This window comes from Bacillus sp. XF8, from assembly GCF_017498755.1.
Taxonomy (GTDB): domain Bacteria; phylum Bacillota; class Bacilli; order Bacillales; family Bacillaceae_G; genus Bacillus_A; species Bacillus_A bingmayongensis.
On record NZ_JAGDQK010000018.1, the window covers coordinates 57,672 to 173,014 of the forward strand.

The 115,343-nt window shown below is 36.2% G+C and carries 118 protein-coding genes, 1 tRNA gene, 1 other RNA gene, 7 pseudogenes and 2 other annotated features (2 of these 129 cut by a window edge); of the genes and pseudogenes, 87 read left to right on the forward strand and 40 right to left on the reverse strand.

What is annotated here, in order from left to right; genetic code table 11:
• Window positions 1–1,180, forward strand: partial view of an ABC transporter ATP-binding protein gene (locus J4P91_RS11445; RefSeq protein WP_207994228.1) — the 3' portion only. 536 nt of this gene lie to the left of the window's left edge; 1,180 of the gene's 1,716 nt are visible here — the last part of the coding sequence; its start codon lies off the left edge, out of view; its stop codon occupies window positions 1,178–1,180.
• A gap of 129 nt (window positions 1,181–1,309) precedes the next feature.
• Window positions 1,310–1,621, forward strand: coding sequence for a heavy metal-binding domain-containing protein (locus J4P91_RS11450; RefSeq protein WP_017153410.1), 312 nt, complete (start codon window positions 1,310–1,312; stop codon window positions 1,619–1,621).
• A 188-nt stretch (window positions 1,622–1,809) separates the two neighbouring features.
• Here J4P91_RS11450 and J4P91_RS11455 read toward each other — a convergent pair.
• Both J4P91_RS11455 and J4P91_RS11460 read right to left on the reverse strand, forming a co-directional pair.
• Window positions 1,810–1,989: pseudogene (locus tag J4P91_RS11455) on the reverse strand (flavodoxin family protein); the annotation flags it as partial.
• A gap of 62 nt (window positions 1,990–2,051) precedes the next feature.
• Complete coding sequence (locus J4P91_RS11460) at window positions 2,052–2,945, reverse strand: LysR family transcriptional regulator (protein ID WP_207994229.1); 894 nt, start codon at window positions 2,943–2,945, stop codon at window positions 2,052–2,054.
• Between the two features lie 185 nt (window positions 2,946–3,130).
• On the opposite strand from J4P91_RS11460, the gene J4P91_RS11465 reads away from it, so the two are divergent.
• The 5 genes from J4P91_RS11465 to J4P91_RS11485 all read left to right on the forward strand — a co-directional run bounded on the left by J4P91_RS11465 (window position 3,131) and on the right by J4P91_RS11485 (window position 6,219).
• Window positions 3,131–4,153: a YeiH family protein gene (locus J4P91_RS11465; RefSeq protein WP_207994230.1), complete on the forward strand. Its 1,023-nt coding sequence runs from the start codon at window positions 3,131–3,133 to the stop codon at window positions 4,151–4,153.
• A 120-nt stretch (window positions 4,154–4,273) separates the two neighbouring features.
• Window positions 4,274–4,471, forward strand: coding sequence for a helix-turn-helix transcriptional regulator (locus J4P91_RS11470; protein ID WP_017153405.1), 198 nt, complete (start codon window positions 4,274–4,276; stop codon window positions 4,469–4,471).
• Between the two features lie 53 nt (window positions 4,472–4,524).
• A complete protein-coding gene (locus J4P91_RS11475; RefSeq protein WP_207994231.1) occupies window positions 4,525–4,752 on the forward strand; it encodes a hypothetical protein in 228 nt (75 codons plus the stop codon).
• Window positions 4,753–4,849: 97 nt separating this feature from the next.
• Complete coding sequence (locus J4P91_RS11480; RefSeq protein ID WP_207994232.1) at window positions 4,850–5,611, forward strand: MerR family transcriptional regulator; 762 nt, start codon at window positions 4,850–4,852, stop codon at window positions 5,609–5,611.
• Complete coding sequence (locus tag J4P91_RS11485) at window positions 5,608–6,219, forward strand: hypothetical protein (RefSeq protein ID WP_207994233.1); 612 nt, start codon at window positions 5,608–5,610, stop codon at window positions 6,217–6,219. Before J4P91_RS11480 ends, J4P91_RS11485 begins: the two co-directional genes overlap by 4 nt.
• Window positions 6,220–6,237: 18 nt before the next feature.
• Here the strand turns inward: J4P91_RS11485 and bcaP are convergent, their stop codons facing one another.
• Complete coding sequence (gene bcaP / locus J4P91_RS11490; protein WP_017153401.1) at window positions 6,238–7,647, reverse strand: branched-chain amino acid transporter BcaP; 1,410 nt, start codon at window positions 7,645–7,647, stop codon at window positions 6,238–6,240.
• 228 nt (window positions 7,648–7,875) lie between these two features.
• On the opposite strand from bcaP, the gene J4P91_RS11495 reads away from it, so the two are divergent.
• On the forward strand, window positions 7,876–8,304 hold the full coding sequence (locus tag J4P91_RS11495; protein WP_207994234.1) for a DUF4362 domain-containing protein: 429 nt from the start codon (window positions 7,876–7,878) through the stop codon (window positions 8,302–8,304).
• A gap of 328 nt (window positions 8,305–8,632) precedes the next feature.
• Here J4P91_RS11495 and J4P91_RS11500 read toward each other — a convergent pair whose 3' ends face one another.
• Window positions 8,633–9,505, reverse strand: coding sequence for a YitT family protein (locus J4P91_RS11500; RefSeq protein WP_207994235.1), 873 nt, complete (start codon window positions 9,503–9,505; stop codon window positions 8,633–8,635).
• A 384-nt stretch (window positions 9,506–9,889) separates the two neighbouring features.
• Here J4P91_RS11500 and J4P91_RS11505 point away from each other — a divergent pair, with 384 nt between their 5' ends.
• On the forward strand, window positions 9,890–10,099 hold the full coding sequence (locus J4P91_RS11505; RefSeq protein ID WP_207994236.1) for a DUF5011/hyalin repeat domain-containing protein: 210 nt from the start codon (window positions 9,890–9,892) through the stop codon (window positions 10,097–10,099).
• Between the two features lie 330 nt (window positions 10,100–10,429).
• Here J4P91_RS11505 and J4P91_RS11510 read toward each other — a convergent pair whose 3' ends face one another.
• A complete protein-coding gene (locus J4P91_RS11510; protein WP_207994237.1) occupies window positions 10,430–10,690 on the reverse strand; it encodes a hypothetical protein in 261 nt (86 codons plus the stop codon).
• A gap of 619 nt (window positions 10,691–11,309) precedes the next feature.
• A pseudogene (locus J4P91_RS11515) lies at window positions 11,310–11,489 on the reverse strand (transposase); the annotation flags it as partial.
• A 304-nt stretch (window positions 11,490–11,793) separates the two neighbouring features.
• Between J4P91_RS11515 and uvrB the strand changes: the two are divergent.
• Together uvrB and uvrA are read left to right on the forward strand one after the other, a co-directional pair.
• Window positions 11,794–13,770 carry an excinuclease ABC subunit UvrB gene (gene uvrB / locus J4P91_RS11520; protein ID WP_207994238.1) on the forward strand — a complete coding sequence of 659 codons (1,977 nt, stop codon included), beginning with the start codon at window positions 11,794–11,796 and terminating at the stop codon, window positions 13,768–13,770.
• Window positions 13,767–16,643 (forward strand): excinuclease ABC subunit UvrA, encoded by a 2,877-nt coding sequence (uvrA, locus tag J4P91_RS11525; RefSeq protein WP_243763814.1) that lies wholly within the window; start codon window positions 13,767–13,769, stop codon window positions 16,641–16,643. Before uvrB ends, uvrA begins: the two co-directional genes overlap by 4 nt.
• A 317-nt stretch (window positions 16,644–16,960) precedes the next feature.
• Here the strand turns inward: uvrA and J4P91_RS11530 are convergent, their stop codons facing one another.
• The gene (locus J4P91_RS11530; RefSeq protein ID WP_207994240.1) at window positions 16,961–17,338 is read right to left on the reverse strand and encodes an FAD-dependent oxidoreductase; all 378 of its coding nucleotides are present in this window, start codon (window positions 17,336–17,338) and stop codon (window positions 16,961–16,963) included.
• A 262-nt stretch (window positions 17,339–17,600) separates the two neighbouring features.
• Here J4P91_RS11530 and J4P91_RS11535 point away from each other — a divergent pair, with 262 nt between their 5' ends.
• From J4P91_RS11535 to J4P91_RS11595, 13 genes and pseudogenes are all read left to right on the forward strand, one after another.
• Window positions 17,601–17,975, forward strand: coding sequence for a phage holin family protein (locus tag J4P91_RS11535; RefSeq protein WP_017153395.1), 375 nt, complete (start codon window positions 17,601–17,603; stop codon window positions 17,973–17,975).
• A 162-nt stretch (window positions 17,976–18,137) separates the two neighbouring features.
• Window positions 18,138–19,067, forward strand: coding sequence for an HPr(Ser) kinase/phosphatase (hprK, locus tag J4P91_RS11540; protein WP_207994241.1), 930 nt, complete (start codon window positions 18,138–18,140; stop codon window positions 19,065–19,067).
• A 22-nt stretch (window positions 19,068–19,089) separates the two neighbouring features.
• Entirely contained in the window at window positions 19,090–19,902 is an 813-nt protein-coding gene (lgt, locus tag J4P91_RS11545; protein ID WP_207994242.1) for a prolipoprotein diacylglyceryl transferase, read from the forward strand.
• Window positions 19,903–19,966: 64 nt separating this feature from the next.
• A complete protein-coding gene (gene ppaX / locus J4P91_RS11550) occupies window positions 19,967–20,605 on the forward strand; it encodes a pyrophosphatase PpaX (RefSeq protein WP_207994243.1) in 639 nt (212 codons plus the stop codon).
• A 21-nt stretch (window positions 20,606–20,626) separates the two neighbouring features.
• Window positions 20,627–21,148 (forward strand): acyltransferase, encoded by a 522-nt coding sequence (locus J4P91_RS11555; RefSeq protein ID WP_207994244.1) that lies wholly within the window; start codon window positions 20,627–20,629, stop codon window positions 21,146–21,148.
• Window positions 21,149–21,279: 131 nt separating this feature from the next.
• Complete coding sequence (locus J4P91_RS11560) at window positions 21,280–22,791, forward strand: tetratricopeptide repeat protein (protein ID WP_207994245.1); 1,512 nt, start codon at window positions 21,280–21,282, stop codon at window positions 22,789–22,791.
• A 77-nt stretch (window positions 22,792–22,868) separates the two neighbouring features.
• A complete protein-coding gene (gene trxB, locus J4P91_RS11565) occupies window positions 22,869–23,825 on the forward strand; it encodes a thioredoxin-disulfide reductase (RefSeq protein WP_207994246.1) in 957 nt (318 codons plus the stop codon).
• Between the two features lie 205 nt (window positions 23,826–24,030).
• Window positions 24,031–24,127: pseudogene (locus J4P91_RS29710) on the forward strand (undecaprenyl phosphate translocase family protein); the annotation flags it as partial.
• A gap of 360 nt (window positions 24,128–24,487) precedes the next feature.
• A complete protein-coding gene (locus J4P91_RS11575; RefSeq protein WP_001190078.1) occupies window positions 24,488–24,946 on the forward strand; it encodes an NUDIX hydrolase in 459 nt (152 codons plus the stop codon).
• A 19-nt stretch (window positions 24,947–24,965) separates the two neighbouring features.
• Window positions 24,966–25,847: an RNase adapter RapZ gene (gene rapZ / locus J4P91_RS11580; protein ID WP_207994248.1), complete on the forward strand. Its 882-nt coding sequence runs from the start codon at window positions 24,966–24,968 to the stop codon at window positions 25,845–25,847.
• 3 nt (window positions 25,848–25,850) lie between these two features.
• The gene (locus J4P91_RS11585) at window positions 25,851–26,804 is read left to right on the forward strand and encodes a gluconeogenesis factor YvcK family protein (RefSeq protein WP_207994249.1); all 954 of its coding nucleotides are present in this window, start codon (window positions 25,851–25,853) and stop codon (window positions 26,802–26,804) included.
• An 87-nt stretch (window positions 26,805–26,891) separates the two neighbouring features.
• The gene (gene whiA, locus J4P91_RS11590) at window positions 26,892–27,842 is read left to right on the forward strand and encodes a DNA-binding protein WhiA (RefSeq protein WP_003201892.1); all 951 of its coding nucleotides are present in this window, start codon (window positions 26,892–26,894) and stop codon (window positions 27,840–27,842) included.
• A 21-nt stretch (window positions 27,843–27,863) separates the two neighbouring features.
• Window positions 27,864–28,121 (forward strand): HPr family phosphocarrier protein, encoded by a 258-nt coding sequence (locus tag J4P91_RS11595; RefSeq protein WP_006096515.1) that lies wholly within the window; start codon window positions 27,864–27,866, stop codon window positions 28,119–28,121.
• A 74-nt stretch (window positions 28,122–28,195) separates the two neighbouring features.
• On the opposite strand, the gene J4P91_RS11600 is transcribed toward J4P91_RS11595, so the two are convergent.
• Together J4P91_RS11600 and J4P91_RS11605 are read right to left on the reverse strand one after the other, a co-directional pair.
• The gene (locus tag J4P91_RS11600) at window positions 28,196–29,425 is read right to left on the reverse strand and encodes a DUF438 domain-containing protein (protein ID WP_207994250.1); all 1,230 of its coding nucleotides are present in this window, start codon (window positions 29,423–29,425) and stop codon (window positions 28,196–28,198) included.
• A 12-nt stretch (window positions 29,426–29,437) separates the two neighbouring features.
• A complete protein-coding gene (locus J4P91_RS11605; protein WP_207994251.1) occupies window positions 29,438–29,665 on the reverse strand; it encodes a DUF1858 domain-containing protein in 228 nt (75 codons plus the stop codon).
• Between the two features lie 69 nt (window positions 29,666–29,734).
• Here J4P91_RS11605 and J4P91_RS11610 point away from each other — a divergent pair, with 69 nt between their 5' ends.
• A complete protein-coding gene (locus J4P91_RS11610; RefSeq protein WP_207994252.1) occupies window positions 29,735–29,920 on the forward strand; it encodes a hypothetical protein in 186 nt (61 codons plus the stop codon).
• A gap of 69 nt (window positions 29,921–29,989) precedes the next feature.
• On the opposite strand, the gene J4P91_RS11615 is transcribed toward J4P91_RS11610, so the two are convergent.
• Entirely contained in the window at window positions 29,990–30,676 is a 687-nt protein-coding gene (locus J4P91_RS11615) for a Crp/Fnr family transcriptional regulator (protein WP_207994253.1), read from the reverse strand.
• 430 nt (window positions 30,677–31,106) lie between these two features.
• Complete coding sequence (gene ric, locus J4P91_RS11620) at window positions 31,107–31,814, reverse strand: iron-sulfur cluster repair di-iron protein (RefSeq protein ID WP_207994254.1); 708 nt, start codon at window positions 31,812–31,814, stop codon at window positions 31,107–31,109.
• Window positions 31,815–32,223: 409 nt separating this feature from the next.
• Between ric and J4P91_RS11625 the strand changes: the two are divergent.
• The 4 genes and pseudogenes from J4P91_RS11625 to J4P91_RS11640 all read left to right on the forward strand — a co-directional run.
• A pseudogene (locus tag J4P91_RS11625) lies at window positions 32,224–32,487 on the forward strand (FprA family A-type flavoprotein); the annotation flags it as partial.
• 20 nt (window positions 32,488–32,507) lie between these two features.
• A complete protein-coding gene (locus J4P91_RS11630; protein ID WP_207994255.1) occupies window positions 32,508–33,728 on the forward strand; it encodes an NAD(P)/FAD-dependent oxidoreductase in 1,221 nt (406 codons plus the stop codon).
• 26 nt (window positions 33,729–33,754) lie between these two features.
• Window positions 33,755–33,919: a rubredoxin gene (rd, locus tag J4P91_RS11635; RefSeq protein ID WP_000759862.1), complete on the forward strand. Its 165-nt coding sequence runs from the start codon at window positions 33,755–33,757 to the stop codon at window positions 33,917–33,919.
• Between the two features lie 167 nt (window positions 33,920–34,086).
• On the forward strand, window positions 34,087–34,797 hold the full coding sequence (locus J4P91_RS11640; protein ID WP_207994256.1) for a Crp/Fnr family transcriptional regulator: 711 nt from the start codon (window positions 34,087–34,089) through the stop codon (window positions 34,795–34,797).
• Window positions 34,798–35,258: 461 nt separating this feature from the next.
• Here J4P91_RS11640 and clpP read toward each other — a convergent pair whose 3' ends face one another.
• The 8 genes from clpP to J4P91_RS11680 all read right to left on the reverse strand — a co-directional run bounded on the left by clpP (window position 35,259) and on the right by J4P91_RS11680 (window position 39,886).
• Window positions 35,259–35,840, reverse strand: coding sequence for an ATP-dependent Clp endopeptidase proteolytic subunit ClpP (clpP, locus tag J4P91_RS11645; RefSeq protein ID WP_174101014.1), 582 nt, complete (start codon window positions 35,838–35,840; stop codon window positions 35,259–35,261).
• Between the two features lie 250 nt (window positions 35,841–36,090).
• Window positions 36,091–36,960, reverse strand: a complete 870-nt coding sequence (locus J4P91_RS11650) for a DUF421 domain-containing protein (protein ID WP_207994257.1) — start codon at window positions 36,958–36,960, stop codon at window positions 36,091–36,093.
• Between the two features lie 22 nt (window positions 36,961–36,982).
• Entirely contained in the window at window positions 36,983–37,189 is a 207-nt protein-coding gene (locus J4P91_RS11655; RefSeq protein WP_017153378.1) for a DUF1657 domain-containing protein, read from the reverse strand.
• Window positions 37,190–37,200: 11 nt separating this feature from the next.
• The gene (spoVAE, locus tag J4P91_RS11660; RefSeq protein ID WP_098336686.1) at window positions 37,201–37,551 is read right to left on the reverse strand and encodes a stage V sporulation protein AE; all 351 of its coding nucleotides are present in this window, start codon (window positions 37,549–37,551) and stop codon (window positions 37,201–37,203) included.
• Window positions 37,548–38,564 (reverse strand): stage V sporulation protein AD, encoded by a 1,017-nt coding sequence (gene spoVAD / locus J4P91_RS11665; RefSeq protein ID WP_207994258.1) that lies wholly within the window; start codon window positions 38,562–38,564, stop codon window positions 37,548–37,550. Before spoVAD ends, spoVAE begins: the two co-directional genes overlap by 4 nt.
• The gene (gene spoVAC / locus J4P91_RS11670) at window positions 38,565–39,041 is read right to left on the reverse strand and encodes a stage V sporulation protein AC (protein WP_207994259.1); all 477 of its coding nucleotides are present in this window, start codon (window positions 39,039–39,041) and stop codon (window positions 38,565–38,567) included.
• Between the two features lie 34 nt (window positions 39,042–39,075).
• On the reverse strand, window positions 39,076–39,564 hold the full coding sequence (locus tag J4P91_RS11675) for a YhcN/YlaJ family sporulation lipoprotein (protein ID WP_207994260.1): 489 nt from the start codon (window positions 39,562–39,564) through the stop codon (window positions 39,076–39,078).
• 115 nt (window positions 39,565–39,679) lie between these two features.
• A complete protein-coding gene (locus J4P91_RS11680) occupies window positions 39,680–39,886 on the reverse strand; it encodes a DUF1657 domain-containing protein (RefSeq protein ID WP_000216162.1) in 207 nt (68 codons plus the stop codon).
• Between the two features lie 377 nt (window positions 39,887–40,263).
• Between J4P91_RS11680 and J4P91_RS11685 the strand changes: the two genes are divergently transcribed.
• The 9 genes from J4P91_RS11685 to eno all read left to right on the forward strand — a co-directional run bounded on the left by J4P91_RS11685 (window position 40,264) and on the right by eno (window position 49,299).
• Window positions 40,264–40,339: transfer RNA gene (locus J4P91_RS11685), tRNA-Arg, on the forward strand.
• A 247-nt stretch (window positions 40,340–40,586) separates the two neighbouring features.
• Complete coding sequence (gene rpoN / locus J4P91_RS11690; protein WP_207994261.1) at window positions 40,587–41,888, forward strand: RNA polymerase factor sigma-54; 1,302 nt, start codon at window positions 40,587–40,589, stop codon at window positions 41,886–41,888.
• Between the two features lie 9 nt (window positions 41,889–41,897).
• Window positions 41,898–42,143 carry a glutaredoxin family protein gene (locus tag J4P91_RS11695; RefSeq protein ID WP_017153358.1) on the forward strand — a complete coding sequence of 82 codons (246 nt, stop codon included), beginning with the start codon at window positions 41,898–41,900 and terminating at the stop codon, window positions 42,141–42,143.
• Window positions 42,144–42,277: 134 nt separating this feature from the next.
• Window positions 42,278–43,306 carry a gapA transcriptional regulator CggR gene (cggR, locus tag J4P91_RS11700; protein WP_017153357.1) on the forward strand — a complete coding sequence of 343 codons (1,029 nt, stop codon included), beginning with the start codon at window positions 42,278–42,280 and terminating at the stop codon, window positions 43,304–43,306.
• Between the two features lie 26 nt (window positions 43,307–43,332).
• Window positions 43,333–44,337 (forward strand): type I glyceraldehyde-3-phosphate dehydrogenase, encoded by a 1,005-nt coding sequence (gap, locus tag J4P91_RS11705; protein WP_017153356.1) that lies wholly within the window; start codon window positions 43,333–43,335, stop codon window positions 44,335–44,337.
• Between the two features lie 137 nt (window positions 44,338–44,474).
• Entirely contained in the window at window positions 44,475–45,659 is a 1,185-nt protein-coding gene (locus tag J4P91_RS11710; RefSeq protein ID WP_207994262.1) for a phosphoglycerate kinase, read from the forward strand.
• Between the two features lie 32 nt (window positions 45,660–45,691).
• Window positions 45,692–46,447 carry a triose-phosphate isomerase gene (tpiA, locus tag J4P91_RS11715; protein WP_207994263.1) on the forward strand — a complete coding sequence of 252 codons (756 nt, stop codon included), beginning with the start codon at window positions 45,692–45,694 and terminating at the stop codon, window positions 46,445–46,447.
• A complete protein-coding gene (gene gpmI / locus J4P91_RS11720) occupies window positions 46,444–47,973 on the forward strand; it encodes a 2,3-bisphosphoglycerate-independent phosphoglycerate mutase (protein WP_207994264.1) in 1,530 nt (509 codons plus the stop codon). The genes tpiA and gpmI overlap by 4 nt, the downstream gene beginning before the upstream one ends.
• A 33-nt stretch (window positions 47,974–48,006) precedes the next feature.
• A complete protein-coding gene (gene eno, locus J4P91_RS11725) occupies window positions 48,007–49,299 on the forward strand; it encodes a phosphopyruvate hydratase (RefSeq protein ID WP_017153352.1) in 1,293 nt (430 codons plus the stop codon).
• A 49-nt stretch (window positions 49,300–49,348) separates the two neighbouring features.
• Here eno and J4P91_RS11730 read toward each other — a convergent pair whose 3' ends face one another.
• On the reverse strand, window positions 49,349–50,302 hold the full coding sequence (locus tag J4P91_RS11730) for a nucleoside hydrolase (RefSeq protein WP_207994265.1): 954 nt from the start codon (window positions 50,300–50,302) through the stop codon (window positions 49,349–49,351).
• Between the two features lie 357 nt (window positions 50,303–50,659).
• Between J4P91_RS11730 and J4P91_RS11735 the strand changes: the two genes are divergently transcribed.
• The 12 genes from J4P91_RS11735 to J4P91_RS11790 all read left to right on the forward strand — a co-directional run bounded on the left by J4P91_RS11735 (window position 50,660) and on the right by J4P91_RS11790 (window position 63,370).
• Window positions 50,660–51,028 (forward strand): CidA/LrgA family holin-like protein, encoded by a 369-nt coding sequence (locus tag J4P91_RS11735; protein ID WP_000673210.1) that lies wholly within the window; start codon window positions 50,660–50,662, stop codon window positions 51,026–51,028.
• Window positions 51,025–51,717 (forward strand): LrgB family protein, encoded by a 693-nt coding sequence (locus J4P91_RS11740; protein WP_017153349.1) that lies wholly within the window; start codon window positions 51,025–51,027, stop codon window positions 51,715–51,717. Before J4P91_RS11735 ends, J4P91_RS11740 begins: the two co-directional genes overlap by 4 nt.
• Before the next feature lie 95 nt (window positions 51,718–51,812).
• Window positions 51,813–52,046 (forward strand): preprotein translocase subunit SecG, encoded by a 234-nt coding sequence (gene secG, locus J4P91_RS11745; RefSeq protein ID WP_017153348.1) that lies wholly within the window; start codon window positions 51,813–51,815, stop codon window positions 52,044–52,046.
• A gap of 198 nt (window positions 52,047–52,244) precedes the next feature.
• Complete coding sequence (locus J4P91_RS11750) at window positions 52,245–52,985, forward strand: alpha/beta hydrolase (RefSeq protein ID WP_154652058.1); 741 nt, start codon at window positions 52,245–52,247, stop codon at window positions 52,983–52,985.
• 321 nt (window positions 52,986–53,306) lie between these two features.
• Window positions 53,307–55,748, forward strand: a complete 2,442-nt coding sequence (rnr, locus tag J4P91_RS11755; protein WP_374192036.1) for a ribonuclease R — start codon at window positions 53,307–53,309, stop codon at window positions 55,746–55,748.
• A 338-nt stretch (window positions 55,749–56,086) separates the two neighbouring features.
• Entirely contained in the window at window positions 56,087–56,554 is a 468-nt protein-coding gene (gene smpB / locus J4P91_RS11760; RefSeq protein WP_017153345.1) for an SsrA-binding protein, read from the forward strand.
• Between the two features lie 127 nt (window positions 56,555–56,681).
• Window positions 56,682–57,040: a transfer-messenger RNA gene (ssrA, locus tag J4P91_RS11765) on the forward strand.
• Between the two features lie 365 nt (window positions 57,041–57,405).
• On the forward strand, window positions 57,406–58,389 hold the full coding sequence (locus J4P91_RS11770) for an alpha/beta fold hydrolase (protein ID WP_017150456.1): 984 nt from the start codon (window positions 57,406–57,408) through the stop codon (window positions 58,387–58,389).
• Window positions 58,390–58,400: 11 nt separating this feature from the next.
• A complete protein-coding gene (locus J4P91_RS11775) occupies window positions 58,401–59,072 on the forward strand; it encodes a response regulator transcription factor (protein ID WP_017150457.1) in 672 nt (223 codons plus the stop codon).
• The gene (locus tag J4P91_RS11780; RefSeq protein WP_017150458.1) at window positions 59,069–60,073 is read left to right on the forward strand and encodes a sensor histidine kinase; all 1,005 of its coding nucleotides are present in this window, start codon (window positions 59,069–59,071) and stop codon (window positions 60,071–60,073) included. Before J4P91_RS11775 ends, J4P91_RS11780 begins: the two co-directional genes overlap by 4 nt.
• Window positions 60,074–60,665: 592 nt before the next feature.
• Window positions 60,666–61,412, forward strand: coding sequence for an ABC transporter ATP-binding protein (locus tag J4P91_RS11785; RefSeq protein ID WP_207994267.1), 747 nt, complete (start codon window positions 60,666–60,668; stop codon window positions 61,410–61,412).
• Window positions 61,409–63,370: an ABC transporter permease gene (locus J4P91_RS11790; RefSeq protein ID WP_207994268.1), complete on the forward strand. Its 1,962-nt coding sequence runs from the start codon at window positions 61,409–61,411 to the stop codon at window positions 63,368–63,370. Before J4P91_RS11785 ends, J4P91_RS11790 begins: the two co-directional genes overlap by 4 nt.
• Window positions 63,371–63,376: 6 nt before the next feature.
• Here J4P91_RS11790 and J4P91_RS11795 read toward each other — a convergent pair whose 3' ends face one another.
• From J4P91_RS11795 to J4P91_RS11805, 3 genes and pseudogenes are all read right to left on the reverse strand, one after another.
• Complete coding sequence (locus J4P91_RS11795) at window positions 63,377–64,375, reverse strand: sensor histidine kinase (protein WP_207994269.1); 999 nt, start codon at window positions 64,373–64,375, stop codon at window positions 63,377–63,379.
• Entirely contained in the window at window positions 64,372–65,046 is a 675-nt protein-coding gene (locus J4P91_RS11800; protein WP_207994270.1) for a response regulator transcription factor, read from the reverse strand. The genes J4P91_RS11795 and J4P91_RS11800 overlap by 4 nt, the downstream gene beginning before the upstream one ends.
• 738 nt (window positions 65,047–65,784) lie before the next feature.
• Window positions 65,785–67,278: pseudogene (locus tag J4P91_RS11805) on the reverse strand (peptide MFS transporter).
• 632 nt (window positions 67,279–67,910) lie between these two features.
• Here J4P91_RS11805 and psiE point away from each other — a divergent pair.
• The 11 genes and pseudogenes from psiE to tyrS all read left to right on the forward strand — a co-directional run bounded on the left by psiE (window position 67,911) and on the right by tyrS (window position 75,659).
• The gene (psiE, locus tag J4P91_RS11810; protein ID WP_026594104.1) at window positions 67,911–68,315 is read left to right on the forward strand and encodes a phosphate-starvation-inducible protein PsiE; all 405 of its coding nucleotides are present in this window, start codon (window positions 67,911–67,913) and stop codon (window positions 68,313–68,315) included.
• 103 nt (window positions 68,316–68,418) lie between these two features.
• Window positions 68,419–68,595, forward strand: a pseudogene (locus J4P91_RS29405) (AraC family ligand binding domain-containing protein); the annotation flags it as partial.
• Window positions 68,596–68,637: 42 nt separating this feature from the next.
• Window positions 68,638–69,123 carry a helix-turn-helix transcriptional regulator gene (locus J4P91_RS11815; protein ID WP_243763815.1) on the forward strand — a complete coding sequence of 162 codons (486 nt, stop codon included), beginning with the start codon at window positions 68,638–68,640 and terminating at the stop codon, window positions 69,121–69,123.
• Between the two features lie 95 nt (window positions 69,124–69,218).
• Window positions 69,219–69,548 (forward strand): chaperone CsaA, encoded by a 330-nt coding sequence (gene csaA, locus J4P91_RS11820; protein WP_207994271.1) that lies wholly within the window; start codon window positions 69,219–69,221, stop codon window positions 69,546–69,548.
• A gap of 121 nt (window positions 69,549–69,669) precedes the next feature.
• A pseudogene (locus tag J4P91_RS11825) lies at window positions 69,670–69,816 on the forward strand (ATP-binding cassette domain-containing protein); the annotation flags it as partial.
• 258 nt (window positions 69,817–70,074) lie between these two features.
• Window positions 70,075–70,470, forward strand: coding sequence for an SET domain-containing protein (locus tag J4P91_RS11830; RefSeq protein ID WP_207994273.1), 396 nt, complete (start codon window positions 70,075–70,077; stop codon window positions 70,468–70,470).
• Window positions 70,471–70,581: 111 nt separating this feature from the next.
• On the forward strand, window positions 70,582–71,142 hold the full coding sequence (locus J4P91_RS11835; RefSeq protein WP_207994274.1) for a sigma-70 family RNA polymerase sigma factor: 561 nt from the start codon (window positions 70,582–70,584) through the stop codon (window positions 71,140–71,142).
• A complete protein-coding gene (locus J4P91_RS11840) occupies window positions 71,112–72,506 on the forward strand; it encodes a DUF4179 domain-containing protein (protein ID WP_207994275.1) in 1,395 nt (464 codons plus the stop codon). Before J4P91_RS11835 ends, J4P91_RS11840 begins: the two co-directional genes overlap by 31 nt.
• A gap of 289 nt (window positions 72,507–72,795) precedes the next feature.
• The gene (locus J4P91_RS11845; RefSeq protein ID WP_207994276.1) at window positions 72,796–73,053 is read left to right on the forward strand and encodes a hypothetical protein; all 258 of its coding nucleotides are present in this window, start codon (window positions 72,796–72,798) and stop codon (window positions 73,051–73,053) included.
• A 28-nt stretch (window positions 73,054–73,081) separates the two neighbouring features.
• Complete coding sequence (gene murB, locus J4P91_RS11850) at window positions 73,082–73,999, forward strand: UDP-N-acetylmuramate dehydrogenase (protein WP_207994277.1); 918 nt, start codon at window positions 73,082–73,084, stop codon at window positions 73,997–73,999.
• 105 nt (window positions 74,000–74,104) lie between these two features.
• Window positions 74,105–74,326: a binding site (T-box leader), on the forward strand.
• A gap of 70 nt (window positions 74,327–74,396) precedes the next feature.
• A complete protein-coding gene (gene tyrS, locus J4P91_RS11855; RefSeq protein ID WP_207994278.1) occupies window positions 74,397–75,659 on the forward strand; it encodes a tyrosine--tRNA ligase in 1,263 nt (420 codons plus the stop codon).
• Between the two features lie 246 nt (window positions 75,660–75,905).
• Here the strand turns inward: tyrS and J4P91_RS11860 are convergent, their stop codons facing one another.
• The 3 genes from J4P91_RS11860 to J4P91_RS11870 all read right to left on the reverse strand — a co-directional run bounded on the left by J4P91_RS11860 (window position 75,906) and on the right by J4P91_RS11870 (window position 78,390).
• Window positions 75,906–77,084: an NAD(P)/FAD-dependent oxidoreductase gene (locus tag J4P91_RS11860; RefSeq protein WP_207994279.1), complete on the reverse strand. Its 1,179-nt coding sequence runs from the start codon at window positions 77,082–77,084 to the stop codon at window positions 75,906–75,908.
• A gap of 44 nt (window positions 77,085–77,128) precedes the next feature.
• The gene (locus J4P91_RS11865; protein WP_207994280.1) at window positions 77,129–77,569 is read right to left on the reverse strand and encodes a DUF1641 domain-containing protein; all 441 of its coding nucleotides are present in this window, start codon (window positions 77,567–77,569) and stop codon (window positions 77,129–77,131) included.
• 470 nt (window positions 77,570–78,039) lie between these two features.
• Window positions 78,040–78,390, reverse strand: coding sequence for a winged helix-turn-helix transcriptional regulator (locus tag J4P91_RS11870; RefSeq protein WP_207994281.1), 351 nt, complete (start codon window positions 78,388–78,390; stop codon window positions 78,040–78,042).
• Window positions 78,391–78,672: 282 nt separating this feature from the next.
• Here J4P91_RS11870 and J4P91_RS11875 point away from each other — a divergent pair, with 282 nt between their 5' ends.
• The 4 genes from J4P91_RS11875 to J4P91_RS11890 all read left to right on the forward strand — a co-directional run bounded on the left by J4P91_RS11875 (window position 78,673) and on the right by J4P91_RS11890 (window position 82,553).
• Window positions 78,673–79,929 (forward strand): MFS transporter, encoded by a 1,257-nt coding sequence (locus J4P91_RS11875; protein ID WP_207994282.1) that lies wholly within the window; start codon window positions 78,673–78,675, stop codon window positions 79,927–79,929.
• A 25-nt stretch (window positions 79,930–79,954) separates the two neighbouring features.
• On the forward strand, window positions 79,955–80,794 hold the full coding sequence (locus J4P91_RS11880) for an aldo/keto reductase (protein WP_207994283.1): 840 nt from the start codon (window positions 79,955–79,957) through the stop codon (window positions 80,792–80,794).
• 147 nt (window positions 80,795–80,941) lie between these two features.
• Window positions 80,942–81,502: a biotin transporter BioY gene (locus tag J4P91_RS11885; protein WP_207994284.1), complete on the forward strand. Its 561-nt coding sequence runs from the start codon at window positions 80,942–80,944 to the stop codon at window positions 81,500–81,502.
• A 139-nt stretch (window positions 81,503–81,641) separates the two neighbouring features.
• A complete protein-coding gene (locus J4P91_RS11890) occupies window positions 81,642–82,553 on the forward strand; it encodes a thioester domain-containing protein (RefSeq protein WP_207994285.1) in 912 nt (303 codons plus the stop codon).
• A gap of 180 nt (window positions 82,554–82,733) precedes the next feature.
• Here J4P91_RS11890 and J4P91_RS11895 read toward each other — a convergent pair whose 3' ends face one another.
• Window positions 82,734–83,372 carry an NAD(P)-dependent oxidoreductase gene (locus J4P91_RS11895; RefSeq protein ID WP_017153312.1) on the reverse strand — a complete coding sequence of 213 codons (639 nt, stop codon included), beginning with the start codon at window positions 83,370–83,372 and terminating at the stop codon, window positions 82,734–82,736.
• Window positions 83,373–83,687: 315 nt separating this feature from the next.
• On the opposite strand from J4P91_RS11895, the gene J4P91_RS11900 reads away from it, so the two are divergent.
• The 3 genes from J4P91_RS11900 to J4P91_RS11910 all read left to right on the forward strand — a co-directional run bounded on the left by J4P91_RS11900 (window position 83,688) and on the right by J4P91_RS11910 (window position 88,145).
• Window positions 83,688–85,115 (forward strand): alanine/glycine:cation symporter family protein, encoded by a 1,428-nt coding sequence (locus tag J4P91_RS11900; RefSeq protein WP_207994286.1) that lies wholly within the window; start codon window positions 83,688–83,690, stop codon window positions 85,113–85,115.
• A 324-nt stretch (window positions 85,116–85,439) separates the two neighbouring features.
• Window positions 85,440–86,621 carry a NupC/NupG family nucleoside CNT transporter gene (locus tag J4P91_RS11905; RefSeq protein ID WP_207994287.1) on the forward strand — a complete coding sequence of 394 codons (1,182 nt, stop codon included), beginning with the start codon at window positions 85,440–85,442 and terminating at the stop codon, window positions 86,619–86,621.
• Window positions 86,622–86,963: 342 nt separating this feature from the next.
• On the forward strand, window positions 86,964–88,145 hold the full coding sequence (locus tag J4P91_RS11910; protein WP_207994288.1) for a NupC/NupG family nucleoside CNT transporter: 1,182 nt from the start codon (window positions 86,964–86,966) through the stop codon (window positions 88,143–88,145).
• A 41-nt stretch (window positions 88,146–88,186) separates the two neighbouring features.
• Here J4P91_RS11910 and J4P91_RS11915 read toward each other — a convergent pair whose 3' ends face one another.
• From J4P91_RS11915 to J4P91_RS11925, 3 genes are all read right to left on the reverse strand, one after another.
• A complete protein-coding gene (locus J4P91_RS11915; RefSeq protein ID WP_207994289.1) occupies window positions 88,187–89,359 on the reverse strand; it encodes a DUF418 domain-containing protein in 1,173 nt (390 codons plus the stop codon).
• A 177-nt stretch (window positions 89,360–89,536) separates the two neighbouring features.
• The gene (locus J4P91_RS11920; protein ID WP_000953326.1) at window positions 89,537–90,043 is read right to left on the reverse strand and encodes a ferritin; all 507 of its coding nucleotides are present in this window, start codon (window positions 90,041–90,043) and stop codon (window positions 89,537–89,539) included.
• A gap of 177 nt (window positions 90,044–90,220) precedes the next feature.
• Window positions 90,221–90,535, reverse strand: a complete 315-nt coding sequence (locus J4P91_RS11925) for a MazG nucleotide pyrophosphohydrolase domain-containing protein (RefSeq protein WP_207994290.1) — start codon at window positions 90,533–90,535, stop codon at window positions 90,221–90,223.
• Window positions 90,536–90,608: 73 nt separating this feature from the next.
• Between J4P91_RS11925 and J4P91_RS11930 the strand changes: the two genes are divergently transcribed.
• On the forward strand, window positions 90,609–91,187 hold the full coding sequence (locus J4P91_RS11930) for an LOG family protein (RefSeq protein ID WP_207994291.1): 579 nt from the start codon (window positions 90,609–90,611) through the stop codon (window positions 91,185–91,187).
• A 156-nt stretch (window positions 91,188–91,343) separates the two neighbouring features.
• Here J4P91_RS11930 and J4P91_RS11935 read toward each other — a convergent pair whose 3' ends face one another.
• A complete protein-coding gene (locus J4P91_RS11935) occupies window positions 91,344–91,541 on the reverse strand; it encodes an LPXTG cell wall anchor domain-containing protein (protein WP_207994292.1) in 198 nt (65 codons plus the stop codon).
• 272 nt (window positions 91,542–91,813) lie between these two features.
• Complete coding sequence (locus J4P91_RS11940) at window positions 91,814–92,251, reverse strand: Dps family protein (protein ID WP_207994293.1); 438 nt, start codon at window positions 92,249–92,251, stop codon at window positions 91,814–91,816.
• A gap of 212 nt (window positions 92,252–92,463) precedes the next feature.
• On the opposite strand from J4P91_RS11940, the gene J4P91_RS11945 reads away from it, so the two are divergent.
• From J4P91_RS11945 to J4P91_RS11960, 4 genes are all read left to right on the forward strand, one after another.
• Window positions 92,464–92,898 (forward strand): DUF3920 family protein, encoded by a 435-nt coding sequence (locus J4P91_RS11945; RefSeq protein ID WP_017153301.1) that lies wholly within the window; start codon window positions 92,464–92,466, stop codon window positions 92,896–92,898.
• A gap of 114 nt (window positions 92,899–93,012) precedes the next feature.
• Complete coding sequence (locus J4P91_RS11950; protein WP_017153300.1) at window positions 93,013–93,423, forward strand: MarR family winged helix-turn-helix transcriptional regulator; 411 nt, start codon at window positions 93,013–93,015, stop codon at window positions 93,421–93,423.
• 48 nt (window positions 93,424–93,471) lie between these two features.
• Window positions 93,472–94,170 carry a pirin family protein gene (locus J4P91_RS11955; RefSeq protein ID WP_207994294.1) on the forward strand — a complete coding sequence of 233 codons (699 nt, stop codon included), beginning with the start codon at window positions 93,472–93,474 and terminating at the stop codon, window positions 94,168–94,170.
• Between the two features lie 153 nt (window positions 94,171–94,323).
• Window positions 94,324–95,976, forward strand: coding sequence for a M4 family metallopeptidase (locus tag J4P91_RS11960; protein WP_207994295.1), 1,653 nt, complete (start codon window positions 94,324–94,326; stop codon window positions 95,974–95,976).
• A gap of 46 nt (window positions 95,977–96,022) precedes the next feature.
• On the opposite strand, the gene J4P91_RS11965 is transcribed toward J4P91_RS11960, so the two are convergent.
• On the reverse strand, window positions 96,023–96,337 hold the full coding sequence (locus tag J4P91_RS11965; protein ID WP_000076465.1) for a metal-sulfur cluster assembly factor: 315 nt from the start codon (window positions 96,335–96,337) through the stop codon (window positions 96,023–96,025).
• A gap of 288 nt (window positions 96,338–96,625) precedes the next feature.
• Between J4P91_RS11965 and J4P91_RS11970 the strand changes: the two genes are divergently transcribed.
• Complete coding sequence (locus J4P91_RS11970) at window positions 96,626–97,498, forward strand: AraC family transcriptional regulator (protein WP_207994296.1); 873 nt, start codon at window positions 96,626–96,628, stop codon at window positions 97,496–97,498.
• Between the two features lie 367 nt (window positions 97,499–97,865).
• On the opposite strand, the gene J4P91_RS11975 is transcribed toward J4P91_RS11970, so the two are convergent.
• Complete coding sequence (locus J4P91_RS11975) at window positions 97,866–98,660, reverse strand: class I SAM-dependent methyltransferase (RefSeq protein WP_207994297.1); 795 nt, start codon at window positions 98,658–98,660, stop codon at window positions 97,866–97,868.
• Between the two features lie 116 nt (window positions 98,661–98,776).
• Window positions 98,777–99,050, forward strand: a binding site (T-box leader).
• A 51-nt stretch (window positions 99,051–99,101) separates the two neighbouring features.
• Between J4P91_RS11975 and metG the strand changes: the two genes are divergently transcribed.
• Window positions 99,102–100,736 (forward strand): methionine--tRNA ligase, encoded by a 1,635-nt coding sequence (gene metG / locus J4P91_RS11980; protein ID WP_207994298.1) that lies wholly within the window; start codon window positions 99,102–99,104, stop codon window positions 100,734–100,736.
• Window positions 100,737–100,761: 25 nt separating this feature from the next.
• Here metG and J4P91_RS11985 read toward each other — a convergent pair whose 3' ends face one another.
• The 3 genes from J4P91_RS11985 to J4P91_RS11995 form a co-directional block, all read right to left on the reverse strand.
• The gene (locus tag J4P91_RS11985; protein WP_207994299.1) at window positions 100,762–101,664 is read right to left on the reverse strand and encodes an EamA family transporter; all 903 of its coding nucleotides are present in this window, start codon (window positions 101,662–101,664) and stop codon (window positions 100,762–100,764) included.
• 229 nt (window positions 101,665–101,893) lie between these two features.
• Window positions 101,894–102,562 (reverse strand): response regulator transcription factor, encoded by a 669-nt coding sequence (locus J4P91_RS11990; protein ID WP_207994300.1) that lies wholly within the window; start codon window positions 102,560–102,562, stop codon window positions 101,894–101,896.
• Between the two features lie 412 nt (window positions 102,563–102,974).
• The gene (locus J4P91_RS11995) at window positions 102,975–103,445 is read right to left on the reverse strand and encodes a L,D-transpeptidase (protein ID WP_207994301.1); all 471 of its coding nucleotides are present in this window, start codon (window positions 103,443–103,445) and stop codon (window positions 102,975–102,977) included.
• A gap of 585 nt (window positions 103,446–104,030) precedes the next feature.
• Between J4P91_RS11995 and J4P91_RS12000 the strand changes: the two genes are divergently transcribed.
• Window positions 104,031–104,645: a DedA family protein gene (locus tag J4P91_RS12000; RefSeq protein WP_207994302.1), complete on the forward strand. Its 615-nt coding sequence runs from the start codon at window positions 104,031–104,033 to the stop codon at window positions 104,643–104,645.
• Window positions 104,646–104,705: 60 nt separating this feature from the next.
• On the opposite strand, the gene J4P91_RS12005 is transcribed toward J4P91_RS12000, so the two are convergent.
• A complete protein-coding gene (locus J4P91_RS12005; protein WP_207994303.1) occupies window positions 104,706–105,482 on the reverse strand; it encodes a hypothetical protein in 777 nt (258 codons plus the stop codon).
• A 164-nt stretch (window positions 105,483–105,646) separates the two neighbouring features.
• Here J4P91_RS12005 and J4P91_RS12010 point away from each other — a divergent pair, with 164 nt between their 5' ends.
• The 9 genes from J4P91_RS12010 (at window position 105,647) to J4P91_RS12050 (ending at window position 112,557) form a co-directional block, all read left to right on the forward strand.
• The gene (locus J4P91_RS12010) at window positions 105,647–105,868 is read left to right on the forward strand and encodes a helix-turn-helix transcriptional regulator (RefSeq protein ID WP_017153287.1); all 222 of its coding nucleotides are present in this window, start codon (window positions 105,647–105,649) and stop codon (window positions 105,866–105,868) included.
• Window positions 105,858–106,565 carry a DUF3169 family protein gene (locus J4P91_RS12015; RefSeq protein WP_207994304.1) on the forward strand — a complete coding sequence of 236 codons (708 nt, stop codon included), beginning with the start codon at window positions 105,858–105,860 and terminating at the stop codon, window positions 106,563–106,565. The genes J4P91_RS12010 and J4P91_RS12015 overlap by 11 nt, the downstream gene beginning before the upstream one ends.
• Window positions 106,566–106,594: 29 nt before the next feature.
• Entirely contained in the window at window positions 106,595–107,671 is a 1,077-nt protein-coding gene (locus tag J4P91_RS12020; protein ID WP_207994305.1) for a M50 family metallopeptidase, read from the forward strand.
• A 130-nt stretch (window positions 107,672–107,801) separates the two neighbouring features.
• The gene (locus J4P91_RS12025; protein ID WP_207994306.1) at window positions 107,802–107,942 is read left to right on the forward strand and encodes a DUF3985 family protein; all 141 of its coding nucleotides are present in this window, start codon (window positions 107,802–107,804) and stop codon (window positions 107,940–107,942) included.
• Between the two features lie 137 nt (window positions 107,943–108,079).
• A complete protein-coding gene (locus tag J4P91_RS12030) occupies window positions 108,080–108,808 on the forward strand; it encodes an ABC transporter ATP-binding protein (protein ID WP_207994307.1) in 729 nt (242 codons plus the stop codon).
• A complete protein-coding gene (locus tag J4P91_RS12035; protein ID WP_207994308.1) occupies window positions 108,805–109,623 on the forward strand; it encodes an ABC-2 transporter permease in 819 nt (272 codons plus the stop codon). Before J4P91_RS12030 ends, J4P91_RS12035 begins: the two co-directional genes overlap by 4 nt.
• Window positions 109,624–109,633: 10 nt before the next feature.
• Complete coding sequence (locus tag J4P91_RS12040) at window positions 109,634–110,404, forward strand: ABC transporter permease (protein ID WP_207994309.1); 771 nt, start codon at window positions 109,634–109,636, stop codon at window positions 110,402–110,404.
• A gap of 12 nt (window positions 110,405–110,416) precedes the next feature.
• Window positions 110,417–111,106, forward strand: a complete 690-nt coding sequence (locus tag J4P91_RS12045; protein ID WP_207994310.1) for a response regulator transcription factor — start codon at window positions 110,417–110,419, stop codon at window positions 111,104–111,106.
• Window positions 111,103–112,557 (forward strand): sensor histidine kinase, encoded by a 1,455-nt coding sequence (locus J4P91_RS12050; RefSeq protein ID WP_207994311.1) that lies wholly within the window; start codon window positions 111,103–111,105, stop codon window positions 112,555–112,557. Before J4P91_RS12045 ends, J4P91_RS12050 begins: the two co-directional genes overlap by 4 nt.
• 29 nt (window positions 112,558–112,586) lie before the next feature.
• Here the strand turns inward: J4P91_RS12050 and J4P91_RS12055 are convergent, their stop codons facing one another.
• Window positions 112,587–112,973, reverse strand: a complete 387-nt coding sequence (locus J4P91_RS12055) for a DUF3938 domain-containing protein (RefSeq protein WP_017153284.1) — start codon at window positions 112,971–112,973, stop codon at window positions 112,587–112,589.
• A 428-nt stretch (window positions 112,974–113,401) separates the two neighbouring features.
• Between J4P91_RS12055 and J4P91_RS12060 the strand changes: the two genes are divergently transcribed.
• Window positions 113,402–113,671 (forward strand): hypothetical protein, encoded by a 270-nt coding sequence (locus J4P91_RS12060; protein ID WP_017153283.1) that lies wholly within the window; start codon window positions 113,402–113,404, stop codon window positions 113,669–113,671.
• A 315-nt stretch (window positions 113,672–113,986) separates the two neighbouring features.
• Here the strand turns inward: J4P91_RS12060 and J4P91_RS12065 are convergent, their stop codons facing one another.
• Window positions 113,987–114,880: a YitT family protein gene (locus J4P91_RS12065; RefSeq protein WP_017153282.1), complete on the reverse strand. Its 894-nt coding sequence runs from the start codon at window positions 114,878–114,880 to the stop codon at window positions 113,987–113,989.
• A 277-nt stretch (window positions 114,881–115,157) separates the two neighbouring features.
• Between J4P91_RS12065 and J4P91_RS12070 the strand changes: the two genes are divergently transcribed.
• A protein-coding gene (locus J4P91_RS12070; protein WP_017153280.1) for a hypothetical protein crosses the window boundary here: on the forward strand, window positions 115,158–115,343 show its 5' portion. It continues 99 nt past the right edge of the window; 186 of the gene's 285 nt are visible here — the first part of the coding sequence; the start codon lies at window positions 115,158–115,160; its stop codon lies beyond the right edge, outside the window.

Sequence of the window (115,343 nt, forward strand, 5' to 3'; positions counted from 1 at the left end):
AGGGACGTTTAGACGTTTATTCTCAGATGTAGCTGATTTTAATGCGTGTATTGAAAATAATGTTGGCGGAATTCGTGTTGTCCAAGCATTCGGAAACGAAAAGTTTGAGAAAGAGCAATTTGCAGTAAATAATGCTCGTTTTCGTACGACAAAGCTGATGGCGTATAAAATCATGGCTTTAAATTCATCGATTAGTTATATGCTGATGCGTCTTGTGACATTGTTTGTCTTAATATGTGGGACTTGGTTTGTATTGCAAGAAGAATTAACATATGGCGGATTTATTGGTTTCGTATTATTAACGAATATTTTCTTCCGTCCAATTGAAAAGATTAATGCGGTGATTGAAAGCTATCCAAAAGGGATTGCAGGTTTTAAAAGATATGTAGAACTTCTTGAAACAGAACCTGATATTGTAGATTTTAAGGATGCAATCGAAGTACAACATGTACATGGTGATATTGAATATAAGAACATCACTTTCGGATATGACAAACAAGAGCCGATCTTAAAAAATATTGATTTGAAAATCCATGCGGGAGAAACGGTTGCTTTTGTTGGACCATCGGGTGCTGGGAAAACAACATTATGTAGCTTATTGCCACGTTTCTATGAGCTTGCAGATGGTTCTATCACAATCGATGGTATTGATACAAAGGACATGACACTATCATCACTTCGTAAGCAAATTGGAATTGTGCAGCAAGATGTATTCTTATTCTCTGGAACAATCCGAGAGAATATCGCTTACGGAGATTTACAAGCTTCAGAGGCTGAAATTTGGAAAGCGGTCAAACGTGCACAGTTAGAAGATTTGATTTACTCGCAACCAGACGGATTAGATACAGTCATCGGTGAGCGAGGCGTGAAACTTTCAGGAGGACAAAAACAACGTCTAGCAATTGCTCGTATGTTCCTGAAAAACCCACCAATATTAATCTTAGATGAAGCAACTTCTGCGCTTGATACAGAAACGGAACTGGCGATTCAGAAATCACTTGCTGAATTATCGGTTGGCCGCACAACATTAGTAATCGCTCATAGACTTGCAACAATTAAAAATGCAGATCGGATCGTCGTTGTAAATAAGGACGGTATTGCAGAACAAGGTTCACATGAAGAATTAATCGAACAAGGCGGAGGATATAGCAGGTTATACGAAGCACAGTTTAGTTCTTAAGAATGAAATAAGGCAAATAGTTACGGTTGCTGTCACAAATAAAAAGTCCTTGTATATGTAAATTTAAAAAGAATTAGCGTACCATATAGGTAGGTAACAAAAAGATACATATATAGGAGGCTGTAAAAGATGATCGTAACAACAACTTCTGTTATTCAAGGGAAAGAAATTATCGAGTATATTGATATCGTAAACGGAGAAGCAATTATGGGTGCAAATATCGTCCGCGATTTATTCGCTTCTGTTCGTGACGTTGTCGGTGGTCGTTCTGGTGCATATGAAAGTAAATTAAAAGAAGCACGCGACATTGCGATGGAAGAGATGAAATCTCTTGCGAAGCAAAAAGGTGCGAATGCAATTGTAGGCATTGACGTGGATTATGAAGTAGTTCGCGAAGGAATGTTAATGGTTGCGGTCAGCGGTACAGCTGTCCGTGTATAAAGCGTCAAAAAAGCCGTGCTTCGTGCACGGCTTTTTTTGATGTTTACGGAGGCCGAATGTTGTAGAAACGCCGATATCTTGTGTCAGATCATCGATATTTCTTGGGAAATTCCAGCGGCCTCGTCGATATATAGGGAAGACATTAGAGTACTTCCTTACAAGTATGAATTTGTTTCAATTCAAGGCTATTATTTTTGAAACCGTTCATTGTATAGTTTGACTTTCGCTAATGCTTCTTTATCGTTTGAAATTTCATCCGGTGCATTGGCGTCACCAATAATATAGCCTTCAAATGAAGAGCCGACAAAGTCAAAGATGTATTGAAATTGTGCGATGAGCGGTAATGCTTTTAGCTTTGATAATTCTCCAATGCGCATTGCATTTCACTCCTTTCGTATATATATTGTAAACCTTCACATTAGTGTGAAGGTCAATTCTGTTTTTTCGCAAATAATTGAACATGATCTAAAAAGACTTGAATGGCTTTTGAAGGGATAAAGTATTTACCACGAACGATGGAGAAGGGGCGGGTAAGCTTTTCATTTGGAACTTTAATGTGAAAGATTTCTCCTGCTTGTAGTTCTTTTCGTACGGTCCAATCTGAAAGGATAGCAATGCCAAGACCAGCAGCGACAGCTTCTTTGACACTTTGTATACTACTAAATGTAAAGAAGCGCTTCATCTTTAGGTGGTGATGGTGGATAAAGCGATCGCTGTAGGCGCGGGTTCCGGATCCAGTTTCTCTGAGTACCCATACTTGGTTTTGTAGCGAATCCTCGTTTATTGTACATACGCTAAGGAGGGGATGTTTTGGTGGAACGACAAGTTTCATTTCATCTTCCATAAAGGTTTCTACATCAATATCGGTGTATACGACTTGCCCTTCTACTAAACCAATGTCAATTTGATTCGAGCGAATGCTTTGAAGGACTTCTTCTGTATTGGAGATGAAGGTATGCACTTCTACGTGCGGATTTTCATTGGCGTAGCGTGCTAATATTTTGGGCAGTAAGTACTCGCCAATTGTAAAGCTAGCCCCGATGCGCAGTGTTCCTGTGACAACGTTGTGTAATTCATTAATCTCTTGTTTAGCTTCTTCATAAAGTGATAGCATTTGCTTTGCATGTATGTATAAAATGTTACCAGCTTCGGTTACTTGCACATGCTTTGGAGAACGCTGAATGAGCGTAGTGCCAAATTCATTTTCTAAATTACGAATATGCATGCTGACGCCTGGTTGTGAAAGGTTTAATAGTTCAGCCGCACGAGAGAAATGTTTTTGTTCTACGACAGTCACGAATATTTTTAAAATGTCGACGTTCATTGTATTCGCTCCTTTGTTTTTTGTTGCGACTGTGGGATAGCCGCTTGTGCTTTTCGTTTTATTCTATCATAAGTTTTGTTGATGATTGAGATTGTATATTGGTATTAAACTTATCATTAAAACTCTTCTATAATGTAAATATAAAGAACATGCATGTTCCAATACGATTATTGGAGTGGTCCAAAGTGGAACAAACACTTGTTATACAAAAGAAGAAGCGTCTCGGATTTTCGCAGGGGATTGGGATTACGTTGTTGATTGCGATTGCCGCGAAATATTTAGCAGCGCTTCCATTTTTAAATATTATGGGACAATTAGTTATTGCTATTCTAATTGGGATGATTTGGAGAGCGACAATTAGTGTGCCTCATGAAGCAATCGCGGGAACGAATTTTGCTAGTAAGAAGTTACTTCGGTTCGGAATCATTTTGCTGGGAATGCGTTTGAATCTTGTTGATATCGCAAAGGCTGGGCCAAAAGTGTTGGTTATTGCCGCGGTTGTTATTGCATTTACACTTGTTGTTGTATACGCATTAACACGCGTTTTTAAAGTAGAGAAGAAGCTCGGAATTTTAACAGCGTGCGGGACAGCGATTTGCGGCGCGGCCGCAGTGGTGGCAATTGCGCCACAAGTGAAAGCGAAGGACGATGAAACGGCGGTCGGTGCCGCAATTATTGCAATTCTAGGTACAATTTTCACACTGATCTATACTTTATTATATCCGGTTCTTGGCCTATCTCCTTACGGTTACGGTGTATTTTCTGGAGCGACACTGCATGAAATTGCACACGTCATCGCCGCGGCGGCGCCAGGCGGAAGCGCTTCTGTTGATATTGCGGTTATTGTAAAATTAACGCGCGTTGCCATGCTTGTACCAGTGGCGATTTTAATTGGTTTATGGTTTAAGCGTAGTGAGGGAAATGGGCAAAAGGGCTCTTGGCGTGATATTCCGATTCCGTGGTTTATTTTAGGATTCTTGGCAATGAGTGCATTTCATTCATTAGGTGTTATACCTGAGGTGGTCGCAGGGTATATCGTAATCATTGCTTATATGCTCATTGCGATGGCAATGGCGGGGCTTGGTTTAAATGTAGAGTTTACGACGTTCCGTAAATTAGGAAGTAAAGCATTTGTCGCAGGATTAGTAGGATCTGTTTGCCTTTCGGTTCTTGGTTATATTCTTGTATATGCGTTAGGTTTTATGTAAGGTAACAAAAGGAGACATAGTTAATATGTCTCCTTTTTGTTTTGTAAAGATATCTTTACTTTCAACTGGGAAATATTTACAATTCAAGTAAAGATATCTTTACTTTTGAAGGTGGAGCCTATGGGTGTGAAAAACAGGATTAAAGAACTAAGAAAACAAAGTAATATTACACAAATTGAAATGGCGAAAGCGATGCAAGTAACGAGGCAGACAATTGTGGCAATTGAAAATCATCATTACAATCCGAGTCTGGAATTGTCGCTAAAGATTGCAAAGTATTTTGGGATGAGTGTGGAGGAAATATTTACGTTGGAATAAGGGGGAGAAGAGAGCATAAAGATTGCAAATAGATAAATAAAGGGGAAAACAGAATGGGATTAGCGGTTTTATGTGTGATTGCAGCGTTATTTGCATTTATATGGGGTATGCAAAATTTTGTTCACAATCCAGTGCCGAGTGTACTTGTTGTTATTGGAGTTATTGGGTTATCGTATTATTTACTAGTATCAGCGCACTATCACAAAACGGCAACAAGCGTTTTAGTTGGTGTGATTGTTTTGACATGTGGACGTACAATTCAAAAAATATTATTTCCGTAAAAGCTGGTTAATTCATGTAATCAGCTTTTTTGCATTTTTTTACAAAAATGCTTGAAAGTTACGTTACGTCATCTTTTATAATAAAGGAGAAAGGGGGATGGAAATGATTTCGATTCAAGAACTTACAAAGGAAACGGGTGTTACAGTGAGAACACTTCGTTATTATGATCAAATCAACTTGCTGAAACCAAGCGGAAAAACAGAAGGTGGACACCGTTTATATAGCGAAGCAGATGTCATTCGTTTGCAGCAAATTTTATTTTTAAAAGAAATGGGTTTCTCATTAAAAGAGATTACGAATATGTTAGTAACAGATGAATTCAGCTTAAAGGAAACTTTGGAAAAACAGCTTAAGTTTGTACAAGAAGAACAGAAAAAGTTCAACCGGATGGAACGAATTTTACAGGCTGTTGTGTATTCAGCAGAAATTGAAGGAGAGCTAGATTGGAAAATCATGTTCGAGCTGATTCAGCTTTCACAACAATCTCCTCGCATACGTGAAATGTTTCAGCAAAAGATATTTTCAGATGAGGAACGAAAGCTTCTTCACAATTTGCCAAATATGAGTGAGGAAGATGCGAATGTTCGAGAATGGGTGGATTTGTTAAAACAGTTACGCAGCTTTATGAAAGAAGAAAAGGATGCATCTCATGATGACGTGCAAGAGGCTACAAAAAGGTTAATGGCGAAATGTATGGAGATGGCAAATGGTGATGAAGCGTTTCTAGATAAATTATGGGAAGTTCGAAAATCGAAAGAGGATTCACAGAAGATGAGTATGTATCCAATTGAAGAGGAGCTTCTAGCGTATATGGATGAGGCTTTTCGTATATATGATGAGAGGGAGCGCGGGAAATGAGTATACTTGCAGAGTATCGTTGGTATTTCTTAATCGGTGCAGAAATTGTGTTTTGGGTAACAGCCATTGGTTTCTTTTTACTTCGCTACGGATTTCGATTGCGAAAAGCGAGCTTCATTGCAGGGATTGTACTGCTTTTAAATGAAGTCTTTATTTTAGTATTAGGTGTTATTGATTATTATGAAACTGGTAAGTTTTCTAACTTTCAAATTATTACGATAGTGATATTGCTATATGCACTCTTTTATGGAAAAAAAGATTTAAAGAAATTGGATATACACGTGCAAAAACTTGTTGCCAAATGGCGAAATGAGCCCATTCCTAATATAGAAGCTCCATTAGAATTAACGGGATGGGCTTATACGAAGCAAGAAATCGGACAATGGAGCCTACATCTCATTTTATTTACTGTTGTTCATATTGTATTTTTCTTCATGTATGGGCTCGTGCCGATTGAACAGTGGGGAGATTGGCCTGAAAAGGGCATTGTTTTAAATGAGGCGGCAAGTCGTGTGAGCCAAGTATGGGGCATTGTGTTTTTAATTGATACGGTAATTACATTTTCATATGTCATTTTTCCTAAAAAAGAAAAAAAGCTGTCGTCCTAATTGGACAACAGCTTTTTTCTATGCAACGTCTTCTGTTTTTTCTTTTTGAAGAGTACTATTTTTGTAACCATAGCTGAAATAGACAACAAGTCCAATTACAAGCCATACAGCAAAGCCAATCCACGTTGTTACCGGTAATTGCAATGCCAGGTATCCACAGAATAGAACAGCTAAAGCGGGAATCCATGGTACCAATGGCACTTTAAAAGCACGAGGTAGTTGTGGGTGTTTTTTGCGTAAGATAATTACTCCAATTGATACTACTATGAATGCGAACAATGTACCGATATTTGTTAATTCTGCTAGTTTGTTTAAAGGAACAAAACCAGCAAAGAAAGCAACCATAGTTGCAGTGACCCAACTATTGATAACAGGTGTTTTTGTTTTTTTATTTACGCGAGAGAGTGCTTTTGGTAGTAAACCATCGCGGCTGATTGCGTAAAATAAACGTGTTTGTCCATATAGCATAACGAGTAATACAGTTGTAATTCCAGCAATTGCTCCTAAAGAAATGAAACCAGCGACCCAATCTTGTTGAATGTATTGTAGTGCAAAGGCAACAGGGTTTTTTACACCTAATTGGTCGTATGGAACGATTCCAGTTAATATTAATGAAACGACAATATATAAAATAGTACAGATTGTTAAAGAAGCAATAATGCCGATTGGCATGTTACGCTGTGGATTTTTTACTTCCTCAGCGGCTGTTGATACAGCATCAAATCCAATATAAGCAAAGAATACAGTTGCCGCTCCAGCTGTTACGCCAGAGAAGCCAAACGGCATAAATGGTGTCCAGTTTTCAGGCTTTACATAGAAAGCACCAACGCCGATAAATAGAAGGATGACAAAGAGTTTTATAGCTACCATAATGGCATTGAAACGAGCTGATTTTTTTGCTCCCCTTGTTAATAACAATGTCATTAGAAAAATGATACAGATTGCCGGTAAGTCTACGTATGTTCCTGCTTCAGGATTATATGCGCTTGTTAGAGCTGTAGGTAATGTAATCCCGAATCCACTCAATAGTCCTTGGAAATAACCCGACCAGCCTGATGCAACAGCCGATGAAGCTAATCCGTATTCTAAGATTAAATCCCATCCTAAAATCCAAGCAATTAACTCTCCAAATGTCGCGTAGCTATAAGTATACGCACTACCTGAAACCGGTACAGTTGAAGCGAATTCAGAATAGCATAGTGCCGCAAAGATACAGGCTAAACCGGATAAAATAAACGATATAATAAGTGCTGGTCCTGCATGCTCTGCCGCGACAACACCGGTAAGAACAAAAATCCCGGTTCCAATAATCGCGCCCACACCTAACATTGTTAGATCAAATGCACCGAGTTCTTTCTTTAAAGCGGCTCCTTTCTGCTCGGATTGTGCTAACAATGCCGAAATCGATTTTTTACGAAATAGATTCATAGAGATTCCTCACCTTCTAGTTATTATAATTTTCTGAACATTAGGACCGTTTTGTCGTATAATGTCGAATCCTTGTAGTTTGTATTCTAATGTGAAAAAATAACTTTGTAAATAATTATTTTTTAGAAAATTCTACCTTTTATATTTATAAGTTTATTTGAATTTTTTTCGGGCTGATTTCGTGTTGAATGATAGTATAAAGCTAAAACGAGCTGAAGAGGATTGAATATGAAAAAAGGAATTGCTTCATTGTGTTTTCTATTTTGTATTGGCAGTTTAGTAGCATGTTCACACCCCGACAGTAAAATTGATGAGAATAATGATGTGATTGCAAAAGGATATAAAGTTTCTAACTTACATAAATTCGAGGAATTCGTCACGAATGTTGAAAAAGGTGAAATAGATCAAATATGCATTGTGAATTATACACACGAAGGAGATCCGATCTTTCAAACACTAAAATACGATGGAAAAGAAATTAGCTATACGTTAGATAGTTCTCATAATATATTTATAAGTAAAGATAAAAGGATTTACTTTGATACTTGTAAAAGGATAATAAAAGATACTCGTGAAGATATAAGGTATACACTACATGATTGTGCGAAAGAAGTTGGTCATAATGGATATCACTTGTTAAGCGTGCCAGCAAAATAAATGGGATTAAAAAAGAAAGGGACTTATATAAAGAAAGATTCTTCCCTTTTCTATGTTTATCCCACTATTTGTGAGTAGTAAGAAACACGTCTCAAGATTCAAAGAGAAGCGAGGAAGATAGGTGGGAGATGATGAATCCTCACTGATGGAAGTTTCACTTTATAGAGGTAGCGCCAACAAAGCAAGAATTTCGTACGCTAAGCGATTTTTCACATAGAAAAAGCCGATTTCCTGTACGCTAAGGAAATTGGCTCTTTTATCGTCTCATATGTGTAAAACTAAAAAGGTGATTTTTGGTGAAACTATATTAAAATTTTCTGGGTTGTAATTAATGAATATCATGTTTTTTGAAATTACCGCCTTTTACTTCTGCTACGTCATATACCGTAACAAAGGCATTTCCATCAATTTCATGAATGATTTCTTTCATTTTACTTTCTTCTAAACGGTTAATGACACAAGTGATTTCTTTAAATTGTTCATTTGAATAACCGCCGTAAACTTCATTATACGTTGCACTTCGACCTAAGCGATCTCGAATTGTCTCTACCATTAATTCAGGTTCCTTTGTGATAATTTTAAATGTTTTAGAACCACTTAAACCTACCTCAACGATGTGAATTACTTTAGAAGCAATAAAGTAAGCAATTGCTGAAAGAATAGCCCCTTGAAGACCAAATACTGTTGAGACAACAATAAAGACAAACATGTTTAAAAATAAGATGAGGTCACTCGTCCCAAAAGGTAATTTTCGAGAAAGTAATACGGCTAACATATCAATTCCATCTAATGCTCCACCATTACGCAATGCTAACCCCATACCAAAACCGATGATAATCCCGCCAACAACGGTAACTAATAATGTATCACCTTCAATAATAGTTGGCACTTGGTGCATAAGGATAGTACCGATTGCTAGTGAAGCAATACCGATAACTGAATAAATAGCGAAATTTTTACCAATTTGCTTATACCCTAACCAAACGAAAGGGATGTTAATGACTGCAATTAGAAGCCCTAATGGTAAGCCAAATAGTTGTGAGCTAACGATACTTAAACCCGTCACACCACCATCTGATACGTTGTTTGGGATTAATACCGCTTCTAGTCCATATGCTGTTATAAATGCCCCAATAATAATCATTAATGCTCGTAAACCGATTTTTAGTTTATTGGGCTTGTGCTTTTTGGTTTTATTCATATAATTTCCTCGTTTCAAACTATTTTCTCTTTTCATTACTACACATTTTCTAATTAGTTAGACTCATTCCTAATAACTATTCTAACACATTACCATCAGAATACTTATTGAAATATTGCGCCTCTTTAAGTAGAAATCTTCGCAATCTTTTCTAAAATGTAAAAAAGATATTCAATTTTCTTTTAAGTTGTAATTTATTTTTATTGTTTTGGGGAACAACAAATTTCTTAACTTGATGGAAATGTGGCGGTACCCCTTTTAGATAATAATCAAGAGAGTAATATAGAACGTATTAAAGTGGCTTTGTATGCTTAAAATATGAAGGGTTTTTTATATGCTAAATAATTATTCTTTTTCAAACAACAAATAAGGAGGACAAGAATTATGAAAGATACAAAAAGAGACCCATCGAACTCAAATATAGAATCAAAGGAAATTAATAATGATGTATCAAGCAGAGTTACAGTGTTATCTTCTACTATAGATACATCTAGACCAGGTACACAAACTATAACATATGCCGTTGAAAATGGATTTGATGAAAAAAATCCGATAAAAATTACAATTAATAATGAGTTTGATGAAAATAATTGATTAACATTTTGTTACATGTACAAATACAGAATCAATTAATAAGTGAGCTGGAAAGAAGAATTCCAGCTCTTTTGTTATTTTCAGGAATATATTTCAAAAAATATTGTTCGTATCAAAAAATGACTTCTCAGATTTGTTTGTATTGCTATTTTTATTAGGTTAGTAACGCGATAGGTATTGGATGATGTGAAATTGAATTCGGAGAGTCATAAAAGATTTAAATTGGATTTGTGGGTTTTTAATTGAAATAAAAAGGCAAGCCGTTATTTGCGACTTAATCCTTTCTCTACGAGCTTTCGAATTGCTTTATTTCAATTTTTTAGATCAGCATCATATATCGTCTATTTGTTCTTCACTGAGATTGTGTGGGTATCTTCTTGATGCTTCAAATTCGATTCCAGGACTACTAGTTTCTGATATAACCCTTCCTAATTGATCATATCTGTATGCAACTTCTACATTACTGTCATCTCTCTTCAGAAGTTCCTCACCATTTAAAAGAGAGTGTTCTTCGGTAATAGCGGATCTCATATAATCAAAATCAACCTTAATGGATTTAGAATTTGTAGTATTTTTGTTTTTATTACTCATTACATATCCTCCTTTAAAATATTTAGCATTATTACTTATTCACTTTGTAGCTTTAAATAGCCTTTATAACAATAATATCTTGCCCATATTATCTTATTAGATGTGGAAACTCAATGAGTGAATTTATACTAAAAATTGTTATTTATATTAAAAGGGTCATGCAAATGGAAGAAAAATATATTTCCTTCAAGACGTTATACAAAAGTATTATTCTCATTTCCCTAATAAACAATATAGATAAATATAGTGAAATAGTAAGTGGATGGGAGTCCAACGTTCATATTATTAAAAGTAAAGTGGCTCAAGTCGAAGAAAGGTACTCATTAGAGTGCTTTTTCTTTTGAATGTAAACTTTTAAATATTAGGGTGACTCGTTTTCTTAGTTTGATGGCCATGGGGTGGGACCCCTATAAATATTTAATGATCAGTTTTATAAATTATAAAAAGCCATGAACTTAGTTTTATTTTTTATAAATGGGGTAGCGTCAGGAAAATGCGGATTTACAACGTTAAGCCCATCGCTCAATATAAACTTACTGTTTTAACAACGTTAAGGTATTTGAAATAAGTTATATGAGACATCATGAAGCCTTTGTTCTCAAGATTTAACTCTTGTATCAATAGGGTTTACTCTATTGGGACGACCGTTATTCTCGCAGTAATAAGGACGTAACTTCTCTTCAATAAAATCGAAATTAATAGTGACTTCAATTGCACGAAGAAAATGATCTTGTGGAACTAACTCTTCTACAGAAACTGATACAAGCTCATCGCGATGATTTTTCAATGCACCCATCATCATGAATCTCTCCTTTTCCTCTTTTTTATCAGTGTTGACAGATACAAAGAGGTTCAGATATAAAAACAGCCTGAAAAAAGAGTCCTAAATAAATAGGACTCTTTTGTGTTTCTTGGCGTATCGTCAACATTTTAACGAAAATATACGCTAAGCAAAATTCGTCTCTGATCTTTGAAACGTTGTAAAGGGTGAAGAGTTTTCATTGTCGAAAACTTTACCGAATATCTGTTCGTTTTCTTGGTTTTTTTATAGGCATTCGTGGTAAAATGGGAATACAGATTTTTTATGAGGAGGTCGGATTTGTTTGGAACATCAATTTGAGATTGTCTCAGAATATTCCCCGCAAGGTGATCAGCCGCGGGCGATAAAGCAGCTGGTAGCAGGGATTAATAATGGTAAGAAGCATCAAGTGTTGCTTGGAGCGACAGGAACGGGTAAGACATTTACGATTTCAAATGTTATTAAAGAAGTGAAGAAGCCAACACTTGTAATGGCTCATAATAAAACGTTAGCGGGACAGCTGTATAGTGAGTTGAAAGATTTCTTTCCGAACAATGCAGTTGAGTATTTTGTGAGTTATTACGATTATTATCAGCCGGAAGCGTATGTACCACAAACCGATACGTTTATTGAAAAAGATGCACAAATTAATGATGAGATTGATAAATTGCGTCATTCAGCGACATCAGCTTTATTTGAACGAGACGATGTTATCATCGTAGCGAGTGTATCTTGTATTTACGGCTTAGGTTCTCCAGAAGAATACCGTGAACTCGTTGTTTCTTTGCGCGTTGGTATGGAAAAGGACCGCAATCAATTGCTTCGTGAACTTGTTGATGTGCAGTACGGCCGCAATGATATCGATTTCCAGCGTGGAACATTTCGGGTGCGCGGGGATGTAGTTGAGATTTTCCCAGCATCGCTTGATGAACATTGCATTCGGATTGAGTTTTTTGGAGATGAGATTGATCGAATCCGTGAAGTGAATGCCTTAACAGGTGAAGTATTAGCAGAACGTGAGCATGTGGCAATCTTCCCAGCGTCTCACTTCGTTACACGTGAAGAAAAAATGAAAGTTGCCATTGAGAATATTGAAAAAGAATTAGAAGAACGTTTAAAAGAATTAAATGATAACGGTAAATTGTTAGAAGCGCAGCGGATTGAACAACGGACTCGTTATGATTTAGAAATGATGCGAGAGATGGGTTTCTGTTCAGGCATTGAGAACTACTCACGTCATTTGACGCTTCGTCCAGCTGGTTCAACGCCATATACATTGTTAGATTATTTTCCTAAAGATTTTCTAATCGTTATGGATGAGTCGCACGTAACAGTACCCCAAGTAAGGGCGATGTATAACGGGGACCAAGCACGTAAACAAGTGCTTGTGGACCATGGATTCCGTTTGCCATCAGCGATGGATAATAGACCGCTTATGTTTGAAGAATTTGAAGAGAAAACGAATCAAGTTGTGTACGTATCAGCAACACCGGGTCCATATGAACTAGAGCATACACCGGAAGTTGTGGAGCAAATTATTCGTCCAACGGGGCTTTTAGATCCGCAAATCGAGGTAAGGCCAATTGAAGGGCAAATTGATGATCTACTAGGAGAGATACAAGATCGGATTGCGAAAAATGAGCGCGTATTAATTACGACATTAACAAAGAAAATGTCAGAGGATTTAACAGATTACTTAAAAGATGTCGGTATTAAAGTAAACTATCTTCATTCTGAAATTAAAACGCTGGAGCGGATTGAAATTATTCGTGATCTTCGCCTTGGTAAATTCGATGTGCTTGTCGGTATTAACTTATTGCGAGAAGGACTTGATATTCCGGAAGTATCCCTCGTAGCTATTTTAGATGCTGATAAAGAAGGTTTCTTACGTTCAGAGCGATCATTGATTCAAACAATCGGCCGTGCCGCACGTAATGAAAACGGTCATGTAATCATGTACGCAGATCGCATAACGAGATCGATGGGAATTGCAATTGAGGAGACGAAACGCCGTCGTCAAAAGCAAGAAGCTTACAATGAAGAACACGGTATTACGCCGAAAACAATTCAAAAAGAAGTACGTGATGTGATTCGTGCAACAACAGCCGCAGAAGAGACGGAAGTATATGAAGCAGTACCAGCTAAGAAAATGACGAAGAAAGAACGTGAAAAAACAATTGCGAAGATGGAAGCAGAAATGAAGGAAGCGGCAAAAGCGCTAGACTTCGAACGTGCAGCTGAGCTAAGAGATTTACTACTAGAATTAAAAGCGGAAGGATGAAGATAGTGAGCAAAGATTTTATCGTTGTAAAAGGTGCGAGAGCGCATAACTTAAAAAATATTGATGTAACCATTCCGAGAAATCAGCTAGTTGTTGTGACAGGATTGTCTGGCTCAGGAAAATCATCATTAGCATTTGATACGATTTATGCAGAAGGACAGCGCAGATACGTAGAATCTTTATCCGCATACGCGCGCCAGTTCTTAGGACAAATGGATAAACCAGATGTGGATACAATTGAAGGTTTGTCTCCAGCGATTTCAATCGATCAAAAAACGACGAGTCGTAATCCGCGTTCAACAGTTGGAACAGTAACGGAGATTTATGATTATTTACGTCTATTATTTGCGCGAATTGGAACACCAATCTGTCCAAACCATGGAATTGAAATTACATCACAAACTGTAGAACAAATGGTAGACCGTGTGCTCGAATATCCAGAGCGTACGAAATTACAAGTGTTAGCACCAATTGTGTCAGGACGTAAAGGTGCACACGTGAAAGTTTTAGAAGATATCAAGAAACAAGGCTATGTTCGCGTTCGGGTTGATGGAGAAATGCTTGATGTGTCTGAAGAGATTACATTAGATAAAAACAAGAAGCATTCTATTGAAGTTGTAATTGACCGTATCGTTGTAAAAGAAGGAGTTGCAAGCCGGCTTGCAGATTCTCTTGAAAGTGCACTCAAACTTGGTGGTGGCCGTGTATTAATCGATGTAATTGGAGAAGAAGAGCTATTATTTAGTGAGCACCATGCTTGTCCGCATTGTGGATTTTCAATCGGTGAGTTAGAGCCACGGATGTTCTCTTTCAATAGTCCATTCGGAGCATGTCCGTCTTGTGATGGACTTGGTTCGAAACTAGAGGTGGATTTAGAGCTTGTTATTCCGAACTGGGATTTATCATTAAATGGGGGTGCAATTGCTCCTTGGGAACCGACAAGTTCACAGTATTATCCGCAATTATTACAATCGGTGTGCAATCATTATGGTATTGATATGGATATGTCTGTTAAAGATATTCCGAAAGATTTGTTTGATAAAGTACTGTACGGAAGCGGAGAAGAAAAGGTGTATTTCCGTTATGTGAATGACTTTGGGCAAGTGAAAGAAAGTGAGATTCTATTTGAAGGAGTTATTCCGAATATTGAACGTCGCTACCGTGAAACGAGCTCTGATTATATTCGTGAGCAAATGGAAAAGTATATGGCGGAGCAAGCGTGTCCGAAGTGTAAAGGCGGACGCTTAAAACCAGAAAGCTTAGCTGTTTTTGTTGGCGGGAAAACAATATCGGATGTAACGAAGTATTCTGTTCAAGAGGTTCATGATTTCTTCTCAACGATTGAACTGACTGAAAAACAACAAAAAATTGCTCATTTAATCTTACGAGAAATTCAAGAGCGTGTAGGCTTCTTAATTAACGTAGGGTTAGATTACTTAACACTAAGCCGTGCAGCAGGGACATTATCGGGCGGTGAAGCGCAGCGTATTCGTCTTGCAACGCAAATAGGTTCTCGCCTTACTGGTGTACTGTATATTCTAGATGAGCCTTCAATCGGTTTACATCAACGTGATAATGATCGCCTTATTCGCACATTGCAGGAGATGCGTGATTTAGGGAATACGTTAATTGTTGTGGAACACGATGAAGATACAATGATGGCTGCAGATTATTTACTTGATATTGGACCTGGCGCCGGGATTCATGGCGGGCAAGTTGTTTCGGCAGGTGCACCAGCTGAAGTGATGAATGACGACAATTCATTAACAGGTCAATATTTAAGCGGTAAGAAATTTATTCCGGTTCCTCTTGAGAGACGTAAAGGGGACGGGCGTAAAGTTGAAATAATCGGAGCAAAAGAAAATAACTTAAAAAATGCGAAGATGTCATTCCCGCTTGGTACGTTTGTAGCCGTAACCGGTGTATCTGGTTCTGGAAAAAGTACGATGGTGAATGAAGTTTTATATAAATCGTTAGCACAGAAATTATATAAGGCAAAAAGTAAGCCAGGGGCTCATAAACAAATTAAAGGTCTTGAGCATTTGGATAAAGTTATTGATATTGACCAATCGCCAATCGGACGTACACCTCGTTCAAATCCAGCGACATACACAGGTGTGTTCGATGATATCCGAGATGTGTTTGCTCAAACAAATGAAGCAAAGGTACGTGGCTATCAAAAAGGTCGCTTTAGCTTTAACGTAAAAGGTGGGCGCTGTGAAGCTTGCCGCGGTGATGGAATTATTAAAATTGAGATGCACTTCTTACCAGATGTATATGTTCCGTGTGAAGTGTGTCACGGAAAACGTTATAATCGTGAAACATTAGAAGTGAGATATAAAGATAAGAACATTTCTGAAGTGTTAGAGATGACAATTGATGATGGGGTAGAGTTCTTTGCTAATATCCCGAAAATTAAACGGAAGCTACAGACGCTTGTAGATGTGGGGCTTGGCTATATGAAATTAGGGCAGCCTGCTACTACATTATCTGGCGGTGAAGCGCAGCGTGTGAAATTAGCATCTGAATTACATCGCCGTTCTACGGGACGTACGTTATATATTTTAGATGAACCGACTACAGGTTTACATGCACATGATATTGCGCGTCTTTTAGAGGTATTACAACGCCTTGTTGAAAATGGTGAAACGGTGCTTGTGATTGAGCACAACTTAGATGTGATTAAGACAGCGGATTACATTGTTGATCTTGGACCAGAAGGTGGAGACAAAGGTGGTCAAATCGTTGCTTCAGGGACACCGGAGCAAGTGGTAAAAGAAGAGAGATCGTATACAGGGAAATATTTAAAAGGAATTTTAGAGCGTGATACAACTCGGATGAAAGCGAAGATAGAAGAAGTAGAAGTGTTGTAATAAGTGTATTGGCAGTTGGATTGATAGTGCGGAACAGAAACATAGTAAATCGAGTGTGAAACAGTATGAGTTTTACACTCGATTTTTTTATCCCGCTATTTGCGGGCTGATAATCAGTAGGGAATGGAGAAAACCCCACTGATTAAAGTTTCACTTTATCCCACATTAACGGTAATCTTTGAATATAGAAAATTCCCTGTTTTCGACTAAAAGACAGGGAATTTTGCATTTAAATGAACTTAGAGAAATGAATAAAATATACGGTTCTTTTTAAACTCAAGCACCCGTTAGTGGAACAAATAATGGCTTAATTTCGTCTATAGGGTCTTTTTAAATCGCTTGATTGAAAATGGAGAAATGTCTTGTTCGCTCTTACCCGAAATAATCAATTCACTTAAAATCTGTCCAACAACACTGCCAAATTTAAATCCATGTCCAGAGAAACCTGATGCAATGGCAACATTTGAATATTTAGGATGCAAATCTATAATGAAATTTTCATCAGGAGTAAGTATATACATACAAATTTTTCTATATTTTAATTGTTGATTATTAGGTATGTACTGATTCAAAAATTGTACTAAATTTGCTTCATCTTCCTTTAACTCACCAAATTCTAGTATAGATTCATCTGGATTTATTTTTTCCCCTCTTAGACAAAAAATAACCTGCTGCCATACCCATTGAACCTGCACCGATTACAATTACATCATAATGCATACTATTTTCTCCCCCATAAATACCTGTTACAAACAATGTCTTCAGTATTGGTTATTTTTATTTTGCTAATTTAATGTAGTTGATATTTCTTGCAAGATGGACTGATAGGATGACAGGTATACCAATAGAAAAGAAAGAATAAGCTGTTATAGGAGTCTTCTAGTTTTCATTGGGACTTGGCGTTTATTATTCATTAGCGTATGATTAAGTATATATGTCAAAAGGATGTGTAAGAAAATGAGATGGATTCTATCACTTCTTGTGAATAGCGTCGTGTTAATTGTTGTATCAGGTCTTCTAAAGGGAATTGCACCAGACGCATTTTACATAGAAAATATACAAACGGCAATTATTGCGAGCATTATTTTATCGATTTTAAATGTGTTTGTAAAACCGTTATTAATTTTAATTACGTTGCCAATTACTGTTTTAACATTCGGTTTCTTCTTAATTGTAATTAACGCAATTACGCTTGAAATAACAGATTCATTATTAGGTGATGCTTTCAACATATCAGGATTTGGTGTAGCAATTATTGCGGCAATCTGTATTTCTATTTTTAATATGCTGATTGATAAAGTAATTGTAGAGCCATTATCTGAAAAGAAATAGAAAAATGACAAAAGGAAAAACATTTCATGAGTTCCATGAAATGTTTTTTTCTATTTAATAAAAACCACATTTCTTGTTTGCAGAAAAAAATGGTACAATATCGGATAGAATGGAAATTTACATCAAATGAGACTGAACCCGCAGCGGAGTGGAGGTTTACATATGCCGAAAGTAAGGACAAAAGATTTAATTGAACAATTTCAATTGGAATTAGTAAGTGGTGAAGAAGGTATTCATCGTCCGATTGATACGAGTGATTTATCGCGACCTGGAATTGAAATGGCAGGTTTTTTTACATATTATCCAGCTGATCGCGTCCAGCTTCTTGGAAAAACGGAGCTTACATTTTGTGAGACATTAACAAGTGAGCAAAAACAAGAAAGAATGAAAGTTCTTTGTACAGAAGAGACACCTTGTATTATCGTAACGCGTAGTCAAGATGTGCCAGAGGAATTATTGCAAGCATCGCGTGAGTCTGGCGTACCGCTTTTACGTTCTTCCCAAACGACGACAAGATTATCAAGTCGTTTAACAAACTATTTAGAGAGTAAGTTAGCACCAACAACTGCCGTTCACGGTGTGTTAGTGGATATTTACGGAGTCGGTGTTTTAATTACAGGTCAAAGTGGTGTCGGGAAAAGTGAGACAGCACTTGAACTTGTAAAACGTGGTCATCGTTTAGTTGCGGATGATAGCGTTGAAATCCGTCAAGAAGATGAAGATACATTAGTAGGAAGTTCTCCAGATTTGATTGAGCATTTATTAGAAATTCGTGGTTTAGGGATCATTAACGTAATGACGTTATTTGGTGCAGGTGCCGTCCGAAACTATAAGCGTATTACACTTGTAATTAGTCTTGAGATTTGGGATCAAAAGAAAAACTATGATCGTCTAGGTCTTGATGAAGAGAAAATGAAGATTATAGATACAGAACTTACGAAGATTACACTTCCAGTTCGTCCTGGTCGAAACTTGGCTGTTATTATTGAAGTAGCAGCGATGAACTTCAGATTAAAACGAATGGGAGTCAATGCAGCACAACAATTTTCTGAGCGCTTAATGAGTGCAATTGAGCTAGGGAATCAGGAGTAATTGTAAGAAGGAGGTCATACATATGTTGTTAGGGTCTGTCCCACAACTTGATCGCGTGGCAATTCAACTTGGACCATTCCCAGTCTATTGGTATGGGATTATTATTGGTACAGGTGTTTTGCTTGGACTTTGGCTTGCTACTCGCGAAGGTGAACGATTAGGCATTCAAAAAGATACATTTGTCGATCTTGTTTTAATCGCGGTACCAATTGCTATTATTTGTGCGAGAGCATACTATGTTATTTTTGAATTTGATTATTATATGCAAAACCCGAGTCACATTATTAATATTCGTCAAGGTGGCTTGGCGATTCATGGTGGTTTAATCGGGGCAGTTATTACTGGAATTATCTTTGCGAAAAGACGCGGTGTTTCCTTCTGGAAGTTAGCTGATATCGCAGCACCAAGTATTCTACTTGGACAAGCAATTGGCCGCTGGGGAAACTTTATGAACCAAGAGGCTCATGGCGGTGAAGTAACGAGACAATTTTTAGAAGGCTTACATTTACCACAGTTCATTGTGAATCAAATGTATATTGATGGTGTTTATTATCATCCAACGTTCTTATATGAATCATTATGGAATTTTGCCGGTGTCATTCTTTTATTGTTGCTACGCAAAGTGAATTTACGCCGTGGTGAATTATTCTTTACGTATATAATTTGGTATTCAGTTGGACGTTTATTTGTAGAAGGATTACGTACAGATAGCTTAATGTTAGGACCGCTTCGTATTGCACAAGTGATGTCTATCGGGCTTGTTATTATTTCAATCATTTTCATTATTGTGAGACGTAAAATGGGGCAAGCTGATAAAAGATATTTAGAAAACTAGAAAAAAGTAGCATCTTGTATGAGATGCTGCTTCTTTCATATTCAGGCAGGAAAGGATCAAGCACATGAAAATAAATACAGTGTTATTTGATTTAGATGGAACACTAATTAATACAAATGAACTTATTATTTCTTCTTTTTTACACACGTTAAACAAGTACTATCCAAATCAGTATAAGCGTGAAGATGTATTGCCATTTATCGGTCCGTCTTTGCATGAGACGTTTAGTTCAATCGATGCAAGTAAGGTAGAAGAGATGATTACATGCTACCGTCAATTTAATCATGATCATCATGATGAACTAGCGGAAGAATACGAAACTGTTTATGAAACGGTTCAAGAACTAAAGAAGCAAGGTTACAAAATTGGAATTGTCACAACGAAGGCAAGACAAACGGTAGAAATGGGCTTACAGCTTTCTAAATTAAACGAGTTCTTTGATGTTGTTGTCACAATTGATGATGTGGAACATGTGAAACCACATCCAGAACCAATTCAAAAGGCGCTCGAGCTACTAAATGCAAAACCAGAAGAAACGTTAATGGTTGGCGATAACCACCATGATATTGTAGGTGGACAAAACGCAGGTACGAAAACAGCAGCCGTGGCATGGACAATTAAAGGTAGAGCGTATTTAGAATCATATAAGCCAGATTATGTATTAGATAAAATGAGCGACTTGTTATCTATTTTGTCTGAATAGCGGATAAGGGGAGAAAGCGAAGTGCGACGTACAACGCGCTACCCTGTTTCAGGGGCAAACTCATTATGGAATGTATATAAAACAGTATCCTTTTGGAAGGTAATGAAAAATTTTATAGTCATTCAAATTGCACGCTATACACCATTTTTATCAATGAAAAATTGGCTGTATCGTACATTTTTACGAATGAAAGTAGGAGACCAAACATCATTTGCACTTATGGCTATGCCGGATATTATGTTTCCAGAAAAGATTACAGTTGGGACAAATTCAGTAATTGGCTATAACACAACGATTTTAGCTCACGAATATTTAATTAAGGAATATCGCCTCGGAGAAGTAATCATAGGGAATGAAGTGATGATCGGAGCGAATTCAACTGTATTGCCAGGTGTGGAGATTGGGGACGGTGCCATTGTTTCTGCAGGTACGCTTGTTCACCGTGATGTACCAAGCGGTGCTTTTGTAGGTGGAAATCCAATGCGTATCATTTATACGAAGGAAGAAATGGCAGAGGGGAGAAGGTCAATGTTAAAAATGTAACATTTCCCTTCTCTTTTTATGAATAAAAAGGAAATAATTGATTATAATATACTGTTTTGTTTTTTACGGAATCGTTTATACTTATAGATAGAAAAATGTATGAGCGAAGAAAACAAAAAACTGGAGGATATATGGGGAAAAATCAACGGATGTATAAGGAGAACGGACAGGTTATCTCTTTTAATCAATTAGCTGATTTCTTTTATAAAAAAGGAATGAAAGCTTATCGTAATCATAAATTACAAGATGCAATTAAATATTTTCGAAGAGCGGCACAAAGTGAGAAAGAGCCGTTTATTTTGTGTCAATTAGCGACAGTATTATCTGAGGTGGGAGAGTATCAAGAGTCGAATCAAATTTTCTTGAAACTCATTCGTTCTAACGCTGATATTGAACAGTGCTATTATTTTGTAGCAAATAATTACGCATATCTTGGTTTATTTCAGCAAGCAAAGAAGTATGCGGAGCAATATTTAGAGATAGCAACAGAAAAAGAATTTGTAGAAGATACGTTAGAATTACTTGAGATTATGGAAGAAGAATCGCTTGATACGGAAGGTATTGAAGATGAAGATGAATTAATTGTTATGCAGGAGCAAGCAAATCGCTATATTCGTAACGGACAATTGGAGGAAGCGATTGCTACGCTTGAAGCTGTAACGAAAGATTATCCAGAATTTTGGTCGGGTTATAATAACTTAGCAATTGCGCATTTTCAATCAGGAAATGTAGATCAGGCACTCAAGTTAACTGAGATGATTTTGGAGAAAAATCCAGGTAATATGCATGCGCTTTGTAATACACTTATTTTTCTATATTCAATTGGAGAGCATAAACAAGTAGAAGCGTTAGCGGGGCAACTAGAATCAGTATATCCGATGTCATTTGAGCATCGATTAAAGTTAGGGACAACATTTGCAACAATCGGTCACTTTGCATCAGCATATAAATGGTTAAGGTTATTAAAGCGACAAGGTTATGAAGGTGATGTCAGCTTTTACTATTGGTTTGCATACTCTGCTTATATGATAGAGGATAAACATACAGCGGAAAAAATGTGGCAATCTGTTGTAGAATTACACCCTGATAAAAAAGGGAAAGAGCCGTGGAATGCATTAAATTTAGCTGATGAAGAACAGAATGTTTTGTTTGAAGAATTGCGGAAATCTTTCCAGCAAAGTGAAACGTTAGAAGAGCAAATGTTAGCACTGTATTTAATGAATGAATTAACAACACCTGAGAAGATTGGTTTTTTCTTTGATGTGACGCAGGCGAAAAATCGTGTCCCAATTGTTTCACAACTGGCAAAGTATTTCTTTTTAATGAGTAGTCATAAGAGCATTCCGGGTGAGTTACAACCGTTTGAACAATGTGTTCGAATTGCGGATGCCTTATATAACTATACAAATAAAGATGATGAATTGATTGAAGAATGCTTGCACTTTTGGTTTTGTACTTTTATACGTTTATATACATCTGGGACGGTATTTACGAATGTGTTTGGTTGGTCTGCGGCAATCGAATATATTGTGCGTGACCAGCAGAGAAATAAAATGACACAGGCCGAACTTGGAAATATATATAATGTATCTGTGGCAACTGTGAGAAAATATGTGCAAGCAGTAAAGCGTACTCACGCATAGGCAAATCATTGGGAAAAAACAGATGCTAACAGTATAATGAGGGTAAGTTATGGTAGGAATGAATAGGAGTGAATAGTGTGTCAGAAGAAAAAATTTATGATGTCATTATTATTGGTGCTGGGCCAGCTGGGATGACAGCTGCAGTGTATACGTCTCGTGCAAATTTAAGCACGCTTATGCTTGAACGTGGTATTCCAGGTGGACAAATGGCAAATACAGAAGATGTAGAAAACTATCCAGGTTATGAATCCATTTTAGGACCTGATTTATCAAATAAAATGTTCGAGCATGCGAAGAAATTTGGTGCTGAATATGCATATGGTGATGTGAAAGAAGTCATCGATGGCAAAGAATATAAAACAGTTGTAGCTGGTAAAAAAGAATATAAAACACGCGCGATTATCGTTGCAAGTGGTGCGGAGTATAAAAAAATCGGTGTACCAGGTGAAAAAGAACTTGGCGGCCGTGGTGTGTCATACTGTGCAGTATGTGACGGCGCATTCTTTAAAGGGAAAGAGCTTGTTGTTGTTGGCGGAGGAGACTCTGCTGTTGAGGAAGGTGTGTATTTAACACGTTTCGCATCAAAAGTAACAATCGTTCACCGTCGTGACGCTCTTCGCGCACAGAAAATTTTACAAGATCGTGCATTCCAAAATGAAAAAGTAGATTTCATTTGGAACCATACTGTGAAAGAAATTAACGAAGAAAACGGTAAAGTTGGTAGTGTAACACTTGTAGATGTTAACACTGGTGAAGAGCAAGAGTTCAAAACAGATGGCGCATTCATTTACATCGGTATGTTACCATTATCAAAACCATTTACTGAGCTTGGTATTACAAATGAGAATGGTTATATTGAAACAAATGAACGTATGGAAACAAAAGTTCCTGGCATTTTCGCAGCTGGTGATGTTCGCGAAAAAATGCTTCGTCAAATTGTAACAGCAACTGGCGATGGTAGTATCGCAGCGCAAAGTGCACAACACTATGTAGAAGAGTTGTTAGAAGAATTAAAAACTGTAACAGAAAAATAAGGATATGAATCCTTTTAGAGAAGAAAGCTACCTTCATAGATGGTAGCTTTCTTCTTTTATTTTCTCCCTAAAATGTCAAATGTTTATCAAAATTTCTTTAGATTACAAGATTCCTTATTGTTATATTAGAGTTTACGGGGAAAATGACAATGAGAAATAAGGAGTTTATACAATATGGAACGGCTTAATATATCGTGGTTTTTGTATGGGAGTTAGTGATTTAATGCCTGGTGTGAGCGGTGGAACAATTGCTGTTGTACTAGGAATTTATGAAAGGTTACTTGCGGCTATTATCAGGCTTGTTATCGGATCGATTGCGGTGGTGTTCCCAGGAATTCTAGCCGGTCGCATGTCGATTGTAAGTTCTATTATTACGTTTATTTTAGGCTTTGCGATTGTATCGTATTTTAGTGAAAAATAGATGATTCTACGTAATAGAATCATCTTAATGATTGAGTTCGTTAAGTGGATTTTTTTATATTCCTAGGAAGAGAGCAAAGACAATTTTTTTATAATTATTTGGAAGAATAAATTTGTTTATCTAGTAGTGATTAGCTTATTCATGGGGCTAGTCTCCTTCATTGTGACAAACTGTTTTTGATAGTATAATGAAATAAGTATGTGATGAAGAAATTTGTCATAAGTAGCTGAGGTGAAGAAGCATGCAAAGGGTAACAAACTGTGTGTTAATTAAAGATAATGAAGTTCTCCTATTACAAAAGCCTCGTCGGAACTGGTGGGTTGCACCGGGCGGGAAAATGGAACGCGGTGAAACAGTAAGAGATTCCGTTGTTCGCGAATATCGTGAAGAAACAGGTATTTATTTAAAGAACCCAGCACTAAAGGGGGTCTTCACTTTTGTCATCCAAGAAGGAGATAAAGTTGTTTCTGAATGGATGATGTTCTCCTTTTTAGCGACAGATTTTGCAGGAGAAAACAAATTGGAAAGCGAAGAAGGCATCATTGGCTGGCATACATTTGATAAAATTGATGAGTTAGCAATGGCGCCGGGAGATTATCACATTATTGATTATTTAATTAAAGGAAATGGAATAATCTACGGTACGTTTGTATATACGCCAGACTTTGAATTACTTTCATATCGATTGGATCCAAGCTAAACCGTCAAGGAGGGATACAATGACAGCGAATAATGATATTAAAATGGTAATCATTACAGGAATGTCCGGTGCAGGAAAAACAGTAGCTCTGCAAAGTTTTGAAGATTTAGGATATTTTTGTGTAGATAACTTACCGCCGATGTTATTGCCAAAGTTTGTTGAACTGATGGCAGACTCGAAGGGGAAAATGAACAAGGTAGCGCTTGGTATTGATTTACGTGGCCGCGAATTTTTCGAACATTTATGGGGAGCACTTGATGATTTATCAGAACGCACTTGGATTATTCCTCATATTTTATTTTTAGATGCGAAAGATAGTACGCTTGTAACTCGTTACAAAGAAACGAGACGTTCGCATCCACTTGCGCCGACAGGACTTCCGTTAAAAGGAATTGAGGCCGAGCGTAATTTATTAACAGACATGAAAGCAAGAGCGAATATTGTACTTGATACGTCTGAGCTAAAACCGAAAGAATTGCGCGAAAAAATTGTTCATCTGTTTTCAACAGAAAACGAGCAAGCATTTCGTGTAAATGTGATGTCATTTGGATTTAAGTATGGCATTCCAATTGATGCAGATTTAGTATTTGATGTTCGTTTTTTACCAAATCCATATTATATTCCACAGATGAAGCCGTTAACAGGACTTGATGAAGAAGTTTCGTCATATGTGCTCAAGTTTAATGAGACACATAAATTTTTAGAAAAGCTGACGGATCTTATTACTTTCATGCTTCCTCATTATAAAAGAGAAGGCAAGAGTCAGCTCGTAATTGCGATTGGATGTACAGGTGGACAACATCGTTCTGTTACGCTTACAGAATACCTAGGAAAACATTTGAAACCAGAATATATCGTTCATATATCTCATCGTGATGTGGAGAAGAGAAAGGGCCATTAAGGGATGAAAAAAGAGAGAAAACCTAAAATTGTCATCATGGGAGGAGGAACTGGACTATCTGTTTTATTACGAGGATTGAAGAAATATCCTGTTGATATTACAGCGGTTGTTACAGTAGCTGATGATGGTGGCAGTTCAGGTAGATTACGTGATGAGTTAGAAATTCCACCACCAGGCGACATTCGTAACGTACTTGTTGCGTTATCAGATGTGGAGCCGCTTGTGGAAGCTTTATTTCAACATCGTTTTACATCCGGAGAAGGTTTAAGGGGTCATGCATTAGGTAATTTATTATTAGCTGGTATGACTTCGATTACAGGAGACTTTTTCCATGCCATTACAGAAACGAGTAAAGTGTTAAATGTGAGAGGACGTGTTTTACCAGCGGCCAATCAAAGTGTTGTACTTCATGCCGAACTGGAAGATGGGCAAATTGTAACAGGCGAATCGAAAATTCCGTACTTTGGGAAAAAAATCAATCGTGTGTTTTTAACACCGGGTGATGTAGAACCGCTGTATGAGACATTGACGGAAATTCAGCGGGCAGATTTACTTGTCTTCGGTCCAGGCAGTTTGTACACAAGTATTTTGCCGAACTTAATCGTGGAAAAAATCGGTAAAGCTGTTCTTAATGCAAAGGCGAAAAAAGTATATGTATGTAATGTTATGACGCAAGCTGGAGAAACGATGGGGTATACAGCATTTGATCATGTGCAGGCTTTGCATGATCATCTTGGAACATCGTTTATCGATACTGTGATTGTAAATAATCATGATATTCCTGTTGAATTACGTAAATTGTATGCAGAAGAGATGTCTGAACCTGTTGTGGTTGATGAAGATCGTTTTGCTGAAAGTGACATTCACTTAATTCAAGATGAATTAGCAAAGTATGATGATCAAGTTGTAAGGCACGATACATTAAAATTAGCTTCTATTTTATATTCGTTATTATAAGCATGCGTTATCTCTGTATGAGATAACGCTACTCATTCATATAGGACAAGATTTTTGTTCCAAAATATCGTATAAGGAGGTGGGGCTGTGTCATTTGCATCAGAAACAAAGAAAGAGCTCACAAAGCTTGAAATGAAGGAGTGCTGTGAGAAGGCTGAATTATCAGCATTACTTCGAATGAACGGATCACTTTCTTTTTCAAACCGTCGTCTTTCGATTGATATTCAAACAGAAAATGCAGCAATCGCAAGAAGAATTTATACATTGCTGAAAAAAGGATATGACGTGACGGTAGAATTGCTTGTTCGTAAAAAAATGCGACTGAAGAAAAATAATGTATATATCGTTCGGCTTGTTGAGAAATCACGTGAAATATTAGCGGATTTGCATATTGTTAGAGAAGACTTTTCATTTATTCGTAACATCTCACAAGAATTGATTGAAAAGAAATGCTGTAAACGATCGTATTTAAGAGGTGCATTTTTAGCAGGTGGTTCAGTAAATAACCCAGAAACATCATCTTATCATTTAGAGGTCTTTTCGTTATACAAGGAACATAATGATTCTATATGTGAACTGATGAACGGATTTGATTTAAATAGTAAGACGCTGGAAAGGCGTAAAGGGTACATTACGTATTTAAAAGAAGCGGAAAAAATTACGGAGTTTTTAAACATTATCGGTGCACATAATGCATTGTTAAGATTTGAGGATATTCGTATTGTTCGCGATATGCGTAATTCAGTTAATCGTTTAGTGAACTGCGAAACAGCCAATTTAAATAAAACGATTGGTGCCGCTTTAAGGCAGATTGAAAATATTCGTTACATTGATGAAACGGTTGGACTCGATGTCTTGCCAGATAAATTGCGAGAGATTGCACAATTACGTATTAATTATCAAGATGTAACATTGAAAGAATTAGGCGAGATGGTATCTGGGGGGAAAATTAGTAAATCAGGTATCAATCATCGCTTGCGTAAAATCGATGAAATTGCGGAGAAATTACGCGCGGGGGAACCGGTAGCAAAAAAATAACGGTAAAGGGGAAATGGAGCTATGGTTCAAAAACAGGTTGAGGTTGCATTAAAAAACGGCTTACAAGCACGTCCGGCTGCGTTGTTTGTACAAGAGGCAAATCGTTTTCATGCTGATATTTTCATTGAGAAAGATGGCAAAACAGTCAATGCGAAGAGCATAATGGGGATTATGAGCTTAGCGATTGGGTCTGGCAGCAACGTAACGATTATAACAGAAGGTTCAGATGCAGAAGCTGCTTTAGAAGCGCTGGCTGCCTATGTACAAAATAAACAGTAAAAAGCTATCGCATGTAGCGATAGCTTTTTCAATTGGGGCAATTTTTTTGTATAGTATCGAGTCGCTGATATAAATTATGAAAGAATCCGTTTTTCTCCTTGAAGTTCACGAATCGGTTGAATGTTTTGGGTAAATTCGAGAGTACCCATATATTTTCCATCTGCATTTCGTACTGCGAAGTAGCGAATATATACATATTTATCTTGAAATTGAATCCAAAAATCTTCACAATCTTTTTTTCCAGATTTGAAATCTTCTAAGAGTTTTTCAACGACATGAACGCTTTTTGGAGGATGACAGTTTTGCACTGTTCGACCAATGACAGCTTTCGTGCGGGCAAATATTCGTTCTTTTCCATGAGAGAAGTAGCGCACAACATCATTTTCATCAATGAATGTAATATCAACAGGTAAGTGATTTAACATCAGTTCTAACTGTTTTAAAGATAATATACCTGTTTCGAAACGAATCAGCCATTCAGATATGGCTTCTTCTTTGATCATATTTCTTTCGGGTTTCCATGTACTTGTAGGACTCGTTAAGCAGTAGCCGATTTCATCACTTTCATGAGCGATTTTTAGCCATTCATCTTCTGTAAGAGTTTGAAGGGCCATTGGAAATAAAATATTTTCTTCTTTAAAAATCATTTCACTTACGTCGTGAATGACGAAAGAAATGCTATCTAAGGCTGATTTTTTATCTTGATTATAATTTACTAATTTTTGTTTTGCCTCTTTAATTGCATCACGAATTCTGTCATCAACGCCCCACATAACTTGAGTTGGTCCGTAAATACCGTATTTCTCTAAATAGGGGAAAAGTAGATTTTCTTTACGGCTATAATGTTTATCAACATCGAGTAATAAATTTAAGTCTTCTATTAGTTTATAAATATTCTCTTCGCTATCTTCTTTCTCAAAACGTTCATAGTGTAATTGAAGTTTGAAATTAACTAGTAGATCAATTTCTTTGTTTTCCATTTTAAATGTATGAATCGGATGACCCGGTTGTTCTTCCTGCTTATTAGATTGATGGATTTCTTCGATGGATCCTTTGAAAACAGCTGTATGCACGGAGCATAAGCGTTGTACTTCTTCCACAGGAATTCCTTCTTCCTCCATGAGTGCCTGTTCGAGTTTTGAAATTTCTGCTACGGTAATATTTCCGATTGCTTCTTGAAACTGTGCTGTTACATCTTCAATGTTTTTTCCGTTATGAAGATCTTTAATAATAGTCTTTAAGATTGTTTGGTGTTCAGAGTTATTTATATTTTCTTGTTCCCTGTTATTAATGATTTCGCTCATAAGAATTCTCCTCTACTCGTTAATGTGAAATCCATTATTTTTAAAAGTTTCCTTTACTGTATGAAGTGAAATTCCTTTCATTCGGCATCCGTTTGGAATTGTCATTATACGGCCGGCTGTTTGGAGCATATTAGGTTTCGTTATATTTTCAAAGCCGAGATCTTTTAAAAGAGGGATAATCTCGGGATATTGGGTAGTTAAATCATAGACAGTTTGATGAAAATCAATTAACTTTTTCATTATTCTCACCTCGAAAACAAATGATAGTAATTATCAATTACACTGTAACATAAAGGGAGGAAAAAAATTGTGAGCCAAATCACACATTCATTCTTTTTAACAAGTTTGTCACTTTTGCTTTCATTTCGTTATTCACAGTTGGTGAGATTACGATCTCAAAATTTAGAGAGAAAAAGGGAGATAGCGCAGAGTAAACAGCCTGTAAAAGGCTGTAATGAAGGTTCGCCATCAGTGGAGGATGAAAGCCCCCGCTGATGGGAGTATCACTAATGAAAGGAGGATGGCTTCGAATAGAATATTGATTTAGGACAGTTTGGTATCTGATTATATAATTTCATTTTCCAACCTATTTAGATCGATAAGGAAATAACCATCCTCATCCGTAGCAATTAGTTCATTTTTTCTTAAGTAAGTAATAGTTCGGCTCATAGTTTCTCTTGATGTTCCAATCATGTTTGCGAGTTCACGGTTTGTAAAATGAGTCGTTATTTTATATTTGTCATCTATCCGTACACCATTTGACTTACATAAGCGCAGTAATAGCATAATAATTCGCGCATATGTGTCATGAAGAATTTGTTCTTCCAATCTGTTTTGAAGGTCCACGATTTTTTCTCCAAGAACTCTAAATAATTTAATACATAATTCAGGGTATTTGATTAAAATCATCTCAAAATCAACGATAGGAATGACAATTAATTGGGCATTTTCAAGAATTTCAGCATGCGCAGGGAATGTACCTTTTCGGAAGAAACCAGAGTGAGGGAACATTTCTCCGGCTTGAAGTATAGAAACAATTTGTTCTTTTCCAGATGCATCTGTTTTTTGAATTTTCACTTTTCCGGAGTGAATAAAAAATACGCGGTCAAGTGTATCACCCTGCATAAATACAAATGATCTTGCTTTATACATTCGCATTCGTGAAATTTCTACAATTGGTTGAATTTCTTCTTCTGAAAGTTCTTTAAAGAGGGAAACCCCCTGTAAGTGTCTTTTTATTATTTCTGACATATATTCCTCACTCCTAACATCATCCCAATGATAGTGCTTTTCTTATTAATGTATCCTAAATAGAAAAATGAAGCAGTGATAAAAATCATACTTTTGGTTGAAAATGAGACGAATTTCAAAACAAAATTGGAACTTGTAAGGTTTGTGAAACATAAGAGAGAAGAGAGGGAAGTATACGATTTTCGTGAATGGAGATGTCTGTTTGGTAATGGATAAAGTGAAACTTTAATCAGTGGGGGTTTTCTTCATCCCCCACTGATTATTAGCCCTCACCAATCGGGCTTTTACGGGCAGTTAATCCCACACTTAACTTCTTTGCTTTTGCCGAATTTTGAGGTGGGGGTCTTACTGCCTGTTAATGCGGGATAAAACGGGATTCATTGAAAAGAGGTCGTTATTCCTCTTTTCAATTATCCTGTTTAATTCTTATTTAAGCTTGTGCAATTGCGCGCGGGAATAAAACGTTATTTTCCAAATGAATATGCTCGAACAAATCAGATTCAAGAGCTTCAAGGCGTTGATAGACAAGACGATAAGTGCCACAAGCACCTACTGGAGGAGTAAAGTCATTCGTAACTTTACGAAGTTCTTTAATGATATCGCCAGCGTGGTCGTGTTCATTTTCTAATTCATCTACTACTTTGCGTAATTTCATATAATTTTCATCAGTTGGATTTTGTTCAAATGCTAAAATCAAAGGAAAATCTTCTGTTTCTTCTTTAATTAAATGTTGCTCTAATTCTGTTTTTAATTCATGGAATAGCTTATGAATTTGAGCTAAATGTGGTTGTCCTGCTCCATGAACGCGTAACACTTTTGTTACGTATGGGCTTAACAGCGGTAACTCTTCATTTAAATAGCGATGATGTTTATTCACAATATAATCAATTAATTCACTATAAGAAGCTGTTTTCCAATTAATTTCAGATTCGTTTAATTGTTTTGTTTCGTGATAGAGCGTATTTAACTTTGTTAAAATTTCTTCTGCAGATAAATTTCTTTCATTAATAGCGTCGATAATCGGTCTATTACCACCACAGCAAAAATCTATTCTATATGATTTGAAAAGGTCACTTGCCTTTGGAAATTGTGTAACAATATCACCAATAACGGAATTTTCGGTAAAAATATGTTTCATATGAATACCTCCATAAAGTTTAAATGTTTTATCTGGGTTAAGAGTATCAATTATTTAGCGTTCATGTGGTGATATATATCACTTATAACGAGTTAATTTCATCATTCGCTATTTTTGTAATTTACAGGATGTGCTACAGGGTTGATAGATAAGATGATACGAATGTAGCTAGAACTAGGTTAAAGATGTGGAGTTAATTATGTAGGAGAAATGTCGTTAATATAAATGAATTTGTGAGGGGAGTGTCCCTATTATTAAAGTTTCGCTTTATGGTATCTAGGTTTTAGTAATCTATATTATTTTAGGAGACCCATATTAAATTAACCATTCATATAAATTTAAAATTGCAAAGAAAAAATAATGCAGTGATTTTACTCACGGTATCCTCTTTGAACATAGCTTATCTTTAATGAAGGGAATGAACTTACAAGGGAAAATTGCAGCTGCATTCGGATCATATGGTTGGAGTGGTGAAGCAATTGAAGTCGTACAAGATTACCTAAATGAAACAAACATGAATGTACAAAGTACATCAAACGTTATTAAATCTACAGGTATGACTCACGTTGAATTCCCTATTCGTATAAGATTCTCTCCAAAGGATAAAGAAAAAACACGACAAATCAAACATGCAACAACGTTTGTCACAGATTTATTACTAAGCTCTATTTAATAGAAAACGTAGGTGAAAACATGGAAAAGAATTTTGTTATTATCGGAAGCGGAGTAGCTGCTGTAAATGCTGCAAAGATAGTTAGAGACCATGACAAGGATGCAAATATATTCATTTTTGGTGAAGAATCATCTTTACCGTATAACAGAATTAAACTATCAAAAGAGTTATACTCAGATTTACACAATGAAAGGATTTTAATCAAAAAAGAAAAGTGGTACCAAAAGAATAATATATCTGTTTTCACAAATACAAAGGTAGTAAAAATTGATACAGAGCAGCAACAGATTGTTACATCAAATGATGAGAAAATTTCTTATTATAAACTATTAATTTGTACAGGTGCAAATAATAAAAGGCTACCAGTAGATGGAATAAATAAAAAAAATATCTTTACGATTAGAGACATGCAGGAAGCAGATGACTTTAAAGCATGTTTAGAAGATAAAAAGCATGTTGTAAACATTGGCGGAGGCGTACAAGGATTAGAAACAGCTTGGTCTATTATGAAAGCTGGTAAAAAAGTATCCATTGTAGAAGTGGCTGATAAATTAATGGGGAGACAATTGGATGAGAAAACGTCTCTTTTATTAAAACAAAAAATTGAAAGTGCCGGAGTAAAAGTATATGTAAATACGACTATTGATTCTATTCTTGGAGAAGAAGTAGTAACTGGAATGAAAGTGAACGGTGAACAACTAATAGATTGTGATAGTGTTGTGTATTCAATTGGAGTCACTCCTAACATTTCTTTAGTAAACAATACTCCTATTCATGTAAATAGAGGTATTGTTGTCAATGAGAAGATGGAAACGAATGTGGAATCTGTATATGCTGCTGGGGATGTCGCAGAGGTAAACGGTGAAATTGGCGGACTATGGGGACGAGCAATGGATCAAGGGAAAATTGCAGGAAGTAATATGGTTTCTAATCCTGCAATTTACAAAAAGGAAATTCCAACTACTATCTTTAATGCATTCAATGTATCTTTATTCTCAATTGGATTCGTTGATGAAAAACAATGTGATACAACTATCGTTGAAGAAGATGAAAAAGAGAAGTATACAAGGCTATTTATTAAAGATAATCAAATAGTGGGTGTTATCTCATTAGAAGGAATAGCAGCATCCATCCCTTACAAATCTGCTATTGAAAAACAAATATCATTAGAAGAGATTGATATGAAAAATACGAATATAAGTGAAATAATGAGCAAAGTAAAAGAAAAACTAAAATCTTAATATAATAATAGAAAGAGGACATGATAATGAAAAAATATATTTGTTTACCATGTGGTTATATTTATGATCCAGAAATTGGAGATCCAGATGAAGATATAGAACCAGGAACAAGTTTTGAAGATTTACCAGAAGATTGGGTGTGTCCAGTATGTGGAGAAGATACGGAACACTTTGCACCAGTAGAAGAATAATAAAAAAAGTAACGAGAAGATTATATCATTTCTCGTTACTTTTTTTATAGGGAAAGCGTTTTTTATGTGATTGGGGTCACTGGTGGGCGTTCTAGGAAAAGATATAATAATTTAGATACGATTAAAATTTTACTTTATATAATATATGTAAAGTTAGGTGAGGTAATGTGAAAGAAAAGTATTATCATAAAAATACAGTGAAGCCTTGTCCAAGAAAAGTTCTCATTTTCAAATCCCTATCTGATGAAGAAATTTTAAAAATAGCTTCAATGACAAAACATAAGCAATTTAAAAAGGGGCAACCATTAATTCATGAAGGAGAGAAGTCAGATACATTATTTATTATTAATCAGGGGCAAGTAAAGCTATCCAAATTAACTCTTCAAGGGAAAGAGCAAATCTTGCATATTTTAACAAGTGGTGAATGTTTTTGTGAACTAAATATATTTAATGACGATGAGAAGAGTAATTTTAGTGCATATGCTATAGAAGATACAAAAATTTGTATGTTAACAAAAACTAATATGGACAGTATTATGGAGCGGAATCCAGGTATTGCATTAAAATTGTTAAAAACCGTTACAAAACGGTTAGCCCATACGGAGAATTTAGCACACAATTTGGCAACAAATGATCCAGAAGTTAGGGTTGCCTATATACTTCTAGAGTTTTGTGAAATGTATGGTAAAGATACTGATGAGGGAATACTTATAAATTTACCATTGACACGAGAAGAAATGGCAAACTATATAGGAATGACAAGAGAAACAATTAGTCGTAAATTAAGTAAATTTGAAGAGTTAGGACTTATGACATCAATTGGAAATAAGCAGATTATAGTTGAAAATAAGTTGGCTTTTAGAGAATATATCGAGTAATTGGATAGGGGGATATTAAATTAGATAAAAGCAATGTTAAAGAGACTACACATAATTTTGAATTTCCCCCTAATTACTCTTGATTTGTTGTTTCTTAGAATGAACCACTATTTTATTTCAAAATGCTTCCGCTACTTCATAAGAAAAAAGCTATCGCATATGCGATAGCTTTTTTGTGAAGCGATTCTGAACGAGCCGCTTCCGCTTTTAGTTATATCCAGCTCCGGTGGCAAGCTCTTCGTGTCTAAGAACCTTCCGCATAAGAAGGTAAAAAGCACCTTCTATGCGAAAGAACCTTAGCCAGTCAGAGCTAAACGAGCCACCTCCGCTTTTAAGTATATCCAGCTCCAGCGGCTAGAACAGTCGGTCGTTTCACCCCTTCATTCGAGGCAAAAAGCGCCTCGGATGAAGGGGTTCCAACGCCCCCCTGTTCTAAACGAGCCGCTTCCGCTTTTAATATATTAACGATTTGTAAAGATTTTATCGATTAAGCCGTATTCTAGTGCTTTTTCTGCTGTCATGAAGTTGTCACGGTCTGTGTCGCGTTGTAGTACTTCTAAAGGTTGACCTGTGCGATCAGCAAGAATTTGATTTAATTTTTCACGTAAGAATAGGATACGTTTTGCAGCAATTTCGATTTCAGTTGCTTGACCTTGTGCTCCGCCAAGTGGTTGGTGAATCATTACTTCACTGTTTGGAAGAGCGAAACGTTTTCCTTTTTCACCTGCTGCAAGTAGGAAAGCACCCATAGATGCAGCCATACCGATACAAATTGTTGATACGTTTGGTTTAATAAACTGCATTGTATCGTAAATTGCCATACCGGCTGTGATAGAACCACCAGGGCTGTTAATGTATAAGTGAATATCTTTTTCTGGATCTTGAGATTCCAAGAATAAAAGCTGGGAAACGATTGAGTTTGCTACATTGTCATCAATTGCACTACCAAGCATAATGATGCGGTCTTTTAATAGGCGAGAGTAAATATCGTAAGCGCGTTCTCCACGATTTGTTTGTTCAATTACTGTAGGAATTAAATTCATCTGTTATTTCCTCCTTTGAAAGCTTTCTTAGTCTTATAATACAATTATGGTCAATAAAGGTCAAACGAAACCACTTTAAATCAAAAAAATATGTAGTTGTATCATGATTTATTCGCTATGTTTTTGGAATTCCCTGCTTATGTATCTTCAACATCATAACCGAATTATATAAATTTAAACGTAATAGGAGAAGTATGTTATTTGCAAAAAGCAAAAGAACGCCTTTGTCATAGAAGCGTTCTTTTGTGTGTTATTCTTTTAGAAGATAGGTTACTGTATTTAAAATATGTTCGAGTTGTTTTGCATTTTTACTATACATTTGACTTGCTGATTTTGATTGTGTTTCTAAAGAAAATAATTCAAGATCTGCTTGGCATTTTTTTAAGGAAGCCAACAGTAATGGCTTATCTTGAGGAGACGGCATTTGAATTTTATCATCATAAATATCGACAGTGAGTTGTCCGTAAGAGTCAACTTGTCCAATAAAAACATTTTCTATTAAGACACCGATTTTTTCTAATTCAGCGTGAAGCCAGGCGCGATTATGACCACTGGCTGAAAGTGGTTCATCTAGTACGTTTCCATCCATAATTACCGTCTGTGTTTCTTTGGCAGGTGCTATTTGTAAACCGATATCTTTTGGAGTAAGCGGCTGTTTGTCTCTTTTTAACAAGACATTTAGTTCACCGCCTGACTCCAGTACAGCATATTCAACATCTGCTATGTTAAATGCATTCTTCTTTCTAAGCAGCTCTAGTAATTCATCAATTGTATAATTTTCTTTTTTTAAATTATCCTCAAGAACTTTTCCATCTTTTATAAAAATAGTCGCTTTTCCTTCAATGAAATTTCTGAGCCGCTTGTTTTTTAAGGCAACCATACCTGCGAAAAATGGGACAAGAGAAAAAACAAGCATACTAGAAACACCGTGCCAAAAGTTTCGCTCTAGTCCTGTTGTAACTTCAGCGGCGATGTTTCCGATTGTCAATCCTGCGACATATTCGAAAAATGAAAGCTGTGAAATTTGCCTTTTTCCAAGCAATTTTGTCATTGAAAATAAAATAACTAAGAGAGCGAAGGAGCGTATAATGACAAGCAGCCAATCTGATACATGAGGCATAGTTTATTCCCTCCTGTTTTACCTAAAATCCTTTATATTGAGGTTCTTCTCGTTCTAATACTGAAATTCTATTGTTAAGGTCAGCAATTACACTATCCATTTCCAGCATACATTCATGGAAGACTCGTTTTGCTTCTTCCTCAGCGGCATTTTGTGAAAATGTACTTAAACTTGCTTGCGCACCTTTTAAACTCGCAAGGCATGTTTTTACACTAGCAATAACAGTCATACAAACACCTCTTATCCTTTTGGTTTAAATAGTAATGCTCCTATAAATCCGAATATAATGGCTGCAGATATACCAGCACTTGTGACTTTAAACATACCTGTTATTACACCGACAATACCATGTTTGGCCGCTTCCGCCATAGCTCCATGAACAAGGGCGTTTCCAAAACTTGTAATCGGAACTGTTGCACCAGCCCCTGCAAAATCAATTAAAGGCTCATACAGACCGAACCCGTCTAGTATCGCACCAGCAACAACGAGCGTTGCCATTGTGTGAGCGGGCGTGAGCTTACCGACGTCAAACATAAGTTGCCCGATTACGCAGATGAGTCCACCAACGACAAAAGCCCAGAAAAAAATCATTGTTGTACACCTCCAAATTCAATCGATACTGCATGAGCAATGCACGGAATTGATTCTTGTTGTTGGAATGTAAGAGGGGAAAGCAGTGCCCCAGTAGCTACGACCAGTATTCTTTTGAACTCCCCTTTTTTCATTCGGTTTAATAAATGTCCATATACAACGGTTGCTGAACATCCTGGACCGCTTGCTCCTGCTAATACAGGTTGACCTTCCCTATAAATAAGTAACCCACAATCTTGGAACTGCTCACTTGTTACTTTCGTTCCATGTTTATGCAGTAAATCATAAGCGATTTCACGTCCAACATGGCCAAGATCGCCGGTTACAATTAGGTCATAGTGGGATGCATCAATTTGTCTTTCTCGTAAATGAGCCTCTATTGTATCGACAGCAGCGGGAGCCATTGCACCTCCCATGTTAAATGGGTCTGTTAAGCCCATATCAATAACTCGTCCAATAGTTGCAGATGTAACACGTGGACCTTCTCCTTGATCGCTCAAAAGGGCAGCGCCGGCTCCTGTGACAGTCCATTGAGCAGTAGGTGGTTTTTGTCCGCCATATTCAGTAGGGTAGCGAAATTGTTTTTCAACTGCAGTATTGTGACTGGATGCACCTGTTAATAAATATTTTGCTCCTTTTGCATTTACAATACTTGCACCGAGGGCAAGCCCTTCCATAGAAGTAGAACAAGCACCAAATAATCCAATATAGGGAGCGCCGAGTGTACGGCAAGCAAAGCTAGAGGGAGTGATTTGGTTAATAAGATCGCCTGCTAAAATGAATTGAATGTCTTCTTTGCGGAGCTTTGCTTTTTCGGTTGCGCGACTGCAGGCTTCTTCAAATAAAACCTTATGTGCTTTTTCATAAGAATCTTGTCCGAGCCATAAATCTTCATGAAGGGCGTCAAAGTCTTCAGGGATTTTGCCTTTTGCTTCAAATGGTCCACCGATAACCCCTGTTGAGATGATAACTGGTTTATTTTCAAATACCCACGTTCGGTGTCCTTGTAACATTTACATTCCTCCCCATTGGATGAGAATGGTTTTAATAAGACCGATAACAAAAGCGGCAAATACACCAAATAAAATAACAGATCCCGCTAATTTAAACATGTTGCCACCTACTCCAAGGACAAAGCCTTCTGTCTTATGTTCAATACAAGCGGATATAACGGAATTTCCAAATCCGGTAACAGGTACGGCTGTACCAGCACCTCCAAATTGTGCGAGGCGATCATATACGCCAAATCCCGTAAGCAGCATAGAAATAAAAATCAGCGTTGCTACTGTAGGGTTTCCTGCTGAACGCTCTGAAAAGTCAAAGTATGTGATGTAGAAGGTGGAAATAAGTTGACCGATTAAACAAATAAAACCACCTACAAAAAAAGCTTTTATGCAATTTTTTAAAACGGGCCTTTTCGTTTCACGTTGTTGCTCAAATTTTTTATATTCTTGTTGTATTGGTGTTAAATCTTTATCTTTACTTGGCATGTGAATCATTCCTTTTCCTTTAGAGAACGTACAATTAAGTATCAGAGTTCATTTCTGAGTGAATTGTTTTGAATTGTTTTTTAATGTATTCTTTGTCTGCTTCTTTTTTCTTAATTTTGTTTTCCAGTTTATCTAATAGCATAAAAATTTTTCGATCAGTACTTATATGAATATCGAAAGTTGGATTTTCGTCTTTCAAGCGTTTTTTGATTTTTGTTTTTAATGGTTTTAACTGAAACCTTTCATGATGTTCAGGTTTGGCAGCTAAGTAAAGATCTGTGTTCGAGTTAACAGCTCTGACTTCTAGTATTTCTTCCATAGCAAGTATCTTTTTTTTCGCGTCGTGTGCTATAGATTGATTAAAAGACTCTTCCATACTTACGTTCGTTAACTTGGGTTCCTTGTTTTTCTCTGTTTTTTTATGTGTTTCTTGTTGCACTTCTTTATCTAAATGACTATTACATCCTGTTATGAAACCTAGTAGAAGCACGAATAACACGGTAATTGTGCCAAATTTTCGCATCGCAATCATTCCATTTCTATTGCTTTATGTAATTCGAGTGAAAAAGGATGATATGGAATCATCCTTTTTCTGTTTCTCAAACAGTGAGTACCACAAGATAAAACAGTACTTTCACTTATTGTTGTCCGTATTGAGGCTCTTCTTGCTGAACTTCTTCCACACGTGGGTTTAAAGAATCAATAATGGATTGTGTTTGCTGTGCAGCTGTTTGGAAAAGTTGCTTTGCTTGTTGGTTATCCGTATCAAGAGCGAAGCCCTCTAAGCTTGCTTGTGCACTTTTTAATCCAGAAACAGTTTGTTTTAATTTTGTAATTACAGTCATTAAATGAAGCCTCCTTTAGAATATGAATTCAAAGGTTATGATTTGTGAATAGGGGTGAAAATATAATTACCAAATTTAGGTTTATATATAAATACAAATAGAAAAAACCGACATAAAACCGTTCCTTTTAGGAGGAAGAGAGGATCCGGCCATGCATAGAAACGGTCAGGACCTTTTTTATCCTCATGCCGATTGAAAACAAAGGGAGAAAACGAGTGAAGATCACCTTTTGTTTTCATAGCCGCGGCTTATATGTTGGGAAATCAAAATAAATATAGATATAGCTTTATTTTTGAAGAAATGGTGAGGAGCTTTTTTGTATGATAGTAGTTGCGTACATTGGCATAAGAAGATATAATTACGAGTATATCGTTCATGCGCCCATAGCTCAGTTGGATAGAGCGGTGGTTTCCGGTACCACGTCTGTCGGGGGTTCGAATCCCTCTGGGCGCGTCAAAAAGTCCTAACTTACATTTGTAGGTTAGGACTTTTTATTTTCCCTCTTGTTATATCTGATTATAAGATTTACTATTAGTACATGGTAATAATTTGTTGTTTTCTTTCAATATTATTCATTTTGCAGTTGTAAGATGTAAACGTCATTAATACATATAAATTAATAATATTTTGGAATGGGTATCCATGTAGGATTCTCCTTTTAACAAACTTATTGTACAATAGAAACAAGGGGGAGATTAGTTTGAAGGCAAGTCTTTTACAAGAACAAAGCTTACGTTTGGCCATGACACAAGAGTTAAGACAAGCGATTACAATGCTCCAATATAACGTGCAGGAACTATCGGATTTTTTGTATGAGCAATCGATGGAGAATCCCCTTATTGAGTTAAATGGCTTTGAGAGGGAGAAGAAAAAGAGCTCAAGTAAAAGTACAAGCAAACAAGTCGATAATCAAATGGAAATTTACAGCGTGGATTCGACGACGATTCAGCAACATTTATTGGATCAAATACAGTATTACAAAATAGATGAAGTGGAGCGGAAAACAGCTTCTTTCATCATTATGAACATGGATGAGAATGGCTATTTACAAGAAACGAATGAAGAATTAGCAGAGCTACTTGCTGCGCCTATTGATGTAGTAGAATGCTCTATAAAGCTTGTTCAGTCATTAGAGCCAGCAGGGGTGGGAGCGCGTAATATTCAGGAATGTCTAGCACTTCAATTGAAGCGCTTACAAAAAAGGAATATACTTTCAGAAATGATTGTGGATGAATATTTCGCTTATTTTGTTAAGAAAGATTGGCGGAAACTTATCCAGGTCATGAAATGTAGTAATGAGGAATTACAATCAGCTGTTGATTGTATTACATCGCTTCAGCCAAAACCAGGGCTTGCGTTTAGCTCTGAAAAACCACTTTATATTGTTCCTGATATGGCTGTAAAAAAAGATGGAGATCGCCTTGTTTTACAAATGAATGAACGCAATATGCCAAGAATCGAAATTCATTCAGAGTATAGTGCACTTCTTCATAATAGTGAGAGTGAAGTTGCTTCCTATGTATCTGAGAAGTATCAGCATGTACAGTGGATTATGCGCAGTTTAAAGCAACGGAAACAAACGCTTTTGCAAGTAATGGAGATTATTATGCAAAAACAACGAGATTTCTTTTGGAAAGGTCCAGAGTATTTAAAACCACTTTTTTTAAAAGAAGTAGCAGAAGAATTAAGTGTACATGAGTCTACCATTAGCCGTGCTACACGTAATAAATATGTGCAAACGCCGCACGGATTATTTGAAATGAAGTCATTTTTTAGTAACGCAGTGGTTACAACAGAAGATGAAGCAGTTTCTACAAAGCGCGTAAAGCAATTGATTCAAACGCTTGTAGAACAAGAAAATAAGAAAAAACCACTTTCAGATCAAAAAATTTCAAAATTGTTAGAAGAAGAGCATGAGATCGTTATTTCTCGTAGAACAGTTGCGAAATATCGAGAACAAATGAATATTCCCGCTTCTTCTCTGAGAAAAACAATTGGATAGGTGAAGAAGATGAAAGTTGTTTTATATACAAAAACAGAATGTGGTCTTTGCGTAAAAGCAAAGCAGGTTTTGAAAGAGATACAACATGTATATTCTTTTGAAATCGAGGAAATAGATATATATGACAATGAAGAGCTTTTAGAGAGGTATCAAATCATGATTCCCGTCGTGGAGATTGACGGAAAACAGGCGGAATGCGGTGTCATTCACAAAGATGCCATAATAAACTATATAAAGAATGCAGTTAAGAGTTGAATAAGTTTCTATCTCCTGTTACAATAATACACGTAGCAGGGATTATTTTTTTAACCTATGTGGGACACAAAATGTCACTACGGGACATAAAATGACCACGAAGGTGATGAACCAATGTAGTGAGGAGAAATGATATGCGCTCATGGATTCAGAATACGAAAAAATTATTACCCGATCTGCTACCTGTTATGCAAACGAGAATGCAAATTCTTCAGTACATTCGTCTCATGCAGCCGATTGGAAGAAGAAACTTATCTGCAAGTCTTGGTATGACAGAACGAGTACTGCGAAGTGAAGTGCAAGTTTTGAAAGAACAAAACTTAGTTCACGTCGCTTCTTCTGGGATGACTTTAACAGAAGAAGGAACAGCTTTGGTTCTTGCTTTGGAAGACTTTATGAAAGAAATTTCCGGGTTAAAGGTTTTAGAAAAACAACTTAAGGAAACATTAGACTTGGATGAAGTTTTCGTTGTCCCTGGTGATAGTGATGATTCACCTTGGGTCAAACTGGAGATGGGCCGTGCTTGTGTAACTTGTATAAAAGACCGTCTGACAGCGAATAATATCGTTGCTGTGGCTGGAGGAACAACGCTAGCTGCTGTTGCGGACATGATGCAACTGGATTGCAAGGATTTACATATGCTATTTGTCCCAGCACGTGGTGGAATTGGAGAAGGTGTCGAATTAGAGGCCAATACTATTTGTGCAAAAATGGCACAGAATACGATGAGTAATTACCGCTTATTGTATGTTCCAGACCATGTTAGCAGCGAAGCATATGCGTCTATTGTTACAGAGCCTTCCGTGAAAGAAGTTCTTGAGTTGATTCGATCTTCCAATATCGTCATTCATGGAATTGGTGATGCATTAACGATGGCACGTCGCAGAAGTACTTCAGAAGCAGATTGGATGAAAATTAAAGCAAGCGAAGCAGTAGGCGAAGCTTTCGGTTATTACTTCAATGAACAAGGTAATGTCGTTCATAAAGTACAAACAGTAGGCATGCAACTAAAAGATTTACATCATGTATCTCACGTTGTTGCAGTTGCTGGAGGTTCTTCAAAAGCAAAAGCAATACAGGCTGTAATTAAACAAGGGCACACTTCCATTCTAATTACAGATGAAGGTGCAGCAAAACAGTTAACAAAGGGTATTACCCTTTAATATAATCCCCCAAGGAGGAAATTCAAATGACTAAAATTGGTATTAATGGATTTGGACGTATCGGACGTAACGTATTCCGCGCAGCTCTTAACAACCCAGAGGTAGAAGTAGTAGCAATCAACGACTTAACAGATGCTAAAACTTTAGCTCACCTTTTAAAATATGACACAGTTCACGGAACTTTAAATGCAGAAGTATCTGCTAACGAAAACAGCATCGTTGTTAACGGTAAAGAAATTAAAGTTATCGCTGAGCGTGACCCAGCTCAATTACCATGGAGCGACTACGGAGTAGAAATCGTAGTAGAATCTACTGGACGTTTCACTAAAAAAGCAGACGCTGAAAAACACTTAGGTGGATCAGTTAAAAAAGTTATCATCTCTGCTCCAGCTTCTGACGAAGATATCACTGTAGTTATGGGTGTTAACCACGAACAATACGATGCAGCTAGCCACAACGTAGTATCTAACGCTTCTTGTACTACAAACTGCTTAGCTCCATTCGCTAAAGTATTAAACGAAAAATTCGGCGTAAAACGCGGAATGATGACAACAATTCACTCTTACACTAACGACCAACAAATCTTAGACTTACCACACAAAGATTTACGTCGTGCTCGTGCAGCAGCTGAAAACATGATTCCAACATCTACTGGTGCAGCTAAAGCTGTAGCATTAGTATTACCAGAACTTAAAGGTAAATTAAACGGTGGCGCAGTACGTGTTCCAACTGCTAACGTTTCTCTTGTTGACTTAGTTGTTGAACTTGACAAAGAAGTAACAGTTGAAGAAGTAAACGCAGCGTTCAAAGCAGCTGCTGAAGGCGAATTAAAAGGTATCCTTGGATACAGCGAAGAGCCATTAGTATCTATCGACTATAACGGATGCACAAACTCTTCTACAATCGATGCATTATCTACAATGGTAATGGAAGGTAACATGGTTAAAGTACTTTCTTGGTACGATAACGAAACTGGTTACTCTAACCGTGTAGTAGACTTAGCAGCATACATGACTTCTAAAGGTCTTTAATTCATAACTTCTTTATAAGTTATCAATGACAAAACGAGGGAGAGGGTTTGTTCCCTCTCCCTTCTTTCGTTTTATAAGCAAATGTGATAAGCTTTTGAATGGGTTTTGTCAATCCTAACTAGTCGGAGGGAAATCCAATGAACAAAAAATCAATTCGTGACGTAGATTTAAAGGGTAAACGTGTATTTTGCCGCGTTGACTTCAACGTACCTATGAAAGAAGGCAAAATTACAGACGAGACTCGTATTCGTGCAGCTCTTCCTACAATTCAATATTTAGTAGAGCAAGGTGCGAAAGTTATTTTAGCGAGCCACTTAGGCCGTCCAAAAGGTCAAGTAGTAGAAGAAATGCGTCTTACTCCAGTAGCAGCACGTTTAGGCGAGCTTCTTGGTAAAGACGTGAAAAAAGCAGACGATGCATTCGGACCTGCTGTACAAGAAATGGTTGCAGCAATGAACGAAGGCGACGTATTAGTTCTTGAAAACGTGCGTTTCTATGCGGGCGAAGAAAAGAACGATGCAGAACTTGCGAAAGAATTTGCAGCTCTTGCTGATATCTTCGTAAACGATGCATTCGGTGCAGCTCACCGTGCTCACGCTTCTACTGCAGGTATTGCAGACTTCTTGCCAGCAGTATCAGGCTTATTAATGGAAAAAGAATTAGAAGTACTAGGAAAAGCACTTTCTAATCCAGATCGTCCATTCACAGCAATCATCGGTGGTGCGAAAGTAAAAGATAAAATCGGTGTAATTCGTCATCTATTAGACAAAGTAGATAACTTAATCATCGGTGGAGGTCTTGCTTACACATTCGTTAAAGCTTTAGGTCATGAAATTGGTCTATCTCTATGTGAAGATGACAAGATTGAACTAGCAAAAGAATTTATGCAACTTGCAAAAGAAAAAGGCGTAAACTTCTACATGCCAGTTGATGTTGTAATCACAGAGGAATTCTCTGAAACTGCGACAACTAAAATCGTTGGTATCGACTCTATTCCTTCAAACTGGGAAGGCGTGGATATCGGACCAAAAACACGTGAAATTTATGCAGATGTAATTAAAAACTCTAAGCTTGTTGTATGGAATGGACCAATGGGTGTATTCGAAATGACTCCATTCTCTCAAGGTACAAAAGCAGTAGGACAAGCATTAGCAGATGCAGAAGGTACATACTCTGTTATCGGCGGTGGTGACTCTGCAGCAGCTGTTGAAAAATTCGGTATGGCTGATAAAATGAGCCACATTTCTACTGGCGGCGGTGCGTCATTAGAATTCATGGAAGGTAAAGAGCTTCCAGGTGTAGTTTGTCTTAACGACAAATAAGTAGCAGCCAAAGAAAAAGGACGGTGCAAAGCATGCGTAAACCAATTATCGCAGGTAACTGGAAAATGAATAAAACTCTATCTGAAGCAGTTAGCTTCGTAGAGGAAGTTAAAGGTCAAATCCCAGCAGCTACAGCTGTTGATGCAGTAGTTTGCTCTCCAGCTCTTTTCCTAGAGCGTCTTGTAGCAGCAACTGAAGGAACTGACTTACAAGTAGGTGCACAAAACATGCACTTCGAAAAAAATGGTGCATTCACTGGCGAAATTAGCCCAGTAGCACTTAGCGACTTAAAAGTAGGTTATGTAGTACTTGGCCACTCTGAGCGTCGTGAAATGTTTGCTGAAACAGACGAATCAGTAAACAAAAAGACTCTTGCAGCATTTGAACATGGTTTAACACCAATCGTTTGCTGTGGTGAAACTTTAGAAGAGCGCGAAAGCGGAAAAACATTTGATCTAGTAGCAGGTCAAGTGACAAAAGCACTTGCAGGTTTAACAGAAGAGCAAGTTAAAGCTACTGTTATCGCATATGAGCCAATTTGGGCTATCGGTACAGGTAAATCTTCTTCTTCTGCAGATGCAAACGAAGTATGTGCGCACATCCGTAAAGTTGTTGCAGAAGCTGTTTCTCCAGCAGCTGCAGAAGCTGTTCGTATTCAATACGGCGGTAGCGTAAAACCAGAAAACATTAAAGAATACATGGCACAATCTGACATCGACGGTGCTTTAGTTGGCGGTGCTAGCTTAGAGCCTGCTTCCTTCTTAGGTCTTCTGGAGGCGGTAAAATGAGAAAGCCAACAGCTTTAATCATTCTTGACGGTTTCGGACTACGTGAAGAAACTTACGGGAATGCTGTAGCACAAGCTAAGAAACCTAATTTTGACGGTTACTGGAACAAGTTCCCTCACACAACGCTTACAGCGTGTGGTGAAGCGGTAGGTCTTCCAGAAGGTCAAATGGGTAACTCTGAGGTTGGTCACTTAAACATTGGTGCTGGCCGCGTAGTATATCAAAGCTTAACACGTGTGAACGTTGCAATTCGTGAAGGTGAGTTCGATAAGAACGAAACATTCCAAAATGCAATTAAAAGCGTAAAAGAAAAAGGTACAGCTCTTCATTTATTCGGTTTACTTTCTGATGGTGGTGTGCACAGTCACATGAACCATATGTTTGCACTACTTCGCTTAGCTGCAAAAGAAGGCGTGGAGAAAGTATACATTCATGCATTCTTAGATGGCCGCGATGTTGGACCGCAAACAGCAAAAGGTTATATCGATGCAACAAATGAAGTAATCAAAGAAACAGGAGTAGGACAATTCGCGACTATCTCCGGTCGTTATTACTCCATGGACCGTGACAAGCGTTGGGATCGCGTTGAAAAATGTTACCGTGCTATGGTGAATGGCGAAGGACCTACTTATAAATCAGCGCATGAGTGTGTAGAAGACTCATATGCGAATGGTATCTATGATGAATTCGTATTGCCGTCTGTAATTGTTAATGAAGATGAAACGCCAGTTGCAACAATCAATGATGATGATGCAGTTATCTTCTATAACTTCCGTCCAGACCGCGCAATTCAAATTGCACGTGTATTTACAAACGAAGACTTCCGTGAGTTCGATCGTGGTGAAAAAGTACCTCACATTCCAGAATTTGTTTGTATGACACACTTTAGTGAAACTGTAGATGGTTACGTGGCATTCAAGCCAATGAACCTTGATAACACATTAGGTGAAGTTGTTGCGCAAGCGGGATTAAAACAACTTCGCATCGCGGAAACTGAAAAGTATCCACACGTTACATTCTTCTTTAGCGGTGGTCGTGAGGCTGAATTCCCAGGAGAAGAGCGTATCTTAATTAACTCACCAAAGGTTGCAACATATGACTTGAAACCTGAAATGAGCATTTACGAAGTAACCGACGCTTTAGTAAATGAAATCGAAAATGATAAACATGATGTTATCATTCTTAACTTTGCAAACTGTGATATGGTTGGCCATTCTGGGATGATGGAACCAACAATTAAAGCAGTAGAAGCAACTGACGAATGTTTAGGAAAAGTTGTAGAAGCGATTCTTGCAAAAGATGGTGTAGCACTTATTACTGCTGACCATGGTAATGCTGATCAGGAATTAACTTCTGACGGACAACCAATGACAGCTCATACAACGAACCCGGTTCCTTTCATCGTTACAAAAAATGATGTTGAGCTTCGTGAAGGCGGTATTTTAGGAGATATCGCTCCAACAATGCTTACACTTTTAAATGTAGAACAACCGAAAGAAATGACAGGTAAAACAATTATTAAATAATTAAATTGCACATATAAAAGGAGAGAAAATATTATGTCAACAATTATTGATGTTTATGCTCGCGAAGTCCTAGACTCTCGTGGTAACCCAACTGTAGAAGTAGAAGTTTATACAGAAAGCGGCGCATTCGGACGCGCATTAGTACCAAGTGGTGCATCTACTGGTGAATACGAAGCAGTAGAATTACGTGACGGTGACAAATCTCGTTACCTTGGTAAAGGTGTTCTTAAAGCAGTAGATAACGTAAACGAAATTATCGCTCCAGAAATCGTTGGTTTCGACGTAACTGACCAAGCTGGTATCGACCGTGCTATGATCGAATTAGATGGCACTCCAAACAAAGGTAAATTAGGCGCTAACGCTATCCTTGGTGTATCTATGGCAGTAGCTCACGCAGCAGCTGATTTCGTAGGTCTTCCATTATACCGTTACCTTGGTGGATTCAATGCAAAACAATTACCAACTCCAATGATGAACATCATCAACGGTGGTTCTCACGCTGATAACAACGTTGATTTCCAAGAGTTCATGATTTTACCAGTTGGTGCTCCAACATTCAAAGAATCAATCCGTATGGGTGCTGAAGTATTCCATGCATTAAAAGCTGTATTACATGACAAAGGTCTTAACACTGCAGTAGGTGACGAAGGTGGATTCGCTCCAAACCTTGGTTCTAACCGTGAAGCATTAGAAGTAATCATCGAAGCTATCGAAAAAGCTGGTTACAAAGCTGGCGAGAACGTATTCTTAGGAATGGACGTTGCGTCTTCTGAGTTCTACAACAAAGAAACTGGTAAATATGAGCTTGCAGGTGAAGGCCGTAGCTTAACTTCTGCAGAAATGGTTGATTTCTACGAAGGTCTTTGCAATGACTTCCCAATCATCTCTATCGAAGATGGTTTAGACGAAAACGACTGGGATGGCCACAAATTATTAACTGACCGTCTTGGCAAAAAAGTTCAATTAGTTGGTGACGACTTATTCGTAACTAACACTCAAAAACTTGCTGAAGGTATCGAAAAAGGTATCTCTAACTCAATCTTAATTAAAGTTAACCAAATTGGTACTTTAACTGAGACTTTCGAAGCAATCGAAATGGCTAAACGTGCTGGTTACACAGCAGTTGTATCTCACCGTTCTGGTGAAACTGAAGATGCTACAATCGCTGACATCGCAGTTGCAACTAACGCTGGCCAAATCAAAACTGGTTCTATGAGCCGTACTGACCGTATTGCTAAGTACAACCAATTATTACGCATCGAAGACGAACTAGGCGAAATCGCTGTTTACGATGGTTTAAAATCTTTCTACAACCTAAAAAAATAATTGTAGAAAATAAAAGCAGACCGTGAGAAATCACGGTCTGTTTTTTTGATTAAAATTCCTCATCTGTCATAATCGTCATAAAGTGTTTAAAGAATTGGTTATAATTAAAGTCAATTGCAATTCGCTGCGAAGGCCAGTCGATGAAAGGTTTGGAACCAGCCAATGAGCGGAAATCCGCAATGCTTTGTCCGCGAGCGACCCATTCACTCATGACACAAATGGGGGATTTATCATAGTAGGTAAACATGGAATCGTCAAGAAGTGCCATAATAGGCATAGTGTCATGAAAAGGACAACCTTTTAATTGTGGCAATGTTTTTTGATAGTACCCATAATAGTAGTGATTGAATAGAGGTTTGAAGAGAGGTGCTTTTCCTTTTGCATCAATGTATTCGGCCATTTCAGGAGTAACGATAGAGTATTGTGTAACGTTCAGTGGATATATAGACATGTTAGGAATAGATCGCAATACAATATTGGCAGCGACAGGATCACCATAAAAGTTTGCTTCAGATACAGGGGTTACATTACCCGGGTGCAAAAAAGCACCGCCCATTACATAGTAAGATTTGATTTGTTTCATTAAATTTTTATATGAAATACATAAGATTGCAAGTGATGTTAGGCGACCTAAACTTACAATAATTAATTCCTCTTTATGCTTCTTAATAACATCTATAACTTCAAAAAAATTCTCTAATTGTCCATCTGGAAGAGATTCATTCGGTACAAGAGGACCTAATCCATGTGTACCATGAACATCAGTAAAGAAATCAGCACTACCGTTAGTAAGAGGTCTTTCAGCACCACTAAATATTTTAATATTTGTATCTCCTACCTTGTTTTGGAGGAACAAGGTATTTTCCACCGCCATTTTTTTAGGAACATTTCCATAATCCGCAACAATGCCAACGATTTCGATTTCCTTTGCAAAGTATGCGAGTATGAGAGCGATTGTATCATCAATGCCAGGATCAGCAAAAATCAAAACCTTTTTGGTCATATGTTCACCACCCGTAGCTTTAATAAAATGAAAATGATATTCGTGCTGCGTAGTTGAAAATATATGTCATTCTAGTAAGGATAGAATCGTTTTAATCAAGGACAATAAGCTTTACATCTTTTTGATAGAAGGTTTATTTTATCAAAATAACAACATTAAAATTCAGAAAATAAAAACTTTTAGGATTAGGTCAATGTTTTTGACGTAAATTCCGCTCGAAAATGCAGTCATATCAAGGGTGTAAGCGTATAACATATGTCATTTTTGTTGTCAAGTTGATAAATTGCAGGTTTTTACAATTTATACTATGATAAGAATAGAAAACAGAAGATCGTATAAACATGAGGGATGATGAACATGAAGTTTACAAAGATTATTGTCCAAGTTGCAGCTCTTTACGTGTTTTACATGATTGGAACATGGGTGCAAGAAATGTTAGACATTCCAATTCCAGGAAGTTTGATTGGGATGTTTCTATTACTTGTTTTACTAGGCCTTAAGGTTCTTCCTGTGAAATGGTTTGATTTAGGAGCAGAAACACTCGTTGCTATTATGCCGTTTTTATTAATTCCGCCAACGATTGGCTTAATGAATTACGGTGCTTTTTTTATGAGTAAAGGAATTTCTCTTTTCATTACGATTGTAGCGAGTACATTTTTAATTATTATCGTCGCAGGGCATACAGGACAATATCTTGCGAATAGAAAGGAAAAAGAAACGCGATGAGCCAAATATTAATCGGAATTGGTTGGGTTATTCTTACAGTGTTATTATATCAATTATCTAAAAAGATTTATAAAGTATTGCCAACGCCATTTACCATTCCAATGCTTGTAGCAACAGCATTAATGATTGTCTTATTACTTGTGCTGGATATACCATATCAACAATACATGGAAAGTGGTGGTGGCTGGATTTCAAAACTGCTTGGGCCAGGTGTTGTAGCATTTGCAATTCCGCTTTATAAACAGCGTCACGTACTGCAAAAATATGTTGTACCGATTGCTGGTGGTGTATTAGTTGGAACAACAGTTGCGATTGCAAGTGACCTAGTGATTGCAACACTTATGGGAACAGATAAAAGCTTAATTTTATCTTCTTTACCAAAATCAGTAACAATGCCAGTTGCAATGAGTGTATCAGAGCAAGTTGGCGGTGTTCCATCATTAACAGCGGCATTCGTTGTTGTAGCTGGGATTACAGGGACTATTACAGGACCAATTTTATTAAAATGGAGCCGCGTTACAAACTCTGTTGGTAAAGGAATCGGTTTTGGATGTGCATCTCATATTATGGGTGTAATGAGAGCGATGAAAAACAATGAACATGAAGGTGTTATTGGGTCGGTAACAATGACATTAACAGCGATATTAACTTGTCTGCTGGGACCGTTATTTGCAATGATGTTTATGTAATAGATGAAAGCGAGAGCGATAGGAACAGCTCTCGCTTTTCTATAGAATTTATGCTAACATTTAAACTAACCGAATCTATGTAGGAGGTACGCCAGGTGCATACGTTATTATCAGTTTTACTTATTATTGTATCGATTTTAATGATTGTTTTAGTACTTATGCAGTCTAGCAATAGCTCAGGCCTGTCAGGTGCCATTTCAGGCGGTGCAGAACAATTATTTGGTAAGCAAAAAGCACGCGGAATTGAAGCGGTATTAAGCCGTATTACTGTGGTTCTAGCTGTACTATTTTTCGCACTAACAATTGGTGTTACGTACTTGAACTTATAGTAAAGGCTTTGCTTTTAAAAGATATGGAAAAAGAAGAAGCGTTAGCGGATTCGTGCTAATGGTTCTTCTTTTTTTGTGCTCATTTGTATTTCATTATTCGAAAAAAGTTTCTAATTAGATTATGGAAATGGAACTATGGTAAACTAAGGATAGAAACAATACGACTAGATTACAGAAGAGAAAGAGGAGAAGAAGATGATGAAATTAGCATCTCCGAAACCATTTACATTTGAAGGTGGAGACCGCGCTGTTTTATTATTACACGGATTCACAGGGAACTCAGCTGATGTACGTATGCTTGGGCGTTTTTTAGAGAAAAAAGGCTATACTTGCCACGCCCCAATTTATAAAGGTCATGGTGTACCACCAGAGCAACTTGTTCATACAGGTCCTGAAGATTGGTGGAAAGATGTTATGGCTGCTTATCAACACTTGAAAGATCAAGGATATGAGAAAATTGCGGCTGTTGGATTATCACTTGGCGGTGTATTCTCATTAAAACTTGCCTACACACTGCCAATTTTAGGTGTTGTCCCAATGTGTGCCCCAATGTACATTAAAAGTGAAGAAATAATGTACCAAGGCATATTAGCATATGCACGTGAATATAAAAAACGTGAGCAGAAATCACCAGAGCAAATTGCAGAAGAAATGATGGAATTTAAAAAGACACCAATGAATACGTTAAAAGCATTACAAGACTTAATTCGTGATGTACGAAACAATATCGACATGATTTATGCACCAACATTTGTTGTACAAGCACGTCATGATGAAATGATTAATACAGACAGTGCAAACATTATCTATAACGGTGTAGAATCCACTTTAAAGGATATTAAGTGGTATGAAGATTCTACGCATGTCATTACGCTTGATAAACAACGTGATGAGCTACACGAAGATGTATATAACTTCTTGGAGCAACTAGATTGGTAAGATCTAGTTGCCTCTTTTTTTCATGGGGGCATTAAAATCATTCTTTTTAGGTGGGAAGAGAGGATCCGCCCATGGATAGAAGCGGTCAGTGCCTTTTTTAGCCCCATGCCATGTTAGAACAGAAGGAGAAAACGAGTGGAGATCTTCTTTTATTTTCAAAGCCGTGACTTAGATGATGGGGAATCAAAATGAATTTATATAGAAATAAACTTTTAAGATGAGAATTTTACTGCACATAAGTAGCAGAATAAATGGTGAAAAACGAGTGTTTATAGAAGTTTCACTTTATACATCGCTCATCTTTCGGATACACTAGATAATATGAGGGTTCAAAGGAGGTATTTTTGCTTGGAAGAAATCATTCAAGAACATATTGATAAGTTATTATTGTTTATGAAAGAAGAAGCGTATAAGCCGCTAACGATACAAGAATTAGAAGAGGCCTTTGGTATTGTGGATTCCGCTGGCTTTAAAGATTTTGTAAAGGCACTAGTTATGATGGAAGAGAAAGGACTTGTTGTTCGAACACGTAGCAATCGCTATGGCCTTCCAGAAAAGATGAATTTAGTGCGCGGTAAATTAATTGGGCATGCACGTGGTTTTGCTTTTGTGGTCCCAGAAGAGAAGAAAACAGGGGACGACGATATTTTTATTCCACCTACAGAATTAAATGGTGCACTTCATGGCGATACAGTATTAGCGCGTATTAGCTCGCAATCTAGTGGGTCACGCCAAGAAGGTACAATCATTCGTATTGTAGAACGTGGTACGAAGGAATTAGTTGGTACATATACAGAGTCAAAGAATTTCGGGTTTGTACTTCCAGATAATAAGCGCTGGACAAGTGACATTTTTATCCCGAAAAGTGCATCTATGGGTGCGGTAGAAGGGCATAAAGTTGTTGTGAAAATTACAAGCTATCCGCAGGATCGTTTAAGTGCGGAAGGTGAAGTTATTCAAATTCTTGGTCATAAAAATGACCCAGGTGTAGATATCCTATCTGTTATTCACAAACACCATTTACCATTAGCATTCCCAGAAGATGTGATGGAACATGCTAACAGTGTACCAGAAACGATTTCAGAAGAAGATTTAAAAGACCGTCGTGATTTGCGCGATCAAATGATCGTTACAATTGACGGTGCAGATGCGAAAGATTTAGATGATGCGGTTACAGTAACAAAACTTGAGAACGGTAACTATAAACTTGGCGTTCATATCGCGGATGTCAGTCATTATGTCCATGAAGGATCTCCAATTGATGTTGAAGCTGCGGAGAGAGCAACGAGTGTGTATCTTGTTGACCGTGTAATTCCGATGATTCCACATCGTCTATCTAACGGAATTTGTTCATTAAATCCGAAAGTGGATCGTTTAACGCTATCTTGTGAAATGGAAATTAACCCTCTTGGTGATGTTGTTAGCCATGAAATTTTCCAAAGTGTTATTAAAACAACAGAGCGTATGACGTACGCTGATGTAAGAAGCATTTTAGAAGATGAAGACGAGGAGTTAATTGAACGTTACGAGCCACTTGTACCAATGTTCAAGGAGATGGCTCAACTAGCGCAAATCTTACGTGAAAAACGTATGAGACGCGGTGCAATTGACTTTGATTTTAAAGAAGCGAAAGTGTTAGTAGATGAAGAAGGCAAACCAACAGATGTTGTCATGCGTGATCGTTCTGTCTCAGAAAAGCTAATTGAAGAGTTCATGCTTGTTGCCAACGAAACAGTAGCGGAGCATTTCCACTGGATGAACGTACCGTTTATGTACCGTGTCCATGAAGATCCGAAAGAAGACAAATTAGAGCGTTTCTTCGAATTTGTTACAAACTTCGGTTATGCGGTAAAAGGACGTGCAAATGAAGTGCATCCTCGTGCACTGCAACAAATTCTTGAAATGGTTCAAGGACAACCTGAAGAAATCGTGATTTCAACTGTTATGCTTCGTTCGATGAAACAGGCTCGTTACGATGCAGATAGCTTAGGTCACTTCGGTCTATCAACAGAATTCTATACGCATTTCACATCACCAATTCGTCGTTATCCAGATACGATTGTTCACCGATTAATTCGTGAATATATCATTAACGGTAAAATCGATAACGAAACACAAGCAAAATGGCGTGAGAAGTTACCGGAGATCGCAGAGCATTCTTCTAACATGGAACGCCGCGCTGTTGAAGCAGAACGCGAAACAGATGAACTGAAAAAAGCAGAATATATGCTTGATAAGATTGGTGAAGAGTACGATGGTATGATTAGCTCTGTCACAAACTTTGGTTTATTCGTAGAGCTTCCAAATACAATTGAAGGCCTTGTTCACGTTAGTTATTTAACGGATGATTACTACCGTTATGACGAACAGCACTTTGCGATGATTGGAGAACGTACAGGCAACGTCTTCCGCATCGGTGATGAAATTACAATTCGCGTTATTAATGTAAACAAAGATGAGCGCGCGATTGATTTTGAAATCGTCGGTATGAAAGGTACTCCAAGACGTAAATTCAAAGATCGTCCAGTTGTTATTGAACAGCCAAAAGGCGGTAGAAAGAGACGCAGTGGTCGCGGCGAACGTAATAATGAGCGTGGTAGCGCACGTGGCAATGAACGCGGTAGTGGACGCAAACATGAACGTGGTGGGCAAGGAAAAGGATCATCTGGTCGTCCGGGACAAAAAGATGGCAATGGTAAAAAGAAAAAGCCATTCTTTGAAAATGTTCCAGGATTTAAGAAGAAAAAGAAGAAGCGTAAGTAAGAGAGGGGTGGCTTTGCTTATATACTGAGCGAGCCACTTCCGCTTTTTTTATAGGATCCAGCTTCAGTGGCTAGAATCTTCGGTCGTTTCGCTCCCTCGGACGAAGCAAAAAGCGCTTCTCTGTCGGGAGCTCCAACGCCCTAAGATTCTGAGCGAGCCACTTCCGCTTTTCTTAAGGATCCAGCTCCAGTGGCTAGAATGTTCGGCGGCTTCGCTTCTTCCCTAGAGGCAAAGAGCGCCTCTAAGTCAGAAGCTCCATCCTCCTCACATTCTGAGCGAGCCACTTCCGCTTTTCAGTAACATTTGTTACAATAGTAAAAATAGAGGAGGGACATACAATGCCAAAAGGTAGCGGTAAGGTTATTGCACAAAATAAAAAAGCATTTCATGATTATTTCATCGACGAAACATACGAAGCAGGGCTTGTCCTTCAAGGAACGGAAATTAAGTCTATTCGCGCTGGACGCGTTAACTTAAAAGATGCTTTCGCACGTGTACATAATGGTGAAGTTTGGGTACATAATATGCATATTAGTCCGTACGAGCAAGGAAATCGTTTCAATCATGATCCACTTCGTACAAGAAAATTACTTCTTCATAAGAAGGAAATCCAAAAGCTAATCGGTTATTCAAAAGAGACAGGGTATACACTTGTACCTGTGAAAATCTATTTGAAAAATGGATTTGCGAAAATGGCACTTGGTTTAGCAAGAGGTAAGAAACAATATGATAAGCGTCATGATTTAAAAGAGAAAGAAGCAAAACGTGAAATTGCACGCGCGTTCCGTGATCGTCAAAAGATGTAATACAGAAATTTACATTTGTAAAATGTCGAACGTATGATATAATAATTCATGTAAGGCCAGTGAACATTGAAAAACAGCTCATTAAGTAGCTATCACGAATATACTTCGTATGCTCCATTTCTTATATGGGGACGTTACGGATTCGACAGGGGTAGTTTGAGCTTAAGTTGCGAGTCGAGGGGATCGGCCTCGTTAAAACGTCAAAGCCAATAACTGGCAAACAACAAAACAACTTCGCTTTAGCTGCTTAATACAGCTTAGCGGTTCCTCCCTCCATCGTCCATGTGGTAGGGTAAGGGACTCAAATTAAGTGGACTACGCCGGAGTTCGCCGTCTGAGGACGAAGGAAGAGAACAATCAGACTAGCAACTTGGAAGCCTGTCGATAGGCTGAAGAGTTTGCGAAATGCCAATATATCGACTATGCTCGTAGAAGCTTAAGTGCCAATATCTTTGGACGTGGGTTCGACTCCCACCGTCTCCACCAATACATATTTGGTGGTTTTTTTATTTTTGTGTAAAAAGAAGCATAAGATGGCCGTTTTGGCCAACTTATGCTTCTTTTAGTTTGCGGTCAACTTATGCTTCTTTGAAATAAAGTCATGACGTTTGTAAAAAAGTTGTGATGTTTCACCTCATTTGGTTATGATTATCATAGAGGGGTGTCCAAAAAAGAACATCTGAAATTGAAAAGTGATTAAATCTCTAGTTAAAAAGAATATTATCTCGACCATTCGAGCTGAACAATTGAATTCTATTTAGAAACAAAGAGAAAAAATTATTTACTATAAAATTTATTAGAAATTTATTTTTATATCGTATCCTTTCAATATAACTTGAAAGGAGAACCCTATGAGAAAATTATTTAAAGTATTAAAGATTATATTTATTATGTTTATTGCGGCTATCTTACTTATATTAGTATCTGTTTTTATATACCATAACTATCAATTAAGTAAGGAATCAGATCTTATTAAAAGTAAGGGAACAATCGTTAAGATTAATAATAAAAAAATGAATGTTTATAGTGAGGGAAACGGTAAGGATACATATGTATTTATGGCTGGCTCTGGGATTGCTGCTCCTGTTTATGAAATGAAAGGAGTATATAGTAAGTTTTCAAAAGAAAATAAGATTGCTGTAGTAGAAAGAGCTGGTTATGGGAACAGTGATGTTTTTAACGATGGAAGGGATATTGATAAAATATTAGAACAAACGAGAGAAGCACTCATTAAAAGTGGCAATAAACCTCCTTATATTTTAGTTCCGCATTCAATATCGGGAATAGAGGCTATTTATTGGGCACAAAAATATCCGGAGGAAATCAGGGGAATTATTGCGTTAGATATTGGTTTACCTCAGCAGTATGTGAAATATAAAAGCGAAGTGGATAAGTCAACATTAAAAATAAGAGGAATGAATATTTTAACGAAAATGGGCATTCATCGACTTCTACCTTCTACTACTTATAATCCTGAAGTGATTCGACAATCTTTTTTAACTAAACATGAAAAAGAAATTTATAAAGCAATATCGTATAAACAGTTTTTTAATGTTGATATGAAACAAGAGCTCTTACATTCTTACGAAAACAGTAAAAAATCCGTTAACCTTCCGATACCAAAAGAAACACCTATATTATTTTTAGATGCAGTTGCTGATCAAAATAAAAACTCGAAATATACAAAACAACATTACAAAGATTATAAAGAATTTGCAGAACAACTTGAAATAGCAGATGTTATAAAATTGAGGGGGACACACAGCATTTATTTATACCAGGCTGATGAAATATATAAGCTTTCTAAGGAATTTATCAATAAAAAAGTGAAATGAAGGTTTGCATGATGAAGGGATATCATATTTTAATAGTTGAAGACGATGTGATGATTGGTGATCTGTTGCAAAAAATTTTGCAGCGCGAAGGATACAATGTAATTTGGAAAACAGACGGAAAAGAAGTGTTTGGAATCATCCATAAAATGGATTTAGTTATCATGGATGTGATGTTACCAGGTAAAGATGGCTATCAAATAACAAAGAAAATAAAAAATCTAGGATTAAATATTCCAATTATTTTTCTATCCGCCCGAAGTGATATGGACAGCAAACTCCAAGGTTTGACAATCGGGGAGGATTATATGATAAAGCCTTTTGATCCTAGAGAGTTGTTACTAAGGATGCAGAAAATGTTAGATAATCAATATGGTACTTTTACGCAAATCAAACACTTATATATTGATGCTGAGCATAAAAAAGTTTTTAATAATAACTTGCATAATGAAGTTGTCTTTACTGCGATTGAGCGTAAAATATTCTTCTATTTATATGAAAATAGGAATCGTATTTTAACGAAAGGACATTTCTTTGATTATTTATGGCAATTCGAAGATAGAGATCAAAATATCTTGAATGTGCACATAAAAAAAATAAGAACAAAAATTAATGATAAAACGGGTGAAATTATCCAAAATATATATGGAGAAGGGTATAGATTAAATACCTATATAAAGAAATGAAATTAAAGAAAAAATATCAGTTAGTGTTATTTTCTGCTGCTATAAGCGTACCATTTTTATTACTGTTGATTAGTATCTTTATGTCAATAATTTATAATAGTGCCTTTAAGGCGGAAAATAATGACATTCCTTTTCATGAGTCTTTTGCGTATCCTACGATGCTAGTTGTATTTTTTTTATCAATATTGTTATTAGCCTTTTTATTTTCAAAATCGATTAACTCACTATTAAATAAAATAGATATATTAAATAAAACCATTCGAAATTTAGCTAGTGATAAAAAGATTCCGAATAAATTAGACGTTAAAAGTGATGATGAAATAGGAGGACTAATCAGGTCAGTAAATTTATTAATTGAAAGAACTACATATCGAGAATTAGAACTTAAACAGCAAGAGGAAATGAAGAAGGAACTTTTAAATAAATTAAGACATGATATTAATACGCCTTTAACAGCTGTCAGGTTACAATTATTTTACTTAGAAGGTCAATATAATAATGACCAAGCACCAATATTAGAATCGTTATATCAACAAATACAGTATATTGCTGAATTAACCAGTGAGTTAAATTTACAATCCACTAATACATTAGAGAATTCTTATATTTTAAATCACGAGGTGAATATACATGATTTATTAGAAGCTATGGTTAAAAAGTGGGATTATTTGTATAGTATTCATGATATTGAATTAATATATAATCCACTAAATAAAGACTTGATATGGATTAGTAACGATTTATGGATTCAAAGGTTATTTGATAACATTTTTCAGAATACGTTAAAACATTCAAAGGCTAAAAAGCTTGAGATAACCATTGAAAATAGTGTTGTTTCCATTAGGGATAATGGAATTGGTTTTGATACTAATAGTAAAAGTGCGGGGCTTGGATTAAAAATAATTGAAGATATATCTAGAATGCTCAATGTAAAATATATTCTACAATCGAATAACAAAGGGACTTTATTTTATTTTACCAAAAACGAAAATGATATATAAAGCTCATTTTATACTGTTTTGTGAAATTCACGGTCAGCTTATGGGTTAATAATTAACTCACGGCCAATTTATACTTCCCATTCTGTTGAAGAATTAGATAATTATCTGCAAAAATAAGTGTTTTATGGCCAACTTATGCTTCTAACTGCGGCCAACTTATAGGTAAAGTGACATTGATGTGATTTGAACCATAAGTTTGCCACTTTGGCAAGGTTATGGTTCTTTTTGTTTGTGGCAAAGTTATGGTTCTTAAGGTTCATATGATGATTAAAACGTTGTTTTAATCATCATATTATTGACCTGTTCCTGATGCAATCCCAGCTTCTTTTGCAATTTGGTTAGTAGTGGTTTTTTTAAATAATTTTTCTGCTGCATTTATCAATTACCGATACAATCCCCACTATTCCTCTTTCAATCAAACGTTTTTAAATCCTTCGGTAAGCCTTCTCATTAATGAGTTTTAGCGCAAAACTAATATAAAAATGGTCGATTCTTCACTCAACGTGACAAAAATGTCACTTTAGATGTTGTTACATCTATGGTTGGTGGGCAAATTAGTCGGTATAGTATGGTGGTGAAGGAGGACAAAACAATGGCTAAAATTATACAAACAAAGAACTTATCGAAATCTTATGGAAAGACACAAGTCTTAAAAAATATTGATATGACAATTGAACAAGGGGAATCCACCGCGATTATGGGGCCTTCTGGCTCTGGGAAAACGACATTAATGAACACCCTCTCAACGATCGACACCTTTAATGGCGGGGATGTTTGGATTGAGGGAAAATCGCTGTTAGATATGAAAAAGAAAGCCTTACGAGAATTCCGTCAAAAACGAATGGGATTTATTTTTCAAGATTACAACTTACTGGATACTTTAACTGTGAAAGAAAATATCTTGCTGCCGCTCTCGTTACAAAAAACACCTGTCGCGGAAATGGAGCAGCGATTAGCAAAATTAATTGAAGCGTTAAATATTGAATCGATCTTACATCATTATCCGTTTGAAATTTCCGGTGGCCAAAAGCAACGCACGGCTGCAGCGCGGGCGATCATTACCAATCCAGCGATTGTGTTTGCCGATGAGCCGACGGGTGCACTTGATTCAAGGTCTGCTACTCAGCTGCTGGAACAAATTCAATTGCTCAATAAAACATTTAAGACAACGGTTCTGATGATTACCCACGATCCATATGCAGCGAGCTATTGTCAGCGTGTGATTTTTCTCCGTGACGGAAAAATCGTCAATGAATTGTTTAAAGGAGAACAATCAGAAAAAGAATTCTTTGACCGAATCCTGACGATTCAAAGTGCAATAGGGGGCGACCGACGATGAGTTTGCTCGATTTATCATGGCGCAATATGAAACGAAATTTTCGACTGTATTCGATCTATTTTATTTCCATGCTTGTCGGGGTTGTCATTTACTTTACCTTTGCCGGTTTAATGTTTAACGAGGACGTAGTTGCAGCAATTCAAAATAAAGAAAACTACGAAACGAGTATTTCCATTGCCTCAATTATCGTCTTTTTGTTTATTGTATTCTTTATTTTGTACGCTAACTCATTTTTTATGAAGCAGCGAAAAAAAGAATTTGGCATGTATTTACTTTACGGGATGAAAGAAAGACAAGTTGCCACAATGGTCTTTTTTGAAACGTTATTTCTAAGCGCCATCTCTGTATTCAGCGGTATATTAATCGGTGGATTACTATCTAAATTTTTCGGTATGGTATTAATGAATTTAATGCACTACAATGACGACATTTCTTTTGCTTTTCCACTTGAAGCAATTGTCTCAACTGTTCTGTTATTCGCTTTATTAATCGGCATTATTACGATTCAAAGTTATTTTAACGTCCGTCGTGTGCAGTTAGTTGAATTGTTTCATGCAAAAGAAAAAATGGACAAACCGCTTAAATTTTCCATGCCTTTGGCGATATTGTCCATCATATTGATTGTAACGTCCTACTACACGATTACCATGGCAGGAGATACAGACATATGGAAAGATTATTTTAAAGAAACATTAATTGCTACAACAGTGGCATTGATTGTCGGAACGTATTTATTTTTCCGCCAGTTTTCCGGTTGGATTTTACAAAAAATGAGTCAAAGTAAAAATTACTTTAATGATGACAAAATGTTATGGATTTCCTCCCTTCGTTTTTCTATTCGAGGAAATACAGTAAACTTTACGTTTAATTCACTGCTTAGTGCTATTATCATCTTTACAGTTGGATTTATTGCTGTAGATTACGCCGTGAAAGGTGACGTTGTAAAAAAAGAATATCCAAACCATATTGCCTTTTCGACGCAAGATGATGAAACACAAAAACAAATTGAACAAATTATAAATGACTCACATCCAATTATTGGTCATGAAACAATTACGGGAATTCAAACAGAAAAAATCCAAAATAGAAAAACGTTTTTTAGCTATCCCGAATATTACACAGAGGAGTTTTACCTTTTCCCTGAGTCACAATTAAATGCGATTGTTGATTTACGTGGAGTTGGTGAAAAAGTAGATTTAGAAGGGGAAGAAGCAATTGTTTTAACAAGAGGAGTGGATGAACCGACAAAATATAAAAGTCCTCAGTCTGAAATTACCGTTTTAGAAGACAATACATTTCGTGTAGTCGAAAAAATACGCTACCCGTTGTTAAGTGTCCCAACGAGTCCTGGTGGAGATGATTCCGGTCTTCAACCTTCTGTACTCGTTATTTCAGACGAAGCTTTTGAGCACTTAAAAGAAAATTATACCCTTTCTTCCTATGAAATATATCAAATCGAAGATCCGAAAATATCTAATGACGTATCACGAAAAATATACGATATCGTTATGAAAACAGAAGGAGCCTATTATTCAGCCTATGTAGATCAGTATTCCACTAATACTGAGTCGTCATCTTTAATATTGTTCTCCGTTGCGTTTTTTGCAGTCATTGCATTGTTTGCTTTAGGAAGTGTTATTTACTTTAAACAGCTACGTGAAGCTACAGAAGAGCGAGAACACTACGCAATTTTACGAAAAATTGGTGTTGGCGACAAAGAAATAAAAAAGATTATTCGGAAACAATTGCTGTTCGTATTTTTACCGCCACTAATACTTGGATTGGTACACAGTTGGTATCTTTTATACTACACAGTCATCCTAATAGTAAAAGATTTACCTTCCTTAACGACGGTTATTTTTTCTGTCATGGGATTGTATGTGTTAACGTATCTAATCTTTTACGTATCATCAACATCTATTTACTACAAAATTATCAGCGAAAAAAATACACGGTGAGTTATTTTACTCATCGTGTATTTTTTGTAGTATTAAATACGGATCGCTATCTAGCGGGAAGTGAATAATAAATTGGGTGAACTCCCCCACTTCCGACGTACAACTAATGTAATGTCCTAATTTGTTACTTAACTGTTGGGCTAAATATAACCCCATTCCCGTTGACTTCGTATACGTCCGTCCAGTTTCTCCAGTAAAACCTCGATTGTAAATTCGCGGCAAATCTTTTTGACTAATGCCAATTCCATTGTCTCGAATAATAAGTTGTTTTTCTTGCGGGGTTTCGAATACTGAAATGGTAATCTCCCCGCCACGTTCTGTATATTTTAAACTATTCGTCAATAACTGATTAACGATAAACTGCAACCATTTAGGATCACTTTGAACCTCCAGTGAATCTGCCTGCATGTCAATGCGGATTTTTTTTGAAAAAAAGGTTTTCGAATGAGCCTTAACGATCTCTTTCGAAATCTGGATAATGTCACAATTTTGAATATCATAATCCTGGTTAAAGCTATCGAGCTTGGCGTAATAGAGAGCTTGATCGACGTAATTTTCAATCTTCGTGATCTCTTCCCTTAAACTACCCGCGTCCATATCGGTTTGCTGCAGTAAGCGAAGAACCGCAATCGGTGTTTTTATTTCGTGAAACCAGGAGACGATAAAATCATAATGCTCATTCTGTCTGTCTTGAATCTGATTCATTTCACGGATATGCTGTTTTTTCAGCTCATCGACGTGCTGCTGGGCAAATTCTCCTTCCAGTGACAAACTGTCATAATCCTCACCTTTTTTCATTTGTCGGATGACACGTACATTTTGCTGGTAGCGAAATAATAAAAATCCGAGTAACACAATCGAAGATAGGGCGAAGGCGTAGAAGAATGTCCCCCATGCCCAGCCGCCATTGCTATCGGTAAAAAATACCGCGGCTGAGATCAGGAAACTAGCTAAATACAGGTAAATATAAGGCTTTTCATGGGTTAGATAGCGCAGGAAGGTCATTCGATCAAATACCCCATTCCTTTTCGGGTGACAATGAACTCCTCCAGTCCAAGCGCAGCGATTCTCCTACGCATCCGGTTCACGTTCACGGTCAGTGTGTTATCATCGACGAACTGTTCTTCATTCCATAGTGCCTGCATTAAGTCCTCGCGCGAAACAATTTTCCCGATATTCCGCATCATCAATTGTAAAAGGATGAATTCATTCCGGCTTAACTCAGTGCTTTGTCCTTTATATTCAATTGTTGAATTGGTTACATTTAATTTCAAGCTCCGATGGATGAATCTGATGTTTTCATCTTCCTGATAGGTATATTTCCGGCGGATGAGCGCACTGATTTTCGCGACAAGGATATCCAAATCAAATGGCTTCTGGATAAAATCATCTCCACCCATATTAATCGCCATAATGATATCCATATTCTGATTTCTGGATGAAAGGAATATAATCGGTACCTTGGAAAGCGAGCGTATTTGCTGGCACCAGTAGTATCCATCAAAAACAGGAAGATTGATATCTAATAGAACGAGGTGTGGGTCTGTCTGCTCAAATTCCGTTAGCACCTGGTCAAATTGGGTCGCTTCCACCACATCATATTGCCACTTTTTTAACGTATCAGCGACAATCCGTCTAATTTTTTCATCGTCTTCAATCATCATTATTCTATACATAAAATCCCTCATCATAGTAAAAATGGTCACTATATTTATTTTAGCACAATCTTTGGGAGGTTTTTAAGCTAGGACTGCCTGCCATGAGGTTTTATATTGGGAACCTCCCCAAGATTAACCAAGGAGTAGCAAGCACAATTAAAACAGAATTACGCTCTTTCTTTGTGTATAAAAGCGCAACCAACATGCAGTAAAAAAATTTACCGCAATAGGTCGCTTTAATAGAGTAACGAAAAGAACCCAATTTCTCTATTTTAAAACAGAGAAATTGGGCTTTCAGTATTGAAATTTCCTTAATGTTGTAAATCCGCATTTTCCTGAAACTCCCCCTTAAAGCATTATTAGTATAAATTTGATCGGTATTAGTCGACACTTTATGATATAAAAATTAAGTTTAGGTCAAAATATGGTTTATTTCTTTTGGAATAATACCTAATTCTCAACTGATATTAGGACATTTTATGATTTAATACATGGTTAAAATATGATTTAACTTACATTGTGATTTGAACCATAAGTTTACCTAACTGGTAAGTTTATGGTTCTTTTTGTTTGTGGAAAAGTAATCGTTCTTAAAAATGAAGAGGATAGAGGATACGATTGCTGAGTGCTGTAATGTCTTTGTGTGAAAAAAATCAAAAAGTGACAATGAGACAAAAAAATAAAACTCCATCTATAAAAATAAAGAAGTTGGTATAGTACCAGCTTCTTTATTTTTATCAAATAGATATTTAATATTTACTGAAGTCCTTTCATGAAGCTTTGAATTTTTGTTGATAGCATAAATAAGGTGATGCTTACTACAATGGATACAGCTCCAATCACTCCAAAGTAAATGATTTCTGTTGCAGGATTATACAGTTTTACAACTTGTGCATTTATGGCTTGTGCGGATGCAGTAGATAGAAACCATAAACTTATTGTTTGTGCCGAAAAAGCAGCTGGTGCTAATTTGGTTGTTATTGATAATCCAGCAGGCGATAAACAAACTTCCCCAATTACGATTAATAAAAAGCTAAGAACTAACCATATAGGGCTTGCTAGAGATTCTGTACCGTTAATAAAAGCAGGTATAATCATAATTAAAAATGATAATCCAGCAAAAAGTAACCCAATCGCGAATTTTTTAGTAGTGGAGAGTTGTTTTGTATTAAGTTTTATCCAAATCCAAGCGAATATTGGAGCTAGTATTACGATAAATATAGGACTTAATGATTGAAACCATGCAGGTTGTATTTCAAATCCAGCAAATTGTCACTGAGTTCGCTGATCTGCATATGTTGCTAAAATAATTGCACCTTGTTCTTGTATAGCCCAAAATATTGCAGCTGAAATAAATAAAGGTATATAAGCAAGAAGGCGAGAACGTTCAACTTTAGTAGTTTTTGGACTGCGATACATATAAATAAAGTAACAAGTAGGAATAATAATTCCTAGGATACTAATTAAAAAAGTAAAACGATTAATAGTTAATATTCCCGTTGGTATTGTGATAGCACATAAAAGTATGATTACACTAATACTAATGCTAAAGTGTTTAACGGTTTTTTTTCTTTCAATATCCGTTAAAGGGTTTGGTACTTGAGTACCAGTTTCTCCAAGAGTCTTTTTTTTCGTAAAAACAAATAGTACTAAACCGATTACCATACCAATTGCTGCGACTCCGAAACCGAGATGGAAGTTATATTGCTGACCTAATGTACCAACAACTAAAGGAGCTATAAGAGCACCTAAATTAATGCCCATATAGAAAATACTAAAACCAGAGTCTCGACGTGTGTCTGATTCACTATATAAATTTCCAACAATGCTAGAGATATTCGGTTTTAATAACCCTGTTCCGAGTATTAAAAATACCATAGAAATAAATAAAGTAATGATACTACCCGGCAATGCCAGAATAAGGTGGCCGATCATAATTAAAACCCCACCCCAAAAGACTGTTTTACTGGCACCAAGTAAACGATCAGAAATCCAACCACCAATAACGCTGGACATGTATAATAATGAACCATAAATTGCCATGATTGAAGTGGCGGTAGCTTGATCAATTCCCAGTCCGCCTTTTGAAATAGAATAATACATATAGTAAAGTAAGATGGCTCTCATTCCATAATAAGAAAACCTCTCCCAAAACTCGGTGAAAAATAAAGTGAATAACCCTTTAGGATGACCAAAAAAACCTGTTTGAGGGATACTCTCGATCATTGTTTGTTTTTCTTTCATATCCATACTGCTTTCTCCTTCGTATATTTATATATTATTTTAGTATAACGTAAATAGTTTTGATTTAAAGTGAAATATTTTAAATGTACCTTTTTTCTAAATTCATCTCCCGCTTGAATTTGGTGGTTTACCCTTTCATATTTGGGGGGAGTATTCGTGTTAGGAAAAGATAGAAATCCTGCTTATGGTGAGACTGGATAGATACTTCTATCAAATGATTAATCAAGATATTTTTCATTTTTCAATTGAAAGGGAATAAATAGAAACGTTTTTGGAACAAGAAATTTATGGGGATTGAACATATTTGTATCATTCACTTGGTATTCTCACTTCCTAAAGAGACAAGTTGAACAATGGCAGTGGAATTCTCTCTAACAGGGGCAGAGTTTATTTGTGGTACCACAGTATGCCATTCCTTTTCATAGGCCGGTCCTATAGTTACTATGGGAATGACTCTGTTACAAATAAAGAATTGAAAGAATTTCTAAATAGCAAATAAGATTAATTTATAAGATGAACAACCTTATACAGGGGAAGACAAGGAGAGAAAATATGATTTAACACTTCTAAAATTTATATAAGAGAATAGTTTTGCTATAATATATGAGTATGATTCACCTATAGAGGAGTGCTAGAAAATGCGATCATTTAATGTCGATGAATTTATTGCCAGTGTTTTACAATGGATATTAAATATAGCTCTTATCATATTATCCATTGTTCTATCTATCTTTTTAATTAATGAAACGATTACATTTATACAATACATATTTTCCACAAAAAAATACACGTCTTATAAATTAGTTGAAAGTATTATTGTTTACTTTTTATACTTTGAATTTATCGCATTAATTATTAAGTACTTCAAATCGAATTATCACTTTCCGTTACGTTATTTTATTTATATAGGAATTACAGCGCTAATTCGATTAATTATCGTTTCTCATGAGGAACCACTTGAAACATTATTATATGCAGGAGCTATTCTTATTTTAGTTATTGCTTTATATATATCTAATATGAGAGATTTGAAGAAACATTAAATAAAGAAGTAGTGCAGACCAAGAGATTGGTTTGCACTACTTTTTTTGGTATTATGAATCCAAATATTAAAAGGGAGAAAATGCAATAGAAATATGTAAAGAGATTGTAGCGGAACGCCGAACTTATAAAGCTGATAAAGATACACATTCACATAGTTATGCTCAGCTCATTTTACCCCTTCAAGGAGAGCTTGTTATAAAGACTGGGGTACAAAACCTTCTCATAGACCAACAAACATTATTTTTTGTTCCTCCTGAATGTGATCATACCTTTCATTCTTCTGTGCGTAACGAATTTTTAGTTCTGGATATTCCTTATTTCATGATTCCTGCGGGTGAGTTACAAAATAGGGGGATTTCTTGTCCATTCACGAATCAATGGAAAGGAATTCGTTATCTTATCCTGAATGAAATGGAACAAAGAGGATCTGCGCTTAAAGAGCTCTATCCGTATATCTCACATTGTTTACTCCAAGAGCAACAACCTAATTCGATTCAATATATTCACGAACATTATCATGAGAATATAACGGTACAAAAGCTTGCACAACTTGAGCATTATAATCGTTCCTATTATTCAGATTGGTTTCTAAAAGAAACAGGAAAATCTCCGTCAGCATATATACAAGAAGTGCGATTGAATAAAGCGAAAGAATTATTACGAAATACCAATTTACCCATTTTACATATTGCAATTCAAGTAGGATTAGAGCACCAATCTTCCTTAACACGTTTATTCCAAAAATATGAGGGGATCACACCGAGTCAATATCGAAAAGGTAACTTTTCATATGTCACGAATACATGACATATGGTTAAAAACTACTGATTTCTAGTAAAAGCCTATAATTGTATGTGTTTAAAATGTAAATATAGATATTGTGAAAACTGGAGGTAATACATGTGGCAAACATTGAGGATTTCATGAAATTAGATATTCGTGTTGGGACTGTAATAGAAGCAGAGCCATTTCCAGAAGCGCGGAAACCAGCTATAAAATTAAAAATTGATTTCGGTGAGATGGGTCTTAAACAATCTTCAGCTCAAATTACGCGAAGATATGAGCCAAAACAACTTATCGGCCGGCAAGTAATCGCAGTTGTGAATTTTCCTCCTAGACGTATCGCAGGCTTTAAGTCTGAGGTATTAGTAGTAGGCGGTGTACCAGAAGAAGGGGATGTTGTGCTGTTAAAACCGGATGAGCCTGTTGCAAATGGTACGCCAATTGCATAGAAATGTAAAAAAGTCAAATATGAGTATCCATCTTGAGATGCAATAAAACCAAAAAGCAGAGGGCTAGTGTCAAAAGACACTAGCCCTCTGCTTTTTTATTTTTAGGAAAAGAGGAATCATAATGAGTTTACTTAAAGTTGAAAATGTATCACATTGTTTTATAGATAAAACTTTATATAAAAATGCTACTTTTGATTTATACAAAGGAGAACATATGGGAGTAGTAGGACAAAATGGATCAGGGAAAAGTATGTTAATAAAAATATTGAGATAAAACAAGATGTGTAACTTCTCTTTTAATTCTTTTGCTTTAGACTGCATATGAATCATTTTATTGCCTCCTTATTTGTAAGGGTTTTGTTCTGGGGATTCTGTCGATTGTATGTTGTCATATATGAATCTTTAGAGGAATGGGATATAAGCATTATATAAAAAGGAAAAATAAAACCAATTGCTTTTCTTCTCATTATCTGCCAAGCTTAAGGAGACAAAATACTTCAGAGAAAGAAATGTATAGGTGACGAATATGATCGAAATCAAGACTTCCACACTTAGCGATGGAGAATTTAATAGAGGAGTATTTGCAACACGTGATATAAAAAAAGGGGAGCTTCTACATGAAGCGCCAGTTATCTCTTATCCAAATGAGGAACATCAATTTATAGAGAAAACGCTACTTGCTGACTACGCATTTGAGTATGGAATAAATCATTCGGCAATCCTTTTAGGATACGGTATGCTGTTTAACCATGCGTATAAGCCAAATGCAACGTATGAAATTAACTTTGATAATCATACATTTGACTTCTATGCTTATAAGGATATAAAAGCAGGAGAAGAAATCCTGATCAACTATAATGGTGACGTTGATGATGATGAACTATTATGGTTTGATAAGGAAAAAGAAGAAAACGGTAAGTAAAGTGTAAAAAAAGCACATTCCATTGGATGTGCTTTTTTATATGGAATAAAAATAAATTTTTTGAAACCAAACTCTACTTTCGTCTATCTAATAAGTGAAAGGAGGGATACGATGGATGAAATAAAATTAGTCAAAAAAGCAAGAAAAGGTGACGATGCAGCTTTCGAACAGCTCATTAGTTTATATCAAGATCAGTTGTACCGCACTGCGTATCTGTATGTACAGAATAAAGAAGATGCACTGGACGTTGTGCAAGAGACGGTGTATAAAGCGTACTTATCCATAGAGCAATTAAAGAAACCAAACTATTTTTTGACATGGTTGACACGTATTCTTATACATAATGCCTATCAGTTATTAGGTGAAAAGAAAAAAGTGAAGAAGATAGAGGACGGAAGAGAAGCAGATACATATGGTGAGGTACAAAACAAATTACATCAAATTGAGCAAAATATTGATTTGCAGGGAGCAATTCAAAGGTTGGATGAAAATTATCAAACAGTAATCATTTTATATTATTATTATGATCTTCCAATTAATCAAATTGCTTGGCAAATGAGTGTACCAGAGGGAACTGTAAAGACATATTTGCATCGAGCGAGAAAATCTCTAAAAAAATTATTAGGGGGGAGTGATGAGAATTGGATAAGCAGTGGTTTAATGATGAAATAAATAAAGTTGATGTTCCGAAACAAGAATTGAATCTGGCTATACAAAAAGCTATTGCTAGGGCAAAGAAAGAAAAGCCAGTTAAAAAGATATATAAGAGAAGAAAAATTGCTTTGTTAACTGCAGCTTCAATATGTATAGGTGTACTAGGCTCTGGATTTGTGTTTCCGCAAATGAGCCGTGTATTGGCGGAAGTTCCAATTATCGGGAAAATTTATTCGCATTTTCATGATACAATTGGTCACAATTTATCGGCAAGTAAGCTTGTAACAGAATTAAATCAGCAAGCAGTGAGCAATGGAATTAGTGTAACAATGAATAGTGTGTATTATGATGGTGGTAGAATTGGCGTTACATTTAAAGTAGATAATCCAGATCAAGTAGTGATCAGAAATAATTCTGGTAGGGATTTTTATTATGACTTTAAGCTTGTTGATGGAAGTCCGAAATGGATGCGTGCAGCTTCATGGGATGGAAGAGTAACTAAAGATGGGTGGTTTGGGAATATTCATATTGATTATCCAGAAAAAGAGCTTCCCCAAAATACAACATTACCAATTACCATTACATCTATCGGGGAAACAAAAGGGGTTTGGAAATTTGATATTCCAGTAAAGCAATTAGAAAATAAAATCATTCATCCTCAAGCATCCGTAAGTAGTGAAGATAAAGAACATACATTTAACTTTGAAAAGATTACAGTTGGAAAAGAATCACTTGCAATCGACTATAAAGCGATTTATCCGCTTATAGGGGAGAATGATTTAGCGAGAATTGAAAAAGTAACTGATGATAAAGGAAATGAAATTGATTTTAAAACATCAGGTATTGAATTTGGAAGAGAAAAGGTTAGAAATCAGATAGAATCTGATGAAAGATCTATTTTTGGAAAGATTCCGGAGGGTTCGGAATTTATTATGCTACATCCAAATGTGAGATTGTCTGAAAAACCATCTATTCAGGACTTAAATAAAAAGACACCATTTGAAATACAAAGTACTCGTAGTGATTTGAAGGTGATTGTTAATAAAATTCAGCATAAAAAACAGCGATTAATTGTGCAATATACACTTCAAAATGTCGATACAAAACATAAATCTATGGACGAATTGATAAATTACGGAGAAGTTATGAATTTAAAGGATTCTTCATATTTGGATAAAGAATTTGCACCAATTGGTCATGTTGTAAAGGGGAGCGATGTAAAGGTATTGAATAAGGAGAAATTACAATTCCAGGCAACGTTTCAGTTAGATGGGGAATATGGTGTGAAGAATTTTAGTTTAAAGAAATATGTATTAGAAGTAGAGATGTCACCATATCATCCTGAAAAACCATTACCGCCAGTCAAAATTCAATTAAAATAATCAACAAAAGGATGTCCTTAATATATAAGGAGGCATCCTTTTGTTTTTACTTTACATCTAATTTCTCTTTCACTTTTGCAGGTAACTCATCTTTTTGCACTTCTTCATATGATTTTACTTGTTCATAGGTTACTTCTACTTTATGTTACAAGGAGCTTACAGTTTTGTAATGTCTATTTTGGATATGACAAAACATAGACATTCTTATCAGTTTGAAAAGTTCCTTCTTTAAACATATTTTTTCACATTGACATGCGATATAATAGAGTTTTGTAAAGGCAGAAATTAGGTGCAATTTCTTTTCTATCTTAAACTTGGTTATATCGGAAAATTTTTGAAGGTAAAGTTTTCTTCTCGATTTTTTGATAAGATAGAGACAGAAGCTATCTTACTAAACTATTCAGGTAATCTATGTGGTGGCCGATTACCTACTTATTTTCAGCATGGCATTACATGTAGTGTAGTAAATGAACTTGTAAGCGGAATGGAAGAGAATAAGAGAAATGGTTTTAAGAATGCTGGAACTATCGAGAGGATAGGCCATTAATTATTAATAGAAATAGAGGAATCATAGAATGAATATGCAGGAAGTATATAAATATTTACGTACAGTATTACCAGAAGATCATGTAAAACAAGATGAAATGTTAAAGAATCATACGCATATTAAAGTGGGAGGAAAAGCAGATGTATTTGTTGCTCCTACTACTTATGATGAAATTCAAAAAGTTGTAAAGTATGCAAACCAATATAATGTTCCGATTACGTTTTTAGGAAATGGTTCTAATGTTATTATAAAAGACGGTGGTATTCGCGGGATTACAGTAAGTTTAATTCATATTACAGATGTGACTGTGACAGGAACATCGATTGTAGCACAATGTGGTGCGGCGATTATTGATGTATCACGAATTGCGTTAGATCACTGTTTAACAGGACTTGAATTTGCTTGTGGTATACCTGGTTCAGTTGGCGGAGCGTTATACATGAATGCCGGTGCATACGGCGGTGAGATTGCATATGTGTTAACGGAAGCTATCGTAATGACAGGTGATGGAGAGTTACGTACTTTAACGAAAGATGACTTTGAGTTTGGTTATCGTAAAAGTACGTTTGCTAACAATCATTACATTATACTTGAAGCGAAATTTGAACTTGCAGAAGGTGTACGTGAAGAGATTAAAGAAAAGATGGATGATTTAACGTTTAAACGTGAATCAAAACAGCCTTTAGAGTACCCTTCATGTGGTAGTGTATTTAAGCGACCGCCAAATAACTTTGCTGGTAAGCTTATTCAAGAATCAGGACTGCAAGGAAAGCGAATTGGCGGCGTAGAAGTTTCAATAAAACATGCTGGATTTATGGTAAACGTTGATAACGGAACTGCGCAAGATTACATCGATTTAATTCATTTTGTACAAAAAACAGTTGAAGAAAAATTCGGTGTGAAGTTAGAGAGAGAAGTAAGGATTATTGGAGAAGATATACAATAATCTTTGAAATAAAGTTGTATAAAAATGTGAATTATTTCAAAATAACTTTTGGTTATTATTGACAATGATTTGTAAATTCAATATAATGGCTAATAATTTAACATATGAAATACGTTGAAAGAGCCCAGTAGCAGTTTGTCACTGTTATCGAGAAAGCTAGGGGTTGCTGGAACCTAGCACAAACAAACTTGTGAATTACACTCTGGAGTATCTTAGGTAATGCTAAGCGGAGTAGCAATCGATAATCTTGCTAAGAGTGGTATGAATAGTAGAATTGGTACTATTTGTGCAATCTGGGTGGTAACACGGTTCATAATCGTCCCTATGTCTAATGTAGACATAGGGACTTTTTTATTTTTCACATGTGAAATTTAAATAATAAAGGGGATGGAAAGGTATGAACATTATTGATGAATTAGAATGGCGCGATGCCGTTAATCAACAAACAGATGCAGAGGGGTTACGCAAACTAGTAGAAGAGAAAAAAATTTCCTTGTACTGCGGTGTAGATCCAACTGGTGACAGTATGCATATTGGACATTTAATTCCGTTTATGATGATGAAACGGTTTCAATTAGCCGGACATCATCCAGTTATTTTAATTGGAGGAGCGACAGGAACAATTGGGGATCCAAGTGGTCGACAAACTGAGCGTCAGTTACAAACATTAGCGCAGGTTCAACAGAATGTGGATGCTTTAACAGCGCAAATGCAGAAGTTATTTGAATTTGGTGGTAACAGTGAAGTAAAGATGGTAAATAACTATGATTGGACACATCAAATCAATATTATCGAGTTTTTACGTGACTACGGTAAAAATTTTAGTATAAATAGCATGTTAGCAAAAGATATTGTAGCAAGCCGTTTAGATACAGGGATTTCATTTACGGAATTCACATACCAAATCTTGCAAGCGATGGATTTCCATCACTTATACAAAGAGGAAGGTGTCCAATTACAGATTGGTGGCAGTGACCAGTGGGGAAATATTACAAGCGGTTTAGATTTAATTCGTAAATTAGAAGGGCATGAAGCGAAAGTATTTGGGTTAACAATTCCGTTATTATTAAAATCAGATGGTACGAAGTTTGGAAAAAGTGCAGGCGGAGCAGTTTGGTTGGATCCTGAAAAAACAACGCCATTTGAATTTTACCAGTTCTGGGTGAATACAGATGACCGTGATGTAGTTAAATACTTGAAATACTTTACGTTCTTAACGAAAGAAAGAATTGATGAATTAGCAGGTAAAGTTCAAACAGAGCCTCATAAACGTGAAGCACAAAAAGTGTTAGCTGAAGAAATGACGAAATTTGTTCATGGTGAGCATGCGCTTTCACAAGCTTTAAAAATTACAGCGGCATTATTTAGTGGGGATATTAAATCATTAACTGCTGATGAAATTGAACAAGGCTTTAAAGATATGCCAACTTTCCATGCTTCAAAAGAAACGAAAAATATCGTTGAGTGGTTAGTTGATTTAGGAATTGAACCTTCTAGACGTCAAGCACGCGAAGATATTAATAATGGAGCAATTCTGATGAATGGAGATAAAGTAACGGATGTGAATACAGATGTTACGGCGGAAAATTCATTCGATGGAAGATTTATTATTATCCGTAAAGGTAAAAAGAATTACAGTTTGGTAAAATTAGGCGCATAAAGTTTGCTGTAGGGTAGAAGCGAGGAGTGTTCCTTGTTTCTACTCTTTTTTGTACACAATTTTGTCATAAAAAAGTCAGTATATTAAGATTATTAAAGAGGTTTATCTGGCTTTTATGCCGAATAAAAATAATATATAAATCGTTGTTAAGAAGAATAGAAGGAGTGGGCGGATGCTCTCTCTCATCTAAAAAGAAAGCTTTTAAAAATAAAAAAGCCCAAATCATGATTTGGGCTAGTGTTTGGATTAGTAAGCTAAGCTGAATAATCCTTTAATGTGTGATAAGTAACGAACGTTACTTGCTTCTTTCATTAATGATGCTGGTAGACCTTTAAGTGGAGTTGAGCTTGCTCCGATTGTAGCAACAGCATCTTTACGTCCTAGACTTGCAAGTGTTCCAGAGTTTACTGGTGCGAACTCTTCGAATGCTTTGCCTTCTAGTGCTGCGTATAAGTTGTATCCAATTAACTCACCCATTTGCCAAGCGATTTGTGCAGTTGGTGGGTATGGACGACCTTCTGGACCGAAGACAACAGCGCTGTCTCCAGCAACGAATACGTCTTTGTGAGAAGTGGATTGTAGGTATGCATCAACAGTTGCACGGCCACGGTTTACTTCAAGACCTGATTCACCGATTAATGGGTTACCTTGTACGCCACCTGTCCAAACAAATGTGTTTGCAACGATTTTTTGACCGTCTTTTAAGTCAATTTCATTGCCAGCAACGTTTGTTACAGGAAGACCTGTTAAGAATTTAACGCCGCGCGCTTCTAAGCTAGTAGTTGCACGTTCAATTAAATCGTCTGGTAATACTGGAAGGATTTTTGGACCTGCTTCAACAAGAAGTAATTTTACTTCTTTAGGGTTTACGCCGTGACTTTTTGCAAGTTTAGGCATAATGTCAGCAAGTTCACCAACTAGCTCAACGCCAGTTAATCCGCCACCACCGATTAAGATTGTAGCATCAGCTTCATTTTTTGTTTTTGCGTATTCACGAATACGATCTTCAACATGTTTGAAGATTTTGTTTGCATCAGCAGCAGATTTTAATACCATGCTGTTTTCTTCTAGTCCTGGAATTCCGAAGTAAGCAGTTTTACTTCCTAAAGCAACTACAAGTGCATCGTAAGATAAAGTAGTGCCACCAGCTAGTTTTACTTCTTTTTTGTCTACTGAGAATGACTCAACTGTTGCAATTTTAAGATCGATGTCTTTGCCCTTGAAAAGTTTTGTAAGTGGCATTGCAACTGCTTGCTCAGAAACGTTACCTGCTGCTAGGCGGTGTAGTTCTGTAATGATTTGGTGTGTTGGGTATTGGTTGATTACCGTAACTTGTGCTTCTGATTTGCTGTAATATTTACGTACATTTAAAGCGGCAAGAAGTCCGCCATAACCAGCGCCTAAGATGACAATTTGTTTTGACATAGTATGATATCCCCCGTCTTTACTAATTGTTGTTATAAGATAAATTATTTATTATTGCGTTCTGCACTAATTTGAAGATAAGCATTGATAAAACGGAACATTTTTTGTGCTTGTGGATCTTTTAGTAATTTTAACAAACCGAAAAGACCGATAACTTCAGTGCTTTCGTCAGCGCGATCTTTTGCTTCGATAGCAGTTGCAGCCATGCTCTTTACTGTATCTTTTACAGGTTCTACAATCTCTTGGATTGCACCAACAGTGTCGCTTTTTAATACTTCGTCAGTAGCAACAGTTTGAGCGAAGTCATAAGACTTAGTTAAAATGTTAACAAGCTCAGTTAACTTTGGAAGCTGTTCTACTAGTGTAGTTAATGATTCTTGTACCTCAGGTTTTAACAATTGATCAAGTACATCAAGTTGTCCTTGGCTAGCAGAAATTTGTAAAGATTCTTGTTCAGGCTTTGTTTGAGTGATAGTTTCTGGCATCTCCAATTCTCCTTTACGATAGCAATACTCTTATTTTTTTAGGAATAAAATATTCCAAAGTAACAGGTAAGCGTTAGCAAAAAAATTGCAAAACTTTATACAAAGCTTCACAAAACGCAATAAAATGCCTTTAAATTTATGATTGCAAGTAGTAGACAATCATGAATCCAAAACCATAATTTCTTACCTATTATTTATGAACTGTCCGATACATGGCTTGTCCGCATAATGGAAAGTTCCTTTATCGGAAAGTGTATATAATATATATCTTATATTATATACTATATACACTCAGGTTAACATAAAAATGATTCCTAATGATTAGACTTTGAGTTCATAACCTAGTACTGACAAGGGAAAAAAGCATATATTTTATTTTAATGTTACCCAAAATGTACTTAATTACAGAGAAAAAAAGGGGAGAATGAGCAAATGATGTTTGTTTTTTCCCTTTTTTTCTCTTTTTCTGGTTAAGGTTGATCTGTTTGTGGGATAAGCATGGATGAATTTCCGTTCTTTTCTAGATGACATTCACCCCAAGTGCAAAGGGAATCAAGAATCGCTTCTAAGGACCAACCATAGTCGGTAAGAGAGTACTCAACTTTTGGTGGTACTTGATTATATACCTTCCTTTGAATAACTCCATCTTCTTCTAATTCACGCAATTGCTGTGTGAGCATCTTTTGCGTAATGCCAGGCATTAAACGTTTTAATTCACTTGTTCGTTTTGTCCCTTTTGTTAAGTGACAAAGAATAACGACCTTCCATTTTCCGCCGATTACTTCTAAGGTTGCTTCTACAGGAATGTTATATTTCTTCATATATTACAACCCCTTTAATGAGTTTTTATAGTCATATGTTACTTTTTAGTGCCTATAGCACTTGAAAGTACGTACTGTTTTTCATGTTGAACATGTTTCATAATAGCATACGTAAGAGGCAAATGAGTAGTACGGTACTAAAAAGTAACTATGTTACTTTTTGGTGCCTATCGTACTTTGAAGTGCGTTCTTTCAAAAAAGAATGAAACCATTCATAATAGCAGTTATAAGTAGTAAAACTGTTTTTATTAGAAGATAAAAGGGCCTTTTTATCATACTATTATGATTGGATTTCTCATATTAAGGAGGAATTCGATGAGTTCATATACAGTACCTTCTTCAGGTGTTCAAACAAATAGAAGAAGTATATTTGCTTTGTTAGCACTAGCAATTAGTGCGTTTGGTATTGGTACAACTGAATTTATTAGCGTCGGTTTATTGCCGTCTATTTCAAATGATTTACATGTTTCTGTTACAACAGCTGGCTTAACTGTTTCTTTATATGCGTTAGGGGTAGCATTTGGCGCTCCTGTATTAACATCGTTAACAGCTAGTATGTCACGTAAAACGTTATTAATGTGGATTATGATTGTCTTCATTATTGGTAATAGTATTGCAGGGATGGCAACAAGCTTTGGTGTACTACTTGTAGCGAGGGTTGTATCAGCATTTGCACATGGTGTATTTATGTCGATAGGCTCAACAATTGCCGCAGCTCTTGTGCCAGAAAACAAACGTGCTAGCGCAATTGCTTTTATGTTCACGGGTTTAACGGTCGCAACAATAACAGGTGTACCAATTGGGACGTTTATTGGTCAACAGTTTGGTTGGAGAGCTTCTTTCATGGTTATCGTGGCAATCGGAATCGTTGCTTTAGTAGCTAATAGTATACTCATTCCATCAAATTTACGAAAAGGTGCGCCAGTATCGTTTCGTGATCAATTAAAACTTGTAACCAATGGAAGATTGCTACTGGTGTTTGTTATTACAGCATTAGGGTATGGCGGAACATTTGTAACATTTACGTACTTGTCTCCATTATTACAAGAAGTGACAGGATTTAAAGCGAGTACAGTTACAGTCATCTTGTTAGTGTATGGGATTGCAATTGCGATTGGGAATATGATTGGTGGAAAACTATCGAACCATAATCCAATTCGTGCATTATTTTATATGTTTTTCATTCAAGCGATTGTGTTATTCGTACTCACATTTACAGCACCATTTAAGGTGGCGGGGCTCATCACAATTATTTTAATGGGATTATTCGCGTTTATGAATGTTCCAGGATTACAAGTATATGTTGTGATATTGGCTGAGCGCTTCGTTCCAAGTGCTGTAGATGTTGCGTCTGCTATGAATATTGCAGCCTTTAATGCTGGAATTGCTCTTGGGGCGTATCTTGGCGGTATTGTAACGAATTCATTAGGGCTCATTCATACAGCGTGGGTTGGCGCGATTATGGTAGCTGGTGCATTGGTTTTAACTGCGTGGAGTATGGGGTTAGAAAAGAGAGATCAAGCGAAAGTGAATAAATAAAAAACTTAAAGGAGAGCAGGATAGAATGAAAAATTTACAAAGTACAACAACATTGCATAACGGCGTGGAAATGCCGTGGTTTGGTTTAGGAGTATTTAAAGTAGAAGATGGACCAGAGCTTGTAGAGGCTGTAAAAACAGCGATTAAAGAAGGATATCGTAGCATTGATACAGCTGCGATTTATGGAAATGAAAAAGCGGTAGGTGAAGGAATCCGTGCAGGTATTGAAGCTGCTGGGATTTCAAGAGAAGAATTATTTATCACTTCAAAAGTATGGAACGCAGATCAAGGATATGAAGCAACAATTGCTGCATATGAAGAGAGCTTAAAAAAATTAGAACTAGATTATTTAGATTTATATCTTGTTCACTGGCCTGTAGAAGGGAAATATAAAGATACATGGAGAGCGCTAGAAACACTTTATAAAGAAGATCGCGTACGTGCAATTGGCGTAAGTAATTTCCAAATCCATCACTTGCAAGATGTGATGAAAGATGCAGAAATTAAACCGATGATTAACCAAGTAGAATACCACCCTCGTTTAGCACAAAAAGAATTACAAGCTTTCTGTAAAGAACAAGGTATTCAAATGGAAGCATGGTCACCACTTATGCAAGGTCAATTATTAGATAACGAAACATTACAAGAAATCGCTGATAAATACGGTAAAACAACAGCGCAAGTTATTTTACGTTGGGATCTACAAAATGAAGTTGTAACGATTCCGAAATCAACAAAAGAACACCGCATTATTGCAAATGCTGATGTATTTAATTTTGAATTAACAAAAGAAGATATGGAACAAATTGATGCGTTAAATCAGAATCATCGCGTTGGTCCAGATCCTGATAACTTTGATTTTTAATATAGAATAGAAAAGAAGGGTGCAAAAAAAGATTTGCCCCCTTTTTTTTGCGTCCTTAGAAAACTAAATATTCAAACAAAAATATTTACTCCTTATAGCAAATAGGATATCTTGAATTTATAATATGAAATTTTTTAGGGGGCATATATGAACAATCATCGCACAAATCATTTCCGTATGTTAATTGTTACTGCACTATTTGCTGCTATTATTGGTATTTTGGCTCAAGTTACTATCCCTCTGCCGCTTGTCCCAATCACAGGACAGACGCTAGCGATTGGTCTTACTGCTACAATTTTAGGCTCGCGTTATGGCACTTTATCTGTATTATTATATGTTTTAATTGGTGCAACTGGAATTCCTGTTTATGCTGGATTTAGTGGCGGTTTATCCGTTTTATTTGGTCCTACAGGAGGATTCCTATTAGCCTTCATCCCAACTGCTTTTTTAATTGGTTTGTTAACTGAAAAAACAAAACTTACATTTTGGAATTCATTAATGGCAAATATTTTAGGGATGCTTGTAACATTAACAATTGGAACTGTATTTTTAAAATATGTTGCTTCTTTAGGATGGCAGGCAGCTTTCATAGGAGGGTTTGTTCCTTTTCTTATTGTAGGAGTGATAAAAGCTGCATTAGCTGCATGGATTGGAATTAAGGTGCGAGGAGCGTTAGTGCGTTCGAAATTATTATTGCAAGAAAACTAAATGATGATAGAAACACGTGCAGAGTGATTCCTGCACGTGTTTTTTTAGCGTCCTAAAAAAGAGAAAGTAATGCATAAAAAGACCTTTTAACTAGATACTATACAGTAGTAAATTTGTTATTTTATAGGGGGCTGTAAACATGAATATAAAACAATCGTATAAGTTATTGGTTGCTTTCTTGAGTATTTTATTTGTATTTGCGAATTTATTATTCCCACTTCAAAAAGCATCCGCAGAAGTTATGGATCACACGAAATACCAAATGGATTGGAGTTATAGTAAATCGTTAAAGAAGCCAATCCGAACGGAGCTCATTAAAACAGCAGATGGAAAAATAGCTTACTGCTTAGATGTTTTTTTGAAATCACCAAGTGGTCAAGATTTACCTGAAATAGGTAAGGTGGACATTGGCGTGTACCGTGTATTGTTAAATGGATATCCACAAAAAAGTCCGCAAGAATTAGGGGTGTCGGATTGGAGAGAGGCGCATTATGCGACGCAGCTTGCTGTATGGAATGCCTTAAAACAAATAGATATTAATGATTTAGATTTTCGTAATAAAAATGTAGAGAAATTAACGAAAGATATCGTTGCGAAAGCGGCTAGTAGTGAAGAGGTACAGGAAATTACGATGAGCGTTACGCCGTCAGAAAAACAAGAAGCAGTATTAAAAGATGAATTCTTCGAGACTGGTTTATATACAGTGGAGACAAATGCGAAGAGTGGAACATACCAAGTACAGGCAACTGGTGCACCTCAAGGTGTTAAGTTTGTGAATGAAAAAGGCGAAGAAAAAACACAATTTAATGTAGGTGAAAAATTCCGTATTTTAATTCCAAAAGCGGCACCATCTGGTGAATTTAGCTTCAAGGTCTCAGGAAGCTTAACGAAATTACAAGGAATTGAGCATAAAGGAACGCAAACGATTCAAGATGCAGTAGTTTTATTAGAACGGAGTGAAGAAAAAACAAGTCCAGAGTTAGCGGTAAGCTGGAAAAAGACTGAAGCTCCGCAGAAACCGAATAAGCCTTCTACACCTTATAAAAGATAGTACAAGTTGCGGAAAAGCTGGCATATGCCAGCTTTTTTATATATAATCATCTTATTTTAGGTTGCGGGATTGGATTAGCGATTGGACTTGCGTTTGGTTTATTTGCAAATGGCATAATTGCCTTAAAAGAAGGAAAATAAAAAAGGCGCCTCATCTTAATTAGAGGCGTCTTCTCTTATATTATTCAGCTTCAGAAACAACTGTAAAGCGTTCGTTCACATGTTTTGGGTTTTCAATTTCATCAAGTGCAGCTACAGCGAAATCTTCATAACTTACATAGCTATCGCCTTTTGCGTTAACAAGAAGGTGATCTTTACCTGCTTTGTAAGATCCAGTGCGTTTTCCTAATGCGAATAATGCAGAGGGGCTAATGAATGTCCAAGTGATATCGTTTGTTTGCTGTAAGATTTCTAGGTTTTTACCTTGGTTTTGAGCAGTTGCAAGGTATTCTTTCGGGAATCCTGGAGTGTCAAATACACGAGTTGTTTTTGCTTCATCCACAAATAAGCTTCCAGCACCACCGACAACAAGTAATTTTGTATTAGGTGCACCTTTCATTGCTTCAATTAATACGTTTCCTGCATCTACGTGAAGGTGTTCTTGACCAGCTGGAGCACCAAATGCGTTTACAACTACATCAAATGCTTGAAGATCGTTAGCAGTAAGATCGAATACGTCTTTTTCTAAAACTTTTACATTGTCTTCTGTAATTTTTGCTGCGCTTCTTACGATTGCTGTTACTTCATGTCCACGATCTAACGCCTCTTTTAAAATGCGACTTCCAGCTTTTCCGCTTGCTCCGATAATTCCGATTTTCATAAGGAATCCCTCCAAATAATTGTTATAAGTGTATATCTGAAAAATGAATGAATGTCTTTTAAGCAGGTTTGTCATCACCTGTTGTAACCAGTATAGTTACAGGTTTAGTTTTTGTCAATCGCTTTGTTTATAAAAAATATTTCTTCAAGTAGTATGTACGTTTCTAAAAATAACAAGTCAGACTTCCTAACAAGTAACACGGTTGTGTTATAAAACCTAACATTTGGAAACGATAACCTGTCGAAAAATGTTGATTTTCGAATATTTTTTAAATATAATTCAATTTATGAGGAAAAAAGGGAGGGGACTAACAGTATGAATATTTTAGAACAGTTTGTTTCATCAACGAATACGATTCTTTGGTCATATATTTTGATTGCAATGTTAATAGGCTTAGGGCTTTATTTTTCTATTAAATTGAAATTCGTACAAATTACCCATCTAGGCGAAATGGTACGATTAATGAGTGATGGATTAACTGGAAAGACACGTAAAAAGGGCAGTGTATCTTCTTTCCAAGCTTTCTGTATGAGTTCAGCAGCCCGCATTGGGATTGGTAACTTGGCTGGTGTAGCGCTAGCTATTTCTATGGGAGGACCCGGTGCAGTATTTTGGATGTGGGTAATCGCAATTATTGGGGCATCTTCAAGTTTCGTAGAAAGTACACTTGCACAAATTTATAAAATAAAAGATGGCAGTGGATTCCGTGGTGGTCCTGCTTATTATATGGAAAAAGGTTTAAATAAACGTTGGATGGGAATTTGGTTTTCTATTCTTATCACAATTAGTTACGGTTTAATTTTCAACTCAGTACAGGCGAATACAGTTACACTAGCATTTAAAAATGCTTTCGGTTTAGAGCGTTACATTGTAGGGATTGTATTAGCCGTATTAATCGCAGTTATTATTTTTGGCGGTGTTAAAAGTATTGCACGTATGTCAGAAGTGATTGTTCCACCAATGGCAATTCTTTATATTGGAGTAGCTGTTTTCGTTGTTATTAAAAACTACTATTTACTACCAGATGTTTTCACAGAAATCTTTAAAGGTGCATTCGGTTTAGATTCAGCTGTAGGTGGCGGTATTGGAGCAGCGATGAAGTATGGTATTCAGCGCGGATTATTTGCGAATGAAGCAGGTATGGGTAGTGCGCCGAATGCGGCTGCGACAGCAGATGTAACGCATCCAGCTAAACAAGGGTTTATTCAAACAATTGGAGTTTTAGTAGATACATTTTTAGTATGTACATCAACAGCGTTTATCGTACTATGCTCTGGAGCATATAAAGCAACAAACTTAGAGGGAATTGAATTAACGCAAAAAGCATTAAGCTCACAAATTGGTCCATGGGCAAGTAGCTTCTTAGCGATTATTATTTTCTTATTTGCGTTCAGTTCACTTCTAGGAAACTATTATTATGGTGAAACAAATATTGAATTTATTAAGAAAAGCAAAACTTGGTTAATGATTTATCGTGTAGCGGTAGTTGGAATGGTGTTATTCGGTTCTGTTGCGACGCTTCAAGTCGTATGGAATATGGCAGATTTATTTATGGGTCTAATGGTAATCACAAACTTAATTGCGATTACACTCCTTGGCCGATTTGCATATGCTGCATTGGCAGACTATATAAAACAAAAGAAGCAAGGGAAAGATCCGGTCTTCAACGCAGATTCTATTCCAGGTTTAACAAATACAGAGTGCTGGGACAAGCCAGTGGTAGAAAAAGAAAAAGCTGTATAATGAAATGGGAAACGAGCATCAAGTCGAACTTGATGCTCGTTTTTTGATGAGGGTAAATTAGGGGGGATGAGTTAAAAGACGAACATTAACTTGGGTTTTATAAGGAAATGTAATTTTTTTTAGAAATATGAAGATGTGAGTTGGAATTTGTGTTAGAATGGATAAGGTCTTTCCGAATAAGAGATAAGGCGGATTTTAAGCCATACATATATATTTTTATGTGTTAGATGAAAGTTCGGATTATTTTTATTTTATATGGTCAGACGTTCGACGTTAAATAATTTTCTAGAGCGTTGAATAAGGTTTAAATGGAGGATTTTATCTATGAAATTTGTTATGTTTCTTGTAGGATTACTCGTTGTATTTATACTCGGTTTTCTTATAAGTGCGGATCGAAAGAAAATTAAGTATAAACCAATCTTGGTTATGCTTGTTATTCAGTTGGCATTATCATATTTCTTATTAAATACGCAAGTTGGTTATATTTTAGTTAAAGGAATTTCTGATGGATTTGGAGCACTTCTTACATATGCGGAATCTGGAATCGTTTTCGTATTTGGTGGTCTCGTTAATAAAGGGGAAGTTTCATTCTTCTTGACGGCGTTATTACCAATTGTGTTCTTTGCCGTATTAATTGGAATTCTGCAGCATTTTAAAATTTTACCCTTATTTATTCGTTCGGTTGGTTTCTTATTAAGTAAAGTGAATGGTCTAGGAAAACTAGAATCATATAATGCCGTAGCGGCAGCAATCGTTGGACAAGCTGAAGTATTTATTACGGTAAAAGATCAATTAAGCAAAATACCGAAGCATCGTTTATATACACTTTGTGCATCTTCTATGTCGACAGTATCAATGTCGATTGTTGGATCATATATGAAAATGATTGAGCCGAAATATGTTGTGACGGCACTTGTATTAAATTTATTTAGTGGCTTCATTATTATTCATATTATCAATCCATATGACGTTACTGAAGAAGAAGATACACTTAAATTAGAAAACAAACAAAAGCAATCGTTCTTTGAAATGCTTAGTGAATATATTATGCTTGGATTTACAATTGCAGTTACCGTAGCTGCGATGTTACTTGGTTTCGTAGCATTAATTACAGCAATCAATAGTCTGTTTGATTCTATTTTCGGGATTACATTCCAAGCTATATTAGGTTATATTTTCTCACCACTTGCATTTGTAATGGGAATCCCGCAATCAGAAATAGTAACAGCGGGACAAATTATGGCTACAAAATTAGTATCAAACGAGTTTGTTGCGATGCTTGACCTTGCAAAAGTAGGAGGAGGCTTATCGGATCGTACAGTTGGTGTTCTTTCTGTATTCCTTGTATCCTTTGCGAACTTCTCATCTATTGGAATTATCGCAGGAGCAACGAAAGGGATTGATGAAAATCAATCAAACGTTGTTTCCTCATTTGGATTAAAGCTTGTATATGGTGCAACATTAGTAAGTATATTATCAGCGATCGTCGTTGGTGTAATGTTATAAAGTGAAAAGCAATGAGCAAGCGCTCATTGCTTTTTGTATCTTAGAATACAAATGACAGAGATGTTTATGAGGGAGAAATTAACATATGATTTATTGAAAAAATTATGTTGCATTTCTGTTAGATAACGCTTACAATTTTGTTTGTGGTGGTATCAGTTTCATACTTTAAATTGAGTAGAGAAGAAGAGACTGCTAATTATAAATTGCAATTTATGTAAACGCTTACTGATTTTAGGATACATTGTAAAGTAAATAGTATTTAGGGGTTCTATTTTTTAATACCAATGGTCAGACGTCATTCGTTGGACGACCAATAACTCATGGAAAATGGAGGATTCACATATGAAACTAGTTATGTTTCTAGTCGGTTTACTTGTTGTATTTGTACTAGGTTTCCTTGTAAGTTCAGATCGAAAGAAAATTAAATATAAACCAATTGCAATTATGCTTGTTATTCAATTAGCATTGGCTTACTTCTTATTAAATACAAAGATTGGATTTGTATTAGTAAAAGGAATTTCAGATGGCTTTGGTGCCATTTTAAAATATGCAGAAGCTGGGGTTAACTTCGTATTTGGTGGTTTAGCGAATGATGGACAAGCACCATTCTTCTTAACAGTATTATTACCAATTATTTTCTTAGCGGTATTGATTGGTATTTTGCAACATATTAAAATTTTACCGATTATTATTCGTGCAGTCGGTTTCGTATTAAGTAAAATAAATGGTCTAGGAAAACTAGAATCATATAATGCAGTAGCAGCAGCAATCGTTGGTCAAGGTGAAGTATTTATCACAGTAAAAGATCAATTAAGTAAATTACCAAAAAATCGTTTATATACACTTTGTGCATCCTCTATGTCAACGGTATCGATGTCAATTGTCGGTTCTTATATGAAAATGATTGACCCAAAATACGTAGTAACAGCACTTGTATTAAACTTATTCAGTGGGTTCATTATCGTTCATATTATTAATCCATATGATATTAGTGAAGAAGAAGATATTTTAGAATTACAAGAAGATAAGAAGCAAACGTTCTTCGAAATGTTAGGCGAGTACATTATGCTTGGATTCTCTATCGCAGTAACAGTAGCGGCGATGTTAATCGGATTCGTTGCATTAATTACAGCAATTAACGGTGTATTTGATTCTATTTTCGGCATTACATTCCAAAGTATTTTAGGATATGTGTTCTCACCATTAGCATTTGTTATGGGTATTCCAACATCAGAGATGCTGCAAGCAGGACAAATTATGGCAACAAAATTAGTAACGAACGAATTTGTTGCGATGCTTGATTTAGGAAAAGTAGCTGGCGATTTATCAGATCGTACAGTAGGTATTTTATCAATCTTCCTTGTATCTTTCGCAAACTTCTCATCTATCGGGATTATCGCAGGTGCAACGAAGAGTATCGATGGAAAACAAGCGAACGTTGTATCTTCTTTCGGATTAAAACTTGTATATGGTGCAACGTTAGTAAGTATATTATCAGCGGTTATCGTTGGGGTTATGCTTTAAAAACAAAAAGCAATGAGCGAGTGGGCTCATTGCTTTTTTGTTTAACTCACTTTCTTTAACTTACGTTTAAAAGCAGGTCTTTTTAAATATGTGCCAAGTCGCCATACGTATTCAACTGGCCCCATGCGATATTTCTGTAACCAGTAGGTACTAGCATATAGTTGAACGATGTAAATTGAAAGTGTTAACACGATACCAAAGAAGTATCCGATTTTCCCATACAAGCCAAGCCCATATGCATAAAAGATTGTTGTTGCAATGATGGTTTGTGCTAAATAGTTACTAACCGACATTTTACCCATGTTAGCCATATACTCTAGTAAGCGCGATGCTTTTTTGTAATGAAATAATAGAATGATTGAGCTTCCATAAAAGAGAGTCATGCCTAGTGGTGTAATACTATCTTTTAACATAACGAGAATCGGTTGTTGTGTTAATAATGCTAAGATTTTTACTGTGAAAGAAAAAATACCACTGATGAGCCAAATCTTTTTGAGAGAAGATACATGTTTATCTATTTCAAACAGCCATGCTTTTTTTCCAACGTACATTCCTAGCAAGAATAGTGGAGTCATTAGAATGATCATCAAAAATGTCAGGAGGAATCCACCAGAAAGTCCAGTGATTCCAATATCTTCGAATGGATTTTCGTATAGGCGGAATTTTACATGATCTATGTAACTCCCGGTTTCGTGGACTATTTGTTCTTTTTCCATGTAAGAGGAAAAATCATCTAACGCATTTGTATTGGACTCAAAAGGATAAGAAAGAAACATAGTAAACGCTAGTAAGATAAAGGCCCAAATGAGTAATGTTTTGGGCTTTCGATTGATAAACATCATTAAGAAAATCCCTATAGTCCCATATGCAAATAAAATATCCCCACTCCAAATAAATATACCGTGGATATAACCAAGGATTAGTAAAATAATGATTCGTCGTATATAAACTGGAAAGAAACGTTTTTCTTTTGCGAGAATGCTCTTTTGCAGCATTATAATACTAAGTCCAAATAGAAAAGAGAATAGGGAAACGAAGTTGTGCGTACCAAAAAATTGAATAAACCAATTGGCTCCTTCATCAAGCTTTCCAAATACATAAGTAGGCTGTTCACTGCTAAACATCCCAAATTGAATTAATGTCATATTAACGAGCAAAATGCCGAATAAAGCAAAGCCACGAACTGCATCGATAGCTTCTATACGCTGTTTCATTGTTTTGTCTCCTCTTATTTTTATTTTCTTTTTCTTGAAAATAATAGCATTAATAATGGTAGTCCTATACAGAATGAATGAAGATTTAAGGTGATTTTAAATAAATGTTAAGGTGAAAGGGAACTAATAGGGGAAAATAAAAATCACCTTAACGAATTCGTTAAGGTGATAAGGATATTACTCAGCAGGAGGAGTAAATGTACGCTTTTCCAATTCCGCATCTAACATAAATAGCGCATTAGAATCACTTGTAATACGTTTTAGTTTTTGGATGATGCTATCGAAAGAAGCTTCTTCTTCAACTTGTTCGTCAACGAACCATTTTAAGAACGTGATTGTCGCGTGTTCACGCTCGTCCCAAGCGATATCAGATAAGTTGTAAATTCGCTTCGTTACTTCACGTTCATGCTCTAGTGCGATTTCAAATGCACTTAAAACAGACTCGTAGTCATTGTTCGGATTTTCAAATCCAGTAATAATAGCACGTTCTCCGCGGTCATTTATGTAATTATAAAGTTTCATTGCGTGGAAACGCTCTTCTTCTGCTTGGACAAGGAAAAAGTTCGCAAATCCATCATAGCTTTCTGCTGTGCAGTAAGCAGCCATTGCCATGTAAACATGGGCAGAGTAAAATTCGAAGTTCATTTGGTCATTAAGCGCATCGTGTAATTTTGTAGATAACATAAAAAGCCTCCCTTATATAATATCGGTAATATCATAACATAATTGATATAAATTCTCATTTAGTTTCTCCCACATTAATGGGCAGTAATACTTCTATCTCAAGATTCAGCGAAAAAAGAGAAGATAGTTGAGAGATAAACTGCCGGTAAAAGCCTGATTGGTGATGGAAGTTTCACCTTATTGAAAACGTTTAGAAAGCTTTTCTACATGGGCCTCCATAATATCTTGTAAGTCTAAATCATATTTTTGAGAAAGAACAATGAGATTTGCGAGTACGTCCCCAAGCTCTTCTTTTAATTCCATTTTCAATTCTTCCGCTTGTTTTTCCTGTTCATCGGGGTGATTACGTCCAATTTCAATCGCGCGCACAACTCGTGAAACTTCGCCCACTTCTTCCGTTAAGAAATTTAAGCGAATAAAAGAGTTATATTGTGACCAGCTTCGTTTTTCGTAAAATTCCTCGACCCATCTTTGAAATTCAGCTATATTCATTTCTTTCTCATCCCCTCAATATGTTGTACAATATTCATTGTATCATAACAATATATAGTTTTGGGGTGTAGGTATGAGAAAGATTTGTGTGTTTGCAGGTTCTAATCTAGGAGAGAGACCTGAATTTAAGGAACAAGCAATCAAGCTCGGAGAAGTGCTTGTTCAAAATAATTGTGAATTAGTATACGGCGGTTCATGTGTTGGTTTAATGGGAGAAGTAGCCAATGAAGTGTTACGCTTAGGCGGACGAGTAACAGGTGTTATGCCACGTGGTTTATTCCGCGGAGAGATTGTTCATGAAGGATTAACGGAATTAATTGAAGTGGAAACAATGCATGAGCGTAAAGCGAAAATGGGAGAGCTTGCGGATGCATTTATTGCGTTACCAGGTGGTTACGGAACATTTGAAGAATTATTTGAGGTTGTATGTTGGTCACAAATTGGAATTCATGACAAGCCAGTTGGGTTATTAAATATTAAAGATTTTTATAGTCCAATTTTGCAAATGATTGATCGTGCAGCGGAAGAAGGTTTTATGAATCCATCAAATAAAGAGTTAATTGTTTCAGCAACTACTGCTGATGAATTGATTCAGAAAATGAAAGATTATAAAAGACCTGTAATGGGGAATAAGTGGAAGCAATTATCGTAATACAAAGAATAAGTAATTACATCTAAAACGCATGAATTTTTGGATGGAAAATGACATGCGTTTTAGATAGGATTCTGGTCTATTCTTCGTAAATTCTATCGTTAACATTATGAGAAATACAAACAAAATAAGGCGTACATAAAAAGGGCATTCCTCTTATTTAGGAATGCCTTTATATGTATTTTTCTTTCTTCTCTTATACAAATACCAACCACCCCAACCGCCAATTATTGCTATAAAGATGAGGAAAGGATAGCTTTCTACATCTACATTCATGTTGAAAATATTGGCTATTATTAAGGAGACTCCAACAGTTAATGAGGCGAAAAATACTCGAATTAAATAGTCTTTCAACTGAACCACTCCCGTCATTTAATGGTAATACTGGAATGTTCTATATACCTAAATGATGAATTTGGAAAAGTGTAGTTTAGATGTAACTATTAAACAGTTGTTTCCTATATTTTAACATAAATTGAATTGGAATATATCAGTAAAGCATTAACCCCCCAAATGGACTGGGGGGTTAAGTGAGAGAGTTGTTTTTGCTTTTTCCTGGGAGGCAAAGAGCGGCTCGGAATCAGGAGTTCCAATGCCCTCCTGTTCTAAACGAGCCGCTTGCACTTTTAATTTAAGAATGCACGTAGCATCCAAGCGTGTTTTTCTAGTTCTGTGTAAATGCCAAGTAGTAAGTCAGATGTTGTTTCGTCGTCAGCGTCTTGTGCGATTTTCATCCCTTTTTTCAGTTCGCCTAGCATCATTTCGTAGTCTTTCATAATTGCTTCGACCATCCCTTCTGCAGTCTCTCCGTAAGCCGCTTCTTGAACAGAAGATAGTTCTAAGTATTCTTTCATTGTTGCTACTGGTTTCCCGCCAATTGCTAAAATGCGTTCTGCAATTTCATCGATGTGTCCAGCTGCTTCTGTATAAAATTGTTCAAATTTCTCATGTAGTGTAAAGAATTGAGGTCCTTTTACATACCAATGGAAGTTGTGTAGTTTTGTAAATAATACATTCCAGTCTGCTACCTGTTTGTTTAATACTTCGATTACGTGTGTGTTCATATGATCAATCTCCTTTTGAGTTTTTATATTATATTTTTTATTAATTTATAATTATTATAATCTAGTAATTGATATAAAACAACCTTTTAGAAGCATTATTTTTGAACATTTTTTGAACAAGATGTAATGTTGTATTGCAATATGTGTTTATTTTTTACCATATTGTGGCATATGTATAGGAAAAGGGATTTTAGAAAGGAGAATGGAGGTCAATGGAACTCCAGTTTCAAAACGTATATCAGCAAGATGGGAATTGGTATGTACTGGACTCAGAGTTTCCGTGGGATATTCAGCGAGTGAAGAATGATGTATTTTCATTAATTGAGAAACGCGAAATTCCAGTTATTTTTTGCGATACGTGTGATACAAATGATGTACTCGTAAAATTAGGAGAAGAAGAAGAAGAATTCTTATTTCCTTTAAACGGTTTTTATCATAAAGAAAGACAAATGATTTTTGTTTGTATGTGGGAGCAATATGAGCAAGTGCTCAAAACTTTACTGCATGAATTTCGGCATTCTATGCAGCATGAAAACAATGTATTGTATATAGAAAAAGAAGTATATGAGGCACGTTGGATTGAAAGGGATGCCAGGGCATTCGCTGAACGTAAAATGAATGAATATATGCGAAGGAATATAAACTAAGATATAGTGGTGGGAACACCACTATCTTTTCGTCATGTACTTACTAAAATAAAGTAGTTGACAATTATAAAGTTTAGTTCTAAACTAAGTTTATTAAATAAGTGAGGTGATGGAATGAAAGCAGAAGAAAGACTTGGATTGTTATTATGGTTCCGTTTATCACGCTTTTATAACAGAAGCATTCGTGAGACAAATCAACACTTGAAAAATTGGGATTTATCTGCTGCACAGTTTGATGTTTTAGCTCAAATTGGCGGACAAGATCGATTAACACAGCAGGAGCTTGGGAAAAAGCTATTTGTTACAAAAGGAAATATCACGCAGCTTTTAAATAAGTTGGAGCAGCTTGGTTTGGTTAAACGAGAGCAAGAAGGTACGACGAAATATCTTTCGTTAACAGAAAAGGGAAGAGCTTTATACGAAGAAGTTGTTCCACCGCAGGAGACGTTTCAAGCAGAACAATTTAGTAAGTTAAATCGCAATGAACAAAAACAATTACTAGAATTACTTCGAAAGTTACAATAAAAAAATTTAATAAATATCTCGAATTCGAGATAATATGAGGTGAAGGATATGTTTAGAAAAATTGATCATAAAAATATGGGAAGAGCAAATCACGGTTGGCTAAATACACATTTTCATTTTTCATTCGCAGATTATTATAATCCAGACAATATGCACTTCGGAGCCCTTCGCGTTATTAATGATGATTTAGTAGCAGCGCAAACAGGATTTGATATGCATCCGCACCGTGACATGGAGATTATTTCTTACGTTGTGGATGGTGAATTAACGCATCAAGATAGCATGGGGAACCGCGGTACAATTGAGCGTGGACATGTACAATATATGAGCGCTGGTACAGGGGTATTTCATAGTGAACATAATTTAGGAAATGAAACATTACGTCTATTACAAATTTGGATTTTACCAGATCGTGCGGGGCATACGCCGAATTACGGTGAGTTTAAGTTTGATTGGAGCAAGCGTGAAAATACATGGTTCCATATGGTATCTCCAGTTGATGGCGATGCACCAATTGCAATTCATCAAGATGCGAATTTATATTCCCTATCATTAGAAGCTGGAAAAGAAATTAGTTTCCCTGTTAGCGAAGGGCGTCAAGTGTATCTTGTACAAATTGAAGGAAGCGGCGTTGTAAATGGTGAAACACTTGTAATGCGCGATGCAGCAGAAGTAGTTGAAGAAGATATTCGTATTCAAGCAACAGAGAAATCTCATTATTTAGCGATTGAGATGAAGAAACAATAATGAGTAAAGGAAAAAGGAGCGTCTAATGTGACGCTCCTTTTTTAGATGAAATTGTAAGAAAAATATTTCTCAATTTTTTTAAATAGGATATATTTTCCTTTTGCCGAAATGTATAAGAGTGTCAAAAATTTTTGGGGAATGGGGAGTGTTAGATTGAAAAAGCAAGTCGTTTCATCAGCATTAGCTTTATCCGTTATCGTTGGGGGTTTTGGAGCATTCGGAGCAACAAAAACACAAGCGGCAGAAGAGCAACAAATTCAATATCACCAAGAATTTAAAACACCAGCTTACATAGGTGAGGAATGGAAAGCTCCGCAAGGATTAGATAAAAAAGAAACAGTATTTCAATATTTAGAGAGCAAGAAGGACATGTTTAAACTAGCAGGAAATATAGAAAGTCATTTTAATGTTGTAGGGGAAGAAAAGGATGCTGAATCCGGTACAACACATGTGAAGCTAGTAGAAAAACATAATAATGTTCCTGTATATGGATCAGATCAAACAGTTGCACTTGATAAAGACAATAATGTAAAGGCATTTTTCGGACAAGTTATCCCGAATTTAGAAGATAAAAATATTCCGGCTGCAGCGAGCATTACTGATGAGAAAGCGGTAGAAATTGCGAAAGCTGATATCGAGAAAGAAATTGGAAAAGTAGATAAATATGATGGTGTGAAAAAAGATTTATATGTCTATGAAAAGGATGGACAATATTATCTTGCATACCTTGTAAAAGCATCTGTTTCAAAACCAGCTCCAGGTTACTGGCATTACTTTGTTGATGCAACAAATGGAAATGTGATTGAGAAATATAATGCAATCGATCATATTACTGGATTTGGATATGGTGTGTTAGGAGACAAGCAATCATTTGAAATTGCTCAAGATGAAAAAACAGGAGCATTCAATTTATTTGATGGAAAACGTGGAAAAGGTGTTCATACGTTTGATGCTAAAAATATGGATGAATTTTTGTTTAATATTTTCTCACAATTACTTGGATATACAGGTGAAGAAGTAGAAAGTAAATCAAAATTCTTTGAAGATAAAGCGGCTGTTGATGCGCATGTAAATGCAGGCAAAGTATATGATTATTATAAAAAGGTATTTAACCGTAATTCTTTTGATAATCAAGGTGCGAAGTTAATTTCTTCTGTTCACGTAGGGGAAAATTGGAATAATGCCGCGTGGAATGGTGTACAAATGATGTATGGAGATGGAGACGGAGAAGTATTCATTCCGCTATCTGCAGGCTTAGATGTTATTGCCCATGAGTTAACACATGCTGTAACAGAGCATACAGCAAACCTTGTATATAAAGATGAATCTGGTGCATTAAACGAATCGCTATCGGATATTTTTGGTGCGATGGTAGATCGTGATGATTGGGAGCTCGGAGAAGATATTTATACACCAGGTAAGGATGGAGATTCACTGCGTTCATTAAGTGATCCTGCATCTATTCCAAACCCATTAAAACCAACTGAAGGCTATCCAGATCATTACGACAAACGTTATACAGGAACAGCTGATAACGGTGGTGTTCATATTAACAGTAGTATCAATAATAAAGCGGCATATTTAGTATCTGAAGGTGGCACACATTACGGTGTGAAAGTAACTGGCGTTGGCCGCGAAGCGACAGAGAAAATTTATTACCGTGCTCTTTCAAAATATTTAACTGCAAACTCTAACTTTAAAATGATGCGCCAAGCGGCACTTCAATCTGCAGAAGATTTATATGGTAAAAACTCTAAAGAAGTACAAGCTGTAACGAAAGCTTATGACGCAGTTGGTGTAAAATAAGATAAAAAAAGACCTGACATCGATAATGTCAGGCCTTTTTTGTTATTTAATCACGGATACCTAGAGCGATTTTCGCCATACGTGACATACGCTCTTTTGACCAAGGTGGATTCCAAACCACATTGACCTCTATTTCATTTACTTCCGGTACATTTGTCGATAATACTTTTTTAACATCTGATACGATTTGCCCCGCCATCGGACAACCGATAGAAGTCATTGTCATTGTAATGACAGCATTGTTATTCTCATCTGCTGTCACATCGTATACTAAACCAAGATTGATAATATCTACACCTAATTCAGGATCGATAACAGCCTCTAAATTGGCATATAATTTCTCTTCGAATTCTTGCGACATGCACAACACTCCTAATATTAATGATATCCATTCTCATTATAAAGGAAATAAGATAAAGGTGCAGTGAAATAGCTCACAGTGTTTTTTTATCTTTCCTATACTGGCTATAAGTATGTGGAAAGAAAGGAAAGAGTTAAATGAATGAAATAAATTAGCTGATAAGAGTCTTTTCAGTTACCATATTTATATTATGGAGCTTATTAAGAAATCCTACATAATTGTACACGAAATGTCGGATAGGTACATTTCACTTCTGCTATTCTATTTCTAAAGAGGGAGGTCATATAAATGGATTTGCTTGAAAACATGAATGGAGCATTAAACTATATTGAAAAAAACCTTACTAACGATATTGATTTTAAAGAAGTAGCAAGGCTGGCTTTTTGCTCCGAATATCATTTTAAAAGGATGTTTTCTTTCCTTGCGGGTATTTCATTGTCGGAGTACATCCGCCGGAGACGTCTTACTCTTGCAGCATTCGATCTTAAAGATAGCGGCATAAAGGTCATTGACGTTGCTATAAAATACGGATACAACTCACCAGATTCTTTTGCAAGAGCTTTTCAAACTTTGCATGGTATAACACCGTCAGCAGCCAGAAATAATGGACATTTATTAAAGGCTTATCCACGAATGACCTTTCAACTATCCATCAAAGGAGGAAATGAAATGAACTATCGAATTAAAGAAAAAGAGGCATTTCACATAATTGGCATCAAGAAAAGAGTACCTTTAATTTTCCATGGAGTTAATCCTGAGATTGCCTCTATGTGGAAGGATTTAGATAGTGAAATGATACAGAGACTTAAGGATCTTTCTAATGTCGAGCCTTTGGGGCTGCTTAGTGCGTCAACGAATTTTTCTGAAGGGCGAATGGAAGAAAACGGGGAGCTTGATCATTATATAGGGGTGGCAACAACTAAGGAGTGTCCAGTTAATCTGACACAACTTGAAGTTCCTGCTTTAACATGGGCCATATTCGAAGCGGTCGGACCGTTTCCGGATACGTTGCAAGATGTATGGGGACGCATTTATTCCGAGTGGTTTCCATCTTCAAACTATGAGCAAGCAGAAGGACCAGAAATCTTGTGGAACGAGAATAAAGATGTAACTTCGCCGAACTTTAAAAGCGAAATATGGATACCAATTTTGAAGAAGTAGTGAACAATAACGTGACCTACAACAAGCAAAGGTTATGATAGGGCATAAAAAATAAGAAAATCCTATTGTGTTTTTAAAACATATCATGTATACTTCTAATTAGTTGATAACGATTATCAATATCAACTAAAACATTACTCTTCGTTATGTTGGTCATACCCCTTTTGACTGCGTAAGTCAGAGACAAAATGTTGAAATACCTTGTGTCCTATTCTACAGAATTATGGTAATCTCCAACCTCAACTTATATGCGTTAAGCATGCAAAAAGGATCCTATCCGTGAAGGGATCCTTTTTTGTATTATTCCGCTATTTGCGGGCCGTAAAAGCCTGATTGGTGTGGGATAATCACTGATTAAAGTTTCACTTTATGTTGTAGCGATTAATGTGTAAAGTCCTGGGGTACGTTCTTCAATTCCTTTTGGTGCAGAAGACGGAAAGACCCAGCGCTGGTGTGGACCACATTCCTCGGTAAGCTCTTCAATACGGAGGTTTGCTTTGGCGATTTCTGTAATAATTTCTCCTAGTGTCCAGCGGCGAATTTTTGTATTTGGTAGTGATTTTCGTTGCGTCTCATCAAGTAGAATGCTATAAGCGACGTCACTTTCAATAATCCCTTCATAGAAATAATCACCATTTGCTTGAAACATTGGATGATCTATCGCTAATAGCTTTGTATAGAGCGGGTGATAATCACGGAGTATGAAAGTGCCACCATCTATTAATAGTTGTGAGATCAATTTAAAAAGTGGTTTGAGATCTAAAAAATAATGAAGTACACCTAGTTCTAATAAAACAATATCAAATGTTTTGGAGGGAGATATCTCTAGTACATCTGAAACGATATATTCAATAGACACCTCCGTAGCATCCGCTAGCTCATTTGCATATTTGGCGTTGCTCTCGGAAATATCTACAACGGTTACGTCGGCGCCTAATAATGCGAATGCGACAGCTTTATTTCCTTTGGAGCCAAGTAAATTGATAATTCGCTTTCCTCGTGGGTTTTGTATATAAGGTAAGTAGTAAGCTACTTCATGAGCAGGATTTTGCATGAGTTTCTTTGCGTATTCTTTTGGAGTACCGTGCCGATTCGTCCATGCTTTATAGGCAGCAGCATTCCAGCCTTGTTTATTAATTGTGCTTAACTGTTGTTGATTCAATGAACTCGCTCCTTTCTTTGAACATGTACATATTCGGAAAGAATTATTTATTTCCTTTTTTCTTCGAATTAAAGTTTGATTTTTCTGTATTTTAGTCGTAAAATACGTATTATATATGAAAAGCGTTGAAAAGGAAAAGTAGAATGAAACCATTCTTTCCAGAGAGCTTCAGCAGCTGAGAAGAAGCAAGAATGTTCATTTGAACAATGGCCTTTGAGCTGGGTCCTGAACTTATCAAATGATAATAGTAGGCGGCGACGAGAGTTGGTTCTCGTTATCAAAACCACAGTATAAGAGCATATGATTGCTCCGTACTTGATGAGGTTAGTTATGTGAATAGCTGACGAAATAAGGTGGTACCGCGACTGTTTATACAGCCCCGCCCTTATCTTTTCTGAAGATAGGGGCGGGGCTTTTTATATTTAAAAGGAGGAATAGAAGATGAGTATTTTTATTGGTGGAGCTTGGCCGTATGCGAATGGATCTTTACATCTTGGGCATGTTGCGAGTCTATTACCTGGAGATATTTTAGCTCGTTATTATAGAGCGAAAGGTGAGAATGTTCTTTACGTCTCAGGGAGCGATTGTAATGGAACACCAATTGCCATTCGGGCAAAGCAAGAAGGGGTTACTGCAAAAGAAATTGCTGATTATTATCATGAAGAATTTGAGCGATGTTTTAAAGGACTTGGCTTTACGTATGATTGTTATACGCGTACAGATACAGAGCACCATCATGAAATAGTACAAAAGATTTTCTTACGGTTATTAGAAGAAGGCTTTATTTATAAAAAGACAGTTGAGCAAGCATACTGCGAAACATGCGCACAATTTTTACCGGATCGTTATGTGGAAGGGATTTGTCCACATTGCCATGAACCAGCACGTGGAGATCAATGTGATGCGTGCTCAGTCATTTTAGATCCGCTTGATTTAGTAGAAAAGAAATGTAAACTATGTGGAAGTACGCCAACTGTTAAGGAGACAGAACATTTCTATTTTGCACTTCATAAATTCGAGCGGCAGATTAAGGATGCAGTATTTATTGCAAAACAAGAGGAAACATGGCGTGATAATGCCATCCAATTAACAGAGCGGTATTTACAAGAAGGATTACAAGATAGGGCTGTATCACGCGATCTACCTATTGGAGTACCAATTCCAGTTAAGGGATATGAAGATAAGAAAATTTACGTATGGATTGAAGCAGTTTCAGGTTATTATTCAGCAAGTAAACGATGGGCTGAAGAAACAAGGAAAGATGATGGAGAGTTCTGGAGTAGCAGTGTGAAGACATATTATGTGCACGGTAAGGACAACATCCCGTTTCATTCTATTATTTGGCCAGCTGTATTACTTGGAATCGGAGAAACAGCGATCCCGTGTCATATCGTTTCCAATGAGTATTTAACCGTTGAGAAACGAAAGTTATCGACAAGTAAAAACTGGGCAGTATGGGTACCGGATATATTAGAGCGATATGATCCAGATTCAATTCGTTATTTCTTAACGACTAATGCACCAGAAAATCGCGATACCGATTTTTCTTGGCGTGAATTTATTTATAGCCATAACAGTGAGTTGCTAGGCGCATACGGAAACTTTGTAAATCGTACACTAAAGTTCATTGAGAAGTATTATGATGGTGTAGTGCCGAAAGGAAATGTAAATATAGAACTGAAAGAAAGAGTGGAGGAATTATATCATAAAGTAGGAAGTGCAATTGAGCAGGCTCATTTTAAAGTAGCATTAGAAACAATATTTGAAACGGTGCGCGTTGCAAATAAATATTTTGATGAAGAGCAGCCTTGGAAACGGAGGGAGGAAAATCCTGCTGCTTGTGAAGAGACGATTTACACCTGCGTATACTTGATTGTAAACTTTGCGCAGTTACTTGAGCCGTTTTTACCTTTTTCTAGTGAAAGGGTGCGGAACATATTATCAATTACGAGTGTAAGCTGGAAATGTGAAAATGTATTGCCAGAGCGAATTAGTCATGTGCAGCCATTGTTTGAGAGAATTGATGTAAAGCAAATTGAAAAAGAGGTAGAAAAGTTGTACGGGGTATTAAAGTAAAAAGAGCACATCATGTGCTCTTTTTTTAGGCGCTTCGTTCTATGTTTTGTTTCTTCTCTTTCCGTGCAGTCAAAATTTGTGGTGTGAAAATACCAAGCAATATGCAAACAATACCAAACCATTGCAGTGGCGATACGACTTCATGAACAAGTGTAATGGAAGCGATGATTGCTGTTGGTAATTCAGCAGCTCCTAAAATCGTTCCAAGTCCTGTTCCTACTTTTGGAACACCAATTGAGAAGCAAATGACAGGTACAACAACTCCGAAGAATCCAAGGAAGAATGCATATTTCCATAATCCAGCCTGTAAGGCACCATCAGTTAAGAAGGTTGGAGGAAAGATTAAGCAAACGATAAGCGTAGCACTTGTTGTCATTAGAAAGCTTTTTGTATATGGTGGTACATTTGTAGCAACGCGTCCGCTTGCAAAAATATAAAAGGAAAAAGAGACAGCGGCTAATAGTCCAAAGATAATGCCTTTTGTAGAGAAGTTTTGTCCAAGTCCTTCAAACACACCACCTGCAAATAACGTTCCGGCAAATAAAATAATAATCGATATTACCTTTTCGCGGCTTGGTAATGTCTTGTTAGCGATCGCTTCAATGACTACCCCAATCCATGTAAATTGAAAGAGTAGAACAACGGCGATGGAAGCAGGTAACTCTTCTACAGAAATTGCGTAGAAAATCCCGGTCATGCTCATTGTTGTTCCGACAGCTAATAAGGACAATGCTTGTTTTTTCGAGACTTTATGACGTGAGAAGAAAAGAACGAGCAATAAAAGTCCAATCCAGCCAAATACATATTGTCCACCTAATAGCTCATGCGCAGAAAAACCATTCATAAAGCCGAGTTTGAAAATTGTAGAAAGTACGCCGTAGCTACAGGCGCCAAATAAAACTAATAATGAAAACTTAAATTTCTCCATAAAAATCCTCCTTTTACAAATAAAAAACGCCCGTTGTCTAGTTTAAGACAACGGGCGAACGAAACAGAGTGAAAACTCTACAAAATTCCGCCACTCACAATCGTGTGTGAGTTTGGGTATGCAATTATAAAACGTATGAGTTCGATTCCTTATTTGTACATGTTTTCAGTGAATAGCATAATATAAAATAAGATAAAAGCAGATTAAAAATAAAAACATGTAATAAGTATTATGAATCTAGTTTATAACCAATACCTTTTACTGTTTTAATATAAGGTATATTTAATTTTTTACGCAAGTTTTTTATATGTGTATCGATTACTCGCACATCACCATAATATTCATAGCCCCATACTTTATCTAATAGATCACTTCTTGATAATACTGTTCCTTGGTTTTGTAAAAGCATAGCAATAATTTCGAATTCTTTCGTTGTTAATTCGACTTTCTCACCATTTATATAAGCAGTATAAGCTGGGAAATTCAGCATGAGCTCATTGAACTGCAAGATTCCCATATTTTTTTCAGGTTCGGATGTAAGTCCTCTTCTTAAAACAGCCTCCATTCGTTTTATGAACACAGTATGGTGAAATGGCTTTATTATATAATCATCTATCCCCAGTTCAAACGCTTTAATTTCATTCTTTTTATCGTTACATCCTGATAACATTATAATAGGAATATTTGATTGTCCTCTTATAATTTGGCAAGTACTATAGCCATCTATATCAGGTAATGTGGAATCAAGTAGAATAAGATCATACGAATTTTTTTGAAACTTAAGTATGCCTTCTGTCCCAGAACTTGCGATGTCAATTTTATAATTATGCGCTACTAAAAATGTTTGGATTTGTTTTTGCATATCTGAATGTTCTTCAATTGCTAATATGCGCTTCAAATTATCACTTCCTAAAGTATACGTTTACAAATATAGATGCAACTTGAATAGTCGAAAATGCTCTGTGATTGACTGAGATAGATTGATGAGAGCTGTTTGCTTTAGTTGGAAATGAAAAAACTACTGACGAAAGCTTCATCTTGTATGTATACTGCTCTTTCTTATGGAGGGAAAGAAAGAACTGTACGCCATGATATCAACAAAAATATATTTAAATGTTTATTTTTGTAAATATTTAAATTTTTTATTTCCTGTTACATTATATATGCAAGGTAAGTATTTGACTACTCAAAAATAATAAAGTGAAACTTTAATCAGTGGGGGTTTTACAGCCCGGGAATAGAGGAATAAAAAGAAGCCAAGATATAAAGGTCTTGGCTAAGTTCTAAATGTTTTCTTTCATGTATATAAACTATTTCGTTACAATGACAGTCGCTTGTTTTTCCACTCGATCAAATAACCAATGGATATCTTCATTGAACATACGAATACACCCAAGGGTTGTATTTTTTCCGATAGCTTGGTTGTTATTTGTTCCATGAACCGCGTATGTTGTTCCCCAAGTTCCTACCATGTTTAATCCCATCCAACGATCACCAAGTGGGTTACGTGGGTCGCCGCCCTTAATATGTCTTGTATAGTACGGGCGATTTTTAATTTTGTTTACAATAATAAATGATCCAATTGGAGTTGGTGTAGCAGCTTTTCCTGTAGCGACAGAAAAACTTCTAATAAAAGTTCCATTTTGATAGAAATCCATCTTATTAGTAGTTGTGTTGACAATTAGTTTTTGCTGCGATGCAGGAGTAGCTGCTTCTGTTTTTTCATAGGGAACTATTGCACATAAACTTAGTATAAAAATAGTAAATAATAATTTTTTCATGATGTTCTCCTGAGTATTATTTTGTTTTATAATAAGTTCTTTCCTAATCCATAAATTTGATTAGAAAGAACTTATTAAAATTATCAACAAATTCCGCTATAATTCTACATTATCAACATGAAGTTAATATGAAGAAGAAATGAGTTTAATATGGTTTTTGAGATGTCTGAGTTTTTAGCTAGAAATGTATTCTATGTAGGTGGGGGATAACTGCCCGTAAAAGCCCGATTGGTGAGGGCTTTCCATCAGTGGTGATGAAGAAAACTCTCACTGTTGGAAGTGTCACTTTATAAAGTGAAGTTAGAGAAAAGTTAGAAAAAATTCTCAGTGCGAAAATGCACGAAAAACGTTATTTTATTGTATATAGGGAGGAAAAATGAAGATTTTTTAAAATATATAATAGATATTGGAAGGGTTTTGTCGAGAATTTCATAGAATTGGTTATTTTAGTATTCTCCTTACAAAAATGTAATCTAAATGTAAGCTATTACGATAGTTATTTCGACAAAATTTTTATACAATTACAGTAACAGTTTGTACGTGATTGATGCTGTATGTAGATCAAAAAGAAAAGGAGAGATCGACATGGAATGGGTTCATGAATTATTTCAGCAATACGGCTATTATGTTGTACTTGTAGGGTTGCTGTTAGAATATATTGCGCTTCCGTTTCCAGGAGAGCCAACGTTAGCGTATGCGGGTTATTTGGCACAGATAGGAGAATTACAATTACCACTTTTAATTATCTTATCATTTATTGGAACGAGTGTTGGGATGACGATTCAATACTTTTTAGGGAATAAACTTGGTATGCCCTTTGTACAGAAATATGGGAAGTATGTGTTTTTAACACAAAGAAAGATTGATTTAACGAGAATATGGTTTGATAAATATGGATATTTCCTTATTTTTATCGGCTTCTTTATTCCAGGGGTCCGTCACTTTACTGGATATTTTGCAGGAATCATTAATTTACCGTTCCGTCGCTTTGCGATAACGATCTACTCTGGCGCCCTATTATGGGTATCTTTCTTCTTAATCGGTGGCTATTGGTTAGGTGGAAACTTACATGATATCTTTGGAATGCTTGGACAACACATTGGAAAAATTATTTTCGGAGTGATTGTAATTGTAGCAATTACGTTAGGAGTTCGTTTCCGCAAACAATTAAAACGTGTATTTGTACAAGGTGTAAATTAATATGGAATCCATTCTATGTCGAAATTTGGAGGGAGCAGTGCTGATAGGCACTGCTCCCTCTTATTGTACTTTCCAGTTTGCTTTTATTTTACCTGTAAGGTTGTGACCAGTCACCACAATATAATATGTTCCAGTTTTAGTTGCTGAAAGCTGGTAAGTATCTTCGTTTATTTCTGAAACAGATTCGATTCTGTTAAACTCACTAGAAAAGTGAAGACCATGACCGTAGCTACGGTTTTCAACAGGAAGAAATTGGACGTTAATTTCAATCGTCTCTCCTTTTTGGGCGCGGATTGGGATTTTATGTTCTCCGTTAAAATATGAAAAAGTTACTTCAAATTCATTTTTGGTAGTATGTTCGATCCATTGTTCTTTTTTTGTAAAATCAATAGAGGCAATTGTGATGAATAAAATGGAGACGATAATAGGGATGGCATATCGAAACCATTTCGATTTTTTTGCGATATATGTGCAGAAATAAAAGAAAACAGCGCAAATCGCTCCGATTGACCCTGCAATGAAAAAAAAGATAAATGGTTCACCGCCGAACAATTGAACAGGAAGAAAAAATAGATAACCACAAATGATATACAGTAATGCTTTTTTTGTAATGCTTGTTTGTTTAGAGCTGAGTTTATCGATGATGAGTGAACACAAGATTGCATAGAAGAAAAGAACATAAGCAAAAGGGTTATATAGGATGTTATATGTGACATCGGAGAGTTCATATAAATCAAAGTTGTTTGTTATAAAGAAAAGTATTGCAAAAGAAAAATAGAGAACAAAAGCGGCAGAAAATTTAGTAAGAAGGTAAGAAAAAATCAATTTTTTCTCCATATTTCACCTCGCATATTATGTATTTTAAATATATTGTACAAAACTTTTGAATATGAATGTATAGTTGGTTTTGACATATATGAATGTCAAAATGACAATGATAATTGACAAACGGAAGGATATTATTTACAATTTTATTTAAATAAAAGAAAAAGAGGTTAGGTATGAAGCTTCAAAATCGAGTGAGAGAATTCAGGGCAAAGCATCGAATGTCACAAGGAGATTTAGGGAAAGCAATTGATTCATCGCGGCAAACGATTAGCTTAATTGAGCGTGGGGATTATGCACCGTCGATTGTCTTGTCACTTAAGATTGCGCGTGTTTTTGGGGTATCAGTGGAGGAGATATTTATGTTAGTTGAGGGGGAAGAAGGAGATGGAGAGTAGGGTAAAACATATAATGATTTCTGTTATGAAATTATTGGGATCTATGTTAATTGGCCTAATCGTTGGATACATATTAGCTCATTATTTTGGCGTTAGTCCAAACGGAGATTATTCTTATGCGGAAGTAATTGCGCTGTTCATGTGCTGTATAGTTGCTCTAGTTTGGTTTGGAAAAAATATGTGGACATTAACAAAGTTACGTGATGAAGAAGAAAGTATACAGGGGCGTAGACTAGGGGCTATGCTAATTTATTTACGTGCAAGTGAAGTAATTGTATGGTCTTGGGCCATTTGTGCTGCAATTATGTATTATCGATCATTTGCAGCAGGAACGCCTCATTTATTTGAAATTGTAAATTTTGTCGTGTCTATTGTATGTTTGATTCTTGTAATATGGATTGGCTTTATTATGAAGAATCGATATAACGAGTTGTACCCAGAGCAGCGAGTTACATATTCACAATCCATGGAAATGTGGGCGAGAAATGCAGATGAAGGGCAAAAACATATCGTCCATGAGGCAGGCTACAAGGCGTATCAGTTTACAAATGTTGTGCTTGCATGGGCATGGATCTTGTCAATTGGTTATACAATTGTAAGTGAAACAGATTTCTTCTTGATTGGTATAATTTCATTTGTTTGGGTTTTGCATATCGGAAAATACATGTATGAAATGCATAAAAAAATGATTTATTAACGTTACGGATTATTGAAGGGAGAAAAACGGTGGACATTTTGAAAAGACCAGCTTTTTCTATAGTTATTGTTTTTGTTTGTTCAGTTGTATATGGATGGATCAGGCCAGAGAAAGCACAGGTAATGATGGAAATGTGGGCGTTTGTTGGAAGCGTAGTGCTTGTTCTGGCTATCCATGAACTTGGGCATGTTATTTTTGGTTTTTTAAACGGTTTGAAATTTAAATTTATGACAGCGGGCCCTATTACAGTTCAAAAGGAAGGGGAAAAAATACGGATAAGAGAAAATAAAATGTGGTTGTATTTTGGAGGCGTAGCTATGTTATTACCGCCTTCTATACATACACCAAATCTTTCAAAGAAATGGGCATGGATGACGTTAGGTGGCCCGATAACGAGTTTGGCGTGCGGCTTGTTATCAGGGTATATATACATGGTGAGCTACTACCAATTTCTTTTATACTTTTCTGTATTACATTTCGTAATCTTTTTAGCTACAGCGATTCCAATAAAGGGAATTATGCTTAGTGATGGCAAGCAATTTTTAATTTTAATTAAAGGTGATGAGACTGCCAAGCAGCATTTACATAGTATTCAAGTATCTAGTGAGTTGTTGAGCTTAAAACGACCAAAAGATTGGGACGAAAAGTTAGTAGAAATAAGTGAAGAAAAAATAAAGGGCGATGAAGAGGTAAGAGAAATACTGAGTGATCTAATGCTCACATTTTATTCACGATGTGATAGAGAAGGAATGGAAGCTGGGATCGCTTGCTTAGAACAGGTTTTACAAATACCTGTTACAAAAGAAAATAAATATTTTGTTGGTGGTTTTCATAGTTGGTATTTGTTATATAAAGTGCTATATGGTATGGATGATGTTTCTTTAAAAGATATGAAGCAGCACGCGAAGGCTATAACAAGATTGGATCCGTATGGGTATTACCGTACACAGGCAATCTTAAAATATTTAGAGAAGGATGCGGAATCCTTCCATACATATATGAAAAAAGCAGAAAGTGAGCTAAAGAATGCTGAAAAGAGTGGGGGCGGCTATTTGCAATTAGAGAGAGAATGGTTCCAGCTTTTACAAAAGAAACTAGCAATATAGAGGATATCTTACGCCGAGTAAGATATCCTCTTCTCTATATGTAAATTTATTCAGTTCTATAAATGATGAGAGAAGAGTAGAATGAAGGAATTTCCTATAGGAAGAAGAGAAAGTGTTGGAGGTAGTACATATGGGTATTTTGACGCTTATTTTACTACTATTGCTCATTTGCGTTTTTTGTAAAGTGACGTATGTAGCGTTGAAGCTGTTAGCGCTCGTGTTAATTATTGTATGTATCGTTCAATTTGGAGAGAAGTTGCTTGGGCTTTGAGAGCTTGGGGGATATCGCATTTTGTAGAACGGTCGGTATATGGAAAGAAGAAGCTGCAAAAATATGCAGCTTCTTTTTTATTTGTTTATAAATTGTTTATTTTTACCTCCTATTCTAAAAGTAAGGAGGCGATAAAGATGAAAAAAGCGGTGCTAGAAGTGAAAGATGTGACGAAAAAGGTGAAGGGGAGAAGTTTGTTAAATCATATGTCCTTCTCCGTTTATAAAAATGAAATTTGTGGTTTTGTTGGGCCGAATGGTTCGGGGAAAACGACGTTGATTCGGACGATTATGGGCCTAATTAAACCGAATGAGGGAGAAATCTTAATTAACGGTGTTAGTGTACAGAAAAATCGTGAAGAGGCACTTCAATATGTTGGTGCGATTGTTGAGGCACCAATATTCTTTCCTTATATGTCTGGAAGAAAAAATTTACGAAATTTAGGCCGAATTACAATGAACAGCGGGGGAGAAAATTTAGAGCGGAAAGTTGAACAAGTGTTAAAAATTGTTGGGTTAGAAAATCGTGGCGATGACAAGGTGGGCACTTATTCATTAGGAATGAAACAACGATTAGGAATTGCGCAGGCACTTCTTGGAGACACAGATTTTATTATTTTAGATGAGCCTTCTAATGGATTAGATCCAGTTGGGATTAAACAACTTCGAAAGATTGTGCTCGATTTACAGCGTGATAAAGGAATTACTTTCTTCATTTCAAGTCATTTAATTCGTGAACTAGAGCTTATGTGTGATTCATGGGTGATGATTCGAGATGGAGCGCTCATTTGGCGGGGGACCACAGAAGAACTCAAAGGGAATAGCAAGGATCTAGAAGACATCTTTGTGGAGATGATGAGCTCATGATGATGTTAGTGCGCTCTGAATGGGAGAGACTTTGGGCGAAGAAGGTGACATGGCTTTGTTTTGCGGGGATACCGGTGATGTTACTCGGGGCAGCGAAATATTCTTTGAAACATAATCAAGAGGTCGCAAAGACCGCAGTGGATTATACCTATGCAAATTCTTTTCCTGTTTTAGCGTTATCTGAAATGCTTATGAGCATATGTAATCTCATTTTATTTGTCTTGATAGTTCTTGTATTTGCTCAAGAATACCATAGTGGACAAATACGTATGGTGTTGCAACGCGTGTATACGTATTCTCAGGTTCTTGTTGCGAAGACAATTACAGTATTGTTAGTCATGTTGTTATTTATGGTGGCCTATTTTATTTGTAGTTATCTTATTGGCTATATTTTCTTCGAACACGAATCGAATATTCTCTTATTTTATCATCAGGAAAAAATGAGTGGGATAGGTGTGTTTTTATATAGCATTTCGTATTACGGAATTGCCTATATCACTTTAATAGCGATGGCAAGTATACTCATTATGTTAGCTGTTATGAGTAAATCGACAACGAGTGCAACGCTTCTTGGTATGGGATTTATTATATTTTCTTTCGGATATCCAGCTCTTGCTTCAATTATAGGAGAATCACCTGTTTTTCTTTACGTTAATTATTCATCTTTAATCAAATTACAACATGAAGGAATCGCTATTTCGTTAGGTGGGTATAGTTGGATGGATTTTTGGGGATCTGGAGTTTTATTTGTGTATATTGTTTTTAGTAATATTGTCACGCTTTATGGGATGGGAAAAAGAGATAATTTTGTGTGAGGTGTAAACGATGAGACAAATACTTATAAGCGAATTTGAAAGAATGTTTGAGCGAAAGAAAACAAAAGTTTTAATGATTATTTTTGGGTTACTGCTCGTTTTAAATAGTATATGGGTTCATAATTTTGGAGTTGCTATTTATGATTCGAAAGGGACAGAGGTGATATTAAGTAATTTGAATTTTTCTGTTGCACTTACAAGAGAATGGTATTTTCCTTTATTTTTATTAATTTTTCCAATCTTATTTATAGATAGTTTTAATAGTGAAATTTCTTCTGGTGCCTATCGTTTTATCATGATTCGCCCGGTGAATAGATGGAAATTGTTATTTTCGAAATGGATTACTCAAGTAGTTATGATCAGTTTATTTTTAGCATTAGCTTTTGTCATTAGTTATGGATATGGAATGTTTTTTGTAAAACATGCAGAACAAACAGTGTTTTTGAATAAGCAAGTTGCATATGGAGCAGGAGCCGCCTTTTTATATACTGTGAAGTATTATGTAATACTATGGTTTATTGCGGGTTCTTTATTAATGTTGACTAGTTTTGTAAGTTTATGGTTTCAAAATTCAGTTATAACTTATTTTGTGACTATTGGATTGATAGTAGCTGGTTTGTATGTGAATGAAGAATTTAGTTATTTTTTAATTGGAAGTGAATCCATTCTTAAGGTATTAAGTGGTGATAAACCAACATTTTACCTAATAAATGGTACAATTTTAGGAGGATGTGCACTAGCAGCTATGTTTTATTGGCGCAAAAAAGATGTATATAACTAAGGGGGAAATACCATGACGGATAAAATATTACTTGTAGATGATGAACCAGATATTATTACATTCATTGAGGATAGTCTTGTCATGGAAGGGTATGAAGTAAGAAGTGCACTAACTGGAGAAGAAGCTTTAAAGAAGTTAGACAGCAGTATAGATTTAATTATTTTAGATGTTATGCTGCCAGATATAAGTGGTTTTAAAGTATGTGAAAGGATTCGAGAGTCTCATACATGCCCCATTTTATTTTTAAGTGCCGATAGCAGAGAGCAATCTCGTATTGAGGGGTTGATGATTGGCGGGGATGATTATATTAATAAGCCATTTAGTTTAAAAGAGTTGAAGGCAAGAATTATTGCGAACTTACGTCGTGCTACAGATTTAAAGGAGTCGTCTGAAAATCGTGTTCTTTGTTATGGAAATATATTAATAGACTTGCAGAGCTATGAAATAACATCAGGAAAACAAACGATTCATTTTACAAAAAAGGAATTTGAAGTTGTAAAAATGCTGGCACTTCATTCTGGTCAAGTTTTAACAAAGGAGCAGCTCTTTGAAAAGATTTGGGGCTATGATAGTGAAAGTGATGTGTCTACTGTTGTCGAGCATATGAAGAAAATACGGACAAAGCTTAGTATGTATGACGGAGAGTATACATATATACAGACTGTTTGGGGAATTGGGTATAAGTGGAGTGTACAGGCATGATGGAGAAGTGGCGGATTAAACAACAGTTAATTATTGGATTTATTATTATAATAGCGGGGAGCATTCTTTTATCTATTGCAACGATTGGAGCATTTTTATATTGGTTGCAGAAGAGTGGGGAGCAATTTATACATGCCGCTAATTATTACGAAAAAAAAATTCCAATGATTCAAGAGTATGCAATCCAAAAAGGGGAGCGCTTACTAGATAAAGAGGAGCAGAAAGACTTAGAGAAGTTAATTCCAAGAGAAGGGATTACATATCAAGTAATTGATTCAAAAGGGGAAAGGCAGTACGGGACCTATACAAGACAGGTAATCAGTAAAAATAATCCATTAGCTAAAAATCTAAATATGAATTTACATGTAGAAGATATAGATAAAAACACAACTTATTATACGCCTCTTCTAAGTGATGATGGAGAGTTGAAAGGGGCATTGGGACTCAACTATACGTTAGATGTTTCTTATGCGAATGGGTGGGTTGCTTTGCTTGTCGCAGTCGTGTTTGGTTCCCCTTTTGTATATGTTAGTTTGTTATCGTATATCGTTTCTCATCGGATTGGAAAAAGGTTATCTAGACCGCTCAGGGAATTGGTAGATGCATCAAAAAGAATCGAAGTACGAGACCTAGATTTCCATATAGAATATAAAGGGAAAAATGAAATTGGGGAACTTGTTACATCATTTGAGAATATGCGCGCAGCACTAGCCGATAGCTTAACTCGCCAATGGGAGCTAGAGGAAGAAAGAAGAGAATACGTCAGAGCGATTTCTCATGATTTGAAAACACCATTAACAATTGTGCAAGGACATACAGAAGGACTGCAAAGTGGATTATGGAAAAATGAAGAGTTGTTGCAGCGCTATTTACAAACGATTGAGCGAAATACAAATCGGATGGCGAAGCTTCTTGGGGAGTTCGATACGGTGAATGAGCTGGAGAGTTTTTCATTTCAATTATTTGTAAGTGAAGTACATGTAGAGAGCTTTTTTCATAAAAAGATAGAAGAGTATGAGTATGTTGCTAGGAAGAAAGAAATAGAATGGGATGTTATGTTTGAACAAGTGGAGGATATAAAGACACTTGTATTTGATCGAGAGAGAATGAGTCAAGTGATGGATAATATTGTGATGAATGCTGTTCGTTTTACACCAGAAGAAGGGAAGATGTTGCTAAAAGTATACATCCAGCACGATGAACTCCAATTTCATGTGTATGATTCAGGACCTGGCTTTCAATCTGGTGATGTAAAAAAAGTATTCCAGCGCTTTTATCAGGAAGATCAATCACGTTCGAGTAGTAAAAAGCATTCCGGATTAGGTTTATACATTGCGAAGAAAATTGTAGAGAAGCATGGGGGAAATATATTCGCAGAAAATAGTGCAGTATGCGGCGGGGCGCATGTGTGGTTTCGGATTCCGCGGGATATGAACAAAAAGAGGCTGTAAGATTAATCTTACAGCCTCTTTCTTTCCTATTAAGAATTACTTTCGACTCCTTGGCTAGTCTCTTCTTCAGGATCTTGCAATAGGTTAAATACATCTGCTAAGCAAAATGCGATAAACCAAGTCCAAAGACCGTGGAAGAAAGCTGAGCTTAATTGAAGAGGTAATGTATAGTTTGTCATTGAGTAGGAAATACATCCACCAACGATTCCAATCATTGTTAATAGCATTGTTTTTTGAGCATTTTCTTCTGGATTAAAGAGGAAGAAAATATATCCACCTAATATTGAAGCGCTTACAACAGATTCGATTCCATTAAAAATGATATGCTCTCCCAGCTGAATGTTTGTCCAGAAGCAAATCGTGCCACCGATGATAGCAAACAGTACAGCTACTATATAGCGTATATTTTGATTCATATGTTCATCTCCTTATGTAATAAGATGATTTGGAAGTCAAAAAGGTAGGTATAATAATAGAAGTGAGTGTTAGTTGTACGTATCTTTTTTATAAAAAGATTAAAGAAGAATAACTAAGATGAGCGGTCTTTTTAAACCGTTTCTTGTACGATATGAAAATGATTAGTTATTACGTAAACTTGCATTGAGATATACCCGACTTCTCGTTTCTTTTTGCTTATAAAAGTAAGAGAAACTCCCAAGTCTATACATTCTTTTTTGTAAGTCTTATTGTATTATAACATATTTAGTAGAATAATAATAGGAATTATCTGATTTTGTAATAAGTGTAAAATAATTCGAAGGATTATATTTTATGGATTAATATCCCATTTTATTGTACAATTAATTTGACTGAATTTTTAGTTAATAAAGAGGAGGTTGATTAGATGGGTACACAAAAGCAGCATATTGTAGTTACACCTACGAAAAGTATAGGGGTTTCTTTAGTATTAACGTTTTTGTTTGGTTCTTTTGGAATGCTGTATTCAACAATTATTGGTGCAATTATTATGATTATTATTGAATTAATTGTAGGTATTGTAACATTTGGGATTGGGCTTTTTGTTACACATATTATTTGTATGGTTTGGGGAGCACTTGCAGCTCATAATTACAATCAAAGATTATTGCGTGGAACGAATACATACACATCGTAAGTTAGCTGGTGTAAGAAGAAATTTATATCAGTTAAAACCCTTCCATTTGTATTAGGTGAACCAATCGGGCTTTTACGGTCAGTTAATCCCCCACCTAACTTCTTTAGAAAAGCGGAAGCGGCTTGCTCAGAATCGCAGGACGTTGGAGCTCCCGACAGAGAGGCGCTTTTTGCCTCGTCCGAGGGGGCGAAACGACCAGAGATTCTAGCCGCTAGAGCTGGACAATGCTCTTGCTGAATTTTGAGGTGGGGGTCTTACTGTCCGCGAATAGTAGGATAAATAAAAACGCAAGGAATCATAATTCCTTGCGCTTTCTTATATACGTTTGAAACGTCCAACGATTTCAACGGTTTCTGTAATATTCATAAACGCATGATTGTCTACATGACGAATGATACGCTTTATTTCTCCTAATTCGTAACGAGTTACGACGGTGTAAATCATTTTTTTCTTATGGTTGGTATAGCCGCCGACAGCGTCTACCATCGTCACACCACGTATACCGTGATGCAGTAGTGCGCTTTTAATTTCCTCGCCTTTTTCTGTAATTGTCATTATCGTTAATTTAATATGTTTTGTGTGCACAGCGTCAATTATCTTGCTGACAACAAAACGGCTAATTAACGTGTACAGTGTAATATCCCATCCGAAAATAAAGCCAGCGACAACAAGTAAGACTAAGTTGAAGACAAAAATAATGGCACCAATCGAAATGTCTTTATATTTCGCTACAATCAATCCAACAATATCAAATCCACCAGTTGAAGATGCAAATCGGAATATAATTCCTGATGCTGCACCACAGATAACACCACCAAATACAGAAGAAAGTAAAATATCATCTGATACTTGATGTACGGGGATAATGTTCATGGCAAGTGATGATACAGCCACGAAATAAGCTGTTAAAAAGGTTGTCTTCTTTCCTAAGTAAAAGTGACTTAGAACAAGTAGTGGGATGTTTAATAAAAAGATAAGTGCACCGATATTATAGTGCATTAAATAACCGATAATCATCCCTACACCAGCGAAACCACCGCTAATCATATTATGCGGGATAAAAAACATATTCATTGAAATAGCATACAAAATCGAAGCTACAAAAATAACAATCAACTGTATTATAAATTCTAAATGAAATGTTCTAGCTGCTGGGAAGGATAAAAAGGCGGTGTCGGGAACGTAATCGGCGTCTCCTAATTGACCCATAGTATGTTTCATCTCCATATTCATTTTTGATTACAAGAAGAGAATAATGCTTTTTTCAAAAACTGGCAATAGTTTTATTATAATGCAAAAATTTTATAAATTTCTAACAAATCAAACCTATTCAGTTATGTGTGTGAATATACTAAAGAAAGCGAATACACTAATCGTCTTCGTATATTTTCCTGATAAAATATGCAAAAGGTTTAATTTGAAAATAAAAGAAAATAGAGAACATTTGTGGAATGTGCTAAAATGAACTTATTAAGGATGTGAAGCGATGGAATTTTTATTGCAAGATGCAATTCTATATATATCTGTTGTAACGACAGCGCTTTGTTTATTAGAAGTCTTTTTTCTCGCTAATGTTTCTCGCTTTGTACGCCAGCAAACATCGAGCGGTAGACAAAAAGCTTTCGCATTAGTTGATACATGTGAAGAGCGTATAGGAAATACTCCGCTTTTT

What these genes read in the sequence shown, in the direction of transcription:
- J4P91_RS11965 (WP_000076465.1), bottom strand. Translation starts at nt 96,337, where the DNA reads ATGTCGCAAGAATTCGAAGAGAAATTATATGCCAATTTAGAGGCTGTT.
- J4P91_RS11505 (WP_207994236.1), top strand. Translation starts at nt 9,890, where the DNA reads ATGAAAGATACAAAAAGAGACCCATCGAACTCAAATATAGAATCAAAG.
- J4P91_RS11885 (WP_207994284.1), top strand. Translation starts at nt 80,942, where the DNA reads ATGAACAATCATCGCACAAATCATTTCCGTATGTTAATTGTTACTGCA.
- J4P91_RS11740 (WP_017153349.1), top strand. Translation starts at nt 51,025, where the DNA reads ATGAGCCAAATATTAATCGGAATTGGTTGGGTTATTCTTACAGTGTTA.
- J4P91_RS11560 (WP_207994245.1), top strand. Translation starts at nt 21,280, where the DNA reads ATGGGGAAAAATCAACGGATGTATAAGGAGAACGGACAGGTTATCTCT.
- smpB (WP_017153345.1), top strand. Translation starts at nt 56,087, where the DNA reads ATGCCAAAAGGTAGCGGTAAGGTTATTGCACAAAATAAAAAAGCATTT.
- J4P91_RS11650 (WP_207994257.1), bottom strand. Translation starts at nt 36,960, where the DNA reads ATGCCTCATGTATCAGATTGGCTGCTTGTCATTATACGCTCCTTCGCT.
- J4P91_RS11710 (WP_207994262.1), top strand. Translation starts at nt 44,475, where the DNA reads ATGAACAAAAAATCAATTCGTGACGTAGATTTAAAGGGTAAACGTGTA.
- J4P91_RS11790 (WP_207994268.1), top strand. Translation starts at nt 61,409, where the DNA reads ATGAGTTTGCTCGATTTATCATGGCGCAATATGAAACGAAATTTTCGA.
- spoVAE (WP_098336686.1), bottom strand. Translation starts at nt 37,551, where the DNA reads ATGATTTTTTTCTGGGCTTTTGTCGTTGGTGGACTCATCTGCGTAATC.
- J4P91_RS11495 (WP_207994234.1), top strand. Translation starts at nt 7,876, where the DNA reads ATGAAAAAAGGAATTGCTTCATTGTGTTTTCTATTTTGTATTGGCAGT.
- J4P91_RS11735 (WP_000673210.1), top strand. Translation starts at nt 50,660, where the DNA reads ATGAAGTTTACAAAGATTATTGTCCAAGTTGCAGCTCTTTACGTGTTT.
- metG (WP_207994298.1), top strand. Translation starts at nt 99,102, where the DNA reads ATGAGTATTTTTATTGGTGGAGCTTGGCCGTATGCGAATGGATCTTTA.
- J4P91_RS11985 (WP_207994299.1), bottom strand. Translation starts at nt 101,664, where the DNA reads ATGGAGAAATTTAAGTTTTCATTATTAGTTTTATTTGGCGCCTGTAGC.
- tyrS (WP_207994278.1), top strand. Translation starts at nt 74,397, where the DNA reads ATGAACATTATTGATGAATTAGAATGGCGCGATGCCGTTAATCAACAA.
- cggR (WP_017153357.1), top strand. Translation starts at nt 42,278, where the DNA reads ATGCGCTCATGGATTCAGAATACGAAAAAATTATTACCCGATCTGCTA.
- spoVAC (WP_207994259.1), bottom strand. Translation starts at nt 39,041, where the DNA reads ATGCCAAGTAAAGATAAAGATTTAACACCAATACAACAAGAATATAAA.
- J4P91_RS11575 (WP_001190078.1), top strand. Translation starts at nt 24,488, where the DNA reads ATGCAAAGGGTAACAAACTGTGTGTTAATTAAAGATAATGAAGTTCTC.
- J4P91_RS12065 (WP_017153282.1), bottom strand. Translation starts at nt 114,880, where the DNA reads ATGGGTCAATTAGGAGACGCCGATTACGTTCCCGACACCGCCTTTTTA.
- J4P91_RS11485 (WP_207994233.1), top strand. Translation starts at nt 5,608, where the DNA reads ATGAGTATACTTGCAGAGTATCGTTGGTATTTCTTAATCGGTGCAGAA.
- J4P91_RS11585 (WP_207994249.1), top strand. Translation starts at nt 25,851, where the DNA reads ATGAAAAAAGAGAGAAAACCTAAAATTGTCATCATGGGAGGAGGAACT.
- J4P91_RS11925 (WP_207994290.1), bottom strand. Translation starts at nt 90,535, where the DNA reads ATGAATATAGCTGAATTTCAAAGATGGGTCGAGGAATTTTACGAAAAA.
- gpmI (WP_207994264.1), top strand. Translation starts at nt 46,444, where the DNA reads ATGAGAAAGCCAACAGCTTTAATCATTCTTGACGGTTTCGGACTACGT.
- J4P91_RS11600 (WP_207994250.1), bottom strand. Translation starts at nt 29,425, where the DNA reads ATGAGCGAAATCATTAATAACAGGGAACAAGAAAATATAAATAACTCT.
- J4P91_RS12050 (WP_207994311.1), top strand. Translation starts at nt 111,103, where the DNA reads ATGATGGAGAAGTGGCGGATTAAACAACAGTTAATTATTGGATTTATT.
- J4P91_RS11680 (WP_000216162.1), bottom strand. Translation starts at nt 39,886, where the DNA reads ATGACTGTAATTACAAAATTAAAACAAACTGTTTCTGGATTAAAAAGT.
- J4P91_RS11460 (WP_207994229.1), bottom strand. Translation starts at nt 2,945, where the DNA reads ATGAACGTCGACATTTTAAAAATATTCGTGACTGTCGTAGAACAAAAA.
- J4P91_RS11890 (WP_207994285.1), top strand. Translation starts at nt 81,642, where the DNA reads ATGAATATAAAACAATCGTATAAGTTATTGGTTGCTTTCTTGAGTATT.
- J4P91_RS11870 (WP_207994281.1), bottom strand. Translation starts at nt 78,390, where the DNA reads ATGAAGAAATATAACATTCCTGTAGAAGCAACCTTAGAAGTAATCGGC.
- J4P91_RS12030 (WP_207994307.1), top strand. Translation starts at nt 108,080, where the DNA reads ATGAAAAAAGCGGTGCTAGAAGTGAAAGATGTGACGAAAAAGGTGAAG.
- J4P91_RS11770 (WP_017150456.1), top strand. Translation starts at nt 57,406, where the DNA reads ATGAGAAAATTATTTAAAGTATTAAAGATTATATTTATTATGTTTATT.
- J4P91_RS11470 (WP_017153405.1), top strand. Translation starts at nt 4,274, where the DNA reads ATGGGTGTGAAAAACAGGATTAAAGAACTAAGAAAACAAAGTAATATT.
- eno (WP_017153352.1), top strand. Translation starts at nt 48,007, where the DNA reads ATGTCAACAATTATTGATGTTTATGCTCGCGAAGTCCTAGACTCTCGT.
- J4P91_RS11895 (WP_017153312.1), bottom strand. Translation starts at nt 83,372, where the DNA reads ATGAAAATCGGAATTATCGGAGCAAGCGGAAAAGCTGGAAGTCGCATT.
- J4P91_RS11995 (WP_207994301.1), bottom strand. Translation starts at nt 103,445, where the DNA reads ATGAAAAAATTATTATTTACTATTTTTATACTAAGTTTATGTGCAATA.
- J4P91_RS12040 (WP_207994309.1), top strand. Translation starts at nt 109,634, where the DNA reads ATGAGACAAATACTTATAAGCGAATTTGAAAGAATGTTTGAGCGAAAG.
- J4P91_RS11510 (WP_207994237.1), bottom strand. Translation starts at nt 10,690, where the DNA reads ATGAGTAATAAAAACAAAAATACTACAAATTCTAAATCCATTAAGGTT.
- J4P91_RS11630 (WP_207994255.1), top strand. Translation starts at nt 32,508, where the DNA reads ATGGAAAAGAATTTTGTTATTATCGGAAGCGGAGTAGCTGCTGTAAAT.
- J4P91_RS11880 (WP_207994283.1), top strand. Translation starts at nt 79,955, where the DNA reads ATGAAAAATTTACAAAGTACAACAACATTGCATAACGGCGTGGAAATG.
- J4P91_RS11955 (WP_207994294.1), top strand. Translation starts at nt 93,472, where the DNA reads ATGTTTAGAAAAATTGATCATAAAAATATGGGAAGAGCAAATCACGGT.
- J4P91_RS12010 (WP_017153287.1), top strand. Translation starts at nt 105,647, where the DNA reads ATGAAGCTTCAAAATCGAGTGAGAGAATTCAGGGCAAAGCATCGAATG.
- hprK (WP_207994241.1), top strand. Translation starts at nt 18,138, where the DNA reads ATGCCGAAAGTAAGGACAAAAGATTTAATTGAACAATTTCAATTGGAA.
- J4P91_RS11970 (WP_207994296.1), top strand. Translation starts at nt 96,626, where the DNA reads ATGGATTTGCTTGAAAACATGAATGGAGCATTAAACTATATTGAAAAA.
- J4P91_RS11815 (WP_243763815.1), top strand. Translation starts at nt 68,638, where the DNA reads ATGATTCCTGCGGGTGAGTTACAAAATAGGGGGATTTCTTGTCCATTC.
- bcaP (WP_017153401.1), bottom strand. Translation starts at nt 7,647, where the DNA reads ATGAATCTATTTCGTAAAAAATCGATTTCGGCATTGTTAGCACAATCC.
- J4P91_RS11900 (WP_207994286.1), top strand. Translation starts at nt 83,688, where the DNA reads ATGAATATTTTAGAACAGTTTGTTTCATCAACGAATACGATTCTTTGG.
- J4P91_RS11875 (WP_207994282.1), top strand. Translation starts at nt 78,673, where the DNA reads ATGATTGGATTTCTCATATTAAGGAGGAATTCGATGAGTTCATATACA.
- J4P91_RS11910 (WP_207994288.1), top strand. Translation starts at nt 86,964, where the DNA reads ATGAAACTAGTTATGTTTCTAGTCGGTTTACTTGTTGTATTTGTACTA.
- J4P91_RS11915 (WP_207994289.1), bottom strand. Translation starts at nt 89,359, where the DNA reads ATGAAACAGCGTATAGAAGCTATCGATGCAGTTCGTGGCTTTGCTTTA.
- J4P91_RS11475 (WP_207994231.1), top strand. Translation starts at nt 4,525, where the DNA reads ATGGGATTAGCGGTTTTATGTGTGATTGCAGCGTTATTTGCATTTATA.
- spoVAD (WP_207994258.1), bottom strand. Translation starts at nt 38,564, where the DNA reads ATGTTACAAGGACACCGAACGTGGGTATTTGAAAATAAACCAGTTATC.
- J4P91_RS11480 (WP_207994232.1), top strand. Translation starts at nt 4,850, where the DNA reads ATGGAAATGATTTCGATTCAAGAACTTACAAAGGAAACGGGTGTTACA.
- J4P91_RS11920 (WP_000953326.1), bottom strand. Translation starts at nt 90,043, where the DNA reads ATGTTATCTACAAAATTACACGATGCGCTTAATGACCAAATGAACTTC.
- lgt (WP_207994242.1), top strand. Translation starts at nt 19,090, where the DNA reads ATGTTGTTAGGGTCTGTCCCACAACTTGATCGCGTGGCAATTCAACTT.
- J4P91_RS11795 (WP_207994269.1), bottom strand. Translation starts at nt 64,375, where the DNA reads ATGACCTTCCTGCGCTATCTAACCCATGAAAAGCCTTATATTTACCTG.
- J4P91_RS11860 (WP_207994279.1), bottom strand. Translation starts at nt 77,084, where the DNA reads ATGTCAAAACAAATTGTCATCTTAGGCGCTGGTTATGGCGGACTTCTT.
- J4P91_RS11940 (WP_207994293.1), bottom strand. Translation starts at nt 92,251, where the DNA reads ATGAACACACACGTAATCGAAGTATTAAACAAACAGGTAGCAGACTGG.
- J4P91_RS11450 (WP_017153410.1), top strand. Translation starts at nt 1,310, where the DNA reads ATGATCGTAACAACAACTTCTGTTATTCAAGGGAAAGAAATTATCGAG.
- J4P91_RS11775 (WP_017150457.1), top strand. Translation starts at nt 58,401, where the DNA reads ATGAAGGGATATCATATTTTAATAGTTGAAGACGATGTGATGATTGGT.
- J4P91_RS12000 (WP_207994302.1), top strand. Translation starts at nt 104,031, where the DNA reads ATGGAATGGGTTCATGAATTATTTCAGCAATACGGCTATTATGTTGTA.
- J4P91_RS11595 (WP_006096515.1), top strand. Translation starts at nt 27,864, where the DNA reads ATGGTTCAAAAACAGGTTGAGGTTGCATTAAAAAACGGCTTACAAGCA.
- ric (WP_207994254.1), bottom strand. Translation starts at nt 31,814, where the DNA reads ATGAAACATATTTTTACCGAAAATTCCGTTATTGGTGATATTGTTACA.
- J4P91_RS11500 (WP_207994235.1), bottom strand. Translation starts at nt 9,505, where the DNA reads ATGAATAAAACCAAAAAGCACAAGCCCAATAAACTAAAAATCGGTTTA.
- J4P91_RS11655 (WP_017153378.1), bottom strand. Translation starts at nt 37,189, where the DNA reads ATGACTGTTATTGCTAGTGTAAAAACATGCCTTGCGAGTTTAAAAGGT.
- ppaX (WP_207994243.1), top strand. Translation starts at nt 19,967, where the DNA reads ATGAAAATAAATACAGTGTTATTTGATTTAGATGGAACACTAATTAAT.
- J4P91_RS11535 (WP_017153395.1), top strand. Translation starts at nt 17,601, where the DNA reads ATGAGATGGATTCTATCACTTCTTGTGAATAGCGTCGTGTTAATTGTT.
- J4P91_RS11785 (WP_207994267.1), top strand. Translation starts at nt 60,666, where the DNA reads ATGGCTAAAATTATACAAACAAAGAACTTATCGAAATCTTATGGAAAG.
- J4P91_RS12035 (WP_207994308.1), top strand. Translation starts at nt 108,805, where the DNA reads ATGATGATGTTAGTGCGCTCTGAATGGGAGAGACTTTGGGCGAAGAAG.
- J4P91_RS12005 (WP_207994303.1), bottom strand. Translation starts at nt 105,482, where the DNA reads ATGGAGAAAAAATTGATTTTTTCTTACCTTCTTACTAAATTTTCTGCC.
- murB (WP_207994277.1), top strand. Translation starts at nt 73,082, where the DNA reads ATGAATATGCAGGAAGTATATAAATATTTACGTACAGTATTACCAGAA.
- J4P91_RS11945 (WP_017153301.1), top strand. Translation starts at nt 92,464, where the DNA reads ATGGAACTCCAGTTTCAAAACGTATATCAGCAAGATGGGAATTGGTAT.
- J4P91_RS12060 (WP_017153283.1), top strand. Translation starts at nt 113,402, where the DNA reads ATGGGTACACAAAAGCAGCATATTGTAGTTACACCTACGAAAAGTATA.
- J4P91_RS11950 (WP_017153300.1), top strand. Translation starts at nt 93,013, where the DNA reads ATGAAAGCAGAAGAAAGACTTGGATTGTTATTATGGTTCCGTTTATCA.
- J4P91_RS11930 (WP_207994291.1), top strand. Translation starts at nt 90,609, where the DNA reads ATGAGAAAGATTTGTGTGTTTGCAGGTTCTAATCTAGGAGAGAGACCT.
- rd (WP_000759862.1), top strand. Translation starts at nt 33,755, where the DNA reads ATGAAAAAATATATTTGTTTACCATGTGGTTATATTTATGATCCAGAA.
- J4P91_RS11615 (WP_207994253.1), bottom strand. Translation starts at nt 30,676, where the DNA reads ATGTCAGAAATAATAAAAAGACACTTACAGGGGGTTTCCCTCTTTAAA.
- rapZ (WP_207994248.1), top strand. Translation starts at nt 24,966, where the DNA reads ATGACAGCGAATAATGATATTAAAATGGTAATCATTACAGGAATGTCC.
- uvrA (WP_243763814.1), top strand. Translation starts at nt 13,767, where the DNA reads ATGAAGATAGTGAGCAAAGATTTTATCGTTGTAAAAGGTGCGAGAGCG.
- J4P91_RS11800 (WP_207994270.1), bottom strand. Translation starts at nt 65,046, where the DNA reads ATGTATAGAATAATGATGATTGAAGACGATGAAAAAATTAGACGGATT.
- J4P91_RS11830 (WP_207994273.1), top strand. Translation starts at nt 70,075, where the DNA reads ATGATCGAAATCAAGACTTCCACACTTAGCGATGGAGAATTTAATAGA.
- J4P91_RS12015 (WP_207994304.1), top strand. Translation starts at nt 105,858, where the DNA reads ATGGAGAGTAGGGTAAAACATATAATGATTTCTGTTATGAAATTATTG.
- J4P91_RS12055 (WP_017153284.1), bottom strand. Translation starts at nt 112,973, where the DNA reads ATGAATCAAAATATACGCTATATAGTAGCTGTACTGTTTGCTATCATC.
- J4P91_RS12045 (WP_207994310.1), top strand. Translation starts at nt 110,417, where the DNA reads ATGACGGATAAAATATTACTTGTAGATGATGAACCAGATATTATTACA.
- J4P91_RS11835 (WP_207994274.1), top strand. Translation starts at nt 70,582, where the DNA reads ATGGATGAAATAAAATTAGTCAAAAAAGCAAGAAAAGGTGACGATGCA.
- J4P91_RS11905 (WP_207994287.1), top strand. Translation starts at nt 85,440, where the DNA reads ATGAAATTTGTTATGTTTCTTGTAGGATTACTCGTTGTATTTATACTC.
- J4P91_RS11695 (WP_017153358.1), top strand. Translation starts at nt 41,898, where the DNA reads ATGAAAGTTGTTTTATATACAAAAACAGAATGTGGTCTTTGCGTAAAA.
- psiE (WP_026594104.1), top strand. Translation starts at nt 67,911, where the DNA reads ATGCGATCATTTAATGTCGATGAATTTATTGCCAGTGTTTTACAATGG.
- clpP (WP_174101014.1), bottom strand. Translation starts at nt 35,840, where the DNA reads ATGAATTTAATTCCTACAGTAATTGAACAAACAAATCGTGGAGAACGC.
- J4P91_RS11865 (WP_207994280.1), bottom strand. Translation starts at nt 77,569, where the DNA reads ATGCCAGAAACTATCACTCAAACAAAGCCTGAACAAGAATCTTTACAA.
- tpiA (WP_207994263.1), top strand. Translation starts at nt 45,692, where the DNA reads ATGCGTAAACCAATTATCGCAGGTAACTGGAAAATGAATAAAACTCTA.
- J4P91_RS12025 (WP_207994306.1), top strand. Translation starts at nt 107,802, where the DNA reads ATGGGTATTTTGACGCTTATTTTACTACTATTGCTCATTTGCGTTTTT.
- J4P91_RS11780 (WP_017150458.1), top strand. Translation starts at nt 59,069, where the DNA reads ATGAAATTAAAGAAAAAATATCAGTTAGTGTTATTTTCTGCTGCTATA.
- gap (WP_017153356.1), top strand. Translation starts at nt 43,333, where the DNA reads ATGACTAAAATTGGTATTAATGGATTTGGACGTATCGGACGTAACGTA.
- J4P91_RS11675 (WP_207994260.1), bottom strand. Translation starts at nt 39,564, where the DNA reads ATGCGAAAATTTGGCACAATTACCGTGTTATTCGTGCTTCTACTAGGT.
- J4P91_RS11605 (WP_207994251.1), bottom strand. Translation starts at nt 29,665, where the DNA reads ATGAAAAAGTTAATTGATTTTCATCAAACTGTCTATGATTTAACTACC.
- rnr (WP_374192036.1), top strand. Translation starts at nt 53,307, where the DNA reads ATGAGGGTTCAAAGGAGGTATTTTTGCTTGGAAGAAATCATTCAAGAA.
- J4P91_RS11730 (WP_207994265.1), bottom strand. Translation starts at nt 50,302, where the DNA reads ATGACCAAAAAGGTTTTGATTTTTGCTGATCCTGGCATTGATGATACA.
- J4P91_RS11750 (WP_154652058.1), top strand. Translation starts at nt 52,245, where the DNA reads ATGAAATTAGCATCTCCGAAACCATTTACATTTGAAGGTGGAGACCGC.